Source organism: Burkholderia sp. 4NA327C6, from assembly GCF_005502655.1.
Lineage (GTDB): Bacteria > Pseudomonadota > Gammaproteobacteria > Burkholderiales > Burkholderiaceae > Burkholderia > Burkholderia contaminans.
In genome coordinates this window covers 1-112,805 of sequence record NZ_SCNZ01000028.1, presented here as the reverse complement: position 1 = coordinate 112,805, position 112,805 = coordinate 1, and the positions used below count along the sequence as shown (strand labels likewise).

General features: G+C 67.5%; 107 protein-coding genes, 1 tRNA gene, 1 pseudogene and 1 riboswitch (1 of these 110 running past the window's edge). Of the genes and pseudogenes, 54 read left to right on the top strand and 55 right to left on the bottom strand.

All coding sequences use genetic code 11. The features are described from left to right. Together tgt and queA are read right to left on the bottom strand one after the other, a co-directional pair. Positions 1-753, bottom strand: partial view of a tRNA guanosine(34) transglycosylase Tgt gene (tgt, locus tag FFS49_RS25920; RefSeq protein WP_039361392.1) — the 5' portion only. Its footprint begins 435 nt before the window's first position; only the first 753 of its 1,188 coding nucleotides appear in the window; its start codon is at positions 751-753; its stop codon lies off the left edge, out of view. A gap of 214 nt (positions 754-967) precedes the next feature. Continuing rightward, positions 968-2,035, bottom strand: a complete 1,068-nt coding sequence (gene queA, locus FFS49_RS25915; RefSeq protein ID WP_105815984.1) for a tRNA preQ1(34) S-adenosylmethionine ribosyltransferase-isomerase QueA — start codon at positions 2,033-2,035, stop codon at positions 968-970. Positions 2,036-2,202: 167 nt separating this feature from the next. Between queA and recG the strand changes: the two genes are divergently transcribed. From recG to ubiA, 7 genes are all read left to right on the top strand, one after another. Continuing rightward, positions 2,203-4,533, top strand: a complete 2,331-nt coding sequence (gene recG / locus FFS49_RS25910) for an ATP-dependent DNA helicase RecG (protein ID WP_105815985.1) — start codon at positions 2,203-2,205, stop codon at positions 4,531-4,533. 125 nt (positions 4,534-4,658) lie between these two features. Then, positions 4,659-5,618, top strand: coding sequence for a hydrogen peroxide-inducible genes activator (locus FFS49_RS25905; RefSeq protein ID WP_039361386.1), 960 nt, complete (start codon positions 4,659-4,661; stop codon positions 5,616-5,618). Positions 5,619-6,011: 393 nt separating this feature from the next. Further along, complete coding sequence (locus FFS49_RS42975; RefSeq protein ID WP_256217965.1) at positions 6,012-6,140, top strand: hypothetical protein; 129 nt, start codon at positions 6,012-6,014, stop codon at positions 6,138-6,140. A 100-nt stretch (positions 6,141-6,240) separates the two neighbouring features. Next, positions 6,241-8,427: a catalase/peroxidase HPI gene (gene katG, locus FFS49_RS25900; RefSeq protein ID WP_105815986.1), complete on the top strand. Its 2,187-nt coding sequence runs from the start codon at positions 6,241-6,243 to the stop codon at positions 8,425-8,427. 101 nt (positions 8,428-8,528) lie between these two features. Continuing rightward, the gene (locus FFS49_RS42970) at positions 8,529-8,663 is read left to right on the top strand and encodes a hypothetical protein (RefSeq protein WP_256093560.1); all 135 of its coding nucleotides are present in this window, start codon (positions 8,529-8,531) and stop codon (positions 8,661-8,663) included. A 120-nt stretch (positions 8,664-8,783) separates the two neighbouring features. Further along, the gene (gene dpsA, locus FFS49_RS25895; protein ID WP_039361381.1) at positions 8,784-9,272 is read left to right on the top strand and encodes a non-specific DNA-binding protein DpsA; all 489 of its coding nucleotides are present in this window, start codon (positions 8,784-8,786) and stop codon (positions 9,270-9,272) included. A gap of 255 nt (positions 9,273-9,527) precedes the next feature. Continuing rightward, complete coding sequence (gene ubiA, locus FFS49_RS25890; RefSeq protein WP_039361380.1) at positions 9,528-10,391, top strand: 4-hydroxybenzoate octaprenyltransferase; 864 nt, start codon at positions 9,528-9,530, stop codon at positions 10,389-10,391. A gap of 159 nt (positions 10,392-10,550) precedes the next feature. On the opposite strand, the gene proC is transcribed toward ubiA, so the two are convergent. The 6 genes from proC to FFS49_RS25860 form a co-directional block, all read right to left on the bottom strand. Further along, positions 10,551-11,363 carry a pyrroline-5-carboxylate reductase gene (gene proC / locus FFS49_RS25885; RefSeq protein ID WP_105815987.1) on the bottom strand — a complete coding sequence of 271 codons (813 nt, stop codon included), beginning with the start codon at positions 11,361-11,363 and terminating at the stop codon, positions 10,551-10,553. A 54-nt stretch (positions 11,364-11,417) separates the two neighbouring features. Continuing rightward, a complete protein-coding gene (locus FFS49_RS25880) occupies positions 11,418-12,116 on the bottom strand; it encodes a YggS family pyridoxal phosphate-dependent enzyme (protein WP_105816074.1) in 699 nt (232 codons plus the stop codon). A gap of 131 nt (positions 12,117-12,247) precedes the next feature. Then, on the bottom strand, positions 12,248-13,474 hold the full coding sequence (glcF, locus tag FFS49_RS25875) for a glycolate oxidase subunit GlcF (RefSeq protein WP_046544975.1): 1,227 nt from the start codon (positions 13,472-13,474) through the stop codon (positions 12,248-12,250). Positions 13,475-13,816: 342 nt separating this feature from the next. Then, positions 13,817-14,905, bottom strand: a complete 1,089-nt coding sequence (gene glcE, locus FFS49_RS25870) for a glycolate oxidase subunit GlcE (protein ID WP_071333943.1) — start codon at positions 14,903-14,905, stop codon at positions 13,817-13,819. A 185-nt stretch (positions 14,906-15,090) separates the two neighbouring features. Beyond that, positions 15,091-16,584 carry an FAD-linked oxidase C-terminal domain-containing protein gene (locus tag FFS49_RS25865; RefSeq protein WP_039361371.1) on the bottom strand — a complete coding sequence of 498 codons (1,494 nt, stop codon included), beginning with the start codon at positions 16,582-16,584 and terminating at the stop codon, positions 15,091-15,093. Positions 16,585-16,625: 41 nt separating this feature from the next. Then, positions 16,626-18,035: an FAD-linked oxidase C-terminal domain-containing protein gene (locus FFS49_RS25860; protein WP_105816075.1), complete on the bottom strand. Its 1,410-nt coding sequence runs from the start codon at positions 18,033-18,035 to the stop codon at positions 16,626-16,628. Positions 18,036-18,207: 172 nt separating this feature from the next. Here FFS49_RS25860 and FFS49_RS25855 point away from each other — a divergent pair, with 172 nt between their 5' ends. Then, entirely contained in the window at positions 18,208-18,759 is a 552-nt protein-coding gene (locus tag FFS49_RS25855) for a cob(I)yrinic acid a,c-diamide adenosyltransferase (RefSeq protein ID WP_039361370.1), read from the top strand. Positions 18,760-18,851: 92 nt separating this feature from the next. Then, positions 18,852-20,060 carry an NO-inducible flavohemoprotein gene (gene hmpA, locus FFS49_RS25850; protein WP_105815988.1) on the top strand — a complete coding sequence of 403 codons (1,209 nt, stop codon included), beginning with the start codon at positions 18,852-18,854 and terminating at the stop codon, positions 20,058-20,060. 73 nt (positions 20,061-20,133) lie between these two features. Here hmpA and FFS49_RS25845 read toward each other — a convergent pair whose 3' ends face one another. The 3 genes from FFS49_RS25845 to aroG form a co-directional block, all read right to left on the bottom strand. Continuing rightward, on the bottom strand, positions 20,134-20,523 hold the full coding sequence (locus tag FFS49_RS25845) for a type II toxin-antitoxin system VapC family toxin (RefSeq protein WP_011351011.1): 390 nt from the start codon (positions 20,521-20,523) through the stop codon (positions 20,134-20,136). Continuing rightward, positions 20,520-20,789, bottom strand: a complete 270-nt coding sequence (locus FFS49_RS25840; protein ID WP_039361367.1) for a type II toxin-antitoxin system prevent-host-death family antitoxin — start codon at positions 20,787-20,789, stop codon at positions 20,520-20,522. Before FFS49_RS25840 ends, FFS49_RS25845 begins: the two co-directional genes overlap by 4 nt. 123 nt (positions 20,790-20,912) lie before the next feature. Continuing rightward, positions 20,913-21,986, bottom strand: a complete 1,074-nt coding sequence (gene aroG, locus FFS49_RS25835; RefSeq protein ID WP_039361366.1) for a 3-deoxy-7-phosphoheptulonate synthase AroG — start codon at positions 21,984-21,986, stop codon at positions 20,913-20,915. Between aroG and FFS49_RS42115 the strand changes: the two genes are divergently transcribed. Then, on the top strand, positions 21,985-22,278 hold the full coding sequence (locus FFS49_RS42115) for a hypothetical protein (RefSeq protein ID WP_171026834.1): 294 nt from the start codon (positions 21,985-21,987) through the stop codon (positions 22,276-22,278). The two genes, aroG and FFS49_RS42115, sit on opposite strands and share 2 nt — an antisense overlap. Before the next feature lie 110 nt (positions 22,279-22,388). Here the strand turns inward: FFS49_RS42115 and tldD are convergent, their stop codons facing one another. The 3 genes from tldD to FFS49_RS25820 all read right to left on the bottom strand — a co-directional run bounded on the left by tldD (position 22,389) and on the right by FFS49_RS25820 (position 29,031). After that, positions 22,389-23,855: a metalloprotease TldD gene (gene tldD / locus FFS49_RS25830; protein WP_039361365.1), complete on the bottom strand. Its 1,467-nt coding sequence runs from the start codon at positions 23,853-23,855 to the stop codon at positions 22,389-22,391. Positions 23,856-23,940: 85 nt separating this feature from the next. Beyond that, the gene (locus tag FFS49_RS25825; protein ID WP_105815989.1) at positions 23,941-24,768 is read right to left on the bottom strand and encodes a carbon-nitrogen hydrolase family protein; all 828 of its coding nucleotides are present in this window, start codon (positions 24,766-24,768) and stop codon (positions 23,941-23,943) included. Positions 24,769-24,831: 63 nt separating this feature from the next. Next, a complete protein-coding gene (locus tag FFS49_RS25820) occupies positions 24,832-29,031 on the bottom strand; it encodes an AsmA-like C-terminal region-containing protein (protein ID WP_105815990.1) in 4,200 nt (1,399 codons plus the stop codon). A gap of 227 nt (positions 29,032-29,258) precedes the next feature. Between FFS49_RS25820 and glnE the strand changes: the two genes are divergently transcribed. Further along, positions 29,259-32,063, top strand: a complete 2,805-nt coding sequence (gene glnE, locus FFS49_RS25815; protein WP_105815991.1) for a bifunctional [glutamate--ammonia ligase]-adenylyl-L-tyrosine phosphorylase/[glutamate--ammonia-ligase] adenylyltransferase — start codon at positions 29,259-29,261, stop codon at positions 32,061-32,063. Between the two features lie 117 nt (positions 32,064-32,180). On the opposite strand, the gene recN is transcribed toward glnE, so the two are convergent. Together recN and FFS49_RS25805 are read right to left on the bottom strand one after the other, a co-directional pair. After that, positions 32,181-33,830, bottom strand: a complete 1,650-nt coding sequence (recN, locus tag FFS49_RS25810; RefSeq protein WP_105815992.1) for a DNA repair protein RecN — start codon at positions 33,828-33,830, stop codon at positions 32,181-32,183. A 19-nt stretch (positions 33,831-33,849) separates the two neighbouring features. Continuing rightward, entirely contained in the window at positions 33,850-34,752 is a 903-nt protein-coding gene (locus tag FFS49_RS25805; RefSeq protein WP_039361361.1) for an NAD kinase, read from the bottom strand. 131 nt (positions 34,753-34,883) lie between these two features. Here FFS49_RS25805 and hrcA point away from each other — a divergent pair, with 131 nt between their 5' ends. From hrcA to FFS49_RS25790, 3 genes are all read left to right on the top strand, one after another. Then, positions 34,884-35,906, top strand: a complete 1,023-nt coding sequence (gene hrcA / locus FFS49_RS25800) for a heat-inducible transcriptional repressor HrcA (RefSeq protein WP_031399637.1) — start codon at positions 34,884-34,886, stop codon at positions 35,904-35,906. 147 nt (positions 35,907-36,053) lie between these two features. Beyond that, on the top strand, positions 36,054-37,118 hold the full coding sequence (gene hemH, locus FFS49_RS25795; RefSeq protein ID WP_105815993.1) for a ferrochelatase: 1,065 nt from the start codon (positions 36,054-36,056) through the stop codon (positions 37,116-37,118). Between the two features lie 84 nt (positions 37,119-37,202). Beyond that, a complete protein-coding gene (locus FFS49_RS25790) occupies positions 37,203-37,610 on the top strand; it encodes an RNA-binding S4 domain-containing protein (protein WP_105815994.1) in 408 nt (135 codons plus the stop codon). On the opposite strand, the gene FFS49_RS42110 is transcribed toward FFS49_RS25790, so the two are convergent. Beyond that, entirely contained in the window at positions 37,582-37,743 is a 162-nt protein-coding gene (locus tag FFS49_RS42110; RefSeq protein WP_006476841.1) for a hypothetical protein, read from the bottom strand. The genes FFS49_RS25790 and FFS49_RS42110 overlap by 29 nt on opposite strands. A 355-nt stretch (positions 37,744-38,098) precedes the next feature. Between FFS49_RS42110 and grpE the strand changes: the two genes are divergently transcribed. The 5 genes from grpE (at position 38,099) to FFS49_RS25760 (ending at position 44,532) form a co-directional block, all read left to right on the top strand. After that, the gene (gene grpE, locus FFS49_RS25780) at positions 38,099-38,644 is read left to right on the top strand and encodes a nucleotide exchange factor GrpE (RefSeq protein ID WP_039361358.1); all 546 of its coding nucleotides are present in this window, start codon (positions 38,099-38,101) and stop codon (positions 38,642-38,644) included. Positions 38,645-38,654: 10 nt separating this feature from the next. Next, positions 38,655-39,080 carry a thioredoxin family protein gene (locus tag FFS49_RS25775; protein ID WP_105815995.1) on the top strand — a complete coding sequence of 142 codons (426 nt, stop codon included), beginning with the start codon at positions 38,655-38,657 and terminating at the stop codon, positions 39,078-39,080. Positions 39,081-39,227: 147 nt separating this feature from the next. Further along, on the top strand, positions 39,228-41,180 hold the full coding sequence (gene dnaK / locus FFS49_RS25770; protein WP_039361356.1) for a molecular chaperone DnaK: 1,953 nt from the start codon (positions 39,228-39,230) through the stop codon (positions 41,178-41,180). 267 nt (positions 41,181-41,447) lie between these two features. Then, positions 41,448-42,584: a molecular chaperone DnaJ gene (gene dnaJ / locus FFS49_RS25765; protein WP_039361355.1), complete on the top strand. Its 1,137-nt coding sequence runs from the start codon at positions 41,448-41,450 to the stop codon at positions 42,582-42,584. Between the two features lie 13 nt (positions 42,585-42,597). Beyond that, entirely contained in the window at positions 42,598-44,532 is a 1,935-nt protein-coding gene (locus FFS49_RS25760) for a bifunctional anthranilate synthase component I family protein/class IV aminotransferase (RefSeq protein WP_105815996.1), read from the top strand. A 120-nt stretch (positions 44,533-44,652) separates the two neighbouring features. On the opposite strand, the gene panB is transcribed toward FFS49_RS25760, so the two are convergent. From panB to hda, 6 genes are read right to left on the bottom strand one after another with little or no spacing between them, the layout of a single operon-like run. After that, on the bottom strand, positions 44,653-45,468 hold the full coding sequence (gene panB / locus FFS49_RS25755) for a 3-methyl-2-oxobutanoate hydroxymethyltransferase (RefSeq protein WP_105815997.1): 816 nt from the start codon (positions 45,466-45,468) through the stop codon (positions 44,653-44,655). Positions 45,469-45,513: 45 nt separating this feature from the next. Next, positions 45,514-46,200 carry a deoxynucleoside kinase gene (locus FFS49_RS25750; protein ID WP_039361352.1) on the bottom strand — a complete coding sequence of 229 codons (687 nt, stop codon included), beginning with the start codon at positions 46,198-46,200 and terminating at the stop codon, positions 45,514-45,516. Next, positions 46,197-46,739, bottom strand: coding sequence for a 2-amino-4-hydroxy-6-hydroxymethyldihydropteridine diphosphokinase (folK, locus tag FFS49_RS25745; protein WP_039361350.1), 543 nt, complete (start codon positions 46,737-46,739; stop codon positions 46,197-46,199). The genes FFS49_RS25750 and folK overlap by 4 nt, the downstream gene beginning before the upstream one ends. A gap of 35 nt (positions 46,740-46,774) precedes the next feature. Beyond that, the gene (gene pcnB / locus FFS49_RS25740; protein WP_071333954.1) at positions 46,775-48,331 is read right to left on the bottom strand and encodes a polynucleotide adenylyltransferase PcnB; all 1,557 of its coding nucleotides are present in this window, start codon (positions 48,329-48,331) and stop codon (positions 46,775-46,777) included. A gap of 5 nt (positions 48,332-48,336) precedes the next feature. Then, entirely contained in the window at positions 48,337-49,014 is a 678-nt protein-coding gene (locus tag FFS49_RS25735; RefSeq protein ID WP_039361346.1) for an HAD family hydrolase, read from the bottom strand. Positions 49,015-49,025: 11 nt separating this feature from the next. Then, positions 49,026-49,760 (bottom strand): DnaA regulatory inactivator Hda, encoded by a 735-nt coding sequence (gene hda, locus FFS49_RS25730; RefSeq protein WP_039361344.1) that lies wholly within the window; start codon positions 49,758-49,760, stop codon positions 49,026-49,028. Between the two features lie 250 nt (positions 49,761-50,010). On the opposite strand from hda, the gene purM reads away from it, so the two are divergent. Next, positions 50,011-51,066, top strand: coding sequence for a phosphoribosylformylglycinamidine cyclo-ligase (gene purM / locus FFS49_RS25725; protein WP_006484927.1), 1,056 nt, complete (start codon positions 50,011-50,013; stop codon positions 51,064-51,066). Positions 51,067-51,127: 61 nt separating this feature from the next. On the opposite strand, the gene tet is transcribed toward purM, so the two are convergent. Beyond that, positions 51,128-52,327 (bottom strand): Tet(A)/Tet(B)/Tet(C) family tetracycline efflux MFS transporter, encoded by a 1,200-nt coding sequence (tet, locus tag FFS49_RS25720; protein WP_105815999.1) that lies wholly within the window; start codon positions 52,325-52,327, stop codon positions 51,128-51,130. Positions 52,328-52,390: 63 nt separating this feature from the next. Here tet and tetR point away from each other — a divergent pair, with 63 nt between their 5' ends. Then, positions 52,391-53,023 (top strand): tetracycline resistance transcriptional repressor TetR, encoded by a 633-nt coding sequence (gene tetR / locus FFS49_RS25715; protein ID WP_105816000.1) that lies wholly within the window; start codon positions 52,391-52,393, stop codon positions 53,021-53,023. 5 nt (positions 53,024-53,028) lie between these two features. On the opposite strand, the gene miaA is transcribed toward tetR, so the two are convergent. Then, entirely contained in the window at positions 53,029-54,009 is a 981-nt protein-coding gene (gene miaA / locus FFS49_RS25710) for a tRNA (adenosine(37)-N6)-dimethylallyltransferase MiaA (protein WP_105816001.1), read from the bottom strand. Then, positions 54,006-55,991 carry a DNA mismatch repair endonuclease MutL gene (mutL, locus tag FFS49_RS25705; RefSeq protein ID WP_105816002.1) on the bottom strand — a complete coding sequence of 662 codons (1,986 nt, stop codon included), beginning with the start codon at positions 55,989-55,991 and terminating at the stop codon, positions 54,006-54,008. The genes miaA and mutL overlap by 4 nt, the downstream gene beginning before the upstream one ends. 172 nt (positions 55,992-56,163) lie before the next feature. On the opposite strand from mutL, the gene FFS49_RS25700 reads away from it, so the two are divergent. Then, positions 56,164-56,847 carry a DedA family protein gene (locus FFS49_RS25700; protein WP_039361333.1) on the top strand — a complete coding sequence of 228 codons (684 nt, stop codon included), beginning with the start codon at positions 56,164-56,166 and terminating at the stop codon, positions 56,845-56,847. Between the two features lie 72 nt (positions 56,848-56,919). Here the strand turns inward: FFS49_RS25700 and FFS49_RS25695 are convergent, their stop codons facing one another. The 4 genes and pseudogenes from FFS49_RS25695 to FFS49_RS25680 all read right to left on the bottom strand — a co-directional run bounded on the left by FFS49_RS25695 (position 56,920) and on the right by FFS49_RS25680 (position 59,946). After that, positions 56,920-57,732 carry a mechanosensitive ion channel family protein gene (locus FFS49_RS25695; RefSeq protein ID WP_105816003.1) on the bottom strand — a complete coding sequence of 271 codons (813 nt, stop codon included), beginning with the start codon at positions 57,730-57,732 and terminating at the stop codon, positions 56,920-56,922. A gap of 200 nt (positions 57,733-57,932) precedes the next feature. Continuing rightward, positions 57,933-58,261 (bottom strand): annotated as a pseudogene (locus tag FFS49_RS25690) (mannose-1-phosphate guanylyltransferase/mannose-6-phosphate isomerase); the annotation flags it as partial. Positions 58,262-58,569: 308 nt separating this feature from the next. Then, a complete protein-coding gene (locus FFS49_RS25685) occupies positions 58,570-59,403 on the bottom strand; it encodes a class II glutamine amidotransferase (protein ID WP_105816004.1) in 834 nt (277 codons plus the stop codon). Between the two features lie 213 nt (positions 59,404-59,616). Beyond that, complete coding sequence (locus tag FFS49_RS25680; protein WP_011351062.1) at positions 59,617-59,946, bottom strand: carboxymuconolactone decarboxylase family protein; 330 nt, start codon at positions 59,944-59,946, stop codon at positions 59,617-59,619. Positions 59,947-60,074: 128 nt separating this feature from the next. Here FFS49_RS25680 and FFS49_RS25675 point away from each other — a divergent pair, with 128 nt between their 5' ends. The 8 genes from FFS49_RS25675 (at position 60,075) to FFS49_RS25640 (ending at position 67,310) form a co-directional block, all read left to right on the top strand. Next, positions 60,075-61,019: an AraC family transcriptional regulator gene (locus FFS49_RS25675; protein WP_105816005.1), complete on the top strand. Its 945-nt coding sequence runs from the start codon at positions 60,075-60,077 to the stop codon at positions 61,017-61,019. 103 nt (positions 61,020-61,122) lie between these two features. After that, positions 61,123-61,566 (top strand): inner membrane protein YiaA, encoded by a 444-nt coding sequence (yiaA, locus tag FFS49_RS25670; RefSeq protein WP_039361552.1) that lies wholly within the window; start codon positions 61,123-61,125, stop codon positions 61,564-61,566. A gap of 139 nt (positions 61,567-61,705) precedes the next feature. Continuing rightward, positions 61,706-62,770 (top strand): glycosyltransferase family 2 protein, encoded by a 1,065-nt coding sequence (locus FFS49_RS25665; protein ID WP_105816006.1) that lies wholly within the window; start codon positions 61,706-61,708, stop codon positions 62,768-62,770. 65 nt (positions 62,771-62,835) lie between these two features. Then, the gene (locus tag FFS49_RS25660; protein WP_105816007.1) at positions 62,836-63,852 is read left to right on the top strand and encodes a hypothetical protein; all 1,017 of its coding nucleotides are present in this window, start codon (positions 62,836-62,838) and stop codon (positions 63,850-63,852) included. After that, positions 63,849-64,598 (top strand): hypothetical protein, encoded by a 750-nt coding sequence (locus FFS49_RS25655; RefSeq protein ID WP_105816008.1) that lies wholly within the window; start codon positions 63,849-63,851, stop codon positions 64,596-64,598. The genes FFS49_RS25660 and FFS49_RS25655 overlap by 4 nt, the downstream gene beginning before the upstream one ends. Continuing rightward, complete coding sequence (locus FFS49_RS25650) at positions 64,595-65,752, top strand: hypothetical protein (protein WP_105816009.1); 1,158 nt, start codon at positions 64,595-64,597, stop codon at positions 65,750-65,752. The genes FFS49_RS25655 and FFS49_RS25650 overlap by 4 nt, the downstream gene beginning before the upstream one ends. After that, positions 65,728-66,366 (top strand): phosphatase PAP2 family protein, encoded by a 639-nt coding sequence (locus tag FFS49_RS25645; RefSeq protein ID WP_224755744.1) that lies wholly within the window; start codon positions 65,728-65,730, stop codon positions 66,364-66,366. Before FFS49_RS25650 ends, FFS49_RS25645 begins: the two co-directional genes overlap by 25 nt. Next, positions 66,363-67,310 (top strand): fatty acid desaturase family protein, encoded by a 948-nt coding sequence (locus FFS49_RS25640; RefSeq protein WP_105816010.1) that lies wholly within the window; start codon positions 66,363-66,365, stop codon positions 67,308-67,310. Before FFS49_RS25645 ends, FFS49_RS25640 begins: the two co-directional genes overlap by 4 nt. Before the next feature lie 131 nt (positions 67,311-67,441). Here the strand turns inward: FFS49_RS25640 and FFS49_RS25635 are convergent. From FFS49_RS25635 to FFS49_RS25595, 9 genes are all read right to left on the bottom strand, one after another. Beyond that, positions 67,442-67,518: transfer RNA gene (locus tag FFS49_RS25635), tRNA-Lys, on the bottom strand. Between the two features lie 108 nt (positions 67,519-67,626). Then, on the bottom strand, positions 67,627-68,376 hold the full coding sequence (gene ybgF, locus FFS49_RS25630) for a tol-pal system protein YbgF (RefSeq protein ID WP_039361280.1): 750 nt from the start codon (positions 68,374-68,376) through the stop codon (positions 67,627-67,629). Positions 68,377-68,395: 19 nt separating this feature from the next. After that, positions 68,396-68,908, bottom strand: a complete 513-nt coding sequence (gene pal, locus FFS49_RS25625) for a peptidoglycan-associated lipoprotein Pal (protein ID WP_039361278.1) — start codon at positions 68,906-68,908, stop codon at positions 68,396-68,398. Between the two features lie 17 nt (positions 68,909-68,925). After that, positions 68,926-70,221, bottom strand: a complete 1,296-nt coding sequence (gene tolB, locus FFS49_RS25620; protein ID WP_105816011.1) for a Tol-Pal system beta propeller repeat protein TolB — start codon at positions 70,219-70,221, stop codon at positions 68,926-68,928. Positions 70,222-70,319: 98 nt separating this feature from the next. Then, on the bottom strand, positions 70,320-71,375 hold the full coding sequence (tolA, locus tag FFS49_RS25615) for a cell envelope integrity protein TolA (RefSeq protein WP_105816012.1): 1,056 nt from the start codon (positions 71,373-71,375) through the stop codon (positions 70,320-70,322). Then, positions 71,372-71,821, bottom strand: coding sequence for a protein TolR (gene tolR, locus FFS49_RS25610; protein ID WP_011351075.1), 450 nt, complete (start codon positions 71,819-71,821; stop codon positions 71,372-71,374). Before tolR ends, tolA begins: the two co-directional genes overlap by 4 nt. Before the next feature lie 10 nt (positions 71,822-71,831). Next, positions 71,832-72,509 (bottom strand): protein TolQ, encoded by a 678-nt coding sequence (tolQ, locus tag FFS49_RS25605; RefSeq protein WP_021157170.1) that lies wholly within the window; start codon positions 72,507-72,509, stop codon positions 71,832-71,834. A gap of 130 nt (positions 72,510-72,639) precedes the next feature. Beyond that, the gene (ybgC, locus tag FFS49_RS25600; protein ID WP_039361271.1) at positions 72,640-73,125 is read right to left on the bottom strand and encodes a tol-pal system-associated acyl-CoA thioesterase; all 486 of its coding nucleotides are present in this window, start codon (positions 73,123-73,125) and stop codon (positions 72,640-72,642) included. 101 nt (positions 73,126-73,226) lie between these two features. Next, positions 73,227-73,973: an SDR family NAD(P)-dependent oxidoreductase gene (locus FFS49_RS25595; RefSeq protein WP_071333992.1), complete on the bottom strand. Its 747-nt coding sequence runs from the start codon at positions 73,971-73,973 to the stop codon at positions 73,227-73,229. A 180-nt stretch (positions 73,974-74,153) separates the two neighbouring features. Then, positions 74,154-74,254, top strand: a riboswitch (ZMP/ZTP riboswitch). Between the two features lie 137 nt (positions 74,255-74,391). Between FFS49_RS25595 and glyA the strand changes: the two genes are divergently transcribed. From glyA to FFS49_RS25555, 7 genes are all read left to right on the top strand, one after another. Next, positions 74,392-75,639 (top strand): serine hydroxymethyltransferase, encoded by a 1,248-nt coding sequence (gene glyA / locus FFS49_RS25585; protein ID WP_039361267.1) that lies wholly within the window; start codon positions 74,392-74,394, stop codon positions 75,637-75,639. A gap of 6 nt (positions 75,640-75,645) precedes the next feature. After that, positions 75,646-76,125 carry a transcriptional regulator NrdR gene (nrdR, locus tag FFS49_RS25580; protein WP_006476792.1) on the top strand — a complete coding sequence of 160 codons (480 nt, stop codon included), beginning with the start codon at positions 75,646-75,648 and terminating at the stop codon, positions 76,123-76,125. Positions 76,126-76,278: 153 nt separating this feature from the next. Continuing rightward, a complete protein-coding gene (locus tag FFS49_RS25575; protein WP_105816013.1) occupies positions 76,279-76,842 on the top strand; it encodes a GspH/FimT family pseudopilin in 564 nt (187 codons plus the stop codon). Beyond that, entirely contained in the window at positions 76,839-77,249 is a 411-nt protein-coding gene (locus FFS49_RS25570; RefSeq protein WP_105816014.1) for a hypothetical protein, read from the top strand. Before FFS49_RS25575 ends, FFS49_RS25570 begins: the two co-directional genes overlap by 4 nt. Next, positions 77,239-78,072, top strand: a complete 834-nt coding sequence (locus FFS49_RS25565) for a PilW family protein (RefSeq protein WP_105816015.1) — start codon at positions 77,239-77,241, stop codon at positions 78,070-78,072. The genes FFS49_RS25570 and FFS49_RS25565 overlap by 11 nt, the downstream gene beginning before the upstream one ends. Before the next feature lie 200 nt (positions 78,073-78,272). Continuing rightward, a complete protein-coding gene (locus FFS49_RS25560; RefSeq protein WP_226285451.1) occupies positions 78,273-78,734 on the top strand; it encodes a pilus assembly protein in 462 nt (153 codons plus the stop codon). Continuing rightward, a complete protein-coding gene (locus tag FFS49_RS25555; RefSeq protein WP_105816017.1) occupies positions 78,731-79,177 on the top strand; it encodes a type IV pilin protein in 447 nt (148 codons plus the stop codon). Before FFS49_RS25560 ends, FFS49_RS25555 begins: the two co-directional genes overlap by 4 nt. A gap of 57 nt (positions 79,178-79,234) precedes the next feature. Here FFS49_RS25555 and FFS49_RS25550 read toward each other — a convergent pair whose 3' ends face one another. The 3 genes from FFS49_RS25550 to FFS49_RS25540 all read right to left on the bottom strand — a co-directional run bounded on the left by FFS49_RS25550 (position 79,235) and on the right by FFS49_RS25540 (position 80,537). Further along, entirely contained in the window at positions 79,235-79,678 is a 444-nt protein-coding gene (locus FFS49_RS25550) for a DUF3318 domain-containing protein (protein WP_039361256.1), read from the bottom strand. Between the two features lie 43 nt (positions 79,679-79,721). After that, complete coding sequence (locus FFS49_RS25545) at positions 79,722-80,111, bottom strand: phage holin family protein (RefSeq protein ID WP_039361254.1); 390 nt, start codon at positions 80,109-80,111, stop codon at positions 79,722-79,724. A 123-nt stretch (positions 80,112-80,234) separates the two neighbouring features. After that, positions 80,235-80,537 (bottom strand): YqjD family protein, encoded by a 303-nt coding sequence (locus FFS49_RS25540; RefSeq protein WP_006494044.1) that lies wholly within the window; start codon positions 80,535-80,537, stop codon positions 80,235-80,237. A 317-nt stretch (positions 80,538-80,854) separates the two neighbouring features. On the opposite strand from FFS49_RS25540, the gene FFS49_RS25535 reads away from it, so the two are divergent. After that, on the top strand, positions 80,855-81,493 hold the full coding sequence (locus FFS49_RS25535; protein WP_039361250.1) for a peroxiredoxin: 639 nt from the start codon (positions 80,855-80,857) through the stop codon (positions 81,491-81,493). 151 nt (positions 81,494-81,644) lie between these two features. Here FFS49_RS25535 and FFS49_RS25530 read toward each other — a convergent pair whose 3' ends face one another. Beyond that, the gene (locus FFS49_RS25530) at positions 81,645-82,832 is read right to left on the bottom strand and encodes an acyl-CoA dehydrogenase (protein ID WP_046545018.1); all 1,188 of its coding nucleotides are present in this window, start codon (positions 82,830-82,832) and stop codon (positions 81,645-81,647) included. Between the two features lie 264 nt (positions 82,833-83,096). Between FFS49_RS25530 and FFS49_RS25525 the strand changes: the two genes are divergently transcribed. Next, positions 83,097-83,888 (top strand): IclR family transcriptional regulator, encoded by a 792-nt coding sequence (locus FFS49_RS25525; RefSeq protein ID WP_105816018.1) that lies wholly within the window; start codon positions 83,097-83,099, stop codon positions 83,886-83,888. A 132-nt stretch (positions 83,889-84,020) separates the two neighbouring features. Then, the gene (locus tag FFS49_RS25520) at positions 84,021-84,431 is read left to right on the top strand and encodes a GFA family protein (protein ID WP_105816019.1); all 411 of its coding nucleotides are present in this window, start codon (positions 84,021-84,023) and stop codon (positions 84,429-84,431) included. Between the two features lie 204 nt (positions 84,432-84,635). Here FFS49_RS25520 and FFS49_RS25515 read toward each other — a convergent pair whose 3' ends face one another. After that, on the bottom strand, positions 84,636-85,439 hold the full coding sequence (locus FFS49_RS25515) for an EAL domain-containing protein (protein WP_071333999.1): 804 nt from the start codon (positions 85,437-85,439) through the stop codon (positions 84,636-84,638). Positions 85,440-85,800: 361 nt separating this feature from the next. On the opposite strand from FFS49_RS25515, the gene FFS49_RS25505 reads away from it, so the two are divergent. Genes FFS49_RS25505 through fahA form a run of 5 tightly spaced genes read left to right on the top strand, consistent with a single transcriptional unit; the run spans position 85,801 to position 91,727 of the window. Continuing rightward, entirely contained in the window at positions 85,801-87,462 is a 1,662-nt protein-coding gene (locus FFS49_RS25505) for an FAD-dependent oxidoreductase (protein WP_105816020.1), read from the top strand. A gap of 28 nt (positions 87,463-87,490) precedes the next feature. Further along, complete coding sequence (locus FFS49_RS25500) at positions 87,491-87,721, top strand: DUF2783 domain-containing protein (RefSeq protein WP_039361239.1); 231 nt, start codon at positions 87,491-87,493, stop codon at positions 87,719-87,721. Then, positions 87,718-89,076: an MFS transporter gene (locus FFS49_RS25495; protein WP_105816021.1), complete on the top strand. Its 1,359-nt coding sequence runs from the start codon at positions 87,718-87,720 to the stop codon at positions 89,074-89,076. The genes FFS49_RS25500 and FFS49_RS25495 overlap by 4 nt, the downstream gene beginning before the upstream one ends. A 15-nt stretch (positions 89,077-89,091) precedes the next feature. Then, complete coding sequence (gene hmgA / locus FFS49_RS25490; protein ID WP_039361235.1) at positions 89,092-90,426, top strand: homogentisate 1,2-dioxygenase; 1,335 nt, start codon at positions 89,092-89,094, stop codon at positions 90,424-90,426. Then, on the top strand, positions 90,423-91,727 hold the full coding sequence (fahA, locus tag FFS49_RS25485) for a fumarylacetoacetase (RefSeq protein WP_105816022.1): 1,305 nt from the start codon (positions 90,423-90,425) through the stop codon (positions 91,725-91,727). The genes hmgA and fahA overlap by 4 nt, the downstream gene beginning before the upstream one ends. Positions 91,728-91,878: 151 nt before the next feature. On the opposite strand, the gene FFS49_RS25480 is transcribed toward fahA, so the two are convergent. From FFS49_RS25480 to FFS49_RS25460, 5 genes are all read right to left on the bottom strand, one after another. Further along, entirely contained in the window at positions 91,879-93,039 is a 1,161-nt protein-coding gene (locus tag FFS49_RS25480) for an MFS transporter (RefSeq protein WP_105816023.1), read from the bottom strand. Positions 93,040-93,132: 93 nt separating this feature from the next. Further along, positions 93,133-94,302 carry an MFS transporter gene (locus tag FFS49_RS25475; RefSeq protein ID WP_039361228.1) on the bottom strand — a complete coding sequence of 390 codons (1,170 nt, stop codon included), beginning with the start codon at positions 94,300-94,302 and terminating at the stop codon, positions 93,133-93,135. 233 nt (positions 94,303-94,535) lie between these two features. Beyond that, positions 94,536-95,300 (bottom strand): 5,6-dimethylbenzimidazole synthase, encoded by a 765-nt coding sequence (gene bluB, locus FFS49_RS25470; protein WP_105816024.1) that lies wholly within the window; start codon positions 95,298-95,300, stop codon positions 94,536-94,538. Positions 95,301-95,480: 180 nt separating this feature from the next. Continuing rightward, the gene (locus FFS49_RS25465; RefSeq protein WP_039361225.1) at positions 95,481-96,479 is read right to left on the bottom strand and encodes a 2-hydroxyacid dehydrogenase; all 999 of its coding nucleotides are present in this window, start codon (positions 96,477-96,479) and stop codon (positions 95,481-95,483) included. A gap of 30 nt (positions 96,480-96,509) precedes the next feature. Next, positions 96,510-97,493, bottom strand: a complete 984-nt coding sequence (locus tag FFS49_RS25460; protein ID WP_105816025.1) for a LysR family transcriptional regulator — start codon at positions 97,491-97,493, stop codon at positions 96,510-96,512. Here FFS49_RS25460 and FFS49_RS25455 point away from each other — a divergent pair. Then, a complete protein-coding gene (locus tag FFS49_RS25455; RefSeq protein ID WP_137909739.1) occupies positions 97,492-97,704 on the top strand; it encodes a hypothetical protein in 213 nt (70 codons plus the stop codon). The two genes, FFS49_RS25460 and FFS49_RS25455, sit on opposite strands and share 2 nt — an antisense overlap. A gap of 79 nt (positions 97,705-97,783) precedes the next feature. On the opposite strand, the gene FFS49_RS25450 is transcribed toward FFS49_RS25455, so the two are convergent. Then, the gene (locus tag FFS49_RS25450) at positions 97,784-98,056 is read right to left on the bottom strand and encodes a hypothetical protein (RefSeq protein ID WP_137909738.1); all 273 of its coding nucleotides are present in this window, start codon (positions 98,054-98,056) and stop codon (positions 97,784-97,786) included. Positions 98,057-98,236: 180 nt separating this feature from the next. Between FFS49_RS25450 and FFS49_RS25445 the strand changes: the two genes are divergently transcribed. Beyond that, complete coding sequence (locus FFS49_RS25445; protein WP_039361540.1) at positions 98,237-99,448, top strand: alanine--glyoxylate aminotransferase family protein; 1,212 nt, start codon at positions 98,237-98,239, stop codon at positions 99,446-99,448. A 27-nt stretch (positions 99,449-99,475) separates the two neighbouring features. Here the strand turns inward: FFS49_RS25445 and FFS49_RS25440 are convergent, their stop codons facing one another. After that, positions 99,476-100,411 (bottom strand): AraC family transcriptional regulator, encoded by a 936-nt coding sequence (locus FFS49_RS25440; RefSeq protein WP_039361220.1) that lies wholly within the window; start codon positions 100,409-100,411, stop codon positions 99,476-99,478. A gap of 135 nt (positions 100,412-100,546) precedes the next feature. Here FFS49_RS25440 and FFS49_RS25435 point away from each other — a divergent pair, with 135 nt between their 5' ends. The 3 genes from FFS49_RS25435 to FFS49_RS25425 all read left to right on the top strand — a co-directional run bounded on the left by FFS49_RS25435 (position 100,547) and on the right by FFS49_RS25425 (position 102,816). Then, positions 100,547-101,437 carry an EamA family transporter gene (locus FFS49_RS25435; RefSeq protein WP_105816026.1) on the top strand — a complete coding sequence of 297 codons (891 nt, stop codon included), beginning with the start codon at positions 100,547-100,549 and terminating at the stop codon, positions 101,435-101,437. A gap of 122 nt (positions 101,438-101,559) precedes the next feature. Beyond that, the gene (locus tag FFS49_RS25430) at positions 101,560-102,213 is read left to right on the top strand and encodes a hypothetical protein (RefSeq protein WP_224755757.1); all 654 of its coding nucleotides are present in this window, start codon (positions 101,560-101,562) and stop codon (positions 102,211-102,213) included. Positions 102,214-102,264: 51 nt separating this feature from the next. Next, a complete protein-coding gene (locus FFS49_RS25425) occupies positions 102,265-102,816 on the top strand; it encodes an RES family NAD+ phosphorylase (protein WP_226285450.1) in 552 nt (183 codons plus the stop codon). Positions 102,817-102,852: 36 nt separating this feature from the next. On the opposite strand, the gene FFS49_RS25420 is transcribed toward FFS49_RS25425, so the two are convergent. Beyond that, the gene (locus tag FFS49_RS25420; protein WP_105816028.1) at positions 102,853-104,067 is read right to left on the bottom strand and encodes an MFS transporter; all 1,215 of its coding nucleotides are present in this window, start codon (positions 104,065-104,067) and stop codon (positions 102,853-102,855) included. Between the two features lie 337 nt (positions 104,068-104,404). Between FFS49_RS25420 and xdhA the strand changes: the two genes are divergently transcribed. From xdhA to FFS49_RS25400, 4 genes are all read left to right on the top strand, one after another. Beyond that, positions 104,405-105,955: a xanthine dehydrogenase small subunit gene (xdhA, locus tag FFS49_RS25415; protein WP_105816029.1), complete on the top strand. Its 1,551-nt coding sequence runs from the start codon at positions 104,405-104,407 to the stop codon at positions 105,953-105,955. 18 nt (positions 105,956-105,973) lie between these two features. Further along, entirely contained in the window at positions 105,974-108,337 is a 2,364-nt protein-coding gene (gene xdhB / locus FFS49_RS25410; protein WP_137909737.1) for a xanthine dehydrogenase molybdopterin binding subunit, read from the top strand. Between the two features lie 132 nt (positions 108,338-108,469). Further along, complete coding sequence (gene xdhC, locus FFS49_RS25405; protein WP_105816031.1) at positions 108,470-109,087, top strand: xanthine dehydrogenase accessory protein XdhC; 618 nt, start codon at positions 108,470-108,472, stop codon at positions 109,085-109,087. Between the two features lie 88 nt (positions 109,088-109,175). Next, a complete protein-coding gene (locus FFS49_RS25400) occupies positions 109,176-109,577 on the top strand; it encodes a polyketide cyclase (RefSeq protein WP_039361538.1) in 402 nt (133 codons plus the stop codon). A gap of 34 nt (positions 109,578-109,611) precedes the next feature. On the opposite strand, the gene FFS49_RS25395 is transcribed toward FFS49_RS25400, so the two are convergent. The 3 genes from FFS49_RS25395 to FFS49_RS25385 all read right to left on the bottom strand — a co-directional run bounded on the left by FFS49_RS25395 (position 109,612) and on the right by FFS49_RS25385 (position 112,804). Further along, positions 109,612-110,559, bottom strand: coding sequence for a LysR family transcriptional regulator (locus tag FFS49_RS25395; RefSeq protein WP_105816032.1), 948 nt, complete (start codon positions 110,557-110,559; stop codon positions 109,612-109,614). Between the two features lie 69 nt (positions 110,560-110,628). Beyond that, the gene (locus FFS49_RS25390) at positions 110,629-111,267 is read right to left on the bottom strand and encodes a 2-hydroxychromene-2-carboxylate isomerase (RefSeq protein ID WP_039361206.1); all 639 of its coding nucleotides are present in this window, start codon (positions 111,265-111,267) and stop codon (positions 110,629-110,631) included. Between the two features lie 94 nt (positions 111,268-111,361). Then, the gene (locus tag FFS49_RS25385; RefSeq protein WP_105816033.1) at positions 111,362-112,804 is read right to left on the bottom strand and encodes a TAXI family TRAP transporter solute-binding subunit; all 1,443 of its coding nucleotides are present in this window, start codon (positions 112,802-112,804) and stop codon (positions 111,362-111,364) included. Position 112,805: the final 1 nt, after the last annotated feature.

The following is a 112,805-nucleotide window of genomic DNA, read 5'->3' as shown; positions in this document are numbered from 1 at the left end:
CCGCATCATGTCTTCCTTCGGCTCGCCGACCGACAGCCCGCCGATCGCGAGGCCGTGGAAGCCGAGTTCGGCGAGGCCCGCGAGCGATTCGTCGCGCAGGTCCTCGAACATCCCGCCCTGGACGATCCCGAACAGCGCATTCGGGTTGCCGAGCCGGTCGAACTCGTCGAGCGAGCGCTTCGCCCAGCGCAGCGACATGCGCATCGAGTCGGCCGCTTCCTTGTGCGTGGTCGGCACGCCGTTGGTCGCGTACGGCGTGCACTCGTCGAACTGCATCACGACGTCGGAGTTCAGCACCTTCTGGATCTGCATCGACACTTCCGGCGACAGGAACAGCTTGTCGCCGTTGATCGGCGACGCGAACGTCACGCCGTCCTCGGTGATCTTGCGCAGGTCGCCGAGCGAGAACACCTGGAAGCCGCCCGAGTCGGTCAGGATCGGCTTGTTCCAGCCCATGAAGCCATGCAGGCCGCCGTGCGCGTCGATCGTGTCGAGGCCCGGGCGCAGCCACAAGTGGAACGTATTGCCGAGGATGATCTGGGCCTTGATCTCGTGCAGCTCGCGCGGCTGGATCGCCTTCACGGTGCCGTACGTGCCGACCGGCATGAAGATCGGCGTCTCGACCACGCCGTGGTTGAGCTTCACGCGGCCGCGGCGCGCATGGCCGTCGGTCGTCAGCAGTTCGAATTCGAGCCCGTTCGCCGGGCGGTCCTGCACGGGGGCGTGCGTATCGTGGGATGAACCTTCGGTCATCGAGTCATTCTCCTTGCTACCGGGCTGCTCTGCATGGGACCAGAGTAACCGCTAAAGCGCTAACTCTGGATCGCAAGTCCGGCGCATGTTGGAAACGCTGCCGAGAAACCGGCGGCGGGGAAAAGCGGGTGCGCGCAAAAGCGTCGCGCACACAAAGCGAAAACGGGCGCTGCGCTGCAACGGCGGCCGCGCGGGCCGTCGCGCCCGCCGTGCTTTACGCGCCCGGCGCCTCCGGCACGTCGCGCCGCGTGAGCAGCATCGCGTCGCCGTAGCTGAAGAAGCGGTAGCGCTCGTCGATCGCGTGCCGGTACGCGGCGCGGATCGTCTCGACGCCTGCGAACGCGGACACCAGCATCAGCAGCGTCGACTTCGGCAGATGGAAGTTCGTGACGAGCCGGTCGACCACGCGGAAACGGTAGCCGGGCGTGATGAAGATGTCGGTTTCGGCCTGCGTGGCCGCGAGCGGGCGGCCCGCTTCGTCGGCCGAGCGCGCCGCGGCTTCGAGCGCGCGCATCGACGTCGTGCCGACCGCGATCACCTTGCCGCCGCGTGCACGGGTTGCGGCGATCTTGTCGACGAGCGACTGCGGCAGGTCGTACCACTCGCTGTGCATCTTGTGCTCGGCGATGTTGTCGACGCGCACCGGCTGGAACGTGCCGGCGCCGACGTGCAGCGTGAGCGTCGCGCGCTCGACGCCCATCGCGTCGAGGCGGTCGAGCATCGGCTGGTCGAAGTGCAGCCCGGCCGTCGGCGCGGCGACCGCGCCCGGGTTGCTCGCGTAGACGGTCTGGTAGCGCGTCTCGTCGGTCGCGTCCGGATCGTGCTCGATATAGGGCGGCAGCGGCAGGCGGCCGTACTGCTCGATCAGGTCGAGGCACGGCGCGGGGAAGTTCAGCGTGAAGAACGGGTCGACGCGTTCGCCGACCGTCACGTCGAACGCATCGGCGAGCCGCAGCGTCGTGCCGGCGCCCGGCGACTTGCTCGCGCGGATTTGCGCGAGCGCCGTGTGCGTGCCGGTCACGCGCTCGATCAGCACCTCGATCTTGCCGCCGCTGGCCTTCTGGCCGAAGAAGCGCGCCTTCAGCACCTTGGTATCGTTGAAGACGAGCAGGTCGCCGGCCGCGATGCACGACGGCAGCTCGGTGAAATGACGGTCGGTGAGGCGTGCGGGCGCGACGGTGCCGTCGACCTCGAGCAGGCGGCTCGCGGTGCGATCGGGCAGCGCGGTTTGTGCAATCAGCTCGGGCGGCAGATTGAAATCGAAATCGGAAAGCGTGAACATGCGGGCTGGTTCGAAGCGGCCGGCGGGCGTCGCCGGCAGGGCGGAAACGCGTAAATGGGGCGCGCGAGCCGCTATGATGGCGGGATGCGCGGCCTGGCCGGCGTCGTTCGTTCGGACGACGTGAAAGCCGCTATTGTACTTGCCTTGAGAAGCACCCAGACGATCCGATGCCTGTGTCACCACGCCGTTCCCCCGCTGCCGTTGCCGATTCCGCCGATCCGTTCGACGCGGAGGATGTCGCGCCGCCCGCGCAAGGCGCGGGGGAGCGTGCTTCCGCGCCGCGCGCCGCACCGCGCCGCGCCGGCCCGAAGCGCGGCGCCGACGGCAGGCTCGCGCAGCCGGCCGCCGCCGCGCCCGATGCCGATGGCGCCGCTGAAATCGACACGGCAGGCGCGGCCGGCGCGAAGCGCAAGAAGAAGCCGGCCGCCGACAAACCCGTGAAGACCGTCGACAAGCTCGCGAAGCTCGGCCTCACGCGCTCGATCGATCTCGTGTTGCATCTGCCGATGCGCTACGAGGACGAAACCACGCTCACGCCGATCGGCGAGCTGCTGCCGGGCGGCATCGCGCAGACCGAAGGCGTCGTGTTCGACAACGAGGTCGCGTACCGGCCGCGCCGCCAGCTGGTCGTGAAGATCCAGGACGAAGACGGCGAGCACCTCGTGCTGCGCTTCCTGAATTTCTACGGCTCGCAGGTCAAGCAGATGGCCGTCGGCCAGCGGCTGCGCGTGCGCGGTGACGTGCGCGGCGGCTTCTTCGGGATGGAGATGGTGCATCCGGCAGTGCGTGTCGTCGAAGCGGATGCGCCGCTGCCGCAGGTGCTCACGCCCGTCTATCCGAGCACGGCCGGCGTGTCGCAGGCCTATCTGCGCAAGGCGATCGAGAACGCGGTCGAGCGCACGCCGCTGCCCGAGCTGCTGCCGCCCGAGATCCAGCGCGACTATCTGAAGCCGCTCGACGTGCCGACGCTGGAGCAGGCGGTGCGCATCCTGCACCACCCGCGCGTCGATTCGGACGAAGCCGCGCTGATGGACGGCTCGCATCCGGCGTGGACGCGCATCAAGTTCGAGGAGCTGCTCGCGCAGCAGTTGTCGCTCAAGCGCGCGCACGAGGAGCGCCGCACGCGTGCGGCGCCCGCGATGCCGCGCCGCACCGCGAGCGATGCCGATGCATTGACGACCCGGCTCTACGCCGCGCTGCCGTTCACGCTGACGGGCGCGCAGGCGCGCGTCGTCGACGAGATCGCGCACGACCTCACGCTTGCGCACCCGATGCAGCGCCTGCTGCAGGGCGACGTCGGCAGCGGCAAGACGGTCGTCGCGGCGCTGGCCGCCACGCAGGCGATCGACGCCGGCTACCAGGCCGCGCTGATGGCGCCCACCGAAATCCTCGCGGAACAGCACGCGCGCAAGCTGCGCGCGTGGCTGGAGCCGCTCGGCGTCACGGTCGCGTGGCTCGCGGGCAGCCTGAAGGCGAAGGAGAAGCGCGCGGCGATCGAGGCGGCCGCGCTCGGCACCGCGCAGCTCGTGATCGGCACGCACGCGATCATCCAGGACACGGTCGAATTCGCGCGGCTCGGCCTCGTGATCGTCGACGAACAGCACCGTTTCGGCGTCGAGCAGCGGCTTGCGCTGCGTGCGAAGGCCGCGAATGCGGCCAACGGCGCGCGCGATTTCCAGCCGCACCAGCTGATGATGTCGGCCACGCCGATTCCGCGCACGCTCGCGATGACGTATTACGCCGATCTCGAAGTTTCGACGATCGACGAGCTGCCGCCGGGCCGCACGCCCGTGCTGACGCGCCTCGTCGGCGATGCGCGGCGCGAGGAGGTGATCGCCCGCGTGCGCGAGGCCGCGCTGACCGGACGCCAGGTGTACTGGGTGTGCCCGCTGATCGAGGAGAGCGAGACGCTGCAGCTGCAGACGGCCGTCGAGACATACGAGACATTGGCCGCCGCGCTCCCGGAGCTGAAGGTCGGGCTCGTGCACGGCCGGCTGTCGCCGGCCGACAAGGCGGCCGTGATGGAAGCGTTCACGCGCAACGACGTGCAGCTGCTCGTCGCGACGACCGTGATCGAGGTCGGCGTCGACGTGCCGAACGCGTCGCTGATGGTGATCGAGCACGCGGAGCGCTTCGGTCTCGCGCAGTTGCACCAGCTGCGCGGCCGGGTCGGGCGCGGCACCGCGGCGTCGGTGTGCGTGCTGCTGTACACGGGGCCGCTGTCGCCCACGGGCCGCGAGCGGCTGAAGACGATGCGCGAGACGACCGACGGCTTCGAGATCGCACGGCGCGACCTCGAGATCCGCGGCCCGGGCGAATTCCTCGGCGCACGCCAGTCGGGCGCGGCGATGCTGCGCTTCGCGAACCTCGAGACCGACGGCTGGCTGATCGAACCGGCCCGCGAGGCCGCGACGCGGCTGATTGCCGCGTACCCCGAGATCGTCACGCAGCATCTCGCACGCTGGCTCGGCGCGCGGGAGCAGTACTTGAAGGCCTGATCCGCGGGTGGGGTCCGGATTTAAAACCGCCGTTTGAAGCATTCCAATGCAGAGAAACTTGGCGAACCGGTGTCACAGGGTGTATAAATTAAACCTATCGCCTGTATATCTCTGATTGACCCACAATGACGCTGACTGAATTGAAATACATCGTCGCGGTCGCGCGCGAACGGCATTTCGGCCGCGCGGCCGAAGCATGCTTCGTGAGCCAGCCGACGCTGTCGGTGGCGATCAAGAAGCTCGAAGACGAGCTCAACGTGCAGATTTTCGAACGCGGCGCGAGCGAAGTGAGCGTGACGCCGATCGGTGACCAGATCGTCACGCAGGCGCAGCGCGTGCTCGAGCAGACCTTCGCGATCAAGGAGATCGCGAAACAGGGCAAGGATCCGCTGGTCGGCCCGTTCCGCCTCGGCGTGATCTACACGATCGGGCCCTATCTGCTGCCCACGCTCGTCAAGCAGATGATCCAGCGTGTCCCGCAGATGCCGCTGATGCTGCAGGAAAATTACACGCTGAAGCTGCTCGAACTGCTGAAGCAGGGCGAGATCGACGCCGCGATCATGGCGCTGCCGTTTCCGGAAACGGGCCTGATGGTTCGCCCGCTGTACGACGAACCGTTCGTCGTCGCGCTGCCGGCCGGTCATCCGTGGGAAAAGCGCCATGAAATCGACGCGGAGGATCTCAAGCAGGAAACCATGCTGCTGCTCGGCAACGGCCACTGCTTCCGCGATCACGTGCTCGGCGTGTGCCCGGAGTTGATGCGCTTCTCGCAGACGGCCGACGGCATCCAGAAGACTTTCGAGGGATCGTCGCTCGAGACGATCCGCCACATGGTCGCAAGCGGCGTCGGCATCACCGTGTTGCCGCGGATGTCGGTCGCCGAAGTCGGCCCGCGCGCGAACGGCCCCGATGCCGAACTGCTGTCGTACGTGCCGTTCAACGAGCCGGTGCCCGACCGCCGCGTGGTGCTCGTGTGGCGCAAGAGCTTCACGCGGATGCCCGCGATCGACGCGATCAGCGATGCGATTTCCGCGTGCGAACTGCCGGGTGTCGCGAAGCTCGACATGCCGGCGACGATGAACTGAGCACGCTGCGACATGCGCGTGTGGCAGCACGATGAACGGGGTCTTGCGACCCCGTTTATTTTTCTCTATCGAATAGATAACATTTATCAAATTTAATCAATCGATAGATTTAGATAGAATCCTCAACATGGATCGGCGTGATGTCAACGACTGATCAGCACGTTGAATGCAAGCGTCAAAGGAGGATGTCATGATGCGGTCGGTATTGCAGCACGCGCAGCGGAACATCCCGTCGCGCGACGCGGTCGTACATCGCGCCAGGGCGGCGGTTCGCAGCCTGCGTCCGATTGCGTTCGCGTACCTGGCGGACCGTGTGTATGGCGGATGAGTGCCGCCGCGCGCCGGTCCTGTGTTCCCCCGACTAACTGCCGCCGAGCCATGAGGGAGCATTGCATGTCCGATACCCGAAAAGCCGCCCGCCTCGCCGGCACGACCACTGCCGGCAGCCGCTTTCCCGAGCGCCCCGCCTGCGGCGCGTCGCTGCGGGAAAGCGGGTCGCGGGCCGCGCACGACGTCCCGTAGTACGACAGGAGGAACCGCCTGTTCCGTTTCATCCCCCCGCAATGCTCCACGAACCGCGCCTGGCACGTGGGGGCCTACGAGCAAGACAAGGAGAAAAAGCATGTCGAACGAAACGAAGTGCCCGTTCAACCACACCGCTGGTGGCGGCACGACGAACAAGGACTGGTGGCCGAATCAGCTGAACCTGAACGTCCTGCATCGGCATTCGGCGCTGTCCGATCCGATGGACCCGGATTTCGACTACGCCGAAGCATTCAAGAAGCTGGATCTCGAGGCGGTGAAGAAGGACCTGCACGCACTGATGACGGCGTCGCAGGACTGGTGGCCGGCCGACTTCGGCCACTACGGCGGCCTGTTCGTCCGCATGGCCTGGCACAGCGCCGGCACGTACCGCACGGCCGACGGCCGCGGCGGCGCGGGCGGCGGGCAGCAGCGCTTCGCGCCGCTCAACAGCTGGCCTGACAACGTCAGTCTCGACAAGGCGCGCCGCCTGCTGTGGCCGATCAAGCAGAAGTACGGCCGCAACATCTCGTGGGCCGACCTGCTGATCCTGACCGGCAACGTCGCGCTCGAATCGATGGGCTTCAAGACCTTCGGTTACGCCGGCGGCCGCGTCGATACGTGGGAACCGGACGACGTGTACTGGGGTTCGGAAAAGATCTGGCTGGAACTGAGCGGCGGCCCGAACAGCCGCTACTCGGGCAAGCGCGAGCTCGAAAGCCCGCTCGCCGCGGTGCAGATGGGCCTCATCTACGTGAACCCGGAAGGCCCGGACGGCAACCCCGACCCGGTTGCCGCCGCGCACGACATCCGCGAGACGTTCGCGCGCATGGCGATGAACGACGAGGAAACGGTCGCGCTGATCGCGGGCGGCCACACGTTCGGCAAGACGCACGGCGCCGGTCCGGCCTCGAACGTCGGCCCCGAGCCGGAAGCCGCGGGCCTCGAAGAGCAGGGGCTCGGCTGGAAGAGCACGTTCGGCACGGGCAAGGGCAAGGATGCCATCACGAGCGGCCTCGAAGTCACGTGGACCTCGACGCCGACGCAGTGGAGCAACGACTTCTTCAAGCACCTGTTCAGCTACGAGTGGGAGCTCACGAAGAGCCCGGCCGGCGCCCACCAGTGGGTCGCGAAGGACGCAGGCGAAGTGATTCCGGATGCATTCGACGCGTCGAAGAAGCATCGCCCGACGATGCTGACGACCGACCTGTCGCTGCGTTTCGACCCGGCCTACGAAAAGATCTCGCGCCGCTTCTACGAGAACCCGGCCGAGTTCGCCGACGCGTTCGCACGCGCGTGGTTCAAGCTCACGCACCGCGACATGGGCCCGCGTTCCCGCTATCTCGGCCCGGACGTGCCGGCGGAACACCTGCTGTGGCAGGACCCGATCCCGGCGGTCGATCACCCGCTGATCGACGCCGCCGACGTCGCCGCGCTGAAGGCGAAGGTGCTTGCATCCGGTCTGTCGGTATCGCAGCTCGTGTCGACCGCATGGGCGTCGGCTGCGACGTTCCGCGGGTCGGACAAGCGCGGCGGTGCGAACGGTGCGCGTATCCGCCTGGCGCCGCAGAAGGACTGGGAAGTGAACCGTCCGGCTGAACTCGCGAAGGTGCTCGAGACGCTCGAGGGCGTGCAGAAGGTGTTCAACGACGCGCAGACGGGCGGCAAGAAGGTGTCGCTCGCCGACCTGATCGTGCTGGCCGGTGCGGCCGGTGTCGAGCAGGCCGCGAAGAATGCGGGTATCGCAGTGACGGTGCCGTTCGCGCCGGGCCGTGCGGATGCGTCGCAGGAAGAGACCGATATCGAAGCGATGGCCGTGCTCGAGCCGGTCGCGGACGGTTTCCGCAACTACCTGAAGCACGCATACAAGACGCCGGCCGAGGCGCTGCTGGTCGACAAGGCGCAACTGCTGACGCTGACCGCGCCCGAGATGACGGTGCTCGTCGGTGGCCTGCGCGTGCTGGGTGCGAACGCCGGCGATGCGAAGCATGGCGTGTTCACCGAGCGTCCGGAAGCGCTGACGAACGACTTCTTCGTGAACCTGCTCGACATGGGCACGGAATGGAAGCCGGCGTCGGCCGCGAACGACGTGTTCGAAGGGCGCGACCGCGCGACGGGCGCAGTCAAGTGGACGGGCACGCGCGTCGACCTGATCTTCGGCTCGCACTCGCAACTACGCGCGCTGGCCGAGGTGTACGGCAGCGCCGATGCGAAGGAGAAGTTCGCGCACGACTTCGTCGCGGCCTGGAACAAGGTGATGAACCTGGACCGCTTCGACCTTGCGTAAGCGTCGCCGCGCAGTAGTGCGGTGAGGCAGTAACGTGAAACGGCCGGTCGCCCGACCGGCCGTTTCTCCCGACCTTGAGTTTTGTTGAAGGAGTGACGATCATGACGCAAATGATGCACAACATGCGCGCTGCACTGGCGACGCCGGGCGAGGTCGCGCGATACGTTGTCGGATCCGCCATCGTCATCGGCGGTGCGGCCGAACTGGTGTCGCAGGCGCTGCACGCGATCGCCTGAGCGCGGCGTTTCACGCGCCACGCGCCGTGGCGGGCCGCGTATGCGGGTAGTGCGGTATCTACAGGCAGATAGCCCGATTCGCTTTCATTGCTCTGCTTTCTTGAATAAGGAGTCCGGAACATGGCTAGGAAAATTCAAGCTGCCCAGATCAACATCGGCATCAGCGACAAGGACCGCAAGAAGATCGCGGAGGGCCTGTCGCACCTGCTTGCCGATACGTTCACGCTGTACCTGAAGACCCACAATTTCCACTGGAACGTCACGGGCCCGATGTTCAACACGCTGCACCTGATGTTCGAGGAGCAGTACAACGAACTGTGGCTCGCGGTCGATTCGGTTGCCGAACGCATTCGTACGCTCGGCGTCGTCGCGCCGGGCACCTTCGGCGATTTCGCGAAACTGTCGTCGGTGCCCGAAGCGAAGGGCGTGCCGGCCGCGGAAGACATGATCCGCCAGCTCGTCGAAGGGCACGAGGCCGTCGTGCGTACCGCGCGTGCGATCTTTCCGCTTGCCGATGCGGCGAGCGACGAGCCGACCGCCGACCTGCTGACGCAGCGCCTGCAGATTCATGAAAAAACCGCGTGGATGCTGCGGTCGTTGCTCGCGTAAGTGTGCCGCGCGCGGCATGCTGGCTCCGGCCCTGATTGATCCACCCCCGTCGGGCCGAATCTCGGCCGGTGCCTTGCGTGGATCCACGCGTGCACCGGCTCTGTCCCTTGATTGATGCGTGCCGCGGCTCGGCCACGTGCGGCGGGCGCGGGCAGTGCGCTGGCGTCCGGCCGCTACCGCCCGCGAGCCGCGCCGACATGACGCGAAGCACCGCTCGGCTCTAAAATGCCGGGGTTATCTTCCCGGTGCTTCGCCATGCTTGCCCGCTTTCCCCTGTATCTGCGGCTCGTCCGGATGGACAAGCCGATCGGCAGCCTGCTGCTGCTGTGGCCGACGCTCAACGCGCTGTGGATCGCGTCCGACGGCCATCCGCGCTGGCCGCTGCTCGTGATCTTCTCGCTCGGCACGCTGCTGATGCGCTCGGCCGGCTGCGCGATGAACGACTACGCCGACCGCGACTTCGACCGCCATGTGAAACGCACGGCCGACCGGCCGCTGACGTCGGGCAAGATCCGCGCGTGGGAAGCCATCGCGATCGCGGTCGGGCTCGCATTCATCTCGTTCCTGCTGATCCTGCCGCTCAACACGCTGACGAAGCAGCTGTCCGTCGTCGCGCTGTTCGTTGCGGGCTCGTATCCGTTCATGAAGCGCTTCTTCGCGATTCCGCAGGCCTATCTGGGCATCGCGTTCGGCTTCGGCATCCCGATGGCGTTCGCGGCCGTGCAGGACACGGTGCCGGCGATCGCGTGGGTGATGCTGGTCGCGAACATTTTCTGGTCGGTCGCGTACGACACCGAATACGCGATGGTCGATCGCGACGACGACATCAAGATCGGCATCCGCACGTCCGCACTGACGTTCGGCCGCTTCGACGTCGCGGCCGTGATGCTGTGCTACGCGGCGACGCTCGGCATCTACGTGTGGATCGGCGTGACGCTCGGCTTCGGCCTCGCGTACTGGGCCGGCTGGGCGGCGGCGGCCGGCTGCGCGCTGTATCACTACACGCTGATCAAGGACCGCGAGCGGATGCCGTGCTTCGCGGCGTTCCGGCACAACAACTGGCTCGGCGGCGTGCTGTTCGCCGGGATCGCCGTGCATTACCTGTTGGCAGGGAGCTGAGTTTCCCGATCTCACCGCAGGCGGTATGCGGTGCGGAACGCGGCATCAACAAAAAAGCGGCCTGGGCCGCTTTTTTGTTGTGCGTGCACATCAGCATGACGGGGCAGGGCGCTCCACCCGTGTAGCGGGCGCCGGGCCGGCCAGGCACCGCCGGTGCGCTTACGCGCGGCCGAGCTCGTCGCCCATCTCCTTCGCACGCGCTTCGGCCGCGAGCGCACCGCGCACGATCGCATCCTTCACGCCTTGCGCGTCGAACGACGCGAGCGCGGCGGCCGTCGTGCCGCCCTTCGACGTCACGCGCTCGCGCAGCACGCTCGCGGGCTCGCCCGATTGCGCGGCGAGTTGCGCCGCGCCCGTGAACGTCGCGACCGCGAGTGCGCGGCCCTGTTCGTCGTTCATGCCGAGCTGGCGCGCGGCTTCCTGCAGCGCTTCGATGAAATAGAACACGTACGCGGGGCCGCTGCCCGAGATCGCGGTGACAGCGTCGAGCTTCGATTCGTCGTCGAACCACACGATCTCGCCGACCGCGCCGAGCACGTTCGACGCGAGTTCGCGGCCCGCCGCGTCGACGCCCGGCAGTGCGGCGAGGCCCGTCACGCCCATGCCGACGAGCGCGGGCGTGTTCGGCATCGTGCGCACGATGCGCGCGTAGTCGCCGAGCCAGCGCGCGAGGTCGCTGCCGCGGATGCCGGCCGCGATGCTGATCACGAGCTGCGACTTCAGGTGCGGCGCGAGCGCCTGCGCGACGTCCTTCAGCACCTGCGGTTTCACCGCGAGCACGACCGCGTCGTAGTCGGCGAGCGTCGCGTCGATGGCTGCGCCGGTGCGCACGCCGAACTGCTGCGCGGCGCGCGCGCGTACTTCTTCGTTGACGTCGATGGCATACAGGCCGTCAGCGGCGACGCCGCGCTTGATCAGGCCGCCGATCAGGGCCGCGGCCATGTTGCCGCCGCCGATGAATGCGATTTTCATGATGTCGGGAATGAGCGAGTGAGTGAACGGAAAGGCGGAAAAGGGGCGTGGCGTTCAGTGCGAGTAATCGCGCGCGCCGAAGATCGCGGTGCCGACGCGCACGATCGTCGCGCCTTCGAGCACGGCCGCGTCGAGATCGGCGGACATGCCCATCGACAACGTGTCGAGCGGCAGGCCGTCGGCGCGCAACGTGTCGAACAGTGCGCGCAGCGCACGATGCGGCGCGCGTTGCGCGTCGGTGTCGCCGGCCGGTTCGGGAATCGCCATCAGGCCGCGCAGCCGCAGCGACGGCAGCGCGGCGACCGCGCGTGCAACCTCGGCCGCGTCGGCCGGCGCGACGCCGCTCTTCGACGCCTCGCCGCTGATGTTCACCTGCACGCATACGTTGAGCGGCGGCAGGTGCGCGGGGCGCTGTTCCGACAGGCGCTGCGCGATCTTCAGCCGGTCGACCGAATGAACCCAGTCGAAGCGCTCGGCAACCGGGCGCGTCTTGTTCGATTGCAGCGGCCCGATGAAATGCCATTCCAGGTCCGCACGCAGGTCGGCGAGCGCGTCGATCTTGTCGATCGATTCTTGCACGTAGTTTTCGCCGAAGGCGCGCTGCCCGGCCGCATGCGCGGCGCGCACGTCGTCGGCGGGAAACGTTTTGGACACGGCGAGCAGCGACACGGTGGCGGGATCGCGGCCGGCCGCGCGGGCGGCGTCGGCGATGCGGCGATGAACGGATTCGAGGCGGGCGGCGAGATCGGACATGACGGGCACGAAAGCAGGCACGGAAGCGGGCGTGGTGCGGATGCGCCGCGGCACGCGACGCATCGATCCGCCCATTATACGGACGCCGCGCGCGACGCCCAGCGCCGATCCGTCATTCGCATGAGCATGCGCTAACCGTACAGCAGATGCTCGACGAGCTGGATCCAGTGGGCGACCGGAATCTGCGTGCCGCTCTGCAGGTGCGCGATGCAGCCGATGTTGCCGGAGACGATCATCTGCGGTTCCAGCGCCTGCAGCTTCAGTAGCTTCTGCTTGCGCAGCCGGTATGACAGCGACGGCTGCGTCAGCGAATAGGTGCCGGCCGACCCGCAGCACAGATGGCTGTCGGCCGGCAGCCGCACGTCGATGCCGAGCGTCTCGAGCAGGCGTTCGACCTTGCCGCGCGACTGCTGGCCGTGCTGCAGCGTGCACGGCGGGTGGTACGCGACGGTATGGATCGCGCGGCGCCGCGCGAGCGTCGCGAGCTCGGCCTCGAACGCGAGCAGCACGTCGGAGATGTCGCGCGTGAGCGACACGATGCGCTGCGCCTTCTCCGCATAGGCCGGGTCGTCGCGCAGCAGGTGCGCGTATTCGAGCACCGTCGCGCCGCAACCCGACGCATTCATCACGATCGTCTCGACGCCCTGCTCGACGTGGGGCCACCACGCGTCGATGTTGCGGCGCGCGTCGTCGAGCGCTTCGTCGTGATAGTTCAGGTGCAGGCGGATCGCGCCGCAGCAGCCTGCATCGGGCGCGACGACCGTCTCGATGCCGAGTGCGTCCAGCACGCGCGCGGTCGCGATGTTGATGTTCGGCAGCATCGACGGCTGTACGCAGCCGCCGAGCATCAGCATCTTGCGCGTATGCGTGCGGTGCGGCCATTCGAGCAGCCGCGTGCGCGGCGGCACCTTGTCGCGCAGCCGCTTCGGCAGCAGCGGCCGCACGTGCTGGCCGAGCCGCATGACCGGCGAGAACAGCGCGGCGTTCGGCACGAGGCTCGCGAGCAGGCGACGCACGAGACGCTGCTGCACCGGGCGCTGCACCTGCGCCTCGACGTGCTTGCGGCCGATCTCGACGAGCCGGCCGTACTGGACGCCGGACGGGCAGGTCGTCTCGCAACTGCGGCACGTGAGGCAGCGATCGAGGTGCTGCTGCGTGCTGCGCGTGACAGGCGCGCCTTCGACCATCTGCTTGATCAGGTAGATCCGGCCGCGCGGGCCGTCGAGTTCGTCGCCGAGCAACTGGTAGGTCGGGCAGGTCGCGGTACAGAACCCGCAATGCACGCACTTGCGCAATATCGCGTCGGCTTCGTCGCCGTCGGGCGTATTGCGGATGAAATCGGCGAGGTTCGTTTGCATTTAGGGTCTGTTTACCTATGGAATGCGCATGCGTTGCCACGAGAACGGCCGCTCGCTGCGAGGCGCGTGACGCCGCGAATACTGACGTATCGCCAAGGAGCGCAACGCGGCGAGCGGCCGTTCTCGTGACAACCCCTAATTAAAGAATCCATTCCACGGGAATGCCCGAAATCGCCCGTATGGCGGCGTCGCTCGTCGCTTGTCCCCCAAGAGGACTTCTTTCGGGGCGTTTGGCAAGGCCAAACGGCGCTCCTCACTTCGTGCCCTACGCCCCGGAGGAAGTCCCCTTGGGGGAAGGGCGATTTCGGGCATTCGCATGTGCATTCCATAGGTAAACAGACCCTATAGGTCCGGGTAGAGCCGGCCGCGGTTGAAGATGCGCGCGGGATCGAACGCGGCCTTCAGCCCGCGGTGGATTTTCATCATCGGGGCGGGGAGCGGTGTGAACACGCCCGCGCTGCGGTCGTACGCGTCGCCTGCGCGGAACAGCGTCGCGTGGCCGCCGGCCTGCTTCGCGCTCATCCGCACGGTCTGCGCGTCGGCATCGGTGATCCACCAGCGCTGCGCGCCACCCCATTCCATCAGCTGGGTGCCGGGCAGGTGCATCGGTTCGGTGATCGACGGCAGCGCGAGGCGCCACAGCGCATAGCCGGGCGGGATGCCGTTGAAGAACGGGTCGGTGTGCTCGCGCAGGCCGGCCCAGAAGCGCTCGGCCTCGACCGCGTCGACGACTTCGCCGCCGAGCAGCGTCTTCGCGGATTTCACGGCCGCTTCGGCGCCCGACAGGCGCAGCACGAGCGTGCCGTTGCGCCAGCCGCTCGCGCTGACGGGCAACGGATGGCCGCCCCATTCGTTGAGCTTGCGCACCGCGTCGGTCGCGGTCATCTCGAACTTCAGCGTGACTTCGGCGACGGGCATCGGCAGCACCTTGATCGACAGGTCGAGCATCAGCCCGAGCGTGCCGAGCGCGCCGGCCATCAGCCGCGACACGTCGTAGCCGGCGACGTTCTTCACGACCTGGCCGCCGAAGCGCAGCATTTCGCCGCGGCCGTTCATCAGCGTGACGCCGAGCACGAAATCGCGCGGTGCGCCGCAGGTGGCGCGCCGCGGGCCCGCGAGGCCGGCCGCGATGCAGCCGCCGACGGTGGCCGCACGGCCGAAATGCGGCGGCTCGAACGGCAGCATCTGGCCGCATTCGGCGAGGACGGTTTCAAGCTGCGCGAGCGGCGTGCCCGCGCGGACCGTGACGACGAGTTCGGCCGGATCGTACGACACGACGCCCTGAAACGCGCGCGTGTCGAGTATTTCGCCCTCGAGCGCCTGGCCGTACCAGTCCTTGGTGCCGCCGCCGCGAATCCGCAGCGGCCGGCCGTCGGCACTGGCGGCGCGGATGCGCTCGGCCCAACCGGCGACGATGTCGTCCTCTTCCATGTTCTGTTGCTGCCTCGACTTGTTGTTCGGTCGATTGTACCGGGGTGGCGCGAATCCACATCGCGACTATCCCTAAGCCCCGTATTGCAGGCCGCATGCTTGCGCCGTCGTGCGAGCGGGCCACGCGGGCGCGGCCCGCCGCCGCGACCCGGCCGCCGGCACGGGCCGCGTACCGCGCGCGATGCTCAGAAGCGCGGCAGGTCGGGGTGCGGCAGCAGCCCGCCGCGCACGTGCTGGCGACCGTACTCGGCGCAACGCGCGCGGGTCGGGATGCCCTTGTCCGGATTCAGCAGCCCCGCCGGATCGAACGCGCGCTTGACCGCGAAGAACGCATCGCGCTCCTGCGGCGAGAACTGTACGCACATCGAATTGAGCTTCTCGATGCCGACGCCGTGCTCGCCCGTCACGCTGCCGCCGAATTCCACGCAGCATTCGAGGATTTCCGCGCCGAACTGCTCGGCGCGGTGCAGTTCGTCCGGATCGTTCGCGTTGTACAGGATCAGCGGATGCATGTTGCCGTCGCCCGCATGGAACACGTTGATGCAGCGCAGCCCGTAGCGCGTCTCGAGCTGTTCGATGCGCGCGAGCAGCGGGCCGATCGCGCGGCGCGGCACGGTGCCGTCCATGCAGTAATAGTCGGCGGAAATGCGGCCGGCGGCCGGGAACGCGTTCTTGCGGCCCGACCAGTAGCGCAGCCGCTCCTGTTCGTTGCGCGACACCTGGATGCGCGTCGCGCCATGCTCGCGCAGCACGGCCGTCATCCGCACGACTTCCTCGGCGACTTCTTCCGGCGTGCCGTCCGATTCGCACAGCAGGATCGCCTTCGCGTCGAGGTCGTAGCCCGCGTGCGTGAATGCCTCGACGGCTTGCGTGGCCGGCTTGTCCATCATCTCGAGCCCGGCCGGGATGATGCCCGACGCGATGATCGCAGCAACCGCCTCGCCGCCCTTGACCACGTCGTCGAAGCTCGCCATCACGAGCTGGGCCGTCTGCGGCTTCGGAATCAGCTTCACCGTGACCTCGGTGACGATCGCGAACATCCCTTCGCTGCCGATCATCACGGCGAGCAGGTCGAGGCCCGGCATGTCGAGCGCGAGCGAGCCGAACTCGACGATCTCGCCGTCGATCGTCACCGCGCGCACGCGCATCACGTTGTGCACGGTCAGCCCGTATTTCAGGCAGTGGACGCCGCCGGAATTTTCCGCGACGTTGCCGCCGATCGTGCACGCGATCTGCGACGACGGATCGGGCGCGTAATACAGGCCGTACGGCGCGGCGGCTTCCGAGATCGCGAGGTTGCGCACGCCGGGCTGCACGGTCGCCGTGCGCGCGTAGGGATCGACTTCGACGATGCGCGTGAAGCGCGCCAGCGACAGCACGACGCCGAGCGCGATCGGCAACGCGCCGCCCGACAGGCTCGTGCCCGCGCCGCGCGGCACGATCGGCACCTCCATGCGGCGGCAGATCTGCACGATCCGCTGCACCTGCGATTCCGTTTCGGGCAGCGCGACCGCGAGCGGCAGGCGGCGGTATGCCGACAGGCCGTCGCATTCGTACGGCGCCGTGTCTTCGTCGCGGTACAGCAGGCAGTGCGTCGGCAGCACGGCCATCAGCGCCTGCACGACTTCGCGCTGACGCTGCGCGCGTGCCGCGCTCGACAGTTCGACGGGAGCGTTCATGGGGTCTCCTGCAGCAGGCGGCGCGGCGTCGCGCCGCCGTGTCAGCACGTGAAAATCTTGCCGGGATTCATCAGGTTGCGCGGATCGAGCGCGAGCTTGATCGCACGCATCGTATCGATCGCGTTGTCGCCGTGCTCCTTCGGCAGGAAGCGCATCTTGTGCAGCCCGACGCCGTGCTCGCCCGTACAGGTGCCGCCGAGGCGCAGCGCGCGCTCGACGATCCGGTCGTTGATGTGCTCGGCTTCGGCGATTTCCTCGGGCTTGTCGGGGTCGATCAGGATCGCGACGTGGAAATTGCCGTCGCCGACGTGGCCGACGATCGGGCAGGGCAGCGACGACGCGCGCAGGTCGACCTCGGTTTCCTCGACGCACGCGGCGAGCTGCGAGATCGGCACGCACACGTCGGTCGTCACCGCGCGGCAGCCGGGTTTCAACTGCAGCATCGCGAAATACGCGTTGTGGCGGGCGGCCCAGAGCCGGCTGCGGTCCTCGGGGCGGGTGGCCCATTCGAAGCCCTGGCCGTTGTTCTGGCCGGCGAGCGCCTGTACGAGCTCGGCCTGTTCCTTCACGCCAGCCTCGGTGCCGTGGAATTCGAAGAACAGCGTCGGCGCTTCGGCCAGTGTCAGGTTCGAATGGCGGTTGATCGAGCGTACCGCGAGCGCATCGACGAATTCGACACGCGCGATCGGCACGCCGATCTGGATCGTCTCGATCACGGTTCGCACCGCGTCGCCCATCGACGGGAACGTGCAGATCGCGGCCGATACGGCTTCGGGCAGCGGATGCAGGCGCAGCGTGATCTCGGTGATCACGCCGAGCGTGCCTTCGGAGCCGACGAACAGCCGCGTGAGGTCGTAGCCGGCCGACGATTTGCGGGCGCGCGAGCCGGTTTTCACCACGCGGCCGTCGGCGAGCACGGCGCTCAGGCCGAGCACGTTCTCGCGCATCGTGCCGTAGCGCACGGCGTTGGTGCCCGACGCGCGCGTTGCGGTCATCCCGCCGATGCTCGCGTCGGCGCCCGGGTCGATCGGGAAGAACAGGCCGGTGTCGCGCAGTGCTTCGTTGAGCGCCTTGCGCGTGATGCCCGGCTCGACCGTCACGGTCAGGTCTTCGGGGTTGATCGACAGCACGCGGTTCATTTCCGACAGGTCGAGCGAGACGCCGCCGCGCACCGCGAGCAGGTGGCCTTCGAGCGAGGAGCCGGCGCCGTACGGGATCAGCGGGACGCTGTACAGCGAGCACAGCGACACGACTTCGCGCACGTCGTCCGCGCTGTGCGCGAACACGACGGCGTCGGGCAGTTGCGGGTCGAACGGCGATTCGTCGCGGCCATGGTGGGCGCGGACGGCGTCGGCAGTCGACACGCGCTCGCCGAAGGCGGCGCGCAGCGCATCGAGCATGGCGGGGGGAAGGGGGCGGCGCGTGGCGGCCGGCTGGGCAGGGTGATTCACGTACGTCTCCTTGTCGATCCGGGTGAGCGCGTTGGCGCAGGCCCGGCTCCCGTGCTGCAGGGTTTCGGCCCATTCTACGCTGAACGCCCGCTGCGCCCGCCACCACGGGCTGCGATAATCGCGTTCGAACGCAACCGGGCCGCCTTGCGGCCGCGCACGAGAGGACATTCGCATGGGCAACCGCTTGAGCAAGATCGCCACGCGCACGGGCGACGATGGCACCACCGGCCTCGGCGACGGCCGGCGCATCGGCAAGGACGACACGCGGATCGCCGCGATCGGCGACGTCGACGAACTGAACTCGAACCTCGGCGTGCTGCTCGCCGAAACGCTTCCTGACGAGATCCGCACGGCGCTCGTGACGATCCAGCATGACCTGTTCGATCTCGGCGGCGAATTGTGCATTCCCGGCCATACCGTGCTCGACGACACGCATCTCGCGCGTCTCGACCGCTGGCTTGCCGACTACAACGCGACGCTGCCGCCGTTGAAGGAATTCATCCTGCCGGCGGGCTCGCGCGCGGCGTCGCTCGCGCACGTGTGCCGAACCGTGTGCCGCCGCGCGGAGCGTTCGATCGTCGCGCTCGGGCGCACCGAGACGCTCAACGATGCGCCGCGGCGCTACGTGAACCGGCTGTCGGACCTGCTGTTCGTGCTGGCGCGCGTGCTGAACCGCACGGATGGCGGATCGGACGTGCTGTGGGAGCGCGGCCGCGTCCGCTGACGGCTTGCCCCTTTGACGCACTGCGACAATTTGTCCGGGGAGCATGGATTTTTAAAGATGTATTGTGTGTGCATGTTTAACGGAGAACGAACATGACCCACATCACCGCTGACCAGATGGCTCGCGTGAAGGCCACTGCCCCTGTCCTCGCCGTGCACGGCGCGACGATCACGAAGCACTTCTACCAGCGCATGTTCGCGCGCCATCCGGAACTGAAGAACCTGTTCAACCAGACGCACCAGAAGACGGGCAGCCAGCCGGAAACGCTCGCGAAAGCCGTCTACGCGTATGCGGCGAACATCGACAATCTCGGCGCGCTGGGTGGCGCCGTGACCAGGATCGCGCACAAGCATGCGAGCCTGAACATCCGCCCCGAGCATTACCCGATCGTCGGGGAAAACCTGCTTGCGTCGATCGTCGAGGTGCTGGGCGACGCGGTCGATGCCGAAACCCTCGAGGCGTGGCGCGTCGCGTACGGCCAGCTCGCGCAGATCCTGATCGGCGTCGAGGCCGACCTGTACGCGGGCGCCGCGTGGAGCGGGTTCCGTCCGTTCAAGGTCGAGCGCAAGGTGCGCGAGAGCGACGAGATCACGTCGTTCTACCTGACACCGGCTGACGGCGGTGCGGCGCCGACGTTCGAGCCTGGCCAGTACATCACGGTGAAGCGCTTCGTCGGCGACCTGGGCGTCGACCAGCCGCGCCAGTACAGCCTGTCCGACGCGCCGCACCGCAAGTGGCTGCGCATCTCGGTGAAGCGTGAAGCCGGCAAGCCGGAAGTCATTCCGGCCGGCAAGGTGTCGACGCTGATGCACGACGGCGTGGAAGAGGGTGCGATCGTCGAAGTGACCGCGCCGATGGGCGAATTCTCGCTGAAGCGTGGCGTCGAGACGCCCGTGGTGCTGATTTCCGGCGGCGTCGGCATCACGCCGATGATGTCGATGGCGTCGACGCTGATCGCCGAGGGCAGCCAGCGCGACGTGCGGTTCGTCCACGCTTGCCGCTCGGGCGCGGTGCACGCGTTCCGCGACTGGCTGAACGATACGGTGCGCGAGCATGCGAACGTCAAGCGCACGGTGTTGTACGAGCGGGTTGGCCCGAACGATCGCGCCGGCATCGACCACGACCTGGAAGGGCGCCTCACGCCGGAGCGCGTGCAGCAATACGCGCTCGTGCCGGATGCCGACTACTACATCTGCGGCCCGATCGGGTTCATGAAGACGCAGCGTGACGCGCTCGTCGCGCTGGGCGTCGCGCCGGAACGCGTGAATACCGAGATCTTCGGTTCGGGCGCGCTCGAGTGATGCGCGGGTGGAGGGGCTCCGGCCAATGAAAAAACCCGGCGCGAGCCGGGCTTTTTGTTGAGCGCATAGGGCGTCAGGCGCGCAGCATCAGCGTCGCGTGATAGCGCCACACTTTCGGATCGGCACTGACGAGCGGCATGCCTTCATGGAGCGCCTGCGCGACCATCACGCGGTCGAACGGATCGGCGTGATCTGGAAAATCGGGCAACGCGGCGACACCTTCGACGTGATCGCTGCTGATCGGTAACTCCGCAAAACCGGCGAGCCGAAATGCCGAGCGTGCATCACGTGGGTGAACGGGCAGATTGCCTTTGCGGTATTTGATCGCGATTTCCCAGATGGACGCGGCGCTGACGTACAGCGTGTTCTCGGGATGCTCGATCAACGCGGCGGCGGTCGCCGAAAGTTGAGGTGCGCCTTCAGCCGCCCAGAGTGCGATGTGCGTATCGAGCAGCAGCTTCACGGTGCGAGCCCCTGTTCCGAACTGACATCGAAGTCGGCCGCGATCGATTCGTCACCGGCATTGAATGCCTCGACGGTTGTCGGGATGTTCAGCCCGGCAAGCAATTGACGAGCGGCACCGATTCGCTTCGGCGCCGCGTAAGGAACGATCCGCGCAACCGGATGACCATTGCGGGCGATCACGACTTCGGACTCGCGCCCCAATTCAAGCGCTTCGACGAGGCTTGAGAGCCGCGACTTGGCATCGTGCATGTTGACGGTCGGCATCGTCGCCCCCCTGGTTAGCTAGATAACGTTAGCTAGTCTAGCAGAGCGAAATGACGACCGCACGCTGGCCGCACGGCCAATCCACCGACAGGCGGGGTCATGCGGCCAGCCTGTTTGCGTCCGTCAGTTCCCGCTGCCGCGCGAGACGCGGCGCGCCTTCACCGATTCCGCGAGGCCTTCGAGCACCTTCACGCTGTCGTCCCACGCGATGCACGCGTCGGTGATGCTCTGGCCGTAGGTCAGCTCGCAGCCTTCCTTCAGGTCCTGGCGCCCCTCGACGAGATGCGATTCGATCATCACGCCGACGATGCGGGCGTCGCCGGCTGCGATCTGGCGGCCGATGTCGGCGCACACGGGGATCTGGTTTTCGTGCTTCTTCGAGCTGTTCGCGTGGCTTGCGTCGATCATCAGGCGCGCGGCGAGGCCGGCCTTGCCGATGTCCGCGCACGCGGCGTTCACGCTGTCCGCGTCGTAGTTCGGTGCCTTGCCGCCGCGCAGGATCACGTGACAGTCTTCGTTGCCCGCCGTCGACACGATCGCCGAATGGCCGCCCTTCGTCACCGACAGGAAATGGTGCGGCTGCGAGGCGGCCTTGATCGCGTCCACCGCGATCTTCACGTTGCCGTCGGTGCCGTTCTTGAAACCGACCGGGCACGACAGCCCCGACGCGAGTTCGCGGTGCACCTGCGATTCCGTCGTGCGCGCGCCGATCGCACCCCACGAGATCAGGTCGGCGATGTATTGCGGGCTGATCATGTCGAGGTACTCGGTCGCGGCCGGCAGCCCCATCTCGTTGATCTGCAGCAGCAGCTCGCGCGCAGTGCGCAGCCCTTCGTTGATCTTGAAGCTGTTGTCGAGGTGCGGATCGTTGATGAGGCCCTTCCAGCCGACCGTCGTGCGCGGCTTCTCGAAATACACGCGCATCACGATTTCCAGTTCGCCCTTGAAGCGCTCGCGCTCCTTCACCAGCCGGCCCGCGTATTCGATCGCCGCCTTCGTGTCATGGATCGAGCACGGCCCGATCACCACGATCAGCCGGTCGTCCATCCCGTGCAGGATGCGGTGCATCGACTGGCGCGAGTTGTAGATCAGCTCGGACGCGGCTTCGGAGCACGCGAATTCGCGGATCAGGTGGGCGGGCGGCGTCAGTTCCTTGAGTTCGCGAATACGGACGTCGTCGGTGTTGTGCGGGGGCATGCTGTTTCTCCTTGGTTCCGGGCGCGGTTCGGTCAGTGCGAGTGCGCGTGCGGCAGATTCATCAATTCAGGCAATTCAGTGGTTTCGGTCGGGGCCGCGGGACCGCTGCGGCGGCGACCGGGTGGCGAAGGGCGAAAAAAAACCGCCGGGTTCGCCGGCGGTTTTTTCGGGAATTTCGGTTGCGCTTTACGCGCCATCAACCCTCTCGATCCGCCAGCGGTCTGAGATGCCAAAAAAAGTAAAAGTAAAACTTGGCGGACATGACGGAGATTCGGTTCGTCAAAAAAGTTGATTCGGAATTTATACCCGGTCGCCGGTCGGCTGGCAACCGGGACACGTCGAAAATGCGGACATTCCGCGCGTTTTCTTCAAAATGCGCGGAATGTCTGCGCCGCGATGCGGTTATGCCGTACCGCCGACCGTCATCCGGTCGATCCGCAGGGTCGGCTGGCCGACGCCGACCGGCACGCTCTGGCCTTCCTTGCCGCACACGCCGACACCCGAGTCCAGCGACATGTCGTTGCCGATCATGCTCACGTCCTTCAGCGATTCGGGGCCGCTGCCGATCAGCGTCGCGCCCTTCACCGGGTAGGTGATCTTGCCGTTCTCGATCATGTACGCCTCGGACGCCGAGAACACGAACTTGCCGTTCGTGATGTCGACCTGGCCGCCGCCGAAGTTCACCGCGTACAGGCCGTTCTTCACCGATGCGATGATTTCCTGCGGATCCTTGTCGCCGTTCAGCATGTACGTGTTCGTCATGCGCGGCATCGGCAGCGCCGCGTACGACTCGCGGCGCGCGTTGCCGGTAACCGGCATCTTCATCAGGCGCGCGTTCAGCGTGTCCTGGATGTAGCCCTTCAGGATGCCGTCCTCGATCAGCGTCGTGCACTGCGTCGGGTTGCCTTCGTCGTCGATGTTCAGCGAGCCGCGGCGGTTCGGCAGCGTGCCGTCGTCGACCACCGTCACGCCCTTCGCGGCGACGCGCTCGCCGATCCGGCCCGCGAATGCCGACGAACCCTTGCGGTTGAAGTCGCCCTCGAGGCCGTGGCCGATCGCTTCGTGCAGCAGCACGCCCGGCCAGCCCGGCCCGAGCACGACCGTCATCGCGCCGGCCGGCGCGGGGCGGGCGTCGAGGTTCACGAGCGCCGCATGCACGGCGTCGTCGACGTAGCGCGACAGCACGTCGTCGGTGAAGTAGCCGTAGTCGAAGCGGCCGCCGCCGCCGCCGGAGCCGATCTCGCGGCGGCCGTTCTGCTCGGCGATCACCGTGACCGACACGCGCACGAGCGGGCGGATGTCGGCCGCGAGCGCGCCGTCGCTGCGCGCGACCAGCACGACGTCGTATTCGCCGGCGAGGCCAGCCATCACCTGCGTGATGCGCGGGTCGCGGCCGCGTGCCATCTGCTCGATGCGCTCGAGCAGCTTGACCTTGGCCGTCGCGTCGAGCGACGCGAGCGGATCGGACGGCAGGTACAGGTCGCGGCCCGAGATGCCCTTCAGCGACGATGCCGCCTTGATCTTCTGGCGGCCGCCGCCGGCCGCCGCGATTGCTTTGGTGGCCGCAGCGGCTTGCGCGATGGCTTCCGGCGACAGGTCGTCGGAATACGCGAACGCGGTGCGGTCGCCCGCGACCGCGCGCACGCCGACGCCCTGGTCGATGCTGAAGCTGCCCGATTTGACGATGCCTTCCTCAAGGCTCCACGCTTCGCTGCGGGTCGCCTGGAAGTACAGATCCGCGTAGTCGACGCGATGCGTGAAGATGTCGGCGATCGTGCGCGTGAGCAGGCTTTCGTCGAGGCCGTACGGCGTGAGCAGGATGTCCTTCGCCAGCGCGAGGTTGCGGATGCCGGGTTCGATGATGTTCATGCGGATATCGGGGTTTCTCAAAAAGTTGTCGGGTGCTTCTGGGCAGATGGGTTGGCCGCGCGGCGTTTCAAGCGGCGCGGCGGATTCAGGTCAGCACGCGGTGCCGCCACGCGGGCAGGCTCTGGCGCACGTCGGCGATGCGCTGCGGATCGATCGCGCCGAGCACGACGCTGGCGCCCACGTCACGGACCGCGACGATCTCGCCCCACGGGTCGATCAGCATGCTGTGGCCCCAGGTGCGCCGGCCGTTCTCGTGCTTGCCGCCTTGTGCGGCCGCGAGCACGTAGCACTGGTTCTCGACGGCCCGCGCGCGCAGCAGCGTTTCCCAGTGCGCGCGGCCCGTCGTATACGTAAACGCCGACGGTACGACGATCAGCGCGCAGTCGCCCATCCTGCGATACAGCTCCGGAAAGCGGAGATCGTAACAGACCGACAGGCCGACCCGCCCGAACGGCGCGTCGAACGCGACGACCGTATCGCCCGCGCGGATCGTGCGCGCCTCGTCGAACGATTCGTCGCCTTTCTCGAAGTTGAACAGGTGGATCTTGTCGTAGCGCGCGGCTTCGTTGCCGGACGGATCGAACACGAGCGTCGTGTTGAGCACGCGATCGGGCTCCGGCGCCTTCAGCGGCAGCGTGCCGCCGATCACCCAGATACCGTGGCGACGCGCGGCTTCCGCGAGGAAGTGCTGGATCGGGCCGTCCTGGTAGGGTTCGGCGAGCGCGAGCTTGTCGGTGTCGCGGTGGCCCATGAAGCAGAAATACTCGGGCAGCAGCACGAGCTGCGCGCCTTCACCGGCGGCTTCCGCGATCAGGCGGCGGGCTTCGGCGAGATTGCGCGCGACGTCCGGCGTGCTCACCATCTGCAGCGCGGCGACCTGGAAGGGCGTGGCGGAACGGGTGTGGTCGGTCATCGCGGGATCGGTTGCGTCATAAATGGGGTGCGGCCCGGCACCGTATGCGATTCGACGCGCGGCTCAATGATTCGCCGCATCGGCCGGACCGTGATTCATCTTACCCTGATCGCCCCGCACCCGCTCGATGTGCGGGTGCGCCCACGAGCCGGTGATCGCGTAGTCGAGCGCGAACGCGCGCGACAGCGTCTCCGACAGCGCGTAGTTCGCGGCCAGCACGCCGACGCCGAGCAGCGGGTTGATGATGGCCGCCCCGATCGCGGCGGCGCCCGCGCTGATCTTCGGTGCGACGTGCGCATGGAGGTCCTGCGTCTCGGCGCCGAGATCGACCGCGCCGCGCACGGCGACGTTCGCGGGCCCCGTCATCATCGAGAAGTCGTCGGTGCGGGCGATCCCGTTCGAGATCTGGCCGGTGCCGGTGATCTTGTCGAACGGCAGCCCCTTGCCGATCACGTCGCGGAAATTCAGCGTCAGGAAGCGCGCGAGGCTCTGCAGGCTCAGCACGCCGAGCAGCTTCGCCGCGCCCGGGTCGACCTTCAGGATCTGGCCGTGTTCGAGATCGATCGCGATCTGGCCGCCGAGCGACGGGAAGTCGAGCGCGGTCGGGCCGCCGCGCCAGCCGACCTTGCCGGTCACCGAGCCATGGCCGCCCGCCAGCGTGCGCGGCAGGCCGACGCGGTCGAGCAGTGCGCCCGCGTTGCCGATGTCGAGCTTGAAGTCGAACACGGTACGGCGCGGTGCGTCGCTCTCGTCGGCACCGCGGGCGAGCGCGCGGCGCGACGTGCGCCAGTTGCCGGTCGCCGTCAGCTTTGCGTCCGGGTTCGACAGCTCCAGCTTGTCGAGCTGCCAGACCGGCGTGCCGGCTTCATCGATATTGCGCGCGTTGACGACGAGGCGGCCGATGTCGTGGTTGCGCGCGACGACCTGGTCGACGATCAGGTCGATCGACGGCATCGGGCGGTCGGTCGGTGTCGGCAGGTTCATCGCGCGGCCGACGAGATCGTGCTGCGCGCTGTCGGGCACCACGAGCTTCGCGAGCCGCGCGTTCAGCACGCCCGCGCCGTTGTGGCCGCCGCCCGGCGCCCACGACAGGTAGCCCGACACCTGGTTCGACGCGATGTTCGCCTGCCACAGTTCGTCGACGTGCGACGCGCCGATGATCACGTTTTCCCAGTTGCGCTTGAGCAGCTTCAGCGTGCCGAAGTGGAGCGCGAAACGCTTCGGCGCGAAGCTTGCGAAATCGACGCGCGGCGCGGCCTGCGGCTCCGGCGCGCGCGGCGTGTCGGGCTTCAGCGTATGGGCAAGCGCGAGCCAGGCGTCGGCGTCCAGTTCGTTGACGTCGACGGCCGCGCTCACGCCGTCCTGCGGCATGTCGGGCATCCGGTGGATGCCCATCGCGCCGCGCACCGCGCGCAGCGGCTGGCCGCGCGTCGCGTCGAGCAGGTAGGTGGCCGACACGGAGCCGAGCGTCAGGTCCGCGTGTTCGAGGCGCTTGCCGTCGGTTTGCGGCGCCGGCTGCAGTGTGAAGCTGAACGGCATCGGCGTGCCGGCCGTCTTCGCGAACGGCGCGGGGAAATTCAGCGCGACGCCGGTCAGGTCGGAGTGCGCGCTGATGTCGGGCAAGCGGCCCGGTGCGCCGCGCACGGCGACCTTGTACGGTGCGTCGCCGACCACGTGTTCGAGCAGTGCGGCGGCCGGGCCGTGCAGGTTCAGGCCGCGTGCGGCGTCAAGCGCGAGCCGGCCGTCGACGTCTACCGAGTACGGGCCGTGCGACTGGAAGTTGCCGTTCGCGCGCACCGGGCCGCCGAGGAAGCGTCCCGACAGGTCGTGCAGCGACGCGCCGGCCTCGGTGAACCGGACACTGCCGCGCAGTGCCGACAGCGGCGGCACGCCATTGGTCGTCAGCGTGTTGCCGCCGAATGCGAGTGCGCCTTCGACGTGCGTGTGCGGATGCGCGACGTGCTGCGGAATCGTGATCTTGAGCCCGAGCGACGCCGGTCCCTGCGCATCGATCCGCTGGCCGATGTGCCCGCTCATCGTGCCGAGCGAGCTGTTGTCCGCGTAGTCGATCAGGTCGGCGAGCGGGCCCTGCGCATGGCCGTCGATGATGAGCGGCGAGTGGGTCGGATTGCCGAGATCGTCGATGCGGCCGGCGACCTTCGTCAGCGCGACGCGCTTGTAGTGTGCGCGGTGGATGTCGAAGCGCAGCTTGTTCTGCGCGAGCTCGAACACGCCGTCGATCCCGTCGAGCGCCGGCCAGACGCTCGGCGTGCCGTTCGCGAGCTTGCGCGGCGGGTACGGCGTCGGTTCGAAGCGGCCGCCGGTGAACGGCGCGACGATGTGGAACACGCCGGCGTCCGGCTCGTGTTCGAACGGGAATTTCTCGAGCGGGCCACGGGCGACGATCGACGCGCCCTTGGTCACCTGGCCGTCCTGCAGCGCGTGGCCGAGATAGTCGCGCAGGTGTTCGGACATCCCGGTCGGCAGGTAGCGGGGGATGCGCGCCACCGACGCGCGGGCGAAATCGGCGCGCAGGTCGAGCGAGCCGCGGCCGTGGCCGGGGTTCGCGTACGAGCCCGACACCGCGATTTCGGCATCGGGGTTCGAGACGAGCAGGTCGGGCAGCGATACGTCGACGCGCGCGTGCTTCTCGCCGGGCGCGGGCGTGATCGTCCATTTGGCATTGCCGCGCAGGCGGTCGAACGTCAGGCGCGGCTCGTCGAATTCGCCGGGCACCGTGACGGCCGCATTGACCGTGTCGAAATGTGCAGAGCCGCCTGTCTCGTTCGCGTCGACGCGGCCCCACAGGTTCTCGACACCCGGCCAGCCGGCGCGCGGGTGGCCGCGCGGCGAGAGCCCGGGCGGCGGTTCCTGCGCCGCGAAGCTGATGCCTTGCAGGTCGCCGAGGAAGCGGTAGCGCACGATCGGCGCGGCGCCCATGCGCCGCTCCTCGTCGGCGAGGTCCGCGTGCGCGGGTTTCGCGCGTTCGACCTCGATGTGATAGTTCGACACCATTCCGCGCGGGTCGATCTTGATCAGCTCGTTGCGCAGGCGTGCCGGCAGCGGCAGGCCGCGAATGAATTCGCTGAGGATGCCGAGATCGACGCGGTCGCCGACGACGCTCAACAACTGCCCCTGGTTCGCGGTCGGCACGCGGTAGCGGGCCGTCAGCGTCGACAGCGCGAGCGAGCGGGCGAGCGGCGTGCCGTCCGGCAGCGGCGGCTGGCCGAGCTCCGCGTTGAAGCGTGTCAGGTGCAGCTTGTAGTCGTGGCCGGCGTCGAGCTGCATGTCCCAGCCGAAGCCGACCGTCGGCACGTCGAGCCGCGGCTGCGTCGGGCGCACGCGCAGCGCGACGTCCGCGCCCTGCAGGTCGCCGCCCGCCGAATGCAGGTGGCCGTCGCTGAAGGTAGCCCAGATCGCGTTGTCGATCCGGCCCGCGTGAATCGTGAGCGGCATGTCGAGGTAGCGCGCCAGCGTCTGCAGGTCGACCGGGCCCGTCGACAGGTACGCGTCGCCCGTCCAGTTCGCCGGCTTGCCGATCGGCGCGAGCGGCTTGTGCTTGAAGCGCGCACGGAAGTCGAGCGGGCCGAGCAGCAGCGTGCCGTTCGCGGGCGCCTGCAGCGCGGCCTTGTGCACGCGGCCGGTGTTGAGCACCGCGAGCCGGATGCCCGACAGCACGAGCTCCGGCGCGTCATGCTGCGCGTCGCGCCAGCGCAGCGTGCCGCCGCGCAGCACGATCGCCTCCTGGTTCAGCAGCCACGTGCCGAACGTGTCGTTGCCGCCGTGGGTGGTCCCCACGCCGACGCCCGCGATGCTCAGCGAGCCGTCGGCGGCACGCGCGACGACCAGGTCGGGCTGGTCGACGATCAGGCTCGACAGCGCGGGCGACAGCCGCAGCAGCGACATCCATGACAGCGCGGCCGTCGCATGCGGCACCGACAGCGCGACCTTGCCGTCACGGCCGCGGATCGTCAGGTTCGTGAGTTCGACGCCCGGCTGCATGCCGGACCAGTTCGGGGAAAGCTTGCCGATTGAAAGCTGCGCGTGGAGCTTGTCGGACACCGCGCGTTCGATGCGCGGGCGGAATTCGTCGATGCGGGGCAGCAGGACATAACGCAGCCCGAGGAACGCGCCGGACGCGACGAAGTAGGTGCCGATCCCGACTGCCAGCGTCACCCTGAACACGCGACGCAGGACCGGATGATCGTGCTTCGGAGGTCCCGCTTCGGGCGCAGCTACGGCGGATTCCTGACGGTCGGACATGCGGCGGACGGGCGGCGATATGGTAGTTTTGCAGACTGACGTTGAAATGTATCACACGGGTTCGTGCCGGCGGCCGTTGCGGCAGCGCGGCACGGGCTTTCCGGCGCGCGGTTTCGCGACGGGCGCACCTGCCCCGCGACGCCGCGCCGAGTCCATGGAGCCGGTCGGGAGCGGGGCGCGCGTGCGTTTCCCGTGCCGGCCGGCCGTTCCGCCAGGCCCGCTTCTCGATGACCGACGCTTCCGCCCTGATCTGCACGTCCTATTCCCGTTACCTGGCCCGAGCGGCCGCCGCGCGGCCCGCGCTGGCCGAACAGATCGCCGTGTGGGCCGCCGCACCGCTCACCCGCGCGCAGCAGGATGCGCGCCTCACCGAGCTGCTCGGCACGCCGGCCGCCGGCGCGGCTGCGCCGACCGAGGAGCAACTGAAGCGCGCGCTGCGGCAACTGCGCGCCGAGGTGTTTGGCGCGGTCGCGGAGCGCGACCTGCGCGGGCTGGCCGACGTCGCCGAAGTGACGGGCGCGATGACCGATCTCGCCGAGGTGTCGGTGCAGCGCTCGCTCGCGCTGCTGTCGGCCGAGCTCGAGGCGCTTTACGGCGAGCCGCGCGGCGCCGACGGCCAGCGCGTCGTGCTCGGCGTGGTCGGGATGGGCAAGCTCGGCGGCCGCGAGCTGAACGTGTCGTCGGACATCGACCTGATCTTCGTCTACGAGGACGACGGCGAGACGACCGGCGGCACGCGTTCGCCGTTGTCCACGCAGGAATACTTCACGCGGCTCGGCCGGCGGCTGATCGGCGTGTTGTCGGAAGTCACGGCCGACGGCTACGTGTTTCGCGTCGACATGCGGCTGCGTCCGAACGGCGATTCGGGGCCGCTCGTCTGCAGCCTCGGCATGCTCGAGGAATATTTCTACGTGCAGGGCCGCGAGTGGGAGCGCTACGCGTGGATCAAGGGGCGGCTCGTGTCGGAGGGCGAAAGCGACGCGGCGCAACGGCTGGAGTCGCAACTCGAGTCGCTCGTCAAGCCGTTCGTCTACCGCCGCTATCTCGACTTCGGCGTGATCGGCGCGATCCGCTCGCTGCACCAGCAGATCCGGCAGGAAGCCGCGCGCCGCGCGTCGATGCGGCCCGACAAGGCCGACGACATCAAGCTCGGGCGCGGCGGGATCCGCGAGATCGAATTCAGTGCGCAGGTGTTCCAGCTGATCCGCGGCGGCCAGGATGCGGAGTTCCGCGTGCGGCCGACGCTCGCGGTGCTGCGCCATGCGCAGGCGCGCGGGCTGATCGGCGAGGATGTGCGTGCGCGCCTGACCGATGCCTACAATTTCCTGCGCACGCTCGAGCACCGGCTGCAGTACCGCAACGACGCGCAGACGCACGCGATGCCGGTCGAGCCCGACGAACGCGCGGCGCTGGCCGCGTCGCTGGGCTTTGCCGACTACGCGGCGCTGATGACGGTGCTGGACGGCCACCGCACGTTCGTCGAAGCGCAGTTCGACCAGATTTTTGCCGACAAGGCGAGCGGCGCGCCCTGCGCGGCCGGCGACGACACGGCAGCCGCGTGGATCTGGAGCGGCGCGCTGGCCGACGACGGCGAGGACGACGCGCTGGTCGCGCGTCTCGACGGCCTCGGTTTCAAGGATCCGGCCACCGTGCTCGCCCGGCTGCGCGCGATCTGGCAGTCGTCGCGCTACACGGGCCTGCCGGAAAAGAGCCGGCAGCGCTTCGACAGCGTCGCGCAGCGGGCGCTCGACGCCGCGCCGAACATCGACGCCGCGCGCCGCGACGACACGATCGTGCGCCTGTTCGACCTGCTCGAGACGGTCAGCCGGCGCGGTGTCTATCTCGCATTGCTGACCGAATATCCGGCCGCGCTCGACCGCGTGCTGTCGGTGCTCGGTGCGACGCGCTGGGGCGGCGGCTACCTGATCCGCCATCCGCAGCTGCTCGACGAACTGCTCGACGACGAGGCGATCGCGAGCCCGTTCGACTGGCCCGCGTTCAAGGACGCACTGCGCGCGCGACTCGCCGCGGCCGACGGCCCCGAGCAACAGATGGACCTGCTGCGGCACGCCCAGCACGCGGAGGTGTTCCGGATCCTGCTGATCGATCTGGCCGGGCAACTGTCGGTCGAACACGTGAGCGACCGGCTTTCCGAGCTGGCCGACGCGGTGCTCGACGTGACGATCGAAGTCGTCTGGTCGCAGCTTGCGAAGCGCCATCGCGACGTGCCGAAGTTCGCGGTGATCGCGTACGGCAAGCTCGGCGGCAAGGAGCTCGGCTACGCATCGGATCTCGACCTGATCTTCCTGTACGACGACGCCGACGAGCGCTCGGCGGACGTCTACACGACCTTCACGCGGCGCCTGATCACGTGGCTCACCACGGCGACCGGGGCGGGCGCGCTGTTCGACATCGACCTGCGGCTGCGGCCGAACGGCGAGGCCGGGCTGCTCGTCACCGATCTCGACGCGTTCCGCCGCTACCAGCTGCGCGAGGGCGACGCCGCGAATACCGCGTGGGTCTGGGAGCACCAGGCGCTGACGCGTGCCCGCTACAGCGCGGGCGACGCGCAGATCGGCGCGGACTTCGAGGCGATCCGCCAGCAGGTGCTGACGACGCCGCGCGACGGCGGCGTGCTTGCGAAGGAAATCGTCGACATGCGCGGCAAGGTGTTCGCCGGCCACCCGAACCAGACCGAGCTGTTCGACTTGAAGCACGATCGCGGCGGGATGGTCGACATCGAGTTCATCGTCCAGTACTGGGTGCTGCTGCACGCGTCGAGCGATGCCGAGCTGATCCGCAACACGGGCAACATCGCGCTGCTGCGCGAGGTCGCGCGCTTCGGGTTGATGGGCGAGGACGAGGCCGAGCGGGTGGGTGCGGCGTACCGGAAGTATCGGAAGCTGCAGCACAAGCTGCGGCTCGATGGCATGGAAAAGGCGCGGGTCGATCCGGCGGTGGTGGCCGACGAGCGGGCCGCTGTCACGGCGCTGTGGGAGCGCGTGTTCGGGACGGTTGAAACGGATAGTTGAAACGGCCGTTCGACGCGGTGCGGCAGGATGGACGCGCTTGCGCCACCGGGGCCAAAAAAAGACCGGCGCGTGCGCCGGTCTTTTTGCGATCGATGAACGGATAACGGGTGGCCTGCGTCAGGCGGCCAGCATTTCCTTCGCGTGCTTGCGCGTGGTCGCCGTGATCTCGAGGCCGCCGAGCATCCGTGCGACTTCCTCGATGCGGCTGGCGCGGTCGAGTGCGACGACGGTCGACACCGTACCGCCACGGTCGTCGGCGCCTTTTGCGACCTGGTAGTGGTGATCCCCGCGCGCGGCGACTTGCGGCAGGTGTGTCACGCACAGCACCTGGCGATCGCGCCCGAGCTGGTGCAGCAGGCGGCCGACCACTTCGGCGACGCCGCCGCCGATGCCCGTATCGACTTCGTCGAAGATCAGCGTCGGCGTCGGGCTTGCCGCGCTGGCGATCACCGCGAGCGCGAGGCTGATCCGCGCGAGCTCGCCGCCCGACGCAACCTTCGCGAGCGGCCGCAGCGGCACGCCGGGGTGCCCGGCGACCCGGAATTCGACCTGCTCGAGCCCGTGCGGGCCGCCGTCGGCGAGCGGCACGAGCGCGACTTCGAAGCTCCCGCCCGCCATCGACAGTTCCTGCATGCCGGCCGTGACGGCCGTGCCGAGCGCCTTGGCGGCCTGCGCGCGTGCCTTGGACAGGTGTTTGGCGTCGGCGAGATAGGCTTCCCGCGCCTTGGTCTGCGCCGCCACGAGCGCGCCGAGATCGGCCGCCGCATCGAGTGCGGCGAGCTGCGCGCGGCGTGCCGCGTGTTCTTCGTGCAGCGTGTCGGGCGGCAAGCGGAACTTGCGGGCGGTCGAGTGCAGCGCATCGAGACGCGTTTCGACCTGCGCGAGCCGTTCGGGATCGAGATCGACGCGCTGCGCATAGTGCTGCAGCGAATAGACGGCTTCCTGCAACTGGATCTCGGCCGGTTCGAGCGACGCGAGCGCGTCGCTGAGCGAGGTGTCGTAGTCGGCGAGGCTGCGCAGCTTCGACACGATCGCGCCGAGCTGCGCGAGCATCGCGTCGTCGGACTCGGACAGCGCGTTAAGCGCACCGCGCACGCCTTCGATCAGGTTCGCCGAATGCGACAGGCGCTTGTGCTCGTTGCTGACTTCGTCCCATTCGCCGGCTTGCGGCGCGAGCTTGTCGAGTTCGGCGAGCTGCCAGGCGAGCTTTTCGCGTTCGAGCTGCAGCTCGCGCTCGTGCGCTTTGGCTGCCTCGATCGCCTGCGTCGCGTCGCGCCACACGCGCCATGCGCGCGCGACGTTCGCGGCATCGGCGACGAGGCCCGCGTGCGTATCGAACAACTCGCGCTGCGCATCGGGCCGCATCAGCAGCTGGTGCGCATGCTGGCCGTGGATGTCGACGAGCATTTCGCCAAGCTCGCGCAGCTGCGCGAGCGTCGCGCTGGTGCCGTTGATGAACGCGCGCGACCGGCCGTTCGCATCGATCACGCGGCGCAGCATCACGGTGTCCTCGGTGTCGAACGCGTGTTCGTCGAGCCAGCGCGCGACGCGGTCGTGCGGCGTGAATTCGGCGGTGATGTCGGCGCGGCTGCAGCCGGTGCGCACGACGCTCGCGTCGGCACGTTCGCCGAGCGCGAGGGCGAGGGCGTCGATCAGGATCGATTTCCCGGCGCCGGTTTCACCGGAAAAGACGGAAAAGCCGCTGTCGAATTCGAGATCGAGCGCGGCGACGATGACGAAGTCGCGGATCGAGAGGTGGCGGAGCATGATGTCGGGCAGAGCGGCGTCAGGACGCCTTGTCGTCTTCGTTCGAGGCGTGTTCGTTCCAGTGCAGCTTCTTGCGCAGCGTTGCGTAGTAACTGTAGCCGATCGGGTGCAGGAACGGCACCGTGTGCTTCGAGCGGCGCACCTCGATCGTGTCGTTCAGTTCGAGCGCGGTGAACGACTGCATGTCGAAGTTCACGTTGACGTCGCGCCCGCCGACGATCTGGATCGCGATTTTCGAATCGTCGGGCAGCACGATCGGCCGGTTCGACAGCGCGTGCGGCGCGATCGGCACGAGCACGATGCCCGCCAGCTGCGGATGGAGGATCGGGCCGGCCGACGACAGTGCGTAAGCGGTCGAGCCGGTCGGCGTGGCGACGATCAGGCCGTCCGAACGCTGGTTGTACATGTACCGGCCGTCGACCGATGCGCGCAGCTCGACCATCCCGGAGAAGCCGCTGCGGTTCACGACGACGTCGTTGAAGGCGAGCGCGTGGTAGATCGGTTCGCCGTCGCGCATGATCCGGGCCTCGAGCAGCGCGCGCTCCTCGCGCTCGAACTTGCCCGACAGGATCACCGGGACGAGCGCCTGCATGTCGGCCGCCGCGATATCGGTGATGAAGCCGAGCCGCCCGTGGTTGATCCCGATCAGCGGTGTCCTGTACGGCGCGAGCTGACGGCCGATGCCGAGCATCGTCCCGTCGCCGCCCAGTACGACCGCCACGTCGGCGCGCGCCCCGATTTCGGCCGGGGTCAGCGCCGGATAGCCGGTGATGCCGATCTCGCGCGCGGTTTCGGCTTCGAAGACGACCTCGAAGCCCCGCTTGGCGACGCAGGCGGCCAGTGTGGCGAGCGGCTCGGCGATGTTCGGCGTGTTGCTCCGGCCGACGAGCGCGACAGTGTTGAACTGATTACCGGTTTTCATGCCGGCATTACACCATAGCTCGTTGACGAAAAGAACCGGCTGTGGGCAGACGGGGCCGGATCGGGCCGGCCCGCGCAACGGCAACCGACGCCACTCGCCGTGGTCGCGCGGTTGCGCTAAAATTTTCCACCATGCTAGATCCTCGCGCACGAACCCTCCTGAAAACCCTGATCGAACGGTATATCGCCGACGGTCAGCCAGTCGGATCGCGCACGTTGTCCCGTTACTCCGGGCTCGAGTTGAGCCCGGCAACGATCCGCAACGTGATGTCCGACCTGGAGGAGCTCGGCCTCGTGTCGAGCCCGCACACGTCGGCCGGCCGCGTGCCGACGCCCCGCGGCTACCGGCTGTTCGTCGACACGATGCTGACGGTCGAGGCGCCGATCGACGCCGAAGCCGTTGCGCGGCAGGTGCAGAACACGCTGCAGGCCGGCGAGCCGCAGCAGCGCGTCGTGGCGGCCGCCGCGAGCGTGCTGTCCAACCTGTCGCAGTTCGCGGGCGTGGTGCTGACGCCGCGCCGCAGCCACGTGTTCAAGCAGATCGAGTTCATGCGCCTGTCGGACAAGCGCATCCTGCTGATCATCGTCACGCCCGAGGGCGACGTGCAGAACCGGATGCTCGCGACGCCGCGCGATTACTCGCCGTCGCAACTGACCGAGGCGTCCAACTACATCAACGCGCATTTCGCCGGACTGTCGTTCGACGAGGTGCGCCGCCGCCTGCGCGACGAGATCGACCAGTTGCGCGGCGACATGACCGCGCTGATGCATGCCGCCGTGACGGCTAGCACCGAGGTGCCGGACACCGAGGACACCGTGCTGATTTCCGGCGAGCGCAACCTGCTCGAAGTGGCGGATCTTTCGTCCGACATGGCTCGGCTGCGCAAGCTGTTCGACGTATTCGACCAAAAGACGGGCCTCCTGCAACTGCTCGACGTGTCGAGCCACGCCCAGGGCGTGCAGATCTTCATTGGCGGCGAATCGACGCTCGTGCCGATCGAGGAAATGAGCGTCGTGACCGCGCCTTACGAGGTGAACGGGCAGATCGTCGGCACGCTCGGCGTGATCGGCCCGACCCGCATGGCGTACAACCGCGTGATACCGATCGTCGACATCACCGCGCGCCTGCTGTCGCTCACGCTGAGCCAGCAGTAGCCTGCCGTCGCCAGCCCGATCCTGCCCCGTCATCGTGCCGCGGCACCGTGTGTGCCGACAGTCGGCCGAACGGCCAGCCGACCGGCGCGCAGCGGCCCGCTATAATTGAGAGCCGTCCGGTCCCGTGCCCAGAGCACGTAATTGCCCATGCGTTTCGATCTTGAGCCGCCTTCGAGCACCGCGGCTGCCCATCGCATCGGCGTGCTGCTAATCAATCTCGGCACGCCCGACGCACCCACGCCGCGCGCGGTACGGCGCTACCTGGCCGAATTCCTGTCGGATCCGCGGGTCGTCGAGATTCCGCAGGCTATCTGGCAGGTGCTGCTGCGCACGGTGATCCTGCCGCTGCGCGGCCGCGCGTCTGCAAAGAAATACGCAGCCGTCTGGATGCCCGAGGGCTCGCCGCTGCGCGTGTACACGGAACGCCAGACCGACAGCGTGCGGCACCTGCTCGTGTCGAACGGCTATCAAGTGCAGGTCGACTACGCGATGCGCTACGGCAGCCCGAACATTTCGCACGCGCTCGCGCAGTTCAAGCGCGCGGGCGTCGAGCGCGTGCTGCTGATGCCGATGTACCCGCAATATTCGGCGTCGACCACGGCCACGGCCTTCGACGCCGCCTTCGAAGCGCTCGCGCGCATGCGCAACCAGCCCGAGGTGCGCACGGTGCGGCACTACGCCGACCATCCGGCCTATATCCATGCGCTGGCCGAGCAGGTGCGCCAGTATTGGGCGCAGCACGGCCGGCCCGACTTCGCGGCCGGCGACAAGCTCGTGCTGAGCTTTCACGGCGTGCCGAAGCGCACGCTCGACCTCGGCGACCCCTATCACGACCAGTGCCAGCAAACGGGCGCGCTGCTGATGGCCGCGCTCGGGCTGTCGACCACCGAATGCCGCGTCACGTTCCAGTCGCGCTTCGGCAAGGCCGAATGGCTGCAGCCTTACACCGCGCCGACGCTGCGCGAGTTCGGCGAGGCCGGCGTGCGGCGGGCCGACGTGTTCTGTCCCGGTTTCACGGCCGACTGCCTGGAGACGATCGAGGAGATCGGCATGGAAGTGCGTGACGAGTTCCTCGCCGGCGGTGGCAAGGCGTTTCACCGCATTCCATGCCTGAATGGCGCGCCCGCGTGGATCGGTGCGCTCGGCGAGATCGTCGCCGAGAATCTGCAGGGCTGGCCGGTCAGGGCCGCGCAGCCCGAAACCGTGGGTTGAGATGAAACGACCCCCACGCTCATTTCGTTCACTGCCGCCCGAGGGGGCGGTCAGCCTCCTTCGGGCGGCCCGGCGGAGGCTGCGATGAACTACAAGATTTCGACCGAACCGGGCGCGAAGCTGCGCATCGACAAATGGCTGTGGGCGGCCCGGTTCTTCAAGACGCGCTCGCTCGCGACCGATGCGGTCGACAAGGGGCACGTGAAGATCGGCGGCGCGGCGGTCAAGCCGGCGAAGGAAGTGCACGTGGGCGACGAGGTCGAGATTGCGATCGACGGCATCGTCTGGCACATTGCCGTGCTCGGCGTGTGCGACGTGCGCGGGCCGGCGAGCGTCGCACAGACGCTTTACGCGGAAACGGAAGCAGGGCGGGCCGCGCGGCTCGCCGAACTGGAGCGGCGCCGCACGTATCGCGAGCCGGCAGCCGAGCTGCACGGCCGGCCGACGAAGCGCGACCGGCGCATCATCGACAGATTTTCTGGTGGGAGCTGAACATCTGGTCGAACGTCGCCCGCGCGCTTCCGTATTCGGTCGTGCGGTCGGTGACGGCTCCCGACAGGCAGATGGTGGTGGTGCCGGCAATGAGTACCAGCGCGACCACCGAGATCGCAAAGGTCAGTTTCATGGTACTCCCCTCGAGAAGAAGGGTGAAAACGGCGCCAGGTGGATGTCAGGCGACGGTCAGCTAGGGGTAAACACGCTTTTCCGACGCTTGAGTGGAGTGTAGTGCAGCGGGCCTGTGCCAAGCTAGTACTTGCCAGGTAAGCGTTGTTACCGGCCGTTTCGCCCGATCTGGCGGACTATGCGGCCGATGCCCCGGCGTGACGCGCGGTTGTTTCGCGGTATTGGAGAATGCCGGCGAATAACCCTCTTGAAATCGTCGTTTTCACCCTTATTTGCACCAGCAATGTGCGGTGCCACCGGATATATAGTCCGGCGGTTGCCGATTTGGCTTCAACCTCTAATCGACTTTCAGCGACATGGAAAACACGCAAGAGAACCCGGCATCCCAATCGGCCGAAGATATCGGCAGCGAGAAGCAGGCGGCGCAAGGCGCTGCTCCCGCCGCCGAAGCAGCCGACGCGGCGCTCGCGGAGGCTCAAGCCAAGGTCGCCGAGCTGCAGGAGAGCTACCTGCGGGCGAAGGCCGAAACCGAGAACGTCCGCCGCCGCGCGCAGGACGACGTCGCGAAGGCGCACAAGTTCGCGATCGAGAGCTTCGCGGAGCACCTGCTGCCCGTGCTGGACAGCCTGGAAGCGGCCGTCAACGATACGTCCGGCGACATCGCGAAGGTGCGCGAAGGCGTCGAGTTGACGCTGCGCCAGCTGACGAGCGCGCTCGAGAAGGGCCGCGTCGTCGCGCTGAACCCGGTCGGCGAGAAGTTCGATCCGCATCAGCACCAGGCAATTTCGATGGTGCCGGCCGAGCAGGAGCCGAACACCGTCGTCACCGTGCTGCAAAAGGGCTACACGATCGCCGACCGCGTGCTGCGTCCGGCGCTCGTCACCGTCGCGCAGCCGAAGTAAGGCCGTCGCGATGCTGCCAGCCGGCGTCGATCCGGTCGCGTTCAACGCGTTCGACATGCAGGCGCTGGACGCCGGCACGTTCGACGCGGCGATCGGCGGCGCGGGTGACGCGCTCGCGGTGGTGTTCTTCTGGGGCGTCGACTGCTTCAACTGCGAGATCGCGAAGAAGGCGATGCTTGCCCAGCCCGACGCGATCCGCGCGCTGGACCTGAAGTGGTTCCATTGCAACGTGTACGAACACCACCAGCTGGGGCGCCGCTTCGGGCTGCACGGCGTGCCGACGTGGTTCTTCTTCCACCGTGGCAAGCGGCTCGGGCGCGCGACGGGCTGGCATGGCCTCGCGCAGTTCCAGGCAGCGGTGTCGGCGGCACGCGCGAAAATCGCCGCGTCGGGCGGCGATCCGTCGGGCGGCGATCCGCTAGCAGGCAGCGATTGAAAAAATTTAATATCCGCATCGCTCGTCGGGTCTTGAAAACGGATCGGACGGACGCATTTCGGGAACAGAGTTGAATTCTGGCGCGCGAAACCGCCCACAAACGCGGCGTTTTGCGCAGCAAACAAGCATTTCTGGAGATTAGGAAAAATGGGAAAGATCATCGGTATTGACCTCGGCACCACGAACTCGTGCGTCGCCATCATGGAAGGCAACCAGGTCAAGGTCATCGAGAACTCGGAAGGCACGCGCACCACGCCGTCGATCATCGCCTACATGGACGACAACGAAGTGCTCGTCGGCGCGCCGGCCAAGCGCCAGTCGGTGACCAACCCGAAGAACACGCTGTTCGCAGTGAAGCGCCTGATCGGCCGCCGCTTCGAAGAGAAGGAAGTCCAGAAGGACATCGGCCTGATGCCGTACACCATCATCAAGGCCGACAACGGCGACGCATGGGTTGAAGCGCACGGCGAGAAGCTCGCGCCGCCGCAGGTTTCGGCGGAAGTGCTGCGCAAGATGAAGAAGACGGCAGAAGACTACCTCGGCGAGCCGGTCACGGAAGCCGTGATCACGGTGCCGGCGTACTTCAACGACAGCCAGCGCCAGGCAACCAAGGACGCCGGCCGCATCGCAGGCCTCGAAGTCAAGCGGATCATCAACGAGCCGACCGCGGCTGCGCTCGCGTTCGGCCTCGACAAGGCCGAGAAGGGCGACCGCAAGATCGCCGTGTATGACCTCGGCGGCGGCACGTTCGACGTGTCGATCATCGAAATCGCGGACGTCGACGGCGAAATGCAGTTCGAAGTGCTGTCGACCAACGGCGACACGTTCCTCGGCGGCGAAGACTTCGACCAGCGCATCATCGATTACATCATCGGCGAGTTCAAGAAGGAGCAGGGCGTCGACCTGTCGAAGGACGTGCTCGCGCTGCAGCGCCTGAAGGAAGCCGCTGAAAAGGCGAAGATCGAGCTGTCGTCGAGCCAGCAGACCGAAATCAACCTGCCGTACATCACGGCTGACGCATCGGGCCCGAAGCACTTGAACCTGAAGATCACCCGCGCGAAGCTGGAAGCGCTGGTGGAAGACCTGGTCGAGCGCACGATCGAACCGTGCCGCATCGCGATCAAGGACGCAGGCGTCAAGGTGTCGGACATCGACGACGTGATCCTGGTCGGCGGCCAGACGCGTATGCCGAAGGTGCTGGAGAAGGTGAAGGAATTCTTCGGCAAGGATCCGCGCCGTGACGTGAACCCGGACGAAGCCGTCGCAGTCGGCGCGGCGATCCAGGGCCAGGTCCTGTCGGGCGACCGCAAGGACGTGCTGCTGCTCGACGTGACCCCGCTGTCGCTCGGTATCGAGACGCTCGGCGGCGTGATGACGAAGATGATCAGCAAGAACACGACGATCCCGACGAAGCACGCTCAGGTGTACTCGACGGCGGACGACAACCAGGGCGCCGTGACGATCAAGGTGTTCCAGGGCGAACGCGAAATGGCAGCCGGCAACAAGCTGCTCGGCGAGTTCAACCTCGAAGGCATCCCGCCGGCACCGCGCGGCGTGCCGCAGATCGAAGTGACCTTCGACATCGACGCGAACGGCATCCTGCACGTCGGCGCGAAGGACAAGGCGACCGGCAAGGAAAACAAGATCACGATCAAGGCGAACTCGGGCCTGTCCGAGGCTGAAATCGACCAGATGATCAAGGACGCGGAAGCGAACGCAGCGGAAGATCACAAGCTGCGCGAGCTGGCTGATTCGCGCAACCAGGGCGACGCGCTGGTCCACAGCACGAAGAAGGCGCTGACCGAGTACGGCGACAAGCTGGACGCGGGCGAGAAGGAAGCCATCGAAGCGTCGCTGAAGTCGCTCGAGGAAGTGCTGAAGGACACGTCCGCCGACAAGGCTGCGATCGACGCGAAGGTCGAGGAACTCGGCAAGGTTTCGCAAAAGCTCGGCGAAAAGATGTACGCCGACATGCAGGCCCAGCAAGCAGGTGCGGCCGGCGCAGCGGGTGCGGCGGAAGGCGCGGCTCACGCGGGCGGCGCACAGCAGGCTGCCGACGATGTCGTCGACGCCGAGTTCAAGGAAGTGAAGAAGGACTAAGCCGGGTTGCCCCGGTGCCGCACGCCGCGCGCGCAACCCGCGCGCGGCGCGGCCGACGGGTTGGCTGACAAGCGGTCTGTCTTTCCTTCCGGATGGCCGGATCGACTCCACGCCTGGCGGGCTTCGCGGCCCTCCGGGCACATTTGTTTTTTGGCGGGTGCTGCGCGAGCCGTCCGCGGCGGGCGCAGCGCCAGACGAGTCGAGAGACTTTACTGCAGGCGAAAGGAGCCGCCGTGTGCGCGATGCGCGGCGGCACAGTGAATCGATATGGCGAAACGGGATTACTACGAGGTTCTGGGCGTCGCGAAGAATGCGAGCGACGACGAAATCAAGAAGGCGTATCGCAAGCTTGCGATGAAGTATCACCCTGACCGCAATCCGGACAACAAGGATGCGGAAGAGCATTTCAAGGAGGCGAAGGAAGCCTATGAAATGCTGTCGGACGGCCAGAAGCGGGCGGCGTACGACCAGTACGGCCATGCGGGCGTCGATCCGAACATGGGCGGTGCGGGTGGTCAGGGTTTCGGCGGTTTCGCGGACGCGTTCGGCGACATCTTCGGCGACATCTTCGGCCAGGCCGCGGGCGGTGCCGCGCGCGGCGGCCGTGGCGGCCCGCAGGTGTATCGCGGCGCGGACCTGCGCTACAGCATGGAAATCACGCTCGAGCAGGCTGCACACGGCTACGACACGCAGATCCGCGTGCCGAGCTGGGTGTCGTGCGAGGTCTGCCACGGGTCGGGCGCGAAGCCCGGCACGAAGCCGGAAACCTGCCCGACCTGTCACGGCCAGGGCACGGTGCGCATGTCGCAGGGCTTCTTCAGCATCCAGCAGACCTGCCCGAAGTGCCACGGCACGGGCACCTACATCCCCGAGCCGTGCGTGCATTGCCACGGGTCGGGCAAGGTGAAGGAAACCAAGACGCTCGAAGTGAAGATCCCGGCCGGGATCGACGACGGGATGCGGATCCGCTCGGCCGGCAACGGCGAACCGGGCATCAACGGCGGGCCGCCGGGCGACCTGTACGTCGAGATCCACATCAAGCCGCACTCGGTGTTCGAGCGCGACGGCGACGATCTCCACTGCCAGATGCCGATCCCGTTCACGACCGCCGCGCTTGGCGGCGAGATCGAGGTGCCGACGCTGGCCGGTCGTGCTTCGTTCCCGGTACCGGAAGGCACGCAGTCGGGCAAGACGTTCCGCCTGCGCGGCAAGGGCATCAAGGGGCTGCGTTCGAGCATCGCGGGCGATCTGTACGTCCACGTGCAGGTCGAGACGCCGGTGAAGCTGACCGACAACCAGCGCGACCTGCTCAAGCAGTTCGAGAAATCGCTGGCCGAGGGCGGCGCGCGTCACAGCCCGCAGAGCAAGAGCTGGTTCGACCGTGTGAAGAGCTTCTTCGAGTAACTCGAGTAACAGCATGACTGAAGGCAACGAGAGCGCGTCGTTCGCGCTCTTGGACGATTGCGACTCGACCGCGCTCGCGCGGTCGAGTCGTTTGTATTCGGGGTTCGTGCGCGAACGCGTGTGCACGGATCCGGCTCGGCTCGACGAGGTCGACGCGGCCGTGGCGCAGGACCTGCGCGACGGGCTGCACGCGGTCGTCGTCGGCGATTACGAATTCGGACGCAACCTGCAACGAGCGCAGCCGGGCCATGCCCCGCTGCGCTTTTTGCTGTATGCGTGCTGCGAGCGCCTGTCGTGCGACGAAGTCGACGCGTGGCTCGCGCACCAGGACGGCGGCGGTACGCCGTCGATTGCGGGCGTCGCGCATGTCGGGAAGAGCGTGTCGCGCGATGCGTTCGACGCGGCGATCGCCGCAGTGCACGACGCGCTGCGCGCGGGCGATTCGTATCAGGTCAACTACACGTACCGGCTGAACTTCGACGTGTTCGGCACGCCGCTCGCGCTGTACCGGCGGCTGCGTGCGCGCCAGCCCGTGCGCTACGGCGCGCTGATCGCGTTGCCCGACGGCACGTGGGTCGTGTCGTGCTCGCCCGAGCTGTTCGTCGAGAAGCACGGCGACGTGCTGCGCGCGCGGCCGATGAAGGGCACCGCACCACGTTCGGCCGACCCGCGCGACGATGCGGCCGCCGCCGCGTTTCTCGCGAACGATCCGAAGAACCGCGCGGAAAACGTGATGATCGTCGACCTGCTGCGCAACGACGTGTCGCGGATCGCGCGCACCGGCACGGTCCGCGTGCCGGCGTTGTTTTCCGTCGAGCCGTATGCGTCGGTGTGGCAGATGACGTCGACGGTCGAGGCCGGCTGGCGCGACGGGACGACATTCGCGCAGATGCTGCGCGCGCTGTTTCCGTGCGGATCGATCACGGGTGCGCCGAAGCACAAGACGATGGAACTGATCGACGCGATCGAGTCGACACCGCGCGGGCTCTATACGGGCGCGATCGGCTGGCTTGACGCTGCGAAGCAAGATGCCGAATCCGACGCGCCGGGCGATCGCCTGGCCGGTTGCGGCGATTTCTGCCTGTCGGTCGCGATTCGTACGCTGACGCTCGATGCGGCCGGCGAAAGCGCTGACTGCGAAGGTGTGACGCGAACCGATGCCGAAACACGCCGTCCGGAAGCGGCAATCGCCGGCCGGCGCCGCGGCACGATGGGCGTCGGCGCGGGCATCGTGCTCGACAGTGTCGCGTCGGACGAATATGCGGAGTGCGAATTGAAAGCGCGATTCCTGACGGACGCCGATCCCGGCTTCCAGCTGTTCGAAACGACGGCCGCCACGCGTGCGGACGGCATCCGGCATCTCGATCGCCATCTGGCGCGGCTGCAGCGTAGCGCGGATGCGTTCGGTTTCCGCTTCGACGCCGACGCGTTGCGTCGCGAGATCGACGCGCGCTGCGCGGCGCTCGATGGCGACGGCGCTTACCGGATGAAGCTCGCGCTCGCGAAGGACGGCACGATCGAGATCATTGCGGCGCCGCTCAAGCCGCTGCCGGCGGGGCCGGTCGGCGTGCTGCTGGCGTCCGCGCACGGCTTCGCGCCGACCCGGGCGAACGATGCGCTGCTGCTGCACAAGACCACGCGCCGCGCCGAATACGATTGCGCGTGGCAGGCGGCGGAGGCGCTCGGCGGTTTCGACATGCTGTTCGTCAACGAGCGCGGCGAGGTGACGGAAGGCGGGCGCTCGAACCTGTTCGTGAAGCTCGACGGCCGGTGGGTGACGCCGCCGCTCGAGTCCGGCGTGCTGCCGGGCGTGATGCGCGGCGTGCTGCTTGACGATCGTGCGTTCGGCGCGACGGAGCGGGTCGTGACTGGCGACGATCTCGCGCGTGCGGAGGCGCTCTTGCTGACCAACGCGCTGCGCGGCGCGCTCGACGCGGTACTGAAGTAACCGGTAGATCATCGACCGCTACTGGCAGCGTAAGCAAGAAAAAGCGCGGCGCCCCGCAAAGGGCGCCGCGCTTTTTTCATCGGGGCGCCGGCGAACGCATCGCCGGCACTTCGCCGGACCTCAGAACGAATGCTCGGGGCCGGGGAACGAACCGTCCTTCACCGCGCGCACGTACGCTTCGACGGCCGCCTGGATATTCGATTCGCCCTGCATGAAATCCTTCACGAAGCGCGGCCGTTTGCCGGGGAACACACCGAGCATGTCGTGCAGCACGAGCACCTGGCCCGAGCAGTCGGCGCCTGCGCCGATGCCGATCGTCGGCACGCGCAGCATCTGCGTGACTTCGGACCCGATCAGCGTCGGCACGGCTTCGAGCAGGACGACCTGCGCCCCGGCCGCTTCGACCGCGCGCGCGTCGCGCAGCAGTTGCGCGGCGCCGGCTTCGGTCTTGCCTTGCACCTTGAAGCCGCCGAACGCGTGCACCGACTGCGGCGTGAGGCCCACGTGCGCACACACGGGCACCGCGCGCTCCACGAGGAAGCGGATCGTCTCGGCGAGCCATTCGCCGCCTTCCAGCTTGACCATCTGCGCCCCGGCGCGCATCAGCTTGACGCTGCTTGCGAATGCCTCGGCCGGCGTGCCGTACGTGCCGAACGGCAGGTCGGCCATGATCAGCGCGCGCGGCTGCGCACGGGCCACGCAGGCGGTGTGATATGCGATGTCGTCGAGCGACACGGGCAGCGTGGTCGTGTGGCCCTGCAGCACGTTGCCGAGCGAATCGCCGATCAGCAGCACGTCGACGCCCGAACGGTCGAGCAGTGCGGAAAAGCTCGCGTCGTAGCAGGTGAGCATCGCGATCTTCTCGCCGGCGTCGCGCATTGCCTGCAGCTTGGGCACCGTGACGGCAGGCCGGCTCGATTCCTGGAGATAGGTCATGGGAAATCCGGTTCGAATGGGTGAGGAACGACAGGCGAGGACGCGTCAGCGCGTCGTTTCGCCCTTGACGAAGAATTCCTTGCGGCCGCGCATCGTCTCGATGCGCTCGACCAGCAGGGCGAGATCTTCGGGGGAATCCAGCGGGTTCAGGTGTTCGGCTGCGACCGTCAGCACCGGCGTGCGGTCGTAGTGGTAGAAGAATTCGTTGTACGCGTCGACGAGCGAGCGCAGGTACGCATCGCTGATCTGCAGTTCCATCGGCAGCCCGCGCTTCTGGATGCGCGAGAACAGCACTTCCGGGCTTGCCTGCAGGTAGACGACGAGGTCGGGCGACGGCGCCTGAGGCACGTCGACGTGCGTCGCGACCGAGCGATAGAGCTGCCACTCGTCTTCCGGCAGGTTCAGCCGCGCGAAGATGTCGTTCTTCTGCGGCATGAAATCGGCGATGACCGGGCGGCCCGTTTCGAGCGCACCGATCAGCTCACGAGCCTGCTGCGCGCGCTGCAGCGCGAACGACAGCTGCACGGGCAGCGCGTAGCGCGCGGTGTCGCGATAGAAGCGTTCGAGGAACGGGTTGTCCTGCGGGCGCTCGAGCAGCGTCTGCATCGACCAGCGTTCGCCGAGCAGGCGCGCGAGCGTCGTCTTGCCGACGCCGATCGGGCCTTCGATCACGAGATAGCGATGCGGGGCGCGCAGGTCGGGCGCGGTGACGGTGAGGGGAGTCGGGGTCATCGGCAGCGGTTCTTGTCGGCGGCTTCGCTGGCGGCGAGCGCTTTCTGCATCAGGCACTGGCAGGTCTGCACCTTCTCGACGCGCTGGTCCGCGACGGCGGCGAGGAAGGCATCGGCCCGGCCGCGCGCGGGGATGTCGAGTGCCGGCTCGATCTCGACGAGCGGCACGAGTGCGAACGCACGGTCGGTGAGGCGCGGATGCGGGACGATCAGGTCGGGCTCGTCGATCGAATCGTCGCCGAACAGCAGGATGTCGAGATCGAGCGTGCGCGGCGCGTTGCGATACGGGCGCTCGCGGCCGAAGTGATGTTCGATCTTCTGGCACAGCGCGAGCAGCTCGCGGGCCGACAGCGTCGTGTCGAGCTTGACGACGCAGTTGTAGTAGTCGTCGCCGCCCGCTTCGAAGGGCGCCGTGCGATACAGGCTCGATTTGCCGAGGATCGAGATGGTGCGCTGCTGCGCAAGGCACACCACCGCGTCCTTCAGGGTCTGGCGCGCATCGCCGAGATTCGCCCCCAGTCCGATATATGCAACCGTCATGGCATCACTTCCTACGTCGTTCGCCGGCGAGCGCGTCAGTCGTCGGAACCGCTCGCGGTATCGCCCGAGGCATCCGGTGCCTGCTCGGCGGCACCTTCACCCGGCTTGCGGTTTCGCACGCCGCCGCGGCGGCGCCGCTTGCGGGGCGATTTTTCCTTCGTGCCGCCCTGCGTGAGCAATGCCTCGCGAGCGGCCGCGTCGCCTTCGATGAAATCCGTCCACCACTGTCCGACTTCCGCATCGAGCTCGCCGGATTCGCAGCGTAACAGGAGGAAATCATACCCCGCTCTAAACCTTTGGTGTTCCAGCAGCCGCATCGCGCTGCGGCCCGAGCGTTTCTCGAGGCGCAGCTGCAGGCCCCAGATTTCGCGCATGTCGGCCGAGTAACGCTTGTGGATCGCGAGTTTCTCGGTCTGCATGTCGAGCACGTCGTCCATCGCGCGATGGAGCGCCGGCACCGGGATTTCGCCTTCGGCCGTGTATTGCTCGAAGCGCTGGCGCATGTCGTGCCACAGCAGCGTCGCGAACAGGAAGCCCGGCGACACCGTCTTGCCGGCGCGCACGCGCGCGTCGGTGTTGTTCAGCGCGAGCGTGATGAACTTCTCGCCCTGCGGCTGTTCGAGCACGACGTCGAGCAGCGGCAGCAGCCCGTGGTGCAGGCCTTCCTTGCGCAGCTTCGTCAGGCACGCGAGCGCGTGGCCGGACAGCAGCAGCTTCAGCATTTCGTCGAACAGGCGCGCGGCCGGCACGTTGTTGATCAGGTCGGCGAGCGCGTTGATCGGTTCGCGCGTGTGCGGCTCGATCTCGAAACCGAGCTTGGCCGCAAAGCGCACGACGCGCAGCATCCGCACCGGATCCTCGCGGAACCGCGTGGCCGGATCGCCGATCATCCGCAACAGGCGGGCGCGCACGTCGGCCATCCCGTCGTGGTAGTCGAGCACCGTCTGCGTCGACGGGTCGTAGTACATCGCGTTGATCGTGAAGTCGCGGCGCGCGGCGTCTTCGTGCTGCTCGCCCCACACGTTGTCGCGCAGCACGCGGCCGCTCGCGTCCACCGCATGCGTGCGGCGATCGAGTTCGTCGCGCTTCAGGCGCTTCGGCGGCTCGGCCGTGGCAGCAGCCGCCTCGGGCGGCGCGTCGACCAGCGCGCGGAACGTCGACACCTCGATCAGCTCCTGACCGAACTGCACGTGCACGATCTGGAAGCGGCGGCCGATCAGGCGCGCGCGACGGAACAGGCGCTGCACCTCGGTCGGCGTTGCGTCGGTCGCGACGTCGAAGTCCTTCGGCGCGATGCCGAGCAGCAGGTCGCGTACCGCACCGCCGACGATGAACGCACGGAAGCCCGCCTGCTGCAGCGTGTCGGTCACGCGTACGGCGTTCTTCGAGATCAGCGCCGGGTTGATGCCGTGCACGCTGGCCGGCACGACGGTTGGTTCATGGTTGCTGCGCGGTTTCTTCGCGCCGCCGCCGCGCGTGCCCTTCGGGGCGCGCGGGGTAGCAGGGGCCGCTTCTTCGGCCGGGGCCGTTGCGGGAGACGTTTGCTCGGTTTCGTCCTGGCCGAGCAGCTTGCGGATGAATTTTTTGATCACGACGTTCAGAAGAGATCGAGGATGCGCCAGCCGCGGTTGCTTGCATGCGCACGCAGCGTGTCGTCAGGGTTGGTCGCGATCGGGTCGGTGACTTTCTCGAGCAACGGGATGTCGTTGTGCGAGTCGCTGTAGAAGTAGGTATGCGTGAAGTCGCTCCATTGCTTGCCGAGCGACGCGAGCCACGCTTCGGTCCGCACGATCTTGCCTTCGCGATAGCTCGGCGTGCCGGTCGGCCGGCCCGTGTACGGCGAATCGGGATGCCCGTCGGTCGTTTCGACCTCGCAGGCGATCAGCGTGTCGACACCGAACGCGGTGGCGATCGGGCGCGTGATGAATTCGTTGGTCGCCGTCACCACGCAGCACAGGTCGCCTGCATCGAGGTGCTTGCGCACGAGTTCGAGCGCGGCGGGTGTCATTGCGGGCCGGATCACCTCGTGCATGTACTGCTCGTGCCATTCGGCCAGCTGCGCGCGCGAATACTTCGCGAGCGGCGTGAGCATCGCCGTGAGGTACGCGTGGATGTCGAGCTTGCCGGCCTTGTAGTCGGCGAAGAACTGATCGTTCTGACGCGAGAAGCTTTCCGCGTCGACGATGCCGAGCTTCACCATGAAGCGACCCCATTCGTGGTCGCTATCGGTCGGGATCAGCGTGTGATCGAGGTCAAAGAGTGCCAGATTAGTCATGGAAGCGCATTTTACTCGAAGCGGTTCGGGCCCGTGCCCGGTGGTGGGATGTCGTCGCCGGGACGCGCCAGCATGCGGCGCAGCAACGGCAGCGTGACGGCGCGTTTCTGCTCGAGCGAGAAGCGGTCGAGCGCGTCGAGCAGTGCCATCAGGCTCGGCATGTCGCGGCGGAAATGGGTCAGCAGGTAGGCGGCGATGTCGTCGGTGAGCGCGATCCCGCGCTCCTTCGCCGCGAGCTTGAGCACGGCGATCTTGCCGGCGTCGGACGGCGGCGACAGGTGGAACACGAGCCCCCAGCCGAGGCGCGTGCGGAGATCCTCGCGCACGTCGAGCGCGAGCGGCGCCGCGGGGCCTGCCGCGACGAACGCGCTCGACGGGTGTGCGCGCACTTCGTTGAACAGGTTGAACAGCGCGACCTGCTGCGTGTCGCTCATCTTGTCGCAGTCGTCGATCGCATAGATGCCGATGCGCGGATCGAACGTGAACGCGCCGAGCGGGCTCTGCGGCGTCAGGTAGCGCGCATAGCCGTACGACGCGTCGCTCACGAGCGCCTGCAGCAGATGGGTGCGGCCGCAGCCGGGCTCGCCCCAGATGTAGAACGACCGATCCGGCACGGGGCCCGCCGCGAGCGCGAGGTCGAGCTTCTGCAGGCGCGAGATGAGCTCGTCGTTCTCCTCGTTCATGATGAAGTTGTCGAACGTGGCGGGCGGCGGCGTGCCGAGATCGAGCGTCAGTTGACGGGACACAACAGTCACAATGCGGGTCGGTTGAAAATACGCGTGCCGTACGCCGGGCACGCGCCGGGGCTTGCGTCTTCACGGGCTTCACGCGCGGCCGCACGCACGGCGCCACGCCGGTTTCGGCGCGGTTCGCTCGGCGATGAAAACGGGGACGTGTTGACCAAGATGCAATCCCTGACGATTCGGTGCTGGGAATTCCGGCCAACGGGCCGGCTTCGGGTAAAATCGCATTTTACCGACCTTCTCGCATTCCCCCATGAATCCTCCGAAATCCGCTCCCGACGCTCAGGGTCTGTCCTATCGCGACGCAGGTGTCGACATCGACGCGGGCGACGCACTCATCGACAAGATCAAGCCTTTTGCGAAGAAAACCCTGCGCGACGGCGTGCTCGGCGGCATCGGCGGGTTCGGCGCGCTGTTCGAAGTGCCGAAGAAGTACAAGGAGCCCGTGCTCGTGTCGGGCACCGACGGCGTGGGCACCAAGCTCAAGCTGGCATTTCATCTGAACAAACACGACACCGTCGGCCAGGATCTCGTCGCGATGAGCGTGAACGACATCCTCGTGCAGGGCGCCGAGCCGCTGTTCTTCCTCGATTACTTCGCGTGCGGCAAGCTCGACGTCGACACCGCTGCAACGGTCGTCAAGGGCATCGCGCAGGGTTGCGAACTGTCGGGCTGCGCGCTGATCGGCGGTGAAACGGCCGAAATGCCGGGCATGTACCCGGACGGCGAGTACGACCTGGCCGGCTTCGCGGTCGGCGCGGTCGAGAAGAGCAAGATCATCGACGGCAGCACGATCGCCGAAGGCGACGTGGTGCTGGGCCTCGCATCGAGCGGCATCCACTCGAACGGCTTCTCGCTGGTGCGCAAGATCATCGAGCGCGCGAACCCCGACCTGTCGGCCGATTTCCACGGCCGCTCGCTGGCCGACGCGCTGATGGCGCCCACGCGCATCTACGTGAAGCCGCTGCTCGCACTGATGCAGAAGCTGTCGGTGAAGGGCATGGCGCACATCACGGGCGGCGGTCTCGTCGAGAACATTCCGCGCGTGCTGCGCGAAGGCCTCACCGCCGAGCTCGACCAGAACGCATGGCCGCTGCCGCCGCTGTTCAAGTGGCTGCAGGAGCACGGCGGTGTCGCCGATGCGGAAATGCACCGCGTGTTCAACTGCGGCATCGGCATGGCCGTGATCGTTTCGGCGGCCGATGCCGACGCAGCGATCGCCGACCTGACCGCCGCCGGCGAACAGGTGTGGAAGATCGGCACCGTGCGTGCGACCCGCGAAGGCGAGGCGCAGACGGTCGTGGTCTGACGCACTGCCTGCAGCAGATGCAGCAAGGAAAGCCGCCCGGAGTCGATCCGGGCGGCTTTTTTCATGCCGACGGGCGCGGTGCGCTCGAATTCGCGTTGCGTGCGCCGGCTAGCAGCGGCGGCACGAACAGGTACAACAATCCAGCCGTGGCCCAGACGAGCCCCGGCCACGTCGCGCGGGTCGCCGCATAGGTCGCGGTGACGACCAGCGGCCCCGCGACGCCGATCAGGCTCGCCACGCTCGCGAGCGCGCCTTGCAGTTCACCCTGGCGCGCATCGTCGACCTGCCGCGCGAGCATCGCCTGCAGGGCCGGCAGCGTCATGCCGCCTGCTGCGAACAGCGGCAGCAGCGCGAACGGCACCCACGCGGCGGTCGCGAACGCGATCGCCACGAGCCCGAGCGCGTCGCCCGCAAGGCCCAGAGCCAGTGCGCGGCGCTCGCCGAGCCGCGCGATCAGCGGACCGATCGCGAACGCCTGCGCGAGTGCGTGACACGCGCCGTAGCCTGCCAGCGACAGCCCCGCGATCGGCGTCGACCAGCCGAAATGCTCCTGGCCGTACAGGATCCATAGCGTCGCCGGCGCCTGCGACACCAGCGCCACGATCACGTAAATGCCGATCAGCGGTGCGAGCGCCGGTGCGCCGCTCAGCCGGCGCAGGCTGGCGAACGGGTTGAGCGCGCCGATCGTATGGCCTCCGCGGGCCGAACGCGGCCGTGACTCCGGCAGCGCGCGCCAGACGAGCACGAGATTGAGCGCGTTGAGCACGGCAGCCGCGACGAACGGTGCACGCAGGTGCAGCGCGCCGAGCAGGCCGCCGATCAGCGGGCCCGCGATGAAGCCGATGCCCATCATCGCGCCGAGCTGGCCGAAGCGTCGGGCGCGATCGGGTTCGGCTGTGACATCGGTGACGTAGGCAGTTGCGACCGCGACGTTCGCACCGGTGATGCCCGCGATCAGTCGTCCCGCGTAAAGCCACGCGAGGGTCGGCGCGAGCGCCATCAGCAGGTAGTCGAGTGCGGCGCCCGCGAGCGACACGAGCAGGACGGGCCGGCGGCCGAAGCGGTCGCTCAGCGCGCCGAGCAGCGGGGCGCACAGGAACTGCGCGAACGCGTACAGCGCGAGCAGGATCCCGTAATGGGTGTCGGTGCTGCCTGCGTCGGCGAGCGAGCGCAGCAGCCCGGGCAGGATCGGCATCACGATCCCGACGCCGATCGCGTCGAGCAGGACCGTCGCCAGGATGGCAATCAGGGATGGATTCAAGAGCGTGACTCTATCGGTGATAGAGTGGCGATTATTCCACAGCTTTCCCTATCGGTGATAGAGATGAAGGACACAGGGGCGCGGCTGACGCGCGACACGGTATTGCGCGCAGCGCTCGAACTGCTCGACGAAGTCGGCATCGACGGGCTGTCGACGCGCAAGCTCGCCGAGCGGCTCGGCGTGCAGTCGCCGACGCTTTACTGGCATTTCAAGAACAAGGGTGAACTGCTCGATGCGATGGCCGAGGCGATCATGCTCGAGCGTCACGATGCGTCGCTGCCGCGGCCGGGCGAAGCGTGGGATGCGTGGCTTTTGGACAACGCGCGCAGTTTCCGTCGTGCGCTGCTGGCCTATCGCGACGGCGCGCGCCTGCATGCCGGTACGCGGCCGCGCGCGCTGCACTTCAGCTCGATCGAGCGCAAGGTCGCGCTGCTCGGCGATGCGGGTTTCGCGCCGGACGAGGCGGTCGACGTGATGTATGCGCTGGGCCGCTTCGTGGTCGGATGGGTGCTGGAAGAGCAGGCGGAACCGGACGGCGACGCCGATGCGCCGCTGCCGGACCCGGCCGAATACCCGTTGCTCGCCAAGGGCTGGGCCGCGCTGCGCGAGCGCAGCGGCGACGAGGCGTTCGAGCGTGGTGTCGCGTGGATCGTCGACGGCGCGCGCGCACGCCTCGCAGCGCGCAGGCGCGGCTGACGCGGTCAGCCTGGCGGGGTGCCGTCGAGCACGCGTTCGAGCGCGTCGAGTGCGCGGGCCGTCGAGTCCGGCGCAATGCAGTCGACGACGATCCGCTCCGGCATCGCGCGCAGCCAGGTGATCTGGCGCTTGCAGAGCTGGCGCGTCGCGAAGATCCCCTTGTCGCGCATCGTCCGGTAGTCGGTGTCGCCGTCGAGGAATTCCCATGCCTGCCGGTAGCCGACGCAGCGCATCGACGGCAGGTCGGGATGGAGGTCCTCGCGACGGCGCAGCCGCTCCACTTCGTCGATGAAGCCCGCGTCGAGCATCGCATCGAAGCGCTGTGCGATCCGTTTGTGCAATACCGCGCGATCCGACGGTTCGAGCGCGACCGGCACGAAGCGGTAAGCTGCGGCCGCATCGTCCGTGCGGCGCGGTGCGGCGAGCAGCACCGACATCGGCTGCCCGCTCAGCATGAACACTTCGAGCGCGCGCTGGATCCGTTGCGAATCGTTCGGCGCGAGCCGCGCGGCCGTGTCGGGATCGACCTGTGCGAGCCGCGCGTGCAGCGCGGGCCAGCCATCGCGCTCGGCTTCGGCATCGAGCGTTGCGCGCACGTCCGGATCGGCGCCCGGCAGGTCGTTGAGCCCCTGCGTCAGCGCCTTGTAGTACAGCATCGTGCCGCCCGCGAGCAGCGGCGTGCGGCCGCGCGCGGCGATCTCGCCGATCAGGCGCAGCGTGTCCGCGCGGAAGCTCGCGGCCGAATACGCGTCGGCCGGATCGATGATGTCGATCAGGTGATGCGGCACGCTCGCGCGCTCGTCGAGCGACGGTTTCGCGGTGCCGATATCCATGTCGCGGTAGACGAGCGCCGAATCGACACTGACGATCTCGATCGGGCGGCGCGCGGCGAGCGCCAGCGCCGCGGCCGTCTTTCCCGAGGCGGTGGGGCCGAGCAGGCAGGCGATCGTCGTCGGGCTGGGGTTGGCGTGCGGTGCTGCGCTCATTGGCCGCGCATGAAGAGGCGGTCGAGATCGTTCAGCGTGAGCTGATACCACGTCGGCCGGCCGTGATTGCACTGGTCCGCGCGTTCGGTCGCTTCCATCTGCCGCAGCAGCGCGTTCATCTCGTCGAGCGTCAGGCGCCGGTTCGCGCGCACCGCATGGTGACACGCGAGCGTGCCGAGCAGTTCGTGCTGACGCTCGGTGAGCACCCGCGAGCCGCCGAACGCGTGCAGGTCGGCGAGCACCGCGCGCGCGAGCGACTGCAGGTCGGCATCCTTCAGCAGCGCCGGCACCGCGCGGATCGCGAGCGTCGTCGGCGACAGCACCGCCAGGTCGAAGCCGAGCGATTCCAGCGTGTCGCGCTCTTCCTCGACCGTCCCGATCTCGACCGGCGTGGCCGTCATCGAGATCGGCAGCAGCAGCGCCTGCACGGCGACCGAGCGGTCGGCCAGCGCGTTCTTGAACTGTTCGTACAGGATCCGCTCGTGCGCCGCGTGCATGTCGACGATCACGAGGCCGTGGGCGTTCTGTGCGAGCACGTAAATGCCGTGGATCTGGCCCAGCGCGAAGCCGAGCGGCTGCTCGTCGTGCGTGGTCACCGCGATCGGCGACGCGGTGAAGCCCGACAGCGGTGCGATCGGCGCGTCGGCCGAATTGCGGGCGACGGTCGTCGTGCCGTCCGGCGTGCCCGCGCCCGTGTCCTTGCGGCCGAACAGCGCGTCATAGAGCGCGAGCGGCTGTGCGACGGGCAGCGTGCCCTGGGTCATCCGCGCCTGGCGCATCCACGTGTTGCCCGACGAAGAGGACGACGACGGCGAGAAGCCGCTGCCGCCGAACGCGTTGCCCTGCTGGCTCTGGCCGAGCGGTGTATCCAGGAACGAAGAAGGCCCGCGTGGCGTCGGTTCGATATGTGCGGCATGGCCGCCCGCCGTGGTTTCCGGCGACGCGCCCGCGTGGCGTGCAAGCGCGCGCTGGACCGCGTGGAACACGTATTGGTGGATCGAGCGCGAATCGCGGAAGCGAACCTCGATCTTCGACGGGTGCACGTTCACGTCGACGGCTTCGGGCGGCAGGTCGAGGAACAGCACGTACGACGGGTAGCGGTCGCCGTGCAGCACGTCTTCGTAGGCGGCGCGCACCGCGTGTGTCAGCAGCTTGTCGCGCACGAAGCGGCCGTTGACGAAGAAGTATTGCTGGTCGGCGCGCCCGCGGCTCGCGGTCGGCAGGCCGGCGCAGCCGTAGACCGCGAGCGGGCCGGCCTGCTCGTCGAGCGGCAGGTGGGCGGTCGCGAAGCTGTCGCCGAGAATCTTCGCGACGCGCTGTGCCGGCTCGGTTGCATTCCAGTGCTCGACCGCCTTGCCGTTGTGCAGCACCGAGATCGCGACGTCCGGCCGCGCGAGCGCTGCGCGGCGGATCATTTCCAGGCAATGGCCGAACTCGGTCTGCTCGCTCTTCAGGAACTTGCGGCGCGCGGGCGTGTTGAAGTACAGCTCGCGGACCTCGATCGTCGTGCCGGTCGCGCCGGCGGCCGGCGACAGCACGCCCGTCTGCGCGTCGATCTTCATCGCGTGCGCGGCATCGGCCGTCCGGCTCGTGATCGACATCTCGGCGACCGACGCGATCGACGCGAGCGCTTCGCCGCGGAACCCGAGCGTGGCCACCGCCTCGAGCTCCTCGAGCGAGCGGATCTTGCTGGTGGCATGGCGCATCAGGGCGAGCGCCAGCTCGTCCGGCGGAATCCCGCAGCCGTCGTCGGTGATCGAGATGCGCTTGACGCCGCCTTCTTCCAGCACGATGCGCAGCGTGCTGGCGCCCGCGTCCATCGCGTTTTCGAGCAGTTCCTTGACGACCGACGCCGGGCGTTCGACGACCTCGCCGGCGGCGATCTGGCTGATCAGCTGGTCGGGCAGGGGCTGGATCGCGCGCAGCGGGCGCGGAGCAGGGGCGGGCACGGCGCCCGCGGCCGTTTCGGTGATATCGGACATGGCCGAATTATAGCGAGGCGGCGAATGCGTGCCGGGGCGACCGGCGGTTACGTTTTTTCACGGAGCCTTAAGGTAGTTTCGGTATCATGGGTCCGTAACACGCCCGGCCTTGACCGGTGGGCGCTTCAGCCTTTTCGGCCGTTCCGGCCCTATCGCCTTCGAGGAATCGCATTTGGATACGCTGCTTCATTTCGTCAACCTTGTCCTGCATATCGACGCCTTCCTCGGCGATTTCATCCGGCAGTACGGTGCGTGGGTCTATCTCGTGCTGTTCCTGATCGTGTTCTGCGAGACGGGGCTCGTCGTGTTCCCGTTCCTGCCCGGCGATTCGCTGCTGTTCATCGGCGGCGCGTTCGCGGCGACGGGCGAGATGAATGTCGGCCTGCTGATCGTGCTGCTGCTCGTCGCGGCGATTTCCGGCAACACCGTGAACTACCTGATCGGCCGCTGGATCGGCCCGAAGGTGTTCAATACGCATATCCCGGTGCTCGAGCGCTTCCTCGATCGCGCCGCGCTGCAGAAGACCCACTCGTTCTACGACAAGCACGGCGGCAAGACGATCGTGCTCGCGCGCTTCATTCCGGTCGTGCGCACGTTCGCGCCGTTCGTCGCGGGTGCGTCGTCGATGAGCGCCGCGCGCTTCCAGCTCTTCAACGTGATCGGTGCGCTGGTGTGGGTGCTGCTGCTCGTGCTGCTCGGCTATTTCTTCGGCAACATCCCGTTCATCCGCCAGTACCTGAACGTGATCGTGCTGGTCGGGATCGGGGCGGCGGTCGTGCCGGTCGCGCTTGGCGCGGTGTGGAAGCTGGTGCGCGGGAAGCAGTCGGATAATGTGCCGAAGGCGGGTGGGCGCTGAGCGGGTGCTTCGTTTTTAGGGCAATAAAAAAGCGTGGCGGGTGCCACGCTTTTTTTTCGTCCGCTGCCGCCGTTACGCGTTGCGATGCGAGATCGGGGTTTCGGGCGTCGGGTATTGCGCGTCGCGGAACGTCTCGATGATCACGCGGTTGGTGTCGCAATACACCTGCCAGTAGTGCTCGGGTGCCGTGGACGGGCGCACGAACAGCAGCGGGCCTTCCGGCGTGAACTGCAGCACGCCGACGTCCGGCGCCGGGGTGGTCAGCACGTTCGGGATCTGCTGGATCGACGACTTCAGGCGGTTGATCGCGTCCACTGCGTCGACGCCGTTCGCGATCTTCGCGGTCAGGTCGACGCGACGGTGCGACGTCGCGCTGTAGTTGGCGATGTTGTCCGAGAAGATCTTGTTGTTGCCGACGATCGTCACGATGTTGTCGGGCGTGATGATCGTCGTGCCGAACAGGCCAAGCTCCTTTACCGTGCCCGTGACGCCGCCTGCGCTGATCACGTCGCCGATCTTGAACGGGCGCAGCACCTGCATGAACACGCCGGCGGCGAAGTGCGCGAGCAGGCCGCCCCAGGCGGTGCCGATCGCGAGGCCGAGGCCGGCGAGCAGCGCGGCGAACGAGGTTGTCTGCACGCCGAAGATCTGCAGGATCGCGAGGATCAGCAGGATCGTCAGCAGCACGCCGACGACGGAAGTCAGGTAGTCGGTCAGTGTCGGGTCGACCTTGCCGCTGCGGCGCACGACCTTGCCGAGCAGGCGCGTGCCGATGCGGATCGCCCAGCGGCCGACGAACCACAATACGATCGCGGCGAGGAGGTTGAGGCCGAAGTCGAGACCGCGGGTCATCAGGAATTGCTGGGCTGTGGCGAGATCGATCATGCGTTCTCCGAAGTCAGGGGTAGAAAGGGCGGCGCATGCACCGGGTGGGTGGCGCTTTTATAACCTGACCTGTGAGGGGCGGGCAACCGGCCTGACATTGGTTGACGTAATGAAAATACGGGGAGGACGCGTGTGCGTGCAGCCCGCGAGGTGTCTTGGATCGACGCCGGTTGAGGCGCACGATCCGGACGTTGCTGTGTTTACGACGCTGCGCGGCCGTAGGTGTCTTTGAAGCGGACGATGTCGTTCTCGCCACGATACGCACCCGATCGGGCTTCGATCAGTTCGAGCGGGATGTAGGTCGCCTGGTTCTCAGTCAGCATGATTTCCTTGTCGCCGTTCGTGACCATCGCGGTGCCCTTCACGGCGATCCAGTGCTCGGCGCGATGGTGGTGCATTTGCAGGCTCAACTGTGCGCCGGGTTTCACGATGATGCGTTTGACCTGGAAGCGATCGCCGGCGTCGATGCTTTCGTATGATCCCGTGGGATGCTGCGATGTGTGACCGATTCATTGCGGCCCAACGCGTTAGTATTCCGTCTCGGTCGAAGTGGAGTCGAGATACGGTTCGTCGGTAATTCCAAGACTTGGTCTTGCATACATGCTCGCGTCGAGATTGTTGCCAGATGGATGCCTGGTGCTTTAGGGGAAGGGCGATGATCATTGTTGTGACCTGCACGTGCCGTCGTGCAGATTTCGGCGGTGCATGGCTTGTTCATCTTTCCCGGTCGGTGTAACGGCAGCGCGTCGCCGTACGGGCGGGTGCCTGGCGCAGCCGACTTATCCATCGAACGCGATTCACCCTGAATATGCGTTGCGGTGGCAACGATCTCTCCAGCTACTTGTGCCGCGGACCGAACGGCCGCTGCTGCACATCGGCGCCCTGCGCGACGATCGCCGTGCTCTCCGGCACTTCCTCCCAAGCGCCCCGCAAGTCGACGAGCGGCTCGGACACGACCATGAACGCGTCGTCGCCGGCTTCGGCGATGCGCGGGTTGTGCGGATACAACTCGTGCAGGTGCTTGAACGACGTGCTGTGGAACAGCGAACGCGACCGCCGTTCGCTCGAGTAGCGCACCGCGATGATCCGTTCGCCGTCGGTCGCGCAGATCGTCATGTTGAGCGGGGTGGCCACGCGATGCTGCGTGGCGCTCTCCTCGATCACGCCGACCATCCGCTCGAGCGCCGGCAGCGGCGTCTGCTCGAGGCCGTAGGTCAGCGCGAGGCGGAACATCAGTTCGGAGTCGGTCGAGCCTTCGAGCGTCGGGAACAGCGCGGGATCGACCTTCATCGTCAGGTCGCGGCGCAGCTTGTGGAAGTCGCGGATCAGCCCGTTGTGCGCGAACAGCCAGCGGCCGTGGCGGAACGGGTGGCAGTTGGTTTCCTGCACGGGGGTGTCGGTGGCCGCGCGGATGTGCGCGACGAACATCCGCGAGCGGATCGCGCGCGCGGCTTCGCGCAGGTTGCGATCGTTCCACGCGGGATGCACTGAGCGGTAGCGGAACGGGAGTTCGTCGGGGTGCCCGTACCAGCCGATGCCGAAGCCGTCGCCGTTGGTGGTCGTTGCCCCCAGCTCCGAATGCAGGCTCTGGTCGATCAGCGAATGCTTCGCGCGGAACAGTACCGTCTCGAGATGAATCGGATTACCCGTATAGGCGAGCCAGCGGCACATGGAGCGCTCCTTCACGATGGATCGTTCGCGCATGGTAGCCGACTTCACGGTGCGTCCGTGCTTGTACACGGCCTGGCCGGCCCTTCGGGCAGGTACGCTGGCCAATCGTCATACATCGCTTGCCCGGATCCGCGTCCGCGACGCTCAACCGGGCGGTCATCCGGCCATCCGACCGGGCGCCGCCACACGACGGCAGGGCCGCGGCCGTCAGGTTCACTCGCCGAGCGCGTCCATCACACGCGCCGAATAGACGAGCGCCGCACCTGCGTTCAGTGCAATCGCGACGCCGAGCGCTTCGGCCACTTCCTCCTTGGTCGCGCCATGCTTGGCCGCTTCCGCGGTGTGCACGGCGATACAGCCGTCGCAGCGCGTCGTGACGGCGACCGCGAGCGCGATCAGTTCGCGCGTCTTCGCGTCGAGATGGCCCGTCTTGGCGCCTGCGCCCGACAGCGCCTTGTAGCCGGCCAGCGTATCGGGCGACAGCTTGGCGATCTCGCCGATGCGCGTCGAGAGTTCCTTCCGGTATTCGTTCCAGTTCAGCATGATGCGTCCTTTCGAGTAGGGGTGAGGAGGGCGGCGGGTGCCGCGATCTCGGCGATGCAGGGCTATTCTGATCGTTCGCGCTGAGGGTTTCGATACGCTAGAGTGTCAATTTTTAGCGCGATCGTCTCATGGATGCGTTGAGCCAACTCATGTCGCTGGGCCGCAGCCATGTCGAGCTCGACGTGCGCTGCCTGCTCGACGGGCCGTTCGCGATGCCGCACGACCCGCTGCCGTCCGGCGAGGCGGCGTTTCACCTGGTGCTGGCCGGAACCTGCCGGCTGCGTACCGCGGACGGGCGCACGCTGCAGCTCGCCGACGGCGATTTCGTGCTGCTGCCCGCGGGTGGCGCGCACGACCTGCTCGATGCCGGGGGCGGCCGGCCGCGGCCGGCTGCGGCGCTGCGCGAACAGGGCGCCGGCGGCGCGGTGCTGCCGGTCAAGTCGAATCTCGATCCGGCCGAACCGGGCGGCGCGAGCGTGGACCTGCTGTGCGGGCGGTTCGTCTATGCGCGCGGCGCGGGCGAACTGCTGATGCGCACGTTGCCGCATGTGCTGCATGTCGGGTTGCGCGAGGCGTCGGGGTTCGCGCCGCTGCAACTGCTGACGAGCGTGCTGCGCGCCGAGGCGTCGAACGGACAGCCGGGCGCCGGCGCGATCGTGAACGCGCTCGGGCAGGCGCTGCTCGCGTACGCGTTGCGCGCATACGGTCGGGGTGCGCGCGTGCCGTCCGGCTGGCTGGCGCTGGCGGCCGACGCGCGGCTCGGCCCGTCGGTCCAGGCCGTGCTGCAGGCGCCGGAGAAACCGTGGACGGTCGAGTCGCTCGGCGACGCCGCCGCGATGTCGCGCGCGACGTACGCAAGGCATTTCCGCGAGCGGGCCGGGATGAGCGTCGGCGCATTCGTCGCGCAGATCAGGATGATGCACGCGTGCGCGCTGCTGCAGGACACGCAGCGCGGGCAGGCGGAGATCGGTCAGGCGGTCGGCTACCAGTCCGAGGCCGCCTTCGGCAAGGCGTTTCGCGCAGTGCTCGGCACGACGCCGGGACGCTGGCGGCGGGCGCAGCGCGGCATGTAAGACTGCAAGCGAGGCTGTCGTCGCACGCGCCAAAGCTGCTACCATGCGCGAAACGCAGTTCAACGAAAACGATTTCGAACAAGAAGAAAGAGAGGGCAAAGCAATGAACCAGACCACCATCCAGCAGCCGTCGTTCGCGTTCGTGGCCGCGTCGTGGGCCGCGCTGCTCGCCGGTTTCGCGGCATTCCTGATCGGTCTCTGGAACGCCGGCATGCAGCTCAACGAGAAGGGCTATTACTTCACCGTGCTGGTGTTCGGTCTCTACGCGGCAATCTCGCTGCAGAAGAGCGTGCGCGACCGCGCGGAAGGCATTCCCGTCACCGGCATCTACTACGGCCTCAGCTGGATCGCGCTGCTGCTGTCGATCGCGCTGCTGGTCGTCGGCCTCTTCAACGCGACGCTGCAGTTGAGCGAGAAGGGCTTTTACGCGATGTCGTTCGTGCTCGCGCTGTTCGGCTCGGTCGCCGTGCAGAAGAACACGCGCGACCTGCAGAACGCGAAGCCGCGCTATACCGACGCGGAATCGGCGCCGTCAGTCCAGGAGTGACGGCACGCAAAGCGGGCGCCTTCCCGGCCGTCCGCTTTGCGACGACGGCCACGGGCGACCCGCATTCGCCGATGCGTCGTGGGCTCCCCGCCCATTCGTTTCATCCATGCCGGTGCGCATGACGATGGAGATATTCCGGATGCCTGACTTCACAGAAACCACGCGGCGCTCCCGCGCGGCTGCCCATGCCGTGGCGGCGCACACCGCGCTCGTGCTGGAGACGAACAACCTGCGCGGCGGTGCGGGGCTGGCGCAGGCCGTCGACAGCCTGAAGCGCCTCGTCTCGGCGCTGTCGAAGCAGACCGTGCCGCCCGCGGCGCTCGCGCAATGGATCATCACGCACGACGGCCTGCCGGCCGATGCGTGCGCGGAAATTGCCGCGCTGGCCGGCCGCCCGATCGACTTCGTCGAGATCGGCGCGAGCACCGGCTACTACGATGCGAAGAACGACGGGTTCGATCGCGTCGACGCGGCCCGCTGCGACATCGTCGTGTTCGGCGATGCCGACTGCCGGCCGGCCGACGACTGGCTCGAGCACCTGCTCGCACCGTTCGCGCGCGAAGCCGGCGATATGCCCGCCGCGGTGGCGGGGCGCACCAGCTATGCGCCGAACGTGCTCGGTATCGCGCTGACGTCGATCGATTTCATGTATTTCCCGAGCCCGCTGCGTGACGGTGCGACGCGCAATTTCTACGCGAACAACGTCGCGTTCCGTCGCGACGTGTTCGCGCAGTTCCGCTACGAGCCGCTCGACGGCGTCTATCGCGCGCATTGCCAGGTGATGGGGCTGCGGATGCAGGCCGCCGGCGTGGCCGTCGAGTTCGCACCGGCCGCGCACACCGAACATAGGCTGCCGGACACGCAACGCGAATCGCTGAAGCTGCGCTGGATGCGCGGCGAGGACAGCGTCGGCCTGACGCCGTATCTCGTGAACGCGTACCTGCCGCGCGGCTGGCAGTGGCTCGGCCGCAGCGGCCCGCTCGGCCCGTTCTGCGTGATGGCGATGCGGCTCGGCTACAGCCTGCGCGCGCTGAATCGCCAGCAGTTGCCGCGGCTTGGCGCCGTCCGCTATCTCGCGGCGGTTGGCGTCACGATCGCGGCGTCCGCCGTCGATACGCTCGGCGCACTCGCACGCGGTTTGGGTCTCACCGGGCGGGCATCGGCCCGGCGCGATCTTGAAGCGCTGTCCTATCACCGTCATTGAACCGGCGCCGCGCACCACGCGCGGCCACGGCACGCCGACATCCTGCATCCCTCCCGACAACAACCATGTCCTCTCTCGCCACCCGTGTTGCCTGCCTTGCCCTGTTTGCCGCCAGCGCCGGCGCCCATGCCGCGCCGGTCGATCATGCGGGGCGCGGGATCTACCACTTCGCATCGCAAAGCGGCTGCCCGTTCGCGAACGCGGCCGCTGCTGACTGCAATCGCGTCGCGCTCGATGCGCAGGACGTTCACGCGAGCATCGACACCGATGCGCACGCGATCGTCTTCTCGAGCGATGCGACGCGCCGCACGAAGGACGTGCTCGGCGACGTGCTGCTGCAAGGCACGGGCGTCGACGGCGACGGCCGGCGCGTGCCGCTGGGCGTGCACGTGCTGCTGCGTCGCGACGGCGTGAAATGGGACCGCGACGTGTACGTCCATGCGCCCGTGCACGGCAGGTTCACCGATGTCCGGATCGATCCGTATCGCGTGCGCGTGAAGGAGGGCGAGGCCGAGCGCGACGTGCTCACGCCGGACGAAACGCAGGCGCTGTTCGCGCATCCGTCGCTTGCATCGCGGCTCGCGCGGCATCTCGTGAAGGTCAGTGCGACCGATCCGAAGCAGCCGTCCGCGGACGACATCACGATCGCGCTGGGCGTTGGCGGCCTGACGAAGTCGGTCGCGCGCGCGAGCTTTACGTCGAATGCGCCGCACGATGCCGACGTCGATCGCGCGCTCGCATCCGGCACGTGGACGATTCGTTTCGACGCGCTGAGCAATCACATTCCGGTGTGGGTTGCCCAGCGCGAGCTGTTCCTGTTCGGCCTGGACGGCAGCGCGCTGGTGAAGGACATGCTCACGCGCGGCTTCAGAAAGAACGACCGGATCGAATTCGGTGCGCGTGACGGTAATGGCTATCTGCGCGTCAACGGCCGCGAGGAGGCATTTGCGGGTGCGACCGCATCCGCGCACGCGTTCATGCAGGAAAGCTTCATCGGCCTGATCCTCGGATGGCGTCGCGATCCTGCTGGCGCTGCGGCGGCTGCGACGAAATCCGTGTCTGCACGAGGCGAGCCGGCATGAGCGCGGCAGGCGAACTGCCGGCGTCGCCGCAGGCAGCGCACGATGCACGCTTCGATTGTCTCGAGGCGCCCGTGCCGCGCGGGGCGGCGCGGATGCGCGCATACCTCGTCGATCGCCTCAAGCGCGCGGCGATCCGGCAGTTGCATCGCAGTACACATGGCGAGCGCTGGGTGCTGCGCATGTACCTGATCGGCGAGGAAGCGACCGAGTGCGCGTTGCACGAGGACTGGACCGGACAGCCGCCGGACTGGCTCGCGCCGCGAATCGAGCAGCATCTCGCGGACGAGCGTCGCCATGCCGCGGCGTTCGCCGATGCGCTGCGCGAGCGCGGCGTCGCGCCGTCGACAGCACCGCATGAGCCCGACTGGTTGAGCCGGCGCAAGATCATGCGATGGCGCCGGCTCGCGCAGCGCCATGCGCCGCGTTTCTCGCAAGGCGTGCTCGTGCCCGCCTATGCGACGGGTCTGTGCGCGGAACAGATGGCGATGCGCGTGCTCGCGCGTCACTGCGCGACGATCGGCGATGCACATCCGTTGTACCCGTTACTCTCGCGCGTGCTTGCCGACGAGACGCGGCATGTCCGGCTCTGCTCGGACACGCTGCGCCGTCTCGTTGCGCCGTCCGAGGCCGCGCATCTCGCCGTGTTGCTCGACGAGATCCGCGCGATCGAAGCCGGCTTCGGCGTGACGGGTGCGCTGGCGATGGTCGCGGCCGGCTGGCTCCAGTCGCTTCGTCCGCGCGCATGATGCCGCGGATCGTCTATCTCGCGACGGCCGACGCACGCGGCCACCTGATGCGCGCGCAACTGCTCGTGCATGCGCTGCGTGCGGCTGGCGCGCAGGTCGACGTGCTGACGACGTCCGATGCGGGGCAGGCGTTCCTGGCTGCGTTCGACATCGACGCGGCCGTGCTGTCCCGTCACTACGCGGTGCAGTTCGACGAGCGGCAGAACATGCTGCGCGACGCGACCGATCGCAATGTCGCGCACTACGTGTTCCGGCCGACGCGCATGCTGCGTGACATCATTCGGCTGCGTGCGATCGTCCGCGATGCCGATCTCGTGATCAACGACTCGTTTCATCCGGCGCTGCTGTTCATGGGGGCAATGCCGGGCTGGCGACGCCGCATCGTCCACGTGTATGGCGGCAGCCTGCGCCGCGCGTTGACCGCGAATTTCGATGCACGTCTGCCGCGCGCACTGGCGCGTGCATTCGCATGGATCGTCGACTGGCAGATCGATTCGGCGCGATGCTGCATCGAACACGATTTTGCATACGATGCCGCCGATGACATTCGGCGATCGTGCGCGCATTACCGTCTGCCGACGCCGGTGCCGATCGTCGCCGAGCGGCCGGCTTCGGAACCGGCTGAAGCCGCCATCTATCTGAACCCGCACTTCCGCGATATCGCGCTCGCCGATGCGTTGTCGGCCGGCATGCGCGACGCGGGGCTCGCCATCCATCGCGTGGGCGAGGGCTATGCCGGGCACGACGGCTGGACCGGCGTCGACGCCGACTGGGTGACGCGCGCCGCCCATGCACCGCTGATCGTGTCGGCGCCCGGCATGGCCGCGTTGTCGATCGCGCGCGTGTATCAGCGCCCGATCCTGCTCGTGCAGTCCGACCAGCCCGAGCAGGCGAGCAACGCCGAGCGCGCCGCGCGGCTGCAACTCGTGCATCGCGTCGTCACTTGGCGCGGCGATGCGGTTGCGTTCCGGCGGGCCGTCGGGCAAGCTGCCGCAGAACTGATGCGCGATCCCGGTACGCAGGCTGGATCGATCGCCGGCCGTGAGCATGCGCGTGCACGCGTCGACGCATGGACGTCACGCCTCCTCGCGTTGCGTCTGCATGCGAAGCTGACCGATACGGAGACACGATGCGAGGCGCCGGCACCACGATGAATTCGCTGTCGTTTCGTGACGATCGCCGGCCCGATATCCGGCAGATGCTGGCTGCGACGTTCGGCATGGCAGCCGGCCTCGCGATCTTCTTTGTGCTAGAGCGCAGCGTCACGCCGCGCTACGTGTTTGCCACGTCGATCGATGCGCGGATTCCGTTCATCGCGTGGTCGTGGTTCGTCTATGTCGGCTTCTTTCCGTTCGTGATTGCGCTTGCCGCGTATGCACGGCCGCCCGCGTTCGCCGCGTTCAAGGAGGCCGTGCTGATCGCGTTCGTACTCGGTGTCGTCTGCTTCCTGCTGTTTCCGGAAGCCGTGCCGCGGCCCGACGTCGCGGAGATCGGCAACACGTTCGTGCGCCACCGTCTTGCGCGCATGTGGCAGCTCGATCTCGCGGCCAATGGTTTTCCGAGCCTGCATGTCGCGGTGACGTGCGTTGCCTGCCGGATGCTGGCGGACCGGCGACGGCTCGTGACCGCGGCGATCGGCCTGCTGATCTGCACGTCGACACTGACGCTCAAGCAGCATACGGTCATCGATGTGCTGGGCGGCGTGGCGCTCGCGATGGTCAGTGCGCGGTGGGTCGAGCGGCGTTCGCTGCGCGGGAGGCTCGCGTGACGGATGCCCATGTTCACCATGCCGGGTCGAATGTCGAGCTTGCGCGCTTCGTGCCCGATCCCGCGCTGTTTCGCGTGAGCACGTTGCGTGTGGGTGCGGCGCTGGCGGGCGACTGGCTGATGATTGCGGTCGCGTTCGCGGTTGCGATCGCGTTTGGGCATCCGCTCGTGTACGCGTTGGCCGCGATCGTGATCGCGCGCAGCCAGCTTGCGCTCGCGGTGATGATGCACGAAGGCGCGCACGGGTTGCTGGCGCGGAACCGGCATGTCAACGACGCGGTGGGCCAACTGTTCGCGGCCGGGCCGCTGTGGCTGGCGCTGCGTACGTATCGTGCGGGCCACCTGAAGCATCATCGAGCGCCGATGGAGCAGGACGATCCCGTCGCGCTGCTGTTCGGCGTGCACGACTATCCGGTGACGCGCGGGCGGCTGATCGGCCGCCTGCTCGCATACGCATGCGGGATCGGCTACGTGACGAGTGTCGTGAAGCTCGCGCGCGGCGAGTTTGCGCATGCGATGCCGAAGGTCGGGAAGTCGCGTGCGTACGCCGCGTGGGAAGTTGCGTCGATGCTGGCCGGCAACGGTGTGCTGTTCGCCGCGCTCGCATGGGCCGGGCATCCGCTGCTGTACGTGACGTTATGGATCGTACCGTCCGTCACGCTGCTGCCGCTCGCCGGGCAGGTGCGGGCGATCTTCGAACACGCGGGGCTGCCGGCCTGTGCGGACCAGAGCCGTAACGCGCGCACGATCGTCCGGCGTTCGTGGCAGACGTTCCTGTTCGGCCCGCACGCGATTCATTTTCATATCGAGCATCACCTGTTCGCGCGGATGCCGTTTCATCACCTGCCGGTCGTGCATCGGCAGCTTGCGCAGCGGCAGTTGCTGCCGGACGGCAATCTGTACGCGGGATATGGTGGTGTGCTGCGCGACGTCAGTGTGCGCTGATGTGCGGGCAAGTCGGGAGGGTGCGGCTGAGTGTGTCGCAGACATCGCGGGGATGTCGTGCGCGATACGGAAGCGACAGACGCAAAAAAGCCTCCGCTTGGGAGGCTTTATTTTGCACTATCGAAGATAGTTGGTAGGGTGGGAGGGACTCGAACCCTCGACTCTCTGATTAAAAGTCAGATACTCTAACCAACTGAGTTACCACCCCACGTTCTTGAAACCTGTTGGTTCGTTGCTTGAATAACTTGGGCAACGACCCGAAGAGCAAAAGATTATAGCGACGGGTTGTGAGGCTGTCAACAACCCGCCGCGATAATTATTTGATCGTCTCGAGCTTGCCCTGCGCGGTCTGCGCAGCGTTCGACCCGGCGTACTGCGAAACGACCTGCTCGAACGTCTTCTTCGCGGCCGCCTTCTGGCCTTGTTCGAGCTGGTTCGTGCCGATTGCCACGAGGGCGTCGGCCGCGCGCGGATGCTGCGGGAACTTGCTGACGATCCCTTGCCACGTTGCAGTCGAACCGCGGTAGTCGCGCAGCGCGTATTGCGCATTGCCGTACCAGTACTGCGCGGTCGGCTGGTAGGGGCTCTGCGGATACTTCGCGATGAACGCGCGGAACGAAGCCGCGGCCGCCTTGAAGTTGCCGTTGCGGAACTGCTGCTGCGCCGCATTGAGCGCATCCGTTTCACCCGGCTGCACGGTGCCTTCGACACCATCGATCGTCGCTTGCTGTGGCTCGAACTTCTTGAGCCGCGTGTCGAGATCCTGGTAGTACTCCTTCTGCTGCCGCTCGAGCGTCGTCAGCCGGTTCGTCAGATCCTCGTTCTCGCCGCGCAGCGTCGCGACCTGCTGGTTCAGCTGGTCGAGACGGCCGGATTGATCGAGGATCGTACGCTGTGCGGCGGACAACTGGCTCGCCAGGTTGTCGGTTTTGCTGCGCAGATCGAGCACGGCGCGGCGCGCTTCGTTGTCGTCGAACACGCCGGCGTGCGCCGGCGCGGCCGACCACGCCGCGCCGGCGACGCAGAATGCTGCAGCAACGCGCAGCAGGGATACACGGTGCGTCATACGGCGATTCTTCCGTTACTTACTGTTGGTAGACGAGGTCGGCGCGACGGTTCTGCGCCCACGATGCTTCGTCGTGACCCGTTGCTTGCGGCTTTTCCTTGCCGAGGCTCACGGCTTCCATTTGCGAATCGTTCACGCCGAGCAGTGCCATCGCACGACGGACGGCTTCCGCACGCTTCTGGCCCAGCGCGAGGTTGTACTCGCTCGTGCCGCGTTCGTCGGTGTTGCCCTGGATCAGCACGTGGCGCTGCGGGTGGCTCTTCAGGTACTGAGCGTGCTGCTGCATCAGCGGCTGGTACTCGTCCTTCACCGAATAGCTGTCGAAGTCGAAGTAGATGCTGCGCTTCGCGAGCGGGCTGTTCGGGTCGTTCAGCGGATCGACGTTCACTTGCGCGACGTTGTCGGCGCTCGGTTGCGTGCTGACTGCGCCCGCGTTGTTTGCGTTGTCGTCGAGCTTCACGCCCGACTTGCACGCTGCGAGCGCGCTGATCATCATCACGGCCAGGGCCAGACGAGCTTTATTCGACATCATGTTTACTCTCCTTGTGGTCATTGCATGAAGGGCCCCCACGACGGCTCACGAACGGAGCCGCCCTGGACGGACAGGATTTGCGGCGGCGCGCTGCCGTCGGAGGGCACTGCTGCCAGAACATTGCGACCACCCGACTGGGTAGCGTACAGAAGGTACTGGCCGTTTGCCGCGAAGCTCGGCGATTCGTCGCGATTCGTATTCGTGATGGCGTTCGCCGCGCCGGTCTGCAGATCCTGAACGTACAGCTTGAAGCCCCCACCCGTGCGGGAGATGTAAGCGAGCAGCTTGCCGTCCGGGCTGATACGCGGACTCGTGTTGTAGCTGCCGGTGAAAGTCACGCGCTGCGCGGCACCGGCGCTTTCACCCTGGGCCGGCATCCGGTAGATCTGCGGCGCGCCGCCGCGATCGCTCGTGAAGTAGATCCAGTGGCCGTCCGGCGAGTAGAACGGCTCGGTGTCGATCGAGCTGCTCTGCGTGAGACGGCGCAGGCCGCCGCCCGTCGAGTTGACCGTGTAGATTTGCGTGTTGCCCGTCAGCGACAGCGCGACGGCCAGCGTGTTGCTGTCCGGCGACCATGCCGGGGCGCTGTTGTTGCCCTTCTGGTCGGAGACGATGTAGCGGCGGCCGGTCGGCAGGTCGTGGATGTAGACGATCGGCTTCTTGCGCTCGAACGAGACATACGCGACCTTCGTGCCGCTCGGCGACCACGACGGCGAGATGATCGGTTCGGTGCTCGACAGCGCGATGCGCGCGTTCTGGCCGTCCGAATCCGAGATCTGCAACTGGTAGCGGTTGCCGGTCTTGATCACGTACGACAGGCGCGTGGCGAACACGCCGCGCACGCCGAGCAGCTTCTGGTAGATGTAGTCGGCGATCTTGTGGCCGGCCGTGCGCAGCGTGGTGTCGGTGGCCGTCAGGGACAGGCCGCCGAGGCTTTGCTGCTTCACTGTGTCGTACAGGATGAAGTTGACCTTGTACTGGCCGTTCGCGTCGCGGTTCACGCTGCCCGCGACGAACGCATTCGCACCCTTGGCCTTCCATGCGCCGAGATCGACCGATGCGCTCTCCGGCACCGGCGTGCTGCCTGCGTCGATGTTGGTGAATTTGCCGCTGCGGGCGAGGTCGGCGCGGACGATCGACGTGACCTGCTGCGGCAGGTTCGCCTCATTCGCGAAATTCGCGGTGGCGATGGGGAACTGGGTCGACCCGACACCGGTGATCAGCACGTTGACCTGGGCGTTAGCGGCGCTGCCCGCCGTGATCAGACACGAGGCCACGAGTGCCCTGAAACCTAGCTTTGTCATCAAACTCATGCTTCTTGCTTCCCGTATGTAACGCTGCGCATCCGCAGAGACTAAACGAATTACTGTTTCGTTCCCGGTGCGACGGCGGAGTGTAACGCCGATTCAATTCAGCCCGCCGCCCGAAAGGTAATCTTAATACTCGGTGGGGTGTGACCGTCAGTATCGGGTGGTAATGGTGCCGCACGTTCGATGGCGTTAGTGACCGCCTGATCCCACCCCGGATTTCCGCTTGATCGTACGACGGACACACTCAGGACATCGCCGGAAGGAGAGCAACGGATGAGTACGACCGTTTGCAACCCTTCGGTTGCTCCAGCCCAGTTGATGTACGGCTTCACGCGGCGCTTGACCTTGTCAGGATAGCCTGCCGAGGTCGCATTGCCGCCTGAGCCCGTGCCCGTGCCGCTTTTCGCGAGGCCTTCGCCGCCGCCTTCGCCGGCGCCGGACAGGCCCTGCATCTGTGCCAGGCGTGCGCTGCGCTCGCGGTCGAGCTTCGCGTTCGCTGCCGCGCTGGCCTTTGCGCGTGCTGCGGCTTCGGCCTTCGCCTTGGCCTGGGCTTCCGCCTTTGCCTTCGCGGCCGCGTCGGCTTTCGCCTTCGCCGCCTGCTGCGCTTCGAGTTGCGCCTGCTTCTGCTGCTGGAGTTTCTGCTGTTCGAGCTTTTGCTGCTCGGCGAGCTGCTGTTGCCTGAGCTTGTCGGCCTGCTTCTGCTTGTCGCGCTCCGCGGCCTTCTGCGCGGCGAGCGCGGCTGCCTGCTGCGCCGCGAGCTGTGCGCGCCGAGTTTCCTCTTCCTGCCGGGCCTTCAGTTGCTGCGCGCGGCGCTGCTGTTCGAGCAGTGCTTCACGCGCGGCTGCTTCCTGCTGCCGCTTCTTCTGCTGCAGTGCGATGTCGGCCTGCTCGTCGCGCACCGGGGGAGGGGGCGGCGCGACCTTGACGGGCGGCGCGGGTGTGACAACGGGCCGCGGTGCGGGGACATCGGGCACTTCGGTCCACAGCTCGGCTTCGGCGCCGGCCGGCGTGCTGTTCTGCCACTGTACGCCGTGATACAGAAACAGCGCGAGCAGCACGTGCATCAGCGCGGCGAGCGCGAATGCGCGCCAGGTGCCGCGCTCGCGGGGAGGCTGAGGCGGGTAGGCGGAGCTGCGCGTGGATTGCTGCCGGTTCATTGCGATTTGACGAGGAGGCCGACGCGCTTGACGCCGCGCGCCTTCAGATCGGACATCACGGTCATGACCGCATCGTACTGCACGGTCTTGTCGGCCGCGATCACGACCGGCTGGTCGGGATGGTCAGCCTGCCGGGCCACGATGAAGCTGTCGAGCTCGGCCTTCGTCATCGTGTCTTCCTGGGTCGCGCCCGAGTCGCCCTTGTACTTGACGCTCATCGTGCGATCGGCCTTGATGTTGACGACGACGGGCGGCGTCTGCTCCTGCGGCGCGGCGTTGCCGACGGTCGGCAGGTTGATGATCGACGGGGCGACGAGCGGTGCGGTGACCATGAAGATCACGAGCAGCACCAGCATCACGTCGATGTACGGCACGACGTTGATGTCGGCCATTGCGCGGCGCGAGCGGCCGCCGCGCATGCTGGATCGGATGGGACTTCCTGCCATGGCGCGCTCCTTACTGGGCCTGACGCTGCAGGATGTTCGAGAACTCTTCGATGAAGGTCTCGAAGCGGATCGCGAGGCGGTCGATGTCGTGCGCGTAGCGGTTGTACGCGACCACCGCCGGAATCGCGGCGAACAGGCCGATCGCGGTGGCGACGAGCGCCTCGGCGATGCCCGGCGCGACGTTCGCGAGCGTGGCTTGCTGCACGTTCGCGAGGCCGCGGAACGAGTTCATGATCCCCCAGACCGTGCCGAACAGACCGATGTACGGGCTGACCGAGCCGACCGATGCGAGGAACGCGAGGTTCGCTTCGAGCACGTCCATCTCGCGCTGGAAAGACGCGCGCATCGCGCGGCGCGCACCGTCGAGCACGAGGCCCGGATCGCTGATGCGCTTTTCCTTCGCCTTCAGGAACTCGCGCATGCCCGATTCGAAGATCCGCTCCAGCGCGCCGATCGTGTGGCGGTTGTTGGCGGCGCTCTGGTACAACGCCTGCAGGTCGCCACCCGACCAGAAATCCTTCTCGAAGCGCTCGGTCTGCGCGCGTGCGCGGCGGATCGCAAACCACTTGCGGAAGATGAAGGTCCACGACATCAGCGACAGCAGCAGCAGCAGCCCCATCACGGCCTGGGCCAGCACGCTCGCGTTGAGGACGAGGGAAATGATCGACAGGTCTTGAGAAGTGTTCATAGAGGTTTGAGTAACGTCCCTTCGGGGCGCCCGGTATGCGTGTGGCGCGGCGCGCCGGCCATGCCTGGCGCCGAACCTTGCTTAGTATCGAATCAGAAAGGCAAGTTCATAGGCTTTGTCTAAACGGCGCTCATGCGAGCTTCGTTGACAGTGCAGTCTGCCCGTCGTTGATGACGGGCCCGCGCTGCAGCGCGTCGAGCACGGCCGGCGGGATGGCCGCGGGCCGGATGCCGGTACGGTCGACGCAGCCGAGGCGGATGTGTCCGGCCACGAGCAGCGTGTCTCCACACCAGGCTTCCTGCGTGAATTCCACCGATGCACGGCCGATGCGTCCGGGCCGGCTCGTGATCGCCAGTGTGTCGTCGAGTCGCGCCGGGGCGCGGTAGTCGAGCGACGTGCTGCGGACGACGAAGATCGCGTCGGTATCGTCGGCGAGCTGGCGCTGGTCGATGCCGCATGCGCGTAGCCACTCGGTGCGCGCGCGTTCGAAGAACTTCAGGTAGTTGGCATAGAAGACGATGCCGCCTGCGTCGGTATCCTCGTAGTACACGCGCACCGGCCAGATGAAGCCGGACGGCGCTTCCGGGGAGCGGGTAGGCTGGGTCATGGCGCGCATTCTACCGGAAGCCAAGGGCCTGATTCGTAACCGATTCGTAACGGAATGTAGTATGCCGTAGCACACTGCGGGCCGGCCCGAGGGGCCGGGCCCGCGTGGCTTCAGCCGCGGTGGACGGTCGGGCCGCCGGGGGCTTGCGCGACCGGCATCAGCTCGATCGTATTGACGTTGACATGCGCGGGGCGCGTCGCGATCCAGTAGATCGCATCGGCGATGTCCTCGGGCATGAGCGGCTGGACATTGTTGTAGACGTTCGCCGCCTTGGCGTCGTCGCCGCGATAGCGGACGTTCGAGAATTCGGTGCCGCCGCACAGGCCAGGCTCGACGTCGGTGACGCGCAGCGGCGTGCCGAGCAGGTCGGCGCGCAGGTTTAGGCTGAATTGTCTGACAAAAGCCTTGGTTGCGCCGTAGACGTTGCCACCCGCATAAGGGTACGAACCCGCGACCGAGCCGAGATTGAAGATGTGGCCGCGGCCGCGATCGATCATGCCGGGCAGCAGGGCGTGTGTGACGGTGACGAGGCCCGTGCAGTTCGTGTCGATCATCGTGTGCCACTCGTCGAGGCTGGCCTTGTGGGCCGGCTCGACGCCGAGCGCGAGGCCGGCGTTGTTGACGAGCACGTCGAGCGCCGCGAATTCGGCGGGAAGGGCGGCCGGCACGGCCTCGACGGCCGCGCGATCGCGTACGTCGAGCTCGAGCGGCAGAAGGGAATCGCCGAGTTCGGCGGCGAGTGCATCGAGACGATCCTTGCGGCGCGCGGTCGCGACGACGCGGTGGCCTCCCTTGACGAAGGCACGGGCGATGGCGGCGCCGAAGCCGGCGGACGCGCCTGTGACGAACACGATCATTGCTGCTCCTGGTGGATGACAAAATAGCGAGTGATATCCCGCAAGCCTACTGAGATTGCCGCACCGCGGCAAGGCGGCACAGCGTTCCCGCACGGGCGCGTAGAGTCTGGCCCCAATTGCTTCCGGCGCACCGCCATGCGGTTGCCTATTCATGACGCATCCAATACACTAATGCGCTCATCACCCCCGCGTGACTGGCGATAGAACCCTTCGGGTTCAAGGTGGAGCATCCCACCGTGAAGCGCGGGGCGCCGTTTTTGCCGTTCGCCTGGGCAGCCGTTGTGCGCCGTCGCGTGCATCGCCGGTGGCTGTCCTGCCTCGCGTCATACGGATTCTTCCGCCACGTCGAGCTGGTCCCGCCAGCAGCGCACCGTACTCGGCCGCTCCGGTCAACCTGTACACACTTAACGGAAACCGTATGTTTGACAGAGCCCAAAGCACCATTGCGAACGTCGATCCCGAAATCTTTGCCGCGATCGAGCAGGAAAACCGCCGCCAGGAAGATCACATCGAGCTGATCGCGTCGGAAAACTACACGAGCCCGGCGGTGATGGCCGCACAGGGTTCGCAACTCACGAACAAGTACGCGGAAGGGTATCCGGGCAAGCGCTACTACGGCGGCTGCGAATACGTGGATGTGGTCGAGCAGCTGGCGATCGACCGCGTGAAGCAGCTGTTCGGCGCGGAAGCCGCGAACGTGCAGCCGAACTCGGGTTCGCAGGCGAACCAGGGCGTGTTCTTCGCGATGCTCAAGCCGGGCGACACGATCATGGGCATGAGCCTCGCGCACGGCGGCCACCTGACGCACGGCTCGCCGGTGAACATGTCGGGCAAGTGGTTCAACGTGGTGAGCTACGGCCTGAACGAAAACGAAGACATCGACTACGAAGCGGCCGAGAAGCTCGCGCAGGAACACAAGCCGAAGCTGATCGTCGCGGGCGCGTCGGCGTTCTCGCTGAAGATCGATTTCGAACGCCTGGCGAAGATCGCCAAGTCGGTCGGCGCATACCTGATGGTCGACATGGCCCACTACGCGGGCCTGATCGCGGCAGGCGTGTACCCGAACCCGGTGCCGCACGCGGATTTCGTGACGACGACGACGCACAAGAGCCTGCGCGGCCCGCGCGGCGGCGTGATCCTGATGAAGGCGGAGTACGAGAAGCCGATCAACTCGGCGATCTTCCCGGGGATCCAGGGCGGCCCGCTGATGCACGTGATCGCGGGCAAGGCGGTGGCGTTCAAGGAAGCGCTGTCGCCGGAGTTCAAGGCGTACCAGGAGAAGGTGGTCGAGAACGCACGCGTGCTGGCAGAAACGCTGGTGAAGCGTGGCCTGCGGATCGTGTCGGGCCGCACGGAAAGCCACGTGATGCTGGTGGACCTGCGTGCTAAAAACATCACCGGCAAGGCTGCGGAAGCGGCACTGGGCGCGGCGCACATCACGGTGAACAAGAACGCGATCCCGAACGATCCGGAAAAGCCGTTCGTGACGAGCGGCATTCGTCTCGGCTCGCCGGCAATGACGACGCGCGGCTTCGGTCCGGCGGAAGCGGAGCAGGTGGGCAACCTGATCGCGGACGTGCTGGACAACCCGGAAGATGCAGCGACGATCGAGCGCGTGCGCGCGCAGGTCGCCGAGCTGACCAAGCGTTTCCCGGTCTATCGCTGATCGACGATGCGCTGCCCGTTCTGCCGGCATGACGACACGCAGGTCGTGGATTCCCGCGTGTCCGAAGATGGCGCCGCGATCCGGCGGCGCCGTCGCTGCTCGGCTTGCGACAAGCGCTTCACGACGTATGAGCGGGTCGAGCTGTCCCTGCCGTTCGTCGTGAAGAAGGACGGCAGCCGCACGGAATTCGACCGTCGCAAGATCGTCGCCAGCATGCAACTCGCGCTGCGCAAGCGGCCGGTTGCTGCCGACGCGATCGATGCGGCGGTTGCCCGTATCGAATATCAACTGCTCGCGACAGGCGAGCGCGAAGTGCGTAGCGAGAAGCTCGGTGAACTCGTGATGAACGAGTTGCGCGGCCTCGATACGATCGCTTATGTCCGCTTCGCATCGGTGTATCGCCGGTTCGAGGACGTTTCCGAATTTGCCGACGTGATCGAAGAGTTCCGTCGTGCCTCTCCCGCCAAGACTCCGCGTAAGCGCTGACGCGCTGCGTCCGTTCATCGTCTTCTCCGTTGAGTCAATTCGCGCCGATTGTGTCGGTCGCGATCGCATGCCGCCAGTCAGCCGATCGGCAAATGGTGCGTGTCCGCACGTGTCGCTACAGTCGTCGCATCACCTTGGCGAAGGACGACGGCGATGGGACTGCACGCTCACCCCCTGAAAAATGTATTGCGACGCGCGGGCGGCTTCACGCTCGTCGAACTGATGGTCGCCATCTCGCTGGCGGCCGGGCTCACGTTTTATGCCGCGCCTGCGTTCGACCAATGGCGCATGCGCGAACGCGTGGATGCACGTTCGCGCGTGCTGCTCGGTGCGCTGTCGTTTGCACGTACCGAGGCGACGCGTCTCGGCGTGCGCGTCACGCTATGCCGGGCCGGTAGTGGTAGCGCCTGTCTACGTGCGGGTGAACGGTGCGACACGGCTGAATGGTCGTGTGACTGGATCGTCAGCGGGCAGGTCGACGGGCAGTCGCGATTGCTGCGGCGCTATCCGCGCGATGCCGAAGTGGCCGTCGCGGGTGCCGCGCACGATCTCGCGTTCGCACCGCCGGTCGGTCAGGCAATCGGTGGCATCCGGCGCTTCGAATTGCGTCCGCGACGCGACGTTCCGGGGGCGGACGACGCGCATGCATCGCGTTGCGTACGAATCGCGGCAGGCGGCCGGGCGCGAGTTGTCGCCGGCCGTTGTGACGCGGCGTGAGAGCCATGCGCAATGCAATGCGCGGCACGTCGCTGATCGAAGCGATGCTGGCGATCGCGCTGCTCGCCACCGTGATGCTGGCTGTAGCGGGCAGCCAGTTTGCGATGGCGCGTGCGCAGCGCGCGACGATCTGGCGTGAGCGCGCGCTTTGGCTGGCCGATGCGCGTATCGAGCGCTTGCACGTCGCTGCGCAGGCCGACGATGGCCTCGCGGCGCGGGCCGCGGCTTCGCTGCCCGGCGGCACGACGACGCGCGGTGACGGGCCGGATGGCATTCGCTACACGGTTGTCGGCTGGCGCGGCGGCAATGCGGCCACCGGGCTGCGATGCGAAGCGGCGGGACGCTCGGCGCAGCCGCCGTCGTGCGTCCGGATTCCGTATCGGGGGGCTGGCGCCGATGGACGCTGATCGCCGCATGCGTGCGCATACGTTGCTTGAAGTGTTGATCGCGATGACCGTCGGTCTGCTCGTGCTCGCGGCGGCCGGTGCGCTGTACCACGCGCAGCGCGTCGCACAGCGGCGCGCGGATGATGGGTTCCAGATGCGCGATGCTGCCGGCACCGCACTGATGCTGATCGGCCAGCAGATCCAGATGGCCGGATTTCGGCCGCTCGACATGGAACGCGTGTCGTCGTTGCCACCGGTGTTCGGCTGTTCGATGGCGCGTGTGAGGGGCGAGGGCGCGCAGGTACGGTGCGAGCCCGTGCGCGGTGCATCGGACGCGTTGCTGATCCGTTATGTCGGCGATGCCGTATCGACGTGGCTCACCGTGAGCGGCCACGTGTCGGATTGCCTCGGGCAGGGTGTCGGCGTGTCCGGCGATCGTGCGCCGGTGGAGAACCGCTTCGATGTGCACACCAGCCCTTCGACGGGCGAGCCTGAATTGTATTGCGAAGGAAGCGGCCGTCCGGGCACGCCGCAGCCGGTCGTGTCGGGAATCGATCAGTTGCGGGTGCGCTATCTTCGCCGCGGCGGCACGCAGTTCGTCGATGCCGATGCCTTGCGCGGCGACGACTGGCGCGATGTCGTGGCCGTGCATGTCTGCGTGCGGGCGCGCGGCGAACCGACGGGCGAGCCGGAGCGGCACGTCGACTGCGACGGCCGCACGATCGTTGCGCAAGACGGCCGCGGGCGTCTGACGCTCGATCGCATCGTCGGGTTGCGTAATGCTGCACACACATTCGACGATACGTCGCGTGATGTCACGGATGAACCCGGGGTGCCGCGATGAGCGGAACGGGGCCGACGAGGGAGAAGTCGCGGTGCGTCGCGATACGCAACATGCATGGGCGAATCGAAACACGCTGTGACGGTCCGCGGCAGGCTGCAGGTGCGAAAGTCCAAACAGCGAGCCAGCACGCGCCACACATACGCTTGCGGTCAGCCAGCCGCGATTGGCGTCGCGACGCGGGTCTCGCATTGCCTGCGGTGATCGCGGTTGGCGCAGCGGTGGCGGCGCTGACCGGCACGTGGTTCGAAGCTGCACTGACGGAATCGCGCCGCACGCGCGCGTTATCCGATGGGCTGGTCGCATTCCACGCGGCCGACGCCGCGCTGGCAGCGTGCACCGCGCGATTGCGCCGGGGCTCGGCGCCGTACATGAGTGAAGGCGAGTCGCTCGCGGAGCCCGACGCGTGGCGGCGCATGCCGGCGCTGGGGGGCGCCGAAGCGTTCGCGCCGTTCGCCGGATGGCCGATGGCCGTTCAACCGCCACGATGCCTGATCGAAGCGTGGCGCGGGGCGGGGCCGGCGGGCGGCCGCGCTTACGTCGTCACCGCGCGTGGCGTCGGTGCGCATGCATCGAGCGCAGTCTGGCTGCAGCACCAGGTCGCGATCCGTGATGGCCACATCGTCGCCCTGCACTGGCGTCGCGTCGCGACGGTGCTGCGATGAACGGTCGCGCGTGCGTGTACCGCTCGGCGGGATTCACGCTGATCGAGTTGATGATCGTGCTCGCGATCGTCTCGGTGCTGGCCGGATGGGGCATCCCGTCGTATCGAGAGCATGTCGTGCGCGTTCATCGCGCGTCGGCGGTCGCCGCGTTGTACCGCGCGGCCCAATATCTCGAAACACTGGACGGTGTGCCACCCTCGGCATTGCCGGCGGCGCTCGCGCAAGCGCCGCCGGACGGGCGCGTGGTTTATCGACTGGCGCTGAAGCGGCCGGACCGCGACGATTCGCCGGTGACTTATGACCTGGCGGCCATCCCGCTCGACACCGGACTGATGCGCGACGATGCGTGCGGCGCATTCACGCTGCGTTCGGACGGCACGAAAGGCAACGTGCGAAGTGACGGCTCCGACGGACAGATCGCGGCTTGCTGGGGTGCGCGTTGAGCTCGGAGGAAAGGCGCGCCACGGCGCCTGGCCGTGCGCGCAGGATGCCGACGACGGTCAGTCGTCTTGGGTGTCGAGACCACGCTCGTCGCGGGACTGCTTCCAGATCCGGTAGACCTCCCATGCCGCGAAACCGAGGGTGCCCCACTTCAGTGCGGGGCCCGCACTCGCGCGCAGCAGCGAGCGAACGGGTTTGGCGAGCACGAGCGATGCGAGCGAACTCAGCATCGGATACTGGTTGACGAGCTGGCCGAGGCTCGCGTTCAGGTTCTTGGCGGACTGGCTGAACTTGTTGCTGGACAGGCCGGGGATGAACACCTTGAGCCAGCTGAAGCGCGTGACGGCCTGGCGCATTTCGCCGGCGGCTTCCGCGAGTTCGAGCCGCTCGACTTCGGATCGCAGGATCAGCAGTTCCTTGCGGAGCGCGCGATGCTGTGACGCGCTCCAGTTCGATCGCGACGAATGGGAGCGGGGTGAATTGCCCGTGACGTTCTGGCTCATGGCGCGTCGGCGAAGTAGGTGGGAGGGGTGAGCGCGACTGCGTTCACGGCTTGCCGCGGAACAGCTCGCGGTCTTTCTCGAGTTCGGCGAGCGTCGCCTCGAATACGGTCGGCGCGGCGCGCAGGCCCGAGCGGGCCTTCAGTGCGCATGCGATCCCGCTCGCGGCATACAGCGCGGTGATCGCCGCGAGCGACTGCCAGCGGTAGGTATCCCAGAACGCGATCGCGACGAGCACGGTCAGGCTGATGAGTGCCATCGTGGCGAGCATCATCGCGGCGAGCCCGAGGAACAGCACGCCCATCAGGCGCTCCTTCTCCTCGGCAAGCTCGATGCCTACCAGTTCGAGGCGCGTTTGCAGAAGGCCGATCGCGGAGCCGACGAGGCGGCGCAGCGGTCCTTGGCCGGACGGCTGCGAGGTGGTGTCTGTCGTCATGGGTAAGGTGCGTGCGCGTGCAGTGTGCAGCCAGGACAAAGCCGGCAGGCGGAAACCGCCGGCTGGCTTCGACGCCCGCAAGCCGCGCGACGCGGCCCACGGGACGAAACAGCGCAGAGCGCGTTACTTGCGGTTGATCAGCAGGCCGATCAGCACGCCGACGCCCGCGGCGACGCCGATCGACGTCCACGGATGCTCGTGCACGTAATCGTCGGTCGCGCGTGCGGCCTTCTTGCCTTTCTCGACCACGACGACCTGGACGTCGGCTGCCTTTTCCTTGGCCTGCTTGAGGCGCGACATGGCTTTCTCGCGCAGCTCGGCCGCACGGTCGCCCGTGCTGCTCGCAGCTTGCTTGAGCAGGTCTTCGGCGTCCGAGAGAACGGTTTTGATATCCGACATCAGTTTCTCCTTGTTGATTTCCGACATTGCAACTCCCTTCGTGCTGTCATGCTGCAGGTTCACATCGTAGCGAAACGCCTGCCTGCTGGCGAGCCGGGAAGACACACAACGGCAGTGCAAGACCGCATGGTAAACGACTTGTAATCATCAACAGAGCGGCAAACCGGGGGAAAAGTTTCCCAGCGGCCGCCTGTCCGGCACCGGCACCAGGCAAAAATGACAAAAAAGTATGAATATCAAACGGAATAATCGTTCGCATGCCGCATTGCTTCCCGTAAGCTGACAGACTTTCCCGCGCCGACCCGGGCGCGGTTTCAACCAGCATCGTTCGAGGAGGGAACATCATGAGTCTGCGTCTTGGGGACATCGCACCGGATTTCGAGCAGGAATCGAGCCTGGGCCCGATCAAGTTTCACGAATGGCTGGGTGACGGCTGGGGTGTCCTGTTCTCCCATCCGGCCGACTACACGCCGGTGTGCACGACCGAACTCGGGCTGACCTCGAAGCTGAAGGGCGAATTCGAGAAGCGCAATGTAAAAGTTATCGCGCTGTCGGTCGACGGTGTCGAGTCGCACAAGGGCTGGATCAACGACATCAACGAAACGCAGTCGACGGTCGTCGGTTTCCCGATCATCGCCGATTCGGACCGCAAGGTTTCGCAGTTGTACGACATGATCCACCCGAACGCGAACGAAACGCTGACGGTGCGTTCGCTGTTCGTGATCGACCCGAACAAGAAGGTGCGGCTCATCATCACGTACCCGGCCAGCACGGGGCGCAACTTCGACGAAGTGCTGCGCGTGATCGACTCGCTGCAACTGACCGACAACTACAAGGTCGCGACGCCCGGCAACTGGAAGGATGGCGACGACGTCGTGATCGTCCCGTCGCTGCAGGATCCGGAAGAGCTGAAGAAGCGCTTCCCGAAGGGCTTCAACGCGGTGCGTCCGTATCTGCGCCTCACGCCGCAGCCGAACAAGTAAGCATCGGCTGCACATGAGCGCGATACCGGGCCGGCGGCCCGGTGCGCGGATCCGATGAAAACACGGCCCGCCCGGCATGACTGCCGGGCGGGCCGTGTCTTTTGCGCGAGCACGGCGTGGCGCGGTTGCCGCGCTCGCCGCATCAGGATGATCAGAAGAATGCCTGGATGCCCGTCTGCGCGCGGCCGAGGATCAGCGCGTGGATGTCGTGCGTGCCTTCGTACGTGTTGACCACTTCGAGGTTCACGAGGTGGCGAGCGACGCCGAATTCGTCGGAGATACCGTTGCCGCCGAGCATGTCGCGCGCGAGCCGGGCGATGTCGAGGGCCTTGCCGCACGAGTTGCGTTTCATGATCGACGTGATCTCGACGGCCGCCGTGCCTTCATCCTTCATCCGGCCGAGGCGCAGCACGCCTTGCAGGCCGAGCGTGATTTCGGTCTGCATGTCGGCGAGCTTCTTCTGGATCAGCTGGTTCGCGGCGAGCGGCCGGCCGAACTGCTGGCGGTCGAGCACGTACTGGCGCGCGGTGTGCCAGCACGACTCGGCGGCGCCCAGCGCGCCCCATGCGATCCCGTAGCGCGCCGAGTTCAGGCACGTGAACGGGCCGCGCAGGCCGCTCACGTTCGGCATCAGGTTCTCTTCCGGCACGAACACCTCGTCGAGGACGATCTCGCCGGTGATCGATGCGCGCAGCCCGACCTTGCCGTGGATCGCGGGCGCGGACAGGCCTTTCCAGCCTTTCTCGAGGATGAAGCCGCGGATCGCGTCCTTGCCGTTCTCTTCCAGCTTCGCCCATACGACGAACACGTCGGCGATCGGCGAGTTCGTGATCCACATCTTTGCACCGGACAGCGAGTAGCCGCCGGGCACCTTTTTCGCGCGGGTGACCATGCTGCCCGGGTCGGAGCCGTGGTTCGGCTCGGTCAGCCCGAAGCAGCCGATCCATTCGCCGGTGGCGAGTTTCGGCAGGTATTTCTGCTTCTGCGCGTCGGAGCCGAATTCGTGGATCGGGACCATCACCAGCGACGACTGCACGGACATCATCGACCGGTAGCCCGAGTCGACGCGCTCGACTTCGCGGGCGATCAGGCCGTAGCTCACGTAGTTGAGGCCGGGGCCGCCGTATTCCTCGGGAATCGTCGGGCCGAGCAGGCCGACTTCGCCCATCTCGCGGAAGATTTCGGCGTCGGTGCGTTCGTGGCGGAACGCTTCGGTGACGCGCGGTGCGAGCTTGTCCTGCGCGTACGCCTGTGCGGCATCACGCACCATTCGCTCTTCTTCGGTCAGTTGCTGGTCGAGCAGCAGCGGATCGTCCCAATGAAAAGTTGCAGCACTCATCGTCTCATCTCCTGTCGACCCGAGTTAGCGCTTCAGCGCTTACTCGGGTCCCATGCTTTGCGGTCGACCCGAGTCAGCCCTTCAGCGCTTGCTCAGATCCCATGCTTTGCAGTCAACCCAAGTCAGCACTTCAGCGCTTCCCCCCGGACCTCATGCTTTACGGTCGGTCCCTGATTCAGCCGGGTTTGTTGCCTGAGAGTTTGCTTGACGGAAGTTCCGCTGTGCGGAACAATGTTTTGCAAATCGAACCCAGTGTAGCACCAGATGACACTTTCAACCATCGACGAAACCACGCTCGACGAACGCAAGTTCGTAGTCGCGCTCGCGCGCGGGCTCGACCTGCTGCGCGCATTCCGGCCAGGGGAGACGATGCTCGGCAACCGCGACTTCGCGGAGCGCACCGGGCTGCCGAAGGCGACGGTGAACCGGCTCGCCTACACGCTGACCGTGCTCGGCTACCTGCGTTACGACGAGACGCTCGGAAAGTATGCGCTCGACGCCGGCGTGCTGTCGCTCGGCTACGCGCTGCTGTCGGGCTCGGGCACGATCGACCTTGCGCGGCCGCACATGCAGGCGCTCGCGCGCGACATCGGCGCGGCCGTGTCGCTCGGTTGCCGCGACGGGCTCGACATGATCTACCTGGAGACGATCCGCAGCGAGACGGCGCTGACGCTCGGGCTTGCGCCCGGTTCGCGGCTGTCGATGCTGACGAGCTCGATGGGGCGCGCGTACCTGGCCGTGCAGCCGGAAGACGTGCGCCGCCAGCTTTATGCGGAGCTGCATCGTGCGGCTGGAGGCGCGGCCGACGCCGATACGCTCGTCGCCGCCGCGCAGCAGGCGGTGGCGGAGTTCTCGGCGGGTGGCTGTTGCTATTCGTTCCGGGCGTGGCACATGGACGTCAACGCGGCGGCCGTCCCGTTTCGCGAGCCGCGCGAGGGGCGCTGGCTGATCCTGAGTTGCAGCGGGCCCGCATCGTCGATGGACGAGGACGTGTTCCGTACGCAGGTCGGGCCGAAGTTGAAGGCGCTCGCGCAGCGGCTCGGGCAGACGGCCTGAGCGAGGGGCGTGAACGGCAGGGGGCCGTCGCCGGTACGGTCGGCAGCGTACGAGCGCGACGCCGCGGCCGGTTGTGCCACGGACGAACCGCGCGCATGATCGTTCGCCGGCTCACCGACGAAGAGGCTCGCCATGTCTCACACAGAACCGATGGAAGGCGGATGCGCATGTGGCGCGATCCGGTACCGGATCACCCATGTTCCGGCCGATGCCGGTTTTTGCCACTGCCGGCTCTGTCAGCGCACGACCGGCGCGGCGGTCGTCGCGTCGGCATCGGTGCCGATCGACGCGTTCGAATACCTGCAGGGCGAGCCGACGGTGTATGCGTCGAGCGCGTGGGGCGAGCGGCGCTTCTGCGGCCGTTGCGGCGCGCAGCTCGAATACCGGCTCAGCGATGCTCCCCGGACGGTCGAGATCAATTACGCGACGCTCGACGAGCCGTCACGGCTGCGTCCGGCCTGGCATGTCTGGTACGGGGATCGCTTCCCGGGCATCGAGATCGACGACGATCTGCCCAAGTACGATGATGGTGGAAGGGCGTAAGCGGTAGGTAAGCGCCGACATTGACGGTGCCGGAAACGAGGCGCGCACGTTCCCGCGAAGCCGGTCTTTTGACGAGGCGGGCAACACACCGCCGGGCATCGGACGACGAGGCAAGCCACGCGGCCCGATCCCCCGTTACATCACCTGCATTCCACTTTCGGCACGTGACGCTCCGCATGTGCGGCGCCCCTCATCCACCGAGGCTCAGGCCGTCACGACCTTCGCAAACACGGGCCCCTGCATGAACCGCACGTCGTACTGCCGCAGCAGCTCGCACTGCGTTTCATCGACGACGCCGTCGAAGATCAGCGGAATCCGCACGCGCTGCGCATAAGCGACGAGGGCCTTGACCATCCCGTCGCGCAACGCGATGCCCGCATCCATCTTGATGTAGTCCGGGCGCGCCATGTCCGATTCGACCGCGAGGATCCGGCCCGGGTCGGGCAGCTTGTCCGCGACCTTGAAGCCGTGATGCTGGTAGCTGCGGGTCAGGTAGCCGAGGAAGGTCTTGTGCGCGACCGCGACCGCCGGCAGCTCGATCACGACGCGCTCGGTCGGTAGCCCGAAGCGCTGCAGCACCGACGAGAAATGCTTGCCGTGGTCGTACTTCACGCTCTTCAGCAGCCGTTCGTGCACACGCAGGAACAACAGCCCGTGGCGCTGCGCGCCGAAGAAGTTGATCGCGTGCAGCGCGCGCGACAGGCGGTCGATCGCGACGAGTGTCTGGTCGTCGACGGCCGAGTCGACCGGATCGTGCGCTGCACCCGTGACGACCGTCACGGCCTGGAAGCCGAGCTCGTCGCCGTAGCGCTCGATCGCGTCGGCGAACGACGTCGATTGCGGCGCACCGGGCATCGTCACGTCGTAGATCGGTTCGTAGGCGCTGCCGAGCGTGCGCTCGGGCAGGTTCGCGCTTGCGGTGCCGCCATCGGCGAGCGTGAGGTGATCCCGCAGATACGGCAGTTGCCCGGCACGGGCGACCAGCTCGGGAATGGTGGGCGGAATCATCGGCGTAAGAAGGAAAAACGGCGGCCGAACGGGCCGCCTCGTAGCTTGATATTAGCAGCGCCGGCCAAGCTCGGCTTGGCGTTTCGCTCATATGGTTATCCCGTCGTCGACGCTTCGCCTAGGGTTTACGTTGATTTCACTATTCGTAATTGGTTTTACTATTCGTAAATCCAGGATTTGTCGCCGATCAAGAAATGCGGCATGCGGGCGCCGAGAAACGGCGCCGTTCACGAATCAACAGGAAGCAAGGAGCGAGACGTGGCGGTTGACAGGAATGGCACGCGGGAGAGCGGCGCGGCGCGCCGGCAGGCGACGGGCGGGATGGGCGTATCGGCCCACGCCCGGCAGGGTTGAAGCGCGGATGGCGACCATGAGCATCGATTACCAGACGCTGAAGTTCGAATACCGCCCGCGTGCGCAGGACACGACCGTTCACCCGGTGATCGTTGTCGGCGCGGGCCCGGTGGGCCTCGCGGCCGCGATCGACCTCGCGCAGCAGGGCGTGAGCGTCGTGCTGCTCGACGACGACGACACGCTGTCGACCGGCTCGCGCGCGATCTGCTTCGCGAAGCGCACGCTCGAGATCTTCGACCGGCTTGGCTGCGGCGAGCGCTTCGTCGACAAGGGCGTGAGCTGGCATGTCGGCAAGGTGTTCCTGCAGGACGAGCAGCTTTATGCGTTCGACCTGCTGCCCGAGGAAGGGCATGCGCGCCCCGCGTTCATCAATCTGCAGCAGTACTACGTCGAAGGCTACCTGGCCGATCGCGCGTTCGAGTTGCCGAATATCGATATCCGCTGGAAGCACAAGGTCACGGGCATCGACCAGTCGGCCGAACATGCGGTGCTGACGATCGAGACGCCGGACGGCGTCGCGACGCTGCGCGCGCAGTACGTGATCGCGGCCGACGGCTCACGCAGCCCGATGCGCACGATGATGGGCCTCGAAAGCCACGGCCGCACGTTCAAGGACCGCTTCCTGATCGCCGACGTGAAGATGAAGGCGGAGTTTCCGACCGAGCGCTGGTTCTGGTTCGACCCGCCGTTCCACCCGAATCAGTCGGTGCTGCTGCATCGCCAGCCCGACAACGTATGGCGCATCGACTTCCAGCTCGGCTGGGATGCGGACCCCGTCGCCGAGAAGCAGCCGGAGCGCGTGATCCCGCGCGTGCGTGCGCTGCTCGGGCCGGACGTCGAGTTCGAGCTCGAATGGGTGAGCGTCTATACGTTCCGCTGCCAGCGGATGGAGTCGTTCCGGCACGGCCGTGTGCTGTTCGCGGGCGATTCCGCGCACGGCGTGTCGCCGTTCGGCGCGCGCGGCGCGAACAGCGGCGTGCAGGACGCCGACAACCTCGCATGGAAGCTGAAGCTCGTGCTCGACGGCCGGTCGGCCGACAGCCTGCTCGACACGTATGCGAGCGAGCGTGAATTCGCGGCCGACGAGAACATCCGCAACTCGACGCGCTCGACCGACTTCATCACGCCGAAGAGCCCGGTGTCGCGGGTGTTCCGCGACGCGACGCTGAAGCTCGCGCGCGACTGCGAGTTCGCGCGCAAGCTCGTGAACAGCGGCCGCCTGTCGGTGCCGGCGGTGCTGGCCGATTCGCCGCTGAACACGCCGGACCGCAACGGCGACGCGTTCGCGGGCGCGATGCGGCCGGGCGCGGCGGCGGCCGATGCGCCGGTACGTACGCAGGGCGCGTCGGGCTGGCTGCTGCAACATCTGGGCAGCGGCTTCACCGGCGTGCTGTTCGGGTTGCCGGGCGATGCGGCCGCACTCGCGCAGGCGCTCGACGGCCTCGCGCTGCCGGTGCGGCCCGTGCTCGTCGTGCCGGCCGGCCATGCGCAGCCGGTCGCGGGTGTCGACGTCGTGGAGGACGTCGACGGCCTTGCTGCACAGCGCTACGACGGAAAGCCCGGCACGTTCTACCTGCTGCGTCCCGACCAGCACGTTTGCGCGCGGATGCGCACGCTCGAGCGTCAGGCGCTGGCCGATGCGCTGGCGCGCGCGACCTGCGCATGCTGAAAACGATAAAGACACCGGAGACTCCGTCATGCCCCCACTCGACACCCGCCCGCGCCTGGCCGACCCGGACGCATTCTACGAAGCGCTGATCGACATGCATCGCGACCTGTCCGACGCCGACAGCCAGCTCGTCAACGCGAAGCTGATCCTGCTGCTCGCGAACCAGATCGGCGACGCCGACGTGCTGCGCGAAGCGATGGCGCTCGCGCGCCAGGGCGTGACGCCGCCCGTGCATCCGACCGCCGAGGTGGCGCAGTGAACGCGGCGGCCGATACGCGCGTGCTCGAAGTCGAGCGCGTGATCGACGAGACCCATCGCCCGGGCTTCCACTGGATGCTGCTCGTGTTATGTGGACTGTGCCTCGTGATCGACGGCTTCGATGCGCAGGCAATGGGCTACGTCGCACCGAGCGTGATCGCCGAATGGGGCGTGCCGAAGCAGGCGCTCGGGCCCGTGTTCAGTGCGAGCCTGTTCGGGATGCTGCTCGGTGCGCTCGGCTTGTCGGTGCTGGCCGACCGGATCGGGCGGCGCCCGGTGCTGATCGGTTCGACGCTGTTCTTCGCGGTAACGATGCTCGCGACGCCGTTCGCGGGTTCGATCCCGGTGCTGATGGCGCTGCGCTTCGTCACGGGCCTCGGCCTCGGCTGCATCATGCCGAACGCGATGGCGCTGGTCGGCGAGTTCAGTCCGGCCGCGCATCGCGTGAAGCGGATGATGATCGTGTCGTGCGGCTTCACGCTCGGCGCGGCGATCGGCGGCTTCATCAGCGCCGCGCTGATTCCGGCGTTCGGCTGGCGGTCGGTGTTCTTCGTCGGCGGCGCGGTGCCGCTCGTGCTGACGATCGCGATGCTCGCGCGGCTGCCCGAGTCGCTGCAGTTCCTGGTGCTGAAAGGGCGCGTCGCGCAGGCGCGCGACTGGCTCGCGCGGTTCGCGCCGCAAGCCGGCATCGATGCGAATACACGGCTCGTCGTACGCGAGCGCGCGGCGACCGGCGCGCCGGTCGCCGAGCTGTTCCGCCATGGCCGCCTGCCGGTCACGCTGCTGCTGTGGGCGATCAGCTTCATGAACCTGATCGATCTGTACTTCCTGTCTAACTGGCTGCCGACCGTGATGCGCGACGCGGGCTATTCGCCGGGCACGGCCGTGATCGTCGGCACGGTGCTGCAGACGGGCGGCGTGATCGGCACGCTGTCGCTCGGCTGGTTCATCGAACGCTACGGCTTCGTGCGCGTGCTGTTTGCATGCTTCGCGTGCGCGGCCGTGTCGGTGGGGCTGATCGGCTCGGTTGCGCATGCGCTGCCGTGGCTGCTGGTGGTCGTGTTCGCGGGCGGATTCTGCGTGGTCGGCGGGCAGCCGGCCGTGAACGCGCTCGCGGGCCAGTATTACCCGACGTCGCTGCGCTCGACGGGCATCGGCTGGAGCCTCGGCATCGGCCGGATCGGCTCGGTGCTCGGGCCGCTCGTCGGCGGACAACTGATTGCGCTGAACTGGACCAACGGCGCGCTGTTCCATGCGGCCGCGGTGCCCGTGCTGTGCTCGGCGCTGTTCGTGCTGGGACTGGCCGGCGTCACGCGGCGCAACGATGCGCAGGCGCCGAACGCCGCCATGAATTGAGGGAGAAAGGAAACGATGACGCTTGACTTGTCGACACCGGCGCCCGCCGGCTACCAGAGCGGTTTCGCGAACGAATTCGCGACCGAGGCATTGCCCGGTGCGTTGCCGCACGGCCGCAACTCGCCGCAGCGCGCGCCGTACGGGCTGTACGCGGAGCAGCTGTCGGGCACGGCGTTCACCGCGCCGCGCGGCCACAACCGCCGCTCGTGGCTGTACCGTATCCGCCCGGCGGCCGTGCACCGGCCGTTCGAGCCGTACGCGGGCGCGCAGCGGCTCGTGTCGGAGTTCGGCGACTCGGCCGACGTGCCGCCGACACCGCCGAACCAGCTGCGCTGGGATCCGCTGCCGATGCCGGTCGAGCCGACCGATTTCGTCGACGGGCTCGTGACGATGGCCGGTAACGGTTCGGCCGCCGCGATGAACGGCTGCGCGATCCACCTGTACGCGGCGAACCGGTCGATGCAGGACCGCTTCTTCTACAGCGCGGACGGCGAACTGCTGATCGTGCCGCAGCAGGGGCGGCTGTTCATCGCGACCGAATTCGGCCGGGTCGACGTCGAGCCGTTCGAGATCGCGGTGATCCCGCGCGGCGTGCGCTTTACCGTCACGCTGCCGGACGGCGACGCGCGCGGCTACATCTGCGAAAACTTCGGCGCCCAGCTGCGCCTGCCGGATCTCGGCCCGATCGGTTCGAACGGCCTCGCGAATCCGCGCGACTTCCTGACGCCGCAAGCCGCGTACGAAGACCGCGAAGGCGCGTTCGAGCTGATCGCGAAGCTGAACGGCCGGCTGTGGCGCGCGGACATCGGCCATTCGCCGCTCGACGTCGTCGCGTGGCACGGCAACTACGCGCCCTACAAGTACGACCTGCGCCTGTTCAACACGATCGGCTCGATCAGCTACGACCATCCCGATCCGTCGATCTTCCTGGTGCTGCAGTCGCAGAGCGACACGCCGGGCGTCGACACGATCGACTTCGTGATCTTCCCGCCGCGCTGGCTCGCGGCCGAGGATACGTTCCGCCCGCCCTGGTTCCACCGCAACGTCGCGAGCGAATTCATGGGGCTCGTGCACGGCGCATACGACGCGAAGGCCGAAGGCTTCGTGCCGGGCGGCGCGAGCCTGCACAACTGCATGTCGGGCCACGGGCCCGACGCGGACACGTTCGAGAAGGCATCGGCGAGCGACACGACGAAGCCGCACAAGGTCGACGCGACGATGGCGTTCATGTTCGAAACCCGCACGCTGATCCGGCCGACGTGCTACGCGCTCGACACCGCGCAGCTGCAGGCCGACTACTTCGAATGCTGGCAAGGCATCAAGAAACACTTCAATCCGGAGCAAAAATGAGCGACACCCAAGACTGGCGCGCGACGCTCGACCCGGCCCGCAAGAGCTGGGTCGAGACGGCGAACGATCCCGCCTGCGATTTCCCGATCCAGAACCTGCCGTTCGGCATCTTCAGCGATGCGAAGCAAGCGTCGCGCCGTGCGGGCGTGGCGCTCGGCGACCAGATCATCGACCTCGCGGCGCTCGCGCGCGCGGACCTCGTGACGCTGCCGGCCGGCGCCGACGTATTCGCCGCGCCGACGCTCAACGCGTTCATCGCGCTCGGCCGCGACGCATGGCGCAGCGTGCGCGTGCAGCTGTCGGACCTGTTCTCGCGCGATAACGCGCGGCTGCGCGACGATGCGGCGCTGCGTGCGCACGTGCTCGTCGCACAGCGCGACGCGACGTTGCATCTGCCGGTCGATATTCCCGGCTACACCGATTTCTATTCGTCGAAGGAGCATGCGACCAACGTCGGCTCGATGTTCCGTGATCCGAAGAATGCGCTTTTGCCGAACTGGTCGGAGATGCCGATCGGCTACAACGGCCGAGCGTCGTCGGTGGTCGTGAGCGGCACGCCGGTGCGGCGCCCGAACGGGCAATTGAAGCTGCCCGACCAGGAGCGTCCGGTGTTCGGCGCGTGCCGCAAGCTCGACATCGAACTGGAGATGGGTTTCATCGTCGGCCGCGGCAACGCGCTCGGCGAGCCGATCGCATGCGAGGACGCCGAAGCGCATATCTTCGGAATGGTGCTGCTGAACGACTGGAGCGCGCGCGACATCCAGCAGTGGGAATACGTGCCGCTCGGCCCGTTCAATTCGAAGGGCTTCGCGACGACGATCTCGCCGTGGATCGTCACGCTCGACGCGCTCGAACCGTTCCGCGTCGCGCAGCCGGAGCAATCGCCGCAGCCGCTCGCGTATCTGCAGCACGCGGGCAAGCATGCGTTCGACATCGCGCTGGAAGTGACGCTACGTGAGGAAGGGGCGGCCGAAGCCACGTCGATCAGCCGCACGAACTTCAAGCATATGTACTGGACGATGGCGCAGCAGCTCGCGCATCACACGGTCGCGGGCTGCAACACGCGGGTTGGCGACCTGATGGGTTCGGGCACGATCAGCGGGCCGACGAAGGATTCGTTCGGCAGCCTGCTCGAACTGACGTGGAACGGCAAGGAGCCGGTCGCGCTGAAGGGTGGCGGCAGCCGCGCGTTCATCGAGGACGGCGATGAGCTCACGCTCGCCGGATGGTGCGAGGGCGACGGCTATCGGGTCGGCTTCGGCGCGTGTGTCGGCAAGATCCTGCCGGCGTCGAAGGCGTAACGCGCAACGTGGTGCACACGTGAGCACGACGGCCCGCTTTGCGCGGGCCGTCGTCGTTTTCGCAGTGTGACCGGCGTATCCGTGGACGGCCGGCGCGTGTTCGTGCCGTCGTCGTTCGGGCGGCGCGCTGCGGCGTGCCCGCACCCTGGTGTCAGACTGCGCGCTGCGGCGCGACTCGGCGCTCCCATAGCGCGGCAGTGACGAACGCTGCGACGCAGATGACCAGCACGCCGACCAGCGCGTTGCTGCCCAGTTGTTCCATCAACGCACCGGCGACCAGCGGGCCGCCGAAGCTCGCGGCGCTCCACGACGCCGACACGAGCGAGCTCGCGGTGACGAGCGCCGCACCGCGGAAGCGTTCACCGCACGCGACGAGCGACAGTGTGTAGATGCTGCCGGCCGCCGCGCCGAGCACGAACAGCAACGGCCAGCACAGCCACGGATTGGCGATCACGAACGGCAGCAGCGGCAGGCCGGCGAGCACGATCCAGCCTGCGCCGAGGTGCACGCGTTCGCGGCCGAGCTTGTCCGCGAGCCAGCCGATCGGGAACTGCATCGCGGTGTCGCCGAAGAGCATGATCGACGCGAGCAGCACGGCGGTCGCGCTCGCGACGCCGTGGTCCATCGCATAGAGCGGCAGCAGCGACAGCGCGAGCGTGTCGAACAGCGCGAAGAAGCCGGTGCCGATGATCAGCGCGGGCATGCGCGGCAGGATGTCGAGCCAGCGGCCGTGCGCTTCGTGATGCGCGTCGTCGCCGGCGAGCGGTGCGCGCCGGATCGTCGCGAGCGTCGGCAGCGCGAGCAGGAACAGTGCGCCGCACAGCGCGAAGCGGATGCTCGTTGCCCCGGCGATCTGGCTCACGAGCACGGGGCCCGCCATCTGGAACAGCGTGAAGTTGGTCGCGTAGATCGCGACGACGCGGCCGCGCGTCGAATCGTCGGCGAGCTGGTTGACCCACGCCTCGCCGATCGTGAACAGCAACATCAGCGCCGCGCCGCACAGCACGCGCAGCGCGCCCCACAGGATCAGGTTCGACGTGAACTGCATCAGTGCGGTGGCGGCCGCGAGCAGCACGACCGATACGACGATCGCGCGGCGCGAGCCGATGTGTCGCGCGAGCGCAGTGACGAACGGGACGATCGCGAGGCCGCCGAGTGCCTGCGCGGCCGTCAGCATGCCGACGACGTTGGTGCCGTGTCCGGCTTCGGTCAGCGCGAGTGCGGTGAGCGGCAGCGTGGCGCCGGTGCCGAGACCGACGACCGCGACGCTCAGGATGAGTGCGAGGAAATCGCGATTAAGAATGGCTTTCATCGGCGGGGATGCTACACCGCGGACCTTGATAGGTCCATGAAGGCCATCAGGTCCGCGTGGAGTTGTGCACGCAACGATTTCGACAGGGTGGCTTCAGACGTACTCGGTCGGCACGGTTACCGGTCGTCGTTCGAGCGACGCCGACCACAGCGTGAGCGCGAGCGCTGCAACAGCCATCGCGACACCGACCCATGGCAGGTTCACGAGCGACACGCCTGAGCCGATCGCCATCCCGCCGAGCCACGCGCCGGTCGCGTTGCCGAGGTTGAACGCGCCCTGGTTCAGCGTCGACGCGAGGTTCGGCGCGTCGCTGGCGCGGTCGACGATCAGGATCTGCAGCGGCGGCACGATCGCGAACGCGAGGATGCCCCACACGAAGATCGTCGCGAGCGCGGCGAACGGCAGGTGCATCGTTCCCGCGAACAGCGCGAGGACCACGCCGATCAGCGCGAGCGTCGCGATCAGCGACGGCATCCGGCGCCAGTCGGCGAGCTTGCCGCCGAGCGTGCCGCCGACCGTCAGCCCGAGGCCGAACAGCAGCAGCACGTAGGTGACCTGGCGCGGCGAGAAGCCCGTCACGTCCTCGAGGATCGGCGTGATGTACGTGAACACGCTGAACAGGCTCGCCGACGCGAGCACGCTGATGCCGAGCACCATCAGCACCTGCGGATGTTTCAGTACGCTGAATTCGCGCGTGATGCTGGTGTCGGGCATCGCGAGATTCTTCGGCAGGCAGACGGCGAGCGCGGCGGCCGCGGCGATGCCGATGCCGGTGACGGCCCAGAACGTCGCGCGCCAGCCGTATGCCTGGCCGAGTGCGGTGCCGAGCGGCACGCCGAGCACGTTCGCGAGTGTCAGGCCGGTAAACATCAGCGCGATCGCCTGCGCGCGACGGTTCGGCGCGACGAGGTTGCTCGCGACCACCGAGCCGATCCCGAAGAACGCGCCGTGGCAGAACGCCGTGACGACGCGCGCGGCCATCAGCACCGCATAGCCCGGTGCGATCGCGCAGAACAGGTTGCCCGCGATGAACAGCCCGATCAGGCCCATCAGCGCGCGCTTGCGCGGCATCTTCGCGGTGACGATCGCAAGGATCGGCGCACCGATCGTCACGCCGAGCGCATAGCCCGACACGAGCATGCCGGCGGCCGGGATCGACACGCCGAGATCGCGCGCGACATCGGGCAGCAGCCCCATGATCACGAACTCGGTGGTACCGATTCCAAATGCGGCGACGGCGAGGGCGAAAAGAGGTAAGGGCATCGCGGTGGGCTCGGGAAAAGCCGCCGCTCGGGCTGGCGCAGGATGCGCGGTGCGGGGCGGGCGGGAAGGCGAACGACAGCCGCGATTCTACTTCAGTGAAAACCCCTATGCTTGGGGCCAAAACGGTTGTTGCCGGCGTGCGACGGGATTGCCCGCGTGGCGCTCACAGTGTGGGATTCGGCGGCCCTGTCGGCGGTGAAATTGCGGGGGCGGAACGATGATGGCGCGGGCTCTCAGGCGATGCGTTCGCGGGACCCGCCGACGCTCGCGGTCGAAGCGCTTGCCGAGTCGGTCCCGGTTTCCGTTGCCGCGTCCGCCACGTCGGCGGGCGATGATGGTGAGCCGGCGGCATCGATCGCGGCCGGATCGCTCCAGCCGTTTTCGAACAGGCACGCTTCGATCGGCATCCGCGCGGCCCAGCGCTCCTGCTCGAGCATCGGCTTTGCGTAAAACGCGTCGACGTGCCCGACGCACAGCACGGCGATCGGCTTCGCGCCGTCGGGCATCCGCAGCAGCGTGCGCAGCGCATCGACGTCGAACAGCGACACCCAACCCATCCCGAGCCCTTCGGCGCGGGCCGCGAGCCACATGTTCTGGATCGCGCACGCGGCGGACGCGAGATCCATCTCCGGCAGCGTGCGACGGCCGAACACGTGGCGCTCACGGCCGTCGGCGAGCGCGACGACCAGCAGCTCGCCGCATTCGCGCACGCCTTCGACTTTCAGCCGCATGAATTCGTCCTGGCGCTCGCCGAGCGCGTCGGCGGTCGCACGGCGCTCGGCGTCGACCAGCGCGTGGATCGCGGTGCGCAGCGCCGGATCGGTGACGCGGATGAAGCGCCACGGCTGCATGAAGCCGACGCTCGGGGCGTGATGCGCCGCGCGCAGCAGGCGCGCGAGCACGGCGGGATCGACGGGCGCCGGCGTGAAGTGGCGCATGTCGCGCCGTTCGAAAATGGCGCGGTAGACGGCGGCGATGTCGGAATCGTCGAAACGCATGGACGGGAGGCGGCGGGATAACGTCGGCGCAACGATAGCAGACGGCGCACGCGCCGCGTTACATCATTTGAAACAAAGCGCGAAATTGTTGACGCAAAAGGTCGTGTTTTCAGCGGCGATCAAAAGCAAACGATTGCGGTATCGCTTGCAACCATGAAATGAGCCGGTTTCGTCGATTTCTCAGCGATTCGCCGTCACGACGTTCTGCGGCGTGCCCGCATGCCACGCCTCGATGTTCAACAGCGTGGTGTGCGCAATTTCGGCGAGCGCCTCGCGCGTGAAGAATGCCTGGTGCGACGTGACGATCACGTTCGGGAACGTCAGCAGGCGGGCGAGGACGTCGTCCTGCAGCGGCAGGTCGGAGTGATCCTCGAAGAAGAGCCCGCTTTCCTCTTCGTACACGTCGAGCCCGAGATGGCCGAGCTGGCCGCTCTTGAGCGCGTCGACCAGCGCCTGCGCATCGACAAGGCCGCCGCGCCCGGTGTTGATCAGCATCGCGCCGTGCTTCATCCGCGCGAGCGTCCGTTCGTTGATCAGATGGTGCGTCGACGGCAGCAGCGGGCAGTGCAGGCTGACGATGTCGGCGTGGTGCAGCAGCGCGTCGAGCTCGACATAGCGCGCGCCGAACGCGATCAGCTCGTCGTTGTACGGCGGCACCGAGTGCGCGAGCACATGCATCCCGAAGCCCATCATGATCTTCGCGAATACGCTGCCGATGATGCCGGTGCCGATCACGCCGACGGTCTTGCCGTGCAGGTCGAAGCCGAGCAGGCCGTTCAGCGAGAAGTCGCCTTCGCGGGTGCGCGCGACGGCGCGCGGCAGGCGGCGGTTGAGGGCGAGGATCAGCGCGACCGCGTGCTCGGCAACCGCGTGCGGTGAATAGGCGGGCACGCGCACCACCGTGATGCCGAGCCGCTCGGCGGCGGCCAGGTCGACGTGGTTGAAGCCCGCCGAGCGCAGCGCGATCAGACGCGTGCCGCCGTCCGCCAGCCGTTCGAGGACGGCCGCGTCGACGGTGTCGTTGACGAACGGGCAGACGACGTCATAGCCATGCGCGAGGATCGCGGTTTCCGCGTCGAGGTGCGACGGCTGGAAGTGCAGCCGATAGCCGAACTGCCGGTTGGCGGCAGCAAACGAATCGTCGTCGTACTGCCGGCTGCTGAACAGGATCACGCGCACGCTGCACCTCCGAAGGCTGACGCGCGCAGTTTACTGCAGCCCCGTGACGATGTCGGAGCGGTCGGGGCCGCGCGACGGCCGCAGGAAGCCGTAATCGGTGTGTTCGCGGGCCGGCTGCGCGCTGAAGTGATCGAGCGCGTGCTCGACGAAGCTGCGCGTGCGCGCCGGCACGTACTGGCGATTCGGGTAGACGAGCGACAGCTGCGTGTCGGGATCGTCGATCCGGTAGCCGGCCATCAGCCGCACGAGCGCGCCGCTGGCGAGCGCGGTGGCGACGCACGGCTCGGGCAACACCGCGATGCCCGCGCCGGCCACGGCGGCCGCGTGAACGAGCGCGAGCTGGTTGACCGTGCAGGCCGGACGCACCGTGACGGAATGCGCGACGCCGTCGTGGCCGACCAGTTGCCACGCGGGCGCATGCTGGTGCGGCGCGAGCGTGACCCAGTCGTGGCCCGGCAGGTCGTCGGGCAGGCGCGGCTCGCCGCGTCGCTCGAGATAGGCCGGCGCCGCGACCGCGACGAACGGGTTGGGCGAAAGTGCGTGGCCGATCAGCGTCGGGTTGCCGTCGAGCCGGTTGCCCGTGACGATGCCGACGTCGTACCCGGAATCGAGCACGTCGAGCGGCCCTTCGGCGACGGTCAGCTGCACGCGCAACTCGGGATAGCGGTGCCGGAAGCTGCTGACGAGCGGCGTCAGCGCAAGCGGCGACAGCAGGCCCGACGCGACGACGCGCAGCGTGCCGGCCGGTTCGCGCACGGCATGCGCGACGGACGATTCGAGATGGTCGAATTCCTCGAGCAGCGCCCGGCACCCGTCGAGGTAGCGCACGCCGGCCTCGGTGAGCGACAGGTTCCGCGTGGTGCGGTGGATCAGCCGGGTGTTCAGGTGGCCCTCGAGCATCGCGATCGAACGCGTGACGAGTGCATTGGACACGCCGAGATGGTGCGCCGCGCGCCGGAAGCTCTGCTGCTCGGCGACGCAGACGAATACACGCATGGTCTGAATCTGGTTCATGGCTTGCGTATTTCTGGCCCGGTTGATTGATTATGGTTGTGGTTTTACGCCGCGCAACCTCGAAAGCGCCTCGCGCGGCCCTCTGTTTTTCCATCGTATCGAAAAATCGTTTTTTTCGATTCCGCAGATGATTGTTCAATATAGAGCGATATCCGTCAACCTGAGAAAATGGGCGGGTTGCGGAAAATCGAAATCGGGAGTAACGGGTTAAACGTGGCACTGTCTCGCATGCCTGCCGTTCAAAGGCGGTGCAGTATTCGATAAGCATGTTGGGTGCGAATATTTGTTATTTAATTCAACGGGTTGCGATCCATTTGTGCGGATTTCTTCAGGTATTGCCAGGAAGCGTGCCCCAATTCATGCCGACATAATCGATGTTTTTCGGGCATGCCAGGGTTTTGCGTATCCGATTCTGCGAGATGATTTTCATCACGGATCCGGTCTATTTCAATCGATGCGGAAGTCGCGCTGAAGCGGCGATGTCGACGGGGCGCGGTGTTATTGACGGAGTAAATCGTGCGATTGACGCGCGAGTGGAACCGTTTCACCACCTGGCCGGCCATCCATTTTCAATCCGGACGGCCGGCGCACGGCCGCTGGCCCGGTCCGGCGACCGGGCCACCGTCGCGCTGTCCGGCCGCGCGTGCCTCTTGCGCGAGGCGGCGGAACGCGGAATGATCGATCAGTTCGCCATGCAGCGCGGCGGGCGTCCGTGCACTTCCTTTCCTCACCTTTTGCCAGCCATGTCCATTGATTACTCGCCGATTCCCTGTCCCGTCGTCGTGCCGCTCGACGCGATCCTGCCCGAAGAACCGCTGCTGATGATGGGGGCCGGCCCGGTCCCGATCCCGGCCGCCGTCGCGAAGGCGAACACGGTCGTGATCAACCACCTCGGCGCGACGATGGCGAAGATCATCGAGCAGGTGAAGGAGATGGCGCGCTACGTGTTCCAGACCCGCACGAAGTGGGTGCTCGGTGTCGCGGGGCCCGGTTCGGCCGCGATGGAGATGGCGATCTCGAACCTCGCGTGGCGCGGCACGCGTGTGCTGTCGATCCGCAACGGCTTCTTCAGCGCGCGGATGGCCGAGATGGCCACGCGCGTCGGCGCCGATGTCGCGACGCTCGAAGTGGCCGACCGCGCAGTCGCCAGCCTCGACGAGATCGCGGACGCAATCGCGCGCGAGCGGCCCGAGATCGTCACGATCGTGCAGGGCGAGACGTCGAATACGGTATGGAACCGCGACCTGCGCGACATCGCGGCGCTCGCGAAGGCGGCCGGCGCGCTGGTCGTGGTCGACGCGGTGTGCACGCTGTCGACGATGCCGCTCGAGATGGACGCGTGGGGCATCGACGCGGTGATCACCGGTGGCCAGAAGGGGCTGTCGTCGATTCCGGGCGTGTCGCTGATCGCGTTCTCCGATGCCGCGTGGGAGCGGATGAAGACTCGCCCCGAGCCGAACGCGCACTGGTGCCTCGACATGGCGCTCGCGGAGAACTTCTGGCACAACGCCGGTTATCACTACACGGCGCCCGTGTCGGGCGTGCTCGCGCTGCACGAAGCGCTGCGGCTCGTCTGTGCGGAGACGCTCGAAAGCCGCTTCGCGCGCCACCTGCGCTGCTCGCTCGCGCTGCAGGCGGGCGTCGAGTCGATGGGTCTCAAGCTCTATGCGCCGAAGGACTGCCGGCTCAATTCAGTGGTCGGGATCGAGACGCCGGAAGGGCTCACGCCGGGGATGGTCTGCGGCCATATCTCGAAGCAGTACCAGGTCGAGATCTCGGGCTCGTTCGGCTTGCCGATCGTACGGATCGGGCAGATGGGCGAGCAGTGCCGCGAACACAACCTGTTCCGCACGCTGCATGCATTCGGCCGCACGATGGTCGATCTGAAGGTGCCGGTCGACCTGCCGGCCGGCGTCGCGGCACTCGAACAGGAACTGTCGCGGCGCGGCGCGTAAGCCGCGAAACGGGGAGAGGGGTCGCGCTCAGCGGCCCTGCATCGCGCGCCGGTACGTATTCGGCGTCGTGCCATGTGCGTCGCGAAAGCGATGGCTGAAGTGGCCGGCATTCGCATAGCCGCACTCGGCCGCGATCTGCGCGAGCGGCAGCGCCGTCGTGCGCAGCAGCTCGCGCGCCCGCGCGAGGCGCTGCTCGGCCACCCACGCATGCGGCGCGCGGCCGAACGACAGCCGGAACATCCGCGAGAAGTGGTACTCGGACAGCGCGGCGACGTCGGCGAGTTCGCCGAGCGTCAGCGGTTGCGTCAGGTACGTGTCGATGTAGTCGCGCACGCGGCGGCGCACGGCCGGCGCGAGCCCGCCGCGGAACGACGTGTCGGTGCGGGTCGTGCTCTGCCCGCGCAGCAGCAGGCTCAGCACCTCGTGCGCGGTCTCGTTCACGCGTAGCCGTTCGTCGGCATCGTCCCAGCCGTCCAGCGCGAGCGAGCGCAGCAGCGCGGCGACGCGCGCATCCTCGAAGTAAGTGCGGTCGGCGAGCTTCAGCTCGCGCGGCTCGCGGTCGAGTTCGCGGATCGCGCGCTGCGTGAAGTGCTCGGGCAGGAAATACAGGTGGATGAAGTGCATCTCGCCGCGCACCCACCAGCGCGATTCATGGTCGCCCGGCAGCGCGCACAGCAGGCTCGGCGCGCCGTAGCGCGGCACGCGCTGGCGCTCCGTCCGGTAGCCGCCGTCGAGGTAGCACGACAGCGTGTGGTGGCCCGGCTGCTCGTAGACCGTCTCGCTTTCGTCGGTGATCCGCGTCCATTCGGCGATCGCCAGATGGTCGCCGAGCCACGCGAAGCGTTCGAGCGTCGCATTCGCGTCGGCGAGCGTGCGGCAGACCGACTGCAGGCCGAACGGCAGATCGCCGCCAGCCAGGGCGGTGGGGTGGTCGACGGGGGGCGCGGAAAGGGAGAGGCTCATGATGGGCCGAGTATAAGCGGGCGCGCGGCGCCGCGTGCGGCGGCCCGAAAAAGACCGCAATTCCGGACAATCGGCGCGCGCCGGGCGGCCGCATAGTCGGGATCCGTCTCACCCGCTTTCTGGATCGTTGCCGCCATGAATCTGTCGCTTTATTTCGTCACCGTGCTGATCTGGGGCACCACCTGGATCGCGATCAAGTGGCAACTCGGCTCCGTGACGCCGCCCGTGTCGATCGCGTGGCGCTTCTGGCTCGCGGCCGCCGTGCTGTTCGCGCTGCTGCGCGTGATGCGCCGGCCGGTGCGCCCGCCGCGCGAAGCGTGGCGCTTTCTCCTCGCGCAGGGCTTTGCGCTGTTCTGCCTGAACTTCCTGTGCTTCTACTATGCGGAACAGGTCGTGCCGAGCGGCCTCGTCGCGGTGATCTTCTCGACCGCACCGCTGCTGAACTCGATCAACGGCCGCTTGTTCATGGGCCGTCCGCTGCGGCCGTCGGCGATCGCCGGTGCGCTGCTCGGGCTGGCCGGTATCGCGTGCCTGTTCTGGCAGCAGATGGCCGGCCACCTCGACGACCATGCGACGTGGATGGGGCTCGCGATCGCGTTTGCGGGCACGATGTGTTTCTCGATCGGCAACCTGCTGTCGAGCCGGATGCAGTCGATGGGGCTGCACCCGCTCGCGACCAACGGCTGGGCGATGCTGATCGGCGCGGCGATCCTGACCGTCGGCAGCGTGGCGGCCGGGATGCCGTTCACGCTCGACACGAGCCCGCGCTATCTCGGCGCGCTCGTCTACCTGGCCGTGCCCGGCTCGGTGATCGGCTTTACCGCCTATCTGACCCTCGTCGGCCGGATCGGGCCCGAGCGTGCCGCGTACTGCACGGTGCTGTTCCCGATCGTCGCGCTGGCCGTGTCGACGGTGTTCGAGGGCTACCAGTGGTCGCCGCTGGCGGTGGTGGGGCTGCTGCTCGTCGTGGCCGGCAATCTCGTCGCGTTCGACCTCACGCGGCGGTTGTTTCCGCGGACGGCCTGAGAAGTTTCGGGGCTGCGCGAACGCACGATCGAGGAAACCGGCGAACGGTCGATTTGGTTGACGCGGTTGACTTGGTTTCGATGCGGGGCTACGCTTGATCATTCCGGTCGTGACGGGAGGTGATGATGATTGCGCGGGCTCATACGCTGGAAGGAACGGCCGTCGTTCTTGACGTCGAGACGGAGGAAGCGCTGCGCAGCGCTGTCGGCGCGGCGACCATGCTCGGCCCGGATCGTGCGCGGGGGCTGCTCAGCCTGTCTGACGAACAATTGGGGCACCTGTTCAAGGTCGGCATCGCGCAGGTCATCGATCTGGCTGGCACGATCACGTTCGGCATCGCCGCGGCCGCGACGCGCGACAGGAAGCCGACCGCCGGGAAGAAGCGGGCGGCGGGCGGCGTCGCCGATCCGGAGCGGCAGGTGCAGGCGGAACGGCGCATGCTGGTCGCCGACGGCAAGCTGCTGCCTGCCGCGCAGACATGGGTCGGCCTCGGCATGACGCGGCAGGCGCTCAGCAAGGCCGTGGCGTCCGGCCGGATCTTCACGGTCGATGTCGGCGCCACACAGTACTACCCGGCCTTCTACCTGGCGGGGGACATCGATCGCAAGACGTTGGGCAAGGTGACCCAATGTCTGGGCGGGTTGCCGGGATGGAGCAAATGGCAGTTCTTCACGACGCCGAAGGCATCCCTGGGCAACGTTACGCCGCTCGTCGCGCTGTCGCGCGGGAAGGTGGATGAAGTCGAGCGCGCCGCCACGGCGTTCGCCGAGCGCTAGGCGGCTCGTTTGCTGACGGCACCGGCGGAGCATTTCGCGAGCGCAACGCTGGTGACTCGCGAAGTTGCGCCGACGGCGCTGGTGCGTATCTCGCGATATGCGACCGGCGAACCTTACTTCGGGAAATCGGGCGGCAACCGCTTCGACGATCCGCGCAAGCGGCGGCGGTACTGCACGAGCTATTTCGGCTTCGATCTGCATTGCGCATTCGCCGAGACGGTGCTGCACGACGAAGTCGCCGATCTGGTGCTGGGCGGTTTTCCGCTCGTGACGACCGAACTCGATCGCTACGTCCTTTCATTTGACGGCGCGCCGCTGACCGTCGCCGTCCTGCACGGCTTGCCGCTGAAAAATCTCGGTGGTGACGGTGCGTTGTCGACCATCGCACCGTACGACGTTCCGCAACAGTGGTCGCTTGCCGTCCACCGGCATCCCCGTCGCGTCGACGGGTTTTTGTACATGTCGCGTCATCTCAACACGTCGGAAGCGCTCGTGCTGTTCGATCGCGCCGAACCGAAGCTCTCGCTCGGGCGCGCCGTTCCATTCAGGCGTCATCCCGATACGGCCCGCGTATTGCGGGACTTCAACGTACTGCTGCGTTGACCCGCGTGGCGCGGGCCGCAACGCGCCTCCCGCTTCTCATGCCGTCGCGCCGTTCTCCGCCACGCGTGCCTGCCGCTGGTACAGCACCATGGAAAGTGCGACGCCGGCCGCGGCCGCCGCCGCCGCGAACAGGAACACCTGCGGATAGCCGAACGCGCCCGCGACATAGCCGGCGAGCGGGCCCGTGATGCCGAGCGACAGATCGAGGAACACCGAGTACGCGGACAGCGCCGCACCACGGCTCGCGGGCGGCACGAGCGCGACGGCCTCGACGCCGAGCGCCGGGAAGATCAGCGCGAAGCCGAAACCTGTCAGCGCGGCGCCGACGAGTGCGATGTGCGGCACCGGCGCGAGCCACAGCAGCAACAGGCCCGAACATTCGAATGCGAACGACACGATCGCGACGCGGAAGCCGCCGTAGGTCTTGATCGTGTTCGCGAACAGCAGGCGCGCGCCGATGAACAGCGTGCCGAACACGGTCAGCGACAGTGCGGCGTTCGGCCAGTGGCGCGCCGCGTAGTACAGCGTGACGAAGGTCGCGATCGAGCCGAAGCCGGCCGAGCCGAGCGCGAGGCCGAGGCCGTGCGGCAGTACGCGCGTGAACACGCTCGCATACGACATCCGTTCGCCGTGCACGAGCGGCACCGAAGCGATCAGGCGCGCGAGGTAGAAGCCGGCGGCGGCCAGTGCGATCACGATCACGCCGATCAGCGCCGGATTCAGCGTATTCGCGATCGCGACGCCGACCGGCGCGCCGAGCGCGAGCGCGCCGTAGGTCGCGATGCCGTTCCACGAGATCACCTTCGCGTTGTGCGTGACGCCGACCCGGCCGATGCCCCACAGGATCGCGCCGGTGCCGCACAGGCTCTCGCCGACGCCGAGCACGAGCCGGCTCGCGACCAGCAGCACGAGGCTCGCGACCGGCCAGTGCGCGAGCAGCAGCGCGACGAGCAGCAGCACACCCGACACGCCGCAACCGACCAGCCCGCGCAGCACCGTCTGCTTCGGGCCGAGCGTATCGGCCAGGCGCCCGGCGAGCGGGCGCGACGCGAGCGTCGCGAAATACTGGACGCTGATCGCGCCGCCCGCGACGATCGCGGAAAAGCCGAGGTCGTCGTGGACGAAGCCCGGCAGCACCGCGAGTGGCAGGCCGATGGTCAGGTAGCAGATGAACGTGAAGCAGACGACGGACACGATTTGCAGCGTGACCGCGAACCCGCTGCGCGGCGGTGTGGCGGAATCGGTTGACATGGGGTCGGAACGAATGGACGAAACAGCAGGAAGACGGCGAAAAAGGGAATCGGGATTTTCCCATGGAACCGGTTTTCACGCAGGTACCATTTAGTTAATCGGGACCTGTTTTCGACGATGGCGGACGGTTGCGGGGGCGCGGGGAAGGGGCCGGGAGCGCCGTCTGGAAAGGCCGCCGGGCGGGCCCGCCGCTCATATCGCGGCAGTTATATGGGCCCCATGCGTGATGGGCTATGGGTTGCGAAATTTGATGGTGATAGCGTGCAAACTGTCGGAAAAACGTCGGTCGAGCGCACTGCGCAGGCCGCCTTGCCCCCATTTGAAGAACCATCGAGACATGAGTGAGCCGATCCGCTTCTACCATCGTCACGCGATCCGCGAAGTCAGCGGCGCGGACGTTACCCGCACCGTGCTGCAATACCTGCGCGAGGACGCGCATTGCACCGGCACCAAGGAAGGCTGCGCGGAAGGCGACTGCGGCGCGTGCACGGTCGTCGTCGGCGAGCTGACCGACGCCGGCGCGGTGGAATTCAAGGCCGTCAACGCATGCATCCAGTTCCTGCCGACGCTGGACGGCAAGGCGCTGCTGACGGTCGAGGACCTGCGTCAGCCGGACGGCGCGCTGCATCCGGTGCAGCAGGCGATGGTCGACTGCCACGGTTCGCAATGCGGGTTCTGCACGCCCGGCTTCGTGATGTCGATGTGGGCGCTGTACGAGAAGCACGGCCACGAAGGTTGCGGCAGCGCCGGCACGTGCGCGAAGGCGAAGGACGTGCCGACGCGCACCGAGATCGCCGATGCGCTGACCGGCAACCTGTGCCGCTGCACCGGCTATCGCCCTATCGTCGACGCGGCCGTGCAGATGTTCGAAGCGCCGGCGCCGTCGGCGCCGGTCGACACGGCCGCGCTGGCCCGCACGCTCGCGTCGCTCAAGCGTGACGAGACGTTCGACTACACGACGATCGACGGCGCGCGCTTCGCGGCGCCGCGCACCCTCGACGCGCTGGCCGCACTGAAGGTCGAGCGGCCCGACGCGCGCATCCTGGCAGGTAGCACCGACATCGGCCTGTGGGTCACCAAGCAGATGCGCCGGCTCGACGACCTGATCTACGTCGGCCAGATCGCCGAACTGCAGAACATCGTGCACGGTGACGACTGGATCGAAATCGGGGCTGGCGTGACGGTCGAGAAAGGGTATGCGGCGCTGGCCGGCCAGTATCCGGAACTGACCGAGATGTGGAAGCGCTTCGCGTCGCTGCCGATCCGCAACGCGGGCACGCTCGGCGGCAACGTCGCGAACGGCTCGCCGATCGGCGATTCGATGCCGGGCCTGATCGCGCTCGGCGCGCGCGTGGTGCTGCGCGGCGGCGACACGGTGCGCGAGCTGCCGCTCGAGGCGCTGTACACGGGCTACCAGCAGAAGGACATGGCGCCGCACGAATTCGTCGTCGGCCTGAAGGTGCCGACCCGCACCGGCGCGCGCGCGAAGCTGCAGTTCCGCACGTACAAGCTGTCGAAGCGGTTCGACTCCGACATCTCGGCCGTGTGCGCGGCATTCGCGTTCATTGCTGACGGCGACACGATCCGCGAGCCGCGCGTCGCGTTCGGCGGGATGGCAGCGACGCCGAAGCGTGCGGCCCGGACGGAAGCCGTGCTCGACGGCGCGCAGTGGCACGAAGCGACCGCGCAGGCCGCGATGCAGGCGCTCGAGCGCGACTACCAGCCGCTCACCGACATGCGCGCGACGAGCACGTACCGCCTCGATACCGCGAAGAACCTGATTTACCGATTCTGGCTGGAGACGCGCCCGCACGACCCGCTGCCGCAGCAAGCCCTGAATGTGCGTGAAGTGGCCGCCGAACTCGGCACCGACGCGGCGCGCGTCTGAAGACGGAGAACACCGAACATGAACCAGCAAGCAGAACCGTTCCTGAGCACCCTCGATCCGCAAGCCGACGCCGCGCAGGTCCACGTCTCGCGCGCGCACGAATCCGCGCACCTGCACGTCAGCGGGCGTGCCACCTACACCGACGACATCCCGGTCGTCGCGGGCACGCTGCACGCGGCGCTCGGCCTGTCGGCGAAGCCGCACGCGAAGATCGTGTCGATGAACTTCGACGCGGTGCGCGCGACGCCGGGCGTGGTCGCCGTGTTCACGGCCGACGATATTCCGGGCGTCAACGATTGCGGCCCGATCATCCACGACGACCCGGTGCTCGCGAAGGGCATCGTGCAGTTCGTCGGCCAGCCGATGTTCATCGTCGTCGCGACGTCGCATGAAACCGCGCGGCTCGCCGCGCGCCGCGCGCAGGTCGACTACGAGGAACTGCCGGCGATCCTCACCGCGCAGGAAGCGCGCGCGGCCGAAACCTACGTGATCCCGCCGCTGAAGCTTGCGCGCGGCGACGCGGCCGCACGGCTCGCCGTCGCGCCGCATCGCGAGTCGGGCGAGATGCTACTCGGCGGCCAGGAGCAGTTCTACCTCGAAGGGCAGATCGCGTACGCGGTGCCGAAGGATGACGACGGGATGCACGTGTACTGCTCGACGCAGCACCCGAGCGAGATGCAGCACCTCGTCGCGCACGTGCTCGGCGTCGCGTCGCACAACGTGCTGGTCGAATGCCGCCGGATGGGTGGCGGGTTCGGCGGCAAGGAATCGCAGTCGGGGCTCTTCGCGTGCTGTGCGGCGCTTGCCGCGTGGAAGCTGCTGTGCCCGGTGAAGCTGCGTCCGGACCGCGACGACGACATGATGATCACCGGCAAGCGGCACGACTTCCATTACCGCTTCGACGTCGGCTACGACGACGACGGCCGCATCGACGGCGTGGCGCTCGACATGACGTCGCGCTGCGGCTTCTCGGCCGACCTGTCGGGCCCGGTGATGACGCGCGCGGTGTGCCACTTCGACAACGCGTACTGGCTCGGCGACGTCGCCATCGCCGGCTACTGCGGCAAGACCAACACGCAGTCGAACACCGCGTTCCGCGGTTTCGGCGGCCCGCAGGGCGCGTTCGCGATCGAGTACATCCTCGACGACGTCGCGCGTTCGCTCGATCGCGATCCGCTCGACGTCCGCTACGCGAACCTGTACGGCAAGACCGAACGCAACGTCACGCCTTACGGGCAGACGGTCGAGGACAACGTGCTGCAGGAACTGCTCGGCGAACTCGAGGCGACGAGCGACTACCGCGCGCGGCGCGCGGGCGTGCGCGCATTCAACGCGCGCAATACGGTGCTGAAGAAGGGCATCGCGCTCACGCCGGTGAAGTTCGGCATTGCGTTCAACGTCACGCACTTCAACCAGGCCGGCGCGCTGGTGCACATCTACACCGACGGCTCGGTGCTCGTGAACCACGGCGGCACGGAGATGGGGCAGGGGCTCAACACGAAGGTCGCGCAGGTCGTCGCGCACGAGCTCGGCATCCGCTTCGGGCGGATCCGCGTGACGGCGACCGACACCAGCAAGGTCGCGAACACGTCGGCGACCGCTGCGTCGACGGGCTCGGACCTGAACGGCAAGGCCGCGCAGGATGCGGCCCGCCAGCTGCGCGAGCGGCTCGCGGTGTTCGCGGCGAAGCAGTTCGGCGACGGCAAGGTCGATGCGGCCGACGTGAAGTTCGGCAACGACTTCGTGTGGATCGGCGGCAACGGCGTGCCGTTCGGCGAAGTGATCGCGAAGGCGTACCTCGCGCGCGTGCAGCTGTGGTCCGACGGTTTCTACGCGACGCCGAAGCTGTACTGGGATCAGTCGAAGCTGCAGGGTCGGCCGTTCTACTACTACTCGTACGGCGCAGCCGTGTCGGAAGTCGTGATCGACACGCTGACGGGCGAGATGCGCACGCTGCGCGTCGATGCGCTGCACGACGTGGGCGCGTCGCTGAACCCGGCGCTCGACATCGGCCAGGTCGAAGGCGCGTTCATCCAGGGGATGGGCTGGCTCACGACCGAGGAGCTGTGGTGGAACAAGGGCGGCAAGCTGATGACGCATGCGCCGTCCACGTACAAGATCCCGACGGTGAACGACACGCCGCCGGAATTCAACGTGCAGCTGTTCAAGAACCGCAACGTCGAGGACAGCATTCACCGTTCGAAGGCCGTCGGCGAGCCGCCGCTGCTGCTGCCGTTCTCGGTGTTCTTCGCGGTGCGCGATGCAGTGGCCGCGGTCGGCGACTACAAGGTGAACCCGCCGCTCGATGCGCCGGCGACCGGCGAGTCGATCCTGCGTGCGGTCGGCGCGGTGCGTGCGGCACGTGCCGCCCAGGCTGTCTGAGATGAAACAGCCCCCACGCTCACTTCGTTCGCTGTCGACCGGAGTTGGCGCTTCAGCGCTTGCTCCGGTCCCATGCACGGCTCCCTCCGAGGGGGTGGTCAGCCTCGTTGGGGCGGCCCGGCGGAGACTGACATGAACGGCCCCGCACGCGCGCTCCGCACCGCGTCGACTGCGGCGTTCGCACCGGGCACCGGCCAGCGCAACCGCGCGACCGGTACGCCGGCGCCAATGCACGTCGTGCTGTTCGGCGCCGGGCACGTCGGTCACGCGCTCGTCACGCTGCTCGGCGCGCTGCCGTGCGTCGTGCAGTGGGTCGACACGCGCGACGAGCTGTTCCCGGACGAATGTCCGCCGAACGTGCAGCCGGAGCCGACCGACACGCCGGAGGCCGTCGTCGACGCCGCGCCGCCCGGCGCGTACTTCCTCGTGATGACGCACAACCACGCGCTCGACTTCTCGCTCGCCGCGCAGATCATGCGGCGGCGCGACTACGCGTACTTCGGGATGATCGGCTCGCGTACCAAGCGCGTGAAGTTCGAGCGCCGGCTTGCCGCGCGCGGCGTCGATCCGGCGCGGCTCGTGGAAATGGTGTGCCCGATCGGCGTTGCGGGGATCGTCGACAAGGCGCCGGGCGCGATCGCGGTGGCCGTGTGCGCGGAGCTGCTGCAGGCGCGCTCGGGCATGCCGGTGGCCGACGCGAAGGCCGCCGCATCGGGACGTGCGCGCGACGACGCGACCTGCGCGCGGTAGCGCCGCGCGGCCAGCGCAGGGCCGCGCGATTTTGCATACACTGCACGACGACGCGCGGCATCGGGCCGCGCCTTACCGTGCACGTGCCATGTCCGATCATCAGGTTTATCTCGACGCGCTCGATGCGAGCCTCGTCGCCATCGAGCGCTGGCTGTCCGGCGTCGATACCGCGCCCGAGGCGCTCGACGCGCTGCTCGCCGCGTTTTCCGCCGAATTCACGATGATCCTGACCGACGGCCGCGTCGTCGATCACGACGGTACGCGCGCACTGTTCGCGAAGCTCGCCGGCGCGAAGCCGGGGCTGCGCATCACGCTGTCGGACACCCGCGTGCTCGCGGCCGACGCGTCGCATGTGACCGTCACCTATCTCGAAGCGCAGCACGCGGCCTCGGGCGAGCTGCCCGCGCGTCGCGCAACTGCCGTGTTCGAGCGCGACGCGGCGGGCGTCGTGCGCTGGACCCATCTGCAGGAAACCTTCTGCACGGCCTGAGCTCGAGCGGCCGCGCCGTGTTGTGTGTCGCGGCTCAGCGCTTGCGGCTGCGGGGAACCGTCAGCTCGTCGGACACGCTCTGCATCAGCGCGCACAGCCACGCGAGGTCGGTCGGGCGGTCGGGCTGCGGATGCGTGAGCAGGTAGCTCTTGATGCGCGGGAACGGCACGGGCGGCGTGACGACGACGAGCGGCAGCAGCTGCGCATAGTGGGTTGCGAAGCGGCGCGTCGTCGTGAAGATCAGGTCCGACTGCAGCAGCACCTGCGGCACGATCCCGAAGTACGGCAGCGTCGTCACGATGCGCCGCGTGAGGCGCGCGCGTGCCAGGCCGATCTCGATCGCGTTGCGCTTGTCGCCGGTGTACGGCGTCGGCGCGACGTGCGCGGCCGACGCATACGCTTCGCGCGTGAGCGGCTCGCGTGCGAGCGGGTGCGCATCGCGCATCAGGCACACGATCGTGTCGGAGAACAGGTCCTGACGCGCGAACTGCGGGTCGGGCTTCGGCCAGTTGCCGATCACGAGATCGAGCGCGCCCGATTCGAGCGCGCCCGCGTGATCGAGTGCGGGATTCAGCGAATCGATTTCCAGATGGGCATGCGGCGCCGCGTCGCGAAAGCGCTCGATCAGCGTCGGCATGAAGAAATCGTTCAGGTAATCGGGTGCGGCGACGCGGAACGTGCGCCGCGCGGACGACGGATCGAAGTCGCCGTGCGGCGTCGCGATGAAGTCGACCTCGCGCAGCGCGCGCTGCGCGGCCTCGAGCAGCGATGCGCCGTATTCGGTCGGCACCATGCCGGATTTGCCGCGCACGAGGATCGGGTCGTTCAGCGTCTCGCGCAGCTTGCGCAGCGCGGTGCTGATCGCGGGCTGGGTCTGGTTCAGCCGCAGCGCGGCCTGCGTGACGCTGCGCTCGAGCAGCAGCGTGCGCAACACGCGCACGAGCCAGATATCGAGCGAGGCGGTACGGTCGTCGTCTTCCATCGATTGGGGGTGATTCGGGTGAAGCGTAACCTTACCGCAGCCGCGCGCCGGCGTGCGTGATACCGGCCATCACGGACGGCTCTTCGGCAGCGTGCTGATCCGCTTGACCTCGCGCGATTCGAGCCAGTTCGGCGTGCGTGCGCAGTACAGCACCATCGGCAGCGCGTCCTCGCCCCAGAACAGCTGCTGGTTCATCCAGAACGTCGGCACGCCGAACACGCCGAGCGCAATCGCGTCGTCGGTGTTGCGGCGCAGTTGCGCGCTCGTCTCCTCGAATTCGATCAGCTCGTCGCCGTGGCCGACGCCCACGCGTTCGCACAGCGCGGCGAACCCGGCCGGCGTCGACGGATCGTTGCCGTCATGCCAGATGAAGCGGAACATTTCCAGCACGGTCGCGATGTCGGCGCGCAGCGCGATCGCGAGACGTAGCACCTTGTCGGAATCGAACGGATGGGAGGGCGGCATCTTGAAGCGGATACCCAGCTGTTCCGCGCGAAACAGTGCGTGACGATAGGTGAACACACGCTTGGTCGGTACGTCGGCGGTCGGGCGCTGGCCCCAGTGACGCTGCAGGTCGGGCAGCGACACGGCGACGGGTTCGAACGGCACGTCCGGCCACTTGTCATGCTGTTCGAGGAGCAGGTAGGAGAACGGCGACACGAAGTCGTAGAACCAGGCGGGTTGGGCGGTGTCGAGGCCGGTTGTCATGGCGATCTCCAGAGGGTGGGGCGTGCGGCGCCTGGCGGCGGCCTCCATGTTACGCGGCGGCGCGCGCATGCGGCAATGATCGCGGATCGTCCGCTCACGCGGAACCGGGAGTCGCCCGAGGGGTCGTGCCGGCCGGCGGCGCGGCCTCGGCACGTGCGTGCGGCGGCCCGCCGGCGCCCGGCGGGCCGGCCGGCGTGTCCTGGTCGTGCGCGGTGAGCCGTTCGCGCACGAAGCCGATGTGCTCGCGCAGCACGTAGAACTGCCCGGCATAGGCCAGCGGCATCTTCATCCGGTTCACGGCTTCCTCGATGTCGTCGAGCTCGTCGAGCAACTTCACGCGCTCCTCGGCCGTATGGTCGCCGAGCGCGCTGCGCTCGAGCGCGATCAGCGCGCCGTACCAGCGGTAGATGCGCGAGCGCACGCGCCAGCCGTACAGCGACGGCACGAGCCGCAGCCCGGGGATCAGCACGACGATCAGCGGCACGACCACGACGAGCAGCCGGTCGACGAGGCTCGCGACCCAGAACGGCAGCCGCCGGTACAGGAAGGTCTTGCCTGATTTGTAGTAGCGCGCGGCGTCGTCGGAGAGCGGGAAGCCGCGCGTGACGGACGACGGGAATTCGCCCGCGTGCTGCAGGATCGTCGCGTGTCCGTGCACCTCTCGCGCGGCCTCGATCAGCAGGTCGGACAACGCCGGGTGCAGCGAGTCGCGCGCGACGAGCTCGATGGTCGGCGCGACCGTGTGGATGTCGGCGGGCGGCAGGTTCCGGCCGAGATCGTAGACCCCCATCGGCAGCGTGATCGCGGTCAGGTACGGAAAGCGCCGCGCATACGCCTCGGCCTGCGTGAACGAATACACGTGCACGCCCGGCGCGCGGAACAGCTTCGCCATCACCGGGATCTGCGTCGAGTCGCCGGACAGGAACGCCGCGTCGATCTTGCCGTCGAGCAGCGCGGTGGCCGCGTCCTCGCCGGCGGTCGGCAGCAGCTCGGTCGAGCCGCCCGGCACGATGCCGTTCATCTTCAGCAGCGCGAGGCTCAGCTCGCGCGCGCCGCTGCCTTCCGCGCCGAGCGCGAGCCGCTTGCCCTTGAAGTCGGACAGGCGCGCGACGACCGGCCCGCGGTACATGATCGCGAGCGGTACGTAGCCGATGCTGCCGAGCGACACGAGGTGTTCGTCGCGCTCCTTCGGGCCGATGCCGCTCTGCACGAAGCCGACGTCGACCGGCGCGTTCGGGTTCGACAGCCGCGCGAGGTTCTGGGCGGACCCTTCGGATGACTGGACGTCGAGCGTGACGCCGTTCTTCGCGAGAATCGTCTTGTATTTCTGCGCGGCGTTCCAGTACGTGCTGCCGGGCGGCCCGGACGAGATCACGAGCGTGGACGGCGGGGCCGGCTGGATCAGCTTGACCGCGAGCCAGACGGCCGCGCCGGCGAGCAGCACGGTCGGGCCGATCGACAGCGCGAGGTCGCGCCACGACACCGCGACGAAGCGGGCGAGGATGCGGCGGGGCGGGCGAGGGCGGGCTGGCTTCATG

Coding starts and splice junctions, on each gene's coding strand:
- queA (WP_105815984.1), bottom strand. CDS start 2,035: ATGTTCACGCTTTCCGATTTCGATTTCAATCTGCCGCCCGAGCTGATT.
- recG (WP_105815985.1), top strand. CDS start 2,203: ATGCCTGTGTCACCACGCCGTTCCCCCGCTGCCGTTGCCGATTCCGCC.
- FFS49_RS25905 (WP_039361386.1), top strand. CDS start 4,659: ATGACGCTGACTGAATTGAAATACATCGTCGCGGTCGCGCGCGAACGG.
- FFS49_RS42975 (WP_256217965.1), top strand. CDS start 6,012: ATGTCCGATACCCGAAAAGCCGCCCGCCTCGCCGGCACGACCACTGCC.
- katG (WP_105815986.1), top strand. CDS start 6,241: ATGTCGAACGAAACGAAGTGCCCGTTCAACCACACCGCTGGTGGCGGC.
- FFS49_RS42970 (WP_256093560.1), top strand. CDS start 8,529: ATGACGCAAATGATGCACAACATGCGCGCTGCACTGGCGACGCCGGGC.
- dpsA (WP_039361381.1), top strand. CDS start 8,784: ATGGCTAGGAAAATTCAAGCTGCCCAGATCAACATCGGCATCAGCGAC.
- ubiA (WP_039361380.1), top strand. CDS start 9,528: ATGCTTGCCCGCTTTCCCCTGTATCTGCGGCTCGTCCGGATGGACAAG.
- proC (WP_105815987.1), bottom strand. CDS start 11,363: ATGAAAATCGCATTCATCGGCGGCGGCAACATGGCCGCGGCCCTGATC.
- FFS49_RS25880 (WP_105816074.1), bottom strand. CDS start 12,116: ATGTCCGATCTCGCCGCCCGCCTCGAATCCGTTCATCGCCGCATCGCC.
- glcF (WP_046544975.1), bottom strand. CDS start 13,474: ATGCAAACGAACCTCGCCGATTTCATCCGCAATACGCCCGACGGCGAC.
- glcE (WP_071333943.1), bottom strand. CDS start 14,905: ATGGAAGAGGACGACATCGTCGCCGGTTGGGCCGAGCGCATCCGCGCC.
- FFS49_RS25865 (WP_039361371.1), bottom strand. CDS start 16,584: ATGAACGCTCCCGTCGAACTGTCGAGCGCGGCACGCGCGCAGCGTCAG.
- FFS49_RS25855 (WP_039361370.1), top strand. CDS start 18,208: ATGGGCAACCGCTTGAGCAAGATCGCCACGCGCACGGGCGACGATGGC.
- hmpA (WP_105815988.1), top strand. CDS start 18,852: ATGACCCACATCACCGCTGACCAGATGGCTCGCGTGAAGGCCACTGCC.
- FFS49_RS25840 (WP_039361367.1), bottom strand. CDS start 20,789: ATGCCGACCGTCAACATGCACGATGCCAAGTCGCGGCTCTCAAGCCTC.
- FFS49_RS42115 (WP_171026834.1), top strand. CDS start 21,985: ATGCTGTTTCTCCTTGGTTCCGGGCGCGGTTCGGTCAGTGCGAGTGCG.
- aroG (WP_039361366.1), bottom strand. CDS start 21,986: ATGCCCCCGCACAACACCGACGACGTCCGTATTCGCGAACTCAAGGAA.
- tldD (WP_039361365.1), bottom strand. CDS start 23,855: ATGAACATCATCGAACCCGGCATCCGCAACCTCGCGCTGGCGAAGGAC.
- FFS49_RS25825 (WP_105815989.1), bottom strand. CDS start 24,768: ATGACCGACCACACCCGTTCCGCCACGCCCTTCCAGGTCGCCGCGCTG.
- FFS49_RS25820 (WP_105815990.1), bottom strand. CDS start 29,031: ATGTCCGACCGTCAGGAATCCGCCGTAGCTGCGCCCGAAGCGGGACCT.
- glnE (WP_105815991.1), top strand. CDS start 29,259: ATGACCGACGCTTCCGCCCTGATCTGCACGTCCTATTCCCGTTACCTG.
- recN (WP_105815992.1), bottom strand. CDS start 33,830: ATGCTCCGCCACCTCTCGATCCGCGACTTCGTCATCGTCGCCGCGCTC.
- FFS49_RS25805 (WP_039361361.1), bottom strand. CDS start 34,752: ATGAAAACCGGTAATCAGTTCAACACTGTCGCGCTCGTCGGCCGGAGC.
- hrcA (WP_031399637.1), top strand. CDS start 34,884: ATGCTAGATCCTCGCGCACGAACCCTCCTGAAAACCCTGATCGAACGG.
- hemH (WP_105815993.1), top strand. CDS start 36,054: ATGCGTTTCGATCTTGAGCCGCCTTCGAGCACCGCGGCTGCCCATCGC.
- FFS49_RS25790 (WP_105815994.1), top strand. CDS start 37,203: ATGAACTACAAGATTTCGACCGAACCGGGCGCGAAGCTGCGCATCGAC.
- FFS49_RS42110 (WP_006476841.1), bottom strand. CDS start 37,743: ATGAAACTGACCTTTGCGATCTCGGTGGTCGCGCTGGTACTCATTGCC.
- grpE (WP_039361358.1), top strand. CDS start 38,099: ATGGAAAACACGCAAGAGAACCCGGCATCCCAATCGGCCGAAGATATC.
- FFS49_RS25775 (WP_105815995.1), top strand. CDS start 38,655: ATGCTGCCAGCCGGCGTCGATCCGGTCGCGTTCAACGCGTTCGACATG.
- dnaK (WP_039361356.1), top strand. CDS start 39,228: ATGGGAAAGATCATCGGTATTGACCTCGGCACCACGAACTCGTGCGTC.
- dnaJ (WP_039361355.1), top strand. CDS start 41,448: ATGGCGAAACGGGATTACTACGAGGTTCTGGGCGTCGCGAAGAATGCG.
- FFS49_RS25760 (WP_105815996.1), top strand. CDS start 42,598: ATGACTGAAGGCAACGAGAGCGCGTCGTTCGCGCTCTTGGACGATTGC.
- panB (WP_105815997.1), bottom strand. CDS start 45,468: ATGACCTATCTCCAGGAATCGAGCCGGCCTGCCGTCACGGTGCCCAAG.
- FFS49_RS25750 (WP_039361352.1), bottom strand. CDS start 46,200: ATGACCCCGACTCCCCTCACCGTCACCGCGCCCGACCTGCGCGCCCCG.
- folK (WP_039361350.1), bottom strand. CDS start 46,739: ATGACGGTTGCATATATCGGACTGGGGGCGAATCTCGGCGATGCGCGC.
- FFS49_RS25735 (WP_039361346.1), bottom strand. CDS start 49,014: ATGACTAATCTGGCACTCTTTGACCTCGATCACACGCTGATCCCGACC.
- purM (WP_006484927.1), top strand. CDS start 50,011: ATGAATCCTCCGAAATCCGCTCCCGACGCTCAGGGTCTGTCCTATCGC.
- tetR (WP_105816000.1), top strand. CDS start 52,391: ATGAAGGACACAGGGGCGCGGCTGACGCGCGACACGGTATTGCGCGCA.
- miaA (WP_105816001.1), bottom strand. CDS start 54,009: ATGAGCGCAGCACCGCACGCCAACCCCAGCCCGACGACGATCGCCTGC.
- mutL (WP_105816002.1), bottom strand. CDS start 55,991: ATGTCCGATATCACCGAAACGGCCGCGGGCGCCGTGCCCGCCCCTGCT.
- FFS49_RS25695 (WP_105816003.1), bottom strand. CDS start 57,732: ATGATCGATCTCGCCACAGCCCAGCAATTCCTGATGACCCGCGGTCTC.
- FFS49_RS25685 (WP_105816004.1), bottom strand. CDS start 59,403: ATGTGCCGCTGGCTCGCCTATACGGGTAATCCGATTCATCTCGAGACG.
- FFS49_RS25680 (WP_011351062.1), bottom strand. CDS start 59,946: ATGCTGAACTGGAACGAATACCGGAAGGAACTCTCGACGCGCATCGGC.
- FFS49_RS25675 (WP_105816005.1), top strand. CDS start 60,075: ATGGATGCGTTGAGCCAACTCATGTCGCTGGGCCGCAGCCATGTCGAG.
- yiaA (WP_039361552.1), top strand. CDS start 61,123: ATGAACCAGACCACCATCCAGCAGCCGTCGTTCGCGTTCGTGGCCGCG.
- FFS49_RS25665 (WP_105816006.1), top strand. CDS start 61,706: ATGCCTGACTTCACAGAAACCACGCGGCGCTCCCGCGCGGCTGCCCAT.
- FFS49_RS25660 (WP_105816007.1), top strand. CDS start 62,836: ATGTCCTCTCTCGCCACCCGTGTTGCCTGCCTTGCCCTGTTTGCCGCC.
- FFS49_RS25655 (WP_105816008.1), top strand. CDS start 63,849: ATGAGCGCGGCAGGCGAACTGCCGGCGTCGCCGCAGGCAGCGCACGAT.
- FFS49_RS25650 (WP_105816009.1), top strand. CDS start 64,595: ATGATGCCGCGGATCGTCTATCTCGCGACGGCCGACGCACGCGGCCAC.
- FFS49_RS25645 (WP_224755744.1), top strand. CDS start 65,728: ATGCGAGGCGCCGGCACCACGATGAATTCGCTGTCGTTTCGTGACGAT.
- ybgF (WP_039361280.1), bottom strand. CDS start 68,376: ATGACGCACCGTGTATCCCTGCTGCGCGTTGCTGCAGCATTCTGCGTC.
- pal (WP_039361278.1), bottom strand. CDS start 68,908: ATGATGTCGAATAAAGCTCGTCTGGCCCTGGCCGTGATGATGATCAGC.
- tolB (WP_105816011.1), bottom strand. CDS start 70,221: ATGAGTTTGATGACAAAGCTAGGTTTCAGGGCACTCGTGGCCTCGTGT.
- tolA (WP_105816012.1), bottom strand. CDS start 71,375: ATGAACCGGCAGCAATCCACGCGCAGCTCCGCCTACCCGCCTCAGCCT.
- tolR (WP_011351075.1), bottom strand. CDS start 71,821: ATGGCAGGAAGTCCCATCCGATCCAGCATGCGCGGCGGCCGCTCGCGC.
- tolQ (WP_021157170.1), bottom strand. CDS start 72,509: ATGAACACTTCTCAAGACCTGTCGATCATTTCCCTCGTCCTCAACGCG.
- ybgC (WP_039361271.1), bottom strand. CDS start 73,125: ATGCGCGCCATGACCCAGCCTACCCGCTCCCCGGAAGCGCCGTCCGGC.
- FFS49_RS25595 (WP_071333992.1), bottom strand. CDS start 73,973: ATGATCGTGTTCGTCACAGGCGCGTCCGCCGGCTTCGGCGCCGCCATC.
- glyA (WP_039361267.1), top strand. CDS start 74,392: ATGTTTGACAGAGCCCAAAGCACCATTGCGAACGTCGATCCCGAAATC.
- nrdR (WP_006476792.1), top strand. CDS start 75,646: ATGCGCTGCCCGTTCTGCCGGCATGACGACACGCAGGTCGTGGATTCC.
- FFS49_RS25575 (WP_105816013.1), top strand. CDS start 76,279: ATGGGACTGCACGCTCACCCCCTGAAAAATGTATTGCGACGCGCGGGC.
- FFS49_RS25565 (WP_105816015.1), top strand. CDS start 77,239: ATGGACGCTGATCGCCGCATGCGTGCGCATACGTTGCTTGAAGTGTTG.
- FFS49_RS25555 (WP_105816017.1), top strand. CDS start 78,731: ATGAACGGTCGCGCGTGCGTGTACCGCTCGGCGGGATTCACGCTGATC.
- FFS49_RS25550 (WP_039361256.1), bottom strand. CDS start 79,678: ATGAGCCAGAACGTCACGGGCAATTCACCCCGCTCCCATTCGTCGCGA.
- FFS49_RS25545 (WP_039361254.1), bottom strand. CDS start 80,111: ATGACGACAGACACCACCTCGCAGCCGTCCGGCCAAGGACCGCTGCGC.
- FFS49_RS25540 (WP_006494044.1), bottom strand. CDS start 80,537: ATGTCGGAAATCAACAAGGAGAAACTGATGTCGGATATCAAAACCGTT.
- FFS49_RS25535 (WP_039361250.1), top strand. CDS start 80,855: ATGAGTCTGCGTCTTGGGGACATCGCACCGGATTTCGAGCAGGAATCG.
- FFS49_RS25530 (WP_046545018.1), bottom strand. CDS start 82,832: ATGAGTGCTGCAACTTTTCATTGGGACGATCCGCTGCTGCTCGACCAG.
- FFS49_RS25525 (WP_105816018.1), top strand. CDS start 83,097: ATGACACTTTCAACCATCGACGAAACCACGCTCGACGAACGCAAGTTC.
- FFS49_RS25520 (WP_105816019.1), top strand. CDS start 84,021: ATGTCTCACACAGAACCGATGGAAGGCGGATGCGCATGTGGCGCGATC.
- FFS49_RS25515 (WP_071333999.1), bottom strand. CDS start 85,439: ATGATTCCGCCCACCATTCCCGAGCTGGTCGCCCGTGCCGGGCAACTG.
- FFS49_RS25505 (WP_105816020.1), top strand. CDS start 85,801: ATGGCGACCATGAGCATCGATTACCAGACGCTGAAGTTCGAATACCGC.
- FFS49_RS25500 (WP_039361239.1), top strand. CDS start 87,491: ATGCCCCCACTCGACACCCGCCCGCGCCTGGCCGACCCGGACGCATTC.
- hmgA (WP_039361235.1), top strand. CDS start 89,092: ATGACGCTTGACTTGTCGACACCGGCGCCCGCCGGCTACCAGAGCGGT.
- fahA (WP_105816022.1), top strand. CDS start 90,423: ATGAGCGACACCCAAGACTGGCGCGCGACGCTCGACCCGGCCCGCAAG.
- FFS49_RS25480 (WP_105816023.1), bottom strand. CDS start 93,039: ATGAAAGCCATTCTTAATCGCGATTTCCTCGCACTCATCCTGAGCGTC.
- FFS49_RS25475 (WP_039361228.1), bottom strand. CDS start 94,302: ATGCCCTTACCTCTTTTCGCCCTCGCCGTCGCCGCATTTGGAATCGGT.
- bluB (WP_105816024.1), bottom strand. CDS start 95,300: ATGCGTTTCGACGATTCCGACATCGCCGCCGTCTACCGCGCCATTTTC.
- FFS49_RS25455 (WP_137909739.1), top strand. CDS start 97,492: ATGGCTTGCGTATTTCTGGCCCGGTTGATTGATTATGGTTGTGGTTTT.
- FFS49_RS25460 (WP_105816025.1), bottom strand. CDS start 97,493: ATGAACCAGATTCAGACCATGCGTGTATTCGTCTGCGTCGCCGAGCAG.
- FFS49_RS25450 (WP_137909738.1), bottom strand. CDS start 98,056: ATGGCCGGCCAGGTGGTGAAACGGTTCCACTCGCGCGTCAATCGCACG.
- FFS49_RS25445 (WP_039361540.1), top strand. CDS start 98,237: ATGTCCATTGATTACTCGCCGATTCCCTGTCCCGTCGTCGTGCCGCTC.
- FFS49_RS25440 (WP_039361220.1), bottom strand. CDS start 100,411: ATGAGCCTCTCCCTTTCCGCGCCCCCCGTCGACCACCCCACCGCCCTG.
- FFS49_RS25435 (WP_105816026.1), top strand. CDS start 100,547: ATGAATCTGTCGCTTTATTTCGTCACCGTGCTGATCTGGGGCACCACC.
- FFS49_RS25430 (WP_224755757.1), top strand. CDS start 101,560: ATGATGATTGCGCGGGCTCATACGCTGGAAGGAACGGCCGTCGTTCTT.
- FFS49_RS25420 (WP_105816028.1), bottom strand. CDS start 104,067: ATGTCAACCGATTCCGCCACACCGCCGCGCAGCGGGTTCGCGGTCACG.
- xdhA (WP_105816029.1), top strand. CDS start 104,405: ATGAGTGAGCCGATCCGCTTCTACCATCGTCACGCGATCCGCGAAGTC.
- xdhB (WP_137909737.1), top strand. CDS start 105,974: ATGAACCAGCAAGCAGAACCGTTCCTGAGCACCCTCGATCCGCAAGCC.
- xdhC (WP_105816031.1), top strand. CDS start 108,470: ATGAACGGCCCCGCACGCGCGCTCCGCACCGCGTCGACTGCGGCGTTC.
- FFS49_RS25400 (WP_039361538.1), top strand. CDS start 109,176: ATGTCCGATCATCAGGTTTATCTCGACGCGCTCGATGCGAGCCTCGTC.
- FFS49_RS25395 (WP_105816032.1), bottom strand. CDS start 110,559: ATGGAAGACGACGACCGTACCGCCTCGCTCGATATCTGGCTCGTGCGC.
- FFS49_RS25390 (WP_039361206.1), bottom strand. CDS start 111,267: ATGACAACCGGCCTCGACACCGCCCAACCCGCCTGGTTCTACGACTTC.
- FFS49_RS25385 (WP_105816033.1), bottom strand. CDS start 112,804: ATGAAGCCAGCCCGCCCTCGCCCGCCCCGCCGCATCCTCGCCCGCTTC.